Annotated in this window: 96 protein-coding genes (2 of these 96 cut by a window edge); 42 read left to right on the top strand and 54 right to left on the bottom strand. The window is 72.6% G+C overall.

What is annotated here, in order from left to right:
- The 3 genes from OP04_RS16885 to melA form a co-directional block, all read right to left on the bottom strand.
- Positions 1 to 878: the 5' portion of a carbohydrate ABC transporter permease gene (locus tag OP04_RS16885; protein ID WP_033340562.1), read on the bottom strand. Its footprint begins 61 nt before the window's first position; the window shows 878 of its 939 coding nt (coding positions 1–878); its start codon is at positions 876 to 878; its stop codon lies beyond the left edge, outside the window.
- A 3-nt stretch (positions 879 to 881) separates the two neighbouring features.
- A complete protein-coding gene (locus tag OP04_RS16880; RefSeq protein WP_033340561.1) occupies positions 882 to 2,183 on the bottom strand; it encodes an ABC transporter substrate-binding protein in 1,302 nt (433 codons plus the stop codon).
- Between the two features lie 123 nt (positions 2,184 to 2,306).
- Positions 2,307 to 3,611, bottom strand: a complete 1,305-nt coding sequence (melA, locus tag OP04_RS16875; RefSeq protein ID WP_033340560.1) for an alpha-glucosidase/alpha-galactosidase — start codon at positions 3,609 to 3,611, stop codon at positions 2,307 to 2,309.
- Positions 3,612 to 3,714: 103 nt separating this feature from the next.
- On the opposite strand from melA, the gene OP04_RS16870 reads away from it, so the two are divergent.
- On the top strand, positions 3,715 to 4,497 hold the full coding sequence (locus tag OP04_RS16870) for a DeoR/GlpR family DNA-binding transcription regulator (protein ID WP_033340725.1): 783 nt from the start codon (positions 3,715 to 3,717) through the stop codon (positions 4,495 to 4,497).
- Positions 4,498 to 4,664: 167 nt separating this feature from the next.
- On the top strand, positions 4,665 to 5,237 hold the full coding sequence (locus tag OP04_RS49730) for an SSI family serine proteinase inhibitor (protein WP_051798086.1): 573 nt from the start codon (positions 4,665 to 4,667) through the stop codon (positions 5,235 to 5,237).
- 122 nt (positions 5,238 to 5,359) lie between these two features.
- Here the strand turns inward: OP04_RS49730 and OP04_RS54640 are convergent, their stop codons facing one another.
- From OP04_RS54640 to OP04_RS16855, 3 genes are all read right to left on the bottom strand, one after another.
- Positions 5,360 to 5,755 carry a BBE domain-containing protein gene (locus tag OP04_RS54640; RefSeq protein WP_198153852.1) on the bottom strand — a complete coding sequence of 132 codons (396 nt, stop codon included), beginning with the start codon at positions 5,753 to 5,755 and terminating at the stop codon, positions 5,360 to 5,362.
- Between the two features lie 24 nt (positions 5,756 to 5,779).
- Positions 5,780 to 6,754 (bottom strand): FAD-binding oxidoreductase, encoded by a 975-nt coding sequence (locus OP04_RS48510; protein ID WP_198153851.1) that lies wholly within the window; start codon positions 6,752 to 6,754, stop codon positions 5,780 to 5,782.
- A gap of 100 nt (positions 6,755 to 6,854) precedes the next feature.
- On the bottom strand, positions 6,855 to 7,607 hold the full coding sequence (locus OP04_RS16855; protein ID WP_033340559.1) for an MBL fold metallo-hydrolase: 753 nt from the start codon (positions 7,605 to 7,607) through the stop codon (positions 6,855 to 6,857).
- A 22-nt stretch (positions 7,608 to 7,629) separates the two neighbouring features.
- Between OP04_RS16855 and OP04_RS16850 the strand changes: the two genes are divergently transcribed.
- On the top strand, positions 7,630 to 8,490 hold the full coding sequence (locus tag OP04_RS16850) for a helix-turn-helix transcriptional regulator (RefSeq protein WP_051798151.1): 861 nt from the start codon (positions 7,630 to 7,632) through the stop codon (positions 8,488 to 8,490).
- A gap of 43 nt (positions 8,491 to 8,533) precedes the next feature.
- Entirely contained in the window at positions 8,534 to 9,370 is an 837-nt protein-coding gene (locus OP04_RS16845; RefSeq protein WP_033340558.1) for an alpha/beta fold hydrolase, read from the top strand.
- Positions 9,371 to 9,478: 108 nt separating this feature from the next.
- Here OP04_RS16845 and OP04_RS16840 read toward each other — a convergent pair whose 3' ends face one another.
- From OP04_RS16840 to OP04_RS16830, 3 genes are read right to left on the bottom strand one after another with little or no spacing between them, the layout of a single operon-like run.
- Positions 9,479 to 10,984: a tripartite tricarboxylate transporter permease gene (locus OP04_RS16840; protein WP_232323613.1), complete on the bottom strand. Its 1,506-nt coding sequence runs from the start codon at positions 10,982 to 10,984 to the stop codon at positions 9,479 to 9,481.
- Between the two features lie 13 nt (positions 10,985 to 10,997).
- The gene (locus tag OP04_RS16835; protein ID WP_198153850.1) at positions 10,998 to 11,507 is read right to left on the bottom strand and encodes a tripartite tricarboxylate transporter TctB family protein; all 510 of its coding nucleotides are present in this window, start codon (positions 11,505 to 11,507) and stop codon (positions 10,998 to 11,000) included.
- A 2-nt stretch (positions 11,508 to 11,509) separates the two neighbouring features.
- Positions 11,510 to 12,493, bottom strand: a complete 984-nt coding sequence (locus OP04_RS16830) for a tripartite tricarboxylate transporter substrate binding protein (protein ID WP_033340557.1) — start codon at positions 12,491 to 12,493, stop codon at positions 11,510 to 11,512.
- A 180-nt stretch (positions 12,494 to 12,673) separates the two neighbouring features.
- Here OP04_RS16830 and kdgD point away from each other — a divergent pair, with 180 nt between their 5' ends.
- Both kdgD and OP04_RS16820 read left to right on the top strand, forming a co-directional pair.
- Positions 12,674 to 13,597 carry a 5-dehydro-4-deoxyglucarate dehydratase gene (kdgD, locus tag OP04_RS16825; RefSeq protein ID WP_033340720.1) on the top strand — a complete coding sequence of 308 codons (924 nt, stop codon included), beginning with the start codon at positions 12,674 to 12,676 and terminating at the stop codon, positions 13,595 to 13,597.
- On the top strand, positions 13,597 to 14,712 hold the full coding sequence (locus tag OP04_RS16820; RefSeq protein ID WP_033340556.1) for an L-talarate/galactarate dehydratase: 1,116 nt from the start codon (positions 13,597 to 13,599) through the stop codon (positions 14,710 to 14,712). Before kdgD ends, OP04_RS16820 begins: the two co-directional genes overlap by 1 nt.
- 130 nt (positions 14,713 to 14,842) lie before the next feature.
- Here the strand turns inward: OP04_RS16820 and OP04_RS48505 are convergent, their stop codons facing one another.
- Together OP04_RS48505 and OP04_RS16810 are read right to left on the bottom strand one after the other, a co-directional pair.
- Positions 14,843 to 17,389, bottom strand: coding sequence for a tetratricopeptide repeat protein (locus OP04_RS48505; RefSeq protein WP_035086317.1), 2,547 nt, complete (start codon positions 17,387 to 17,389; stop codon positions 14,843 to 14,845).
- A gap of 95 nt (positions 17,390 to 17,484) precedes the next feature.
- Complete coding sequence (locus OP04_RS16810) at positions 17,485 to 17,886, bottom strand: hypothetical protein (protein ID WP_033340555.1); 402 nt, start codon at positions 17,884 to 17,886, stop codon at positions 17,485 to 17,487.
- A 325-nt stretch (positions 17,887 to 18,211) separates the two neighbouring features.
- Between OP04_RS16810 and OP04_RS16805 the strand changes: the two genes are divergently transcribed.
- Positions 18,212 to 19,036 (top strand): endo alpha-1,4 polygalactosaminidase, encoded by an 825-nt coding sequence (locus tag OP04_RS16805; protein WP_033340554.1) that lies wholly within the window; start codon positions 18,212 to 18,214, stop codon positions 19,034 to 19,036.
- A 59-nt stretch (positions 19,037 to 19,095) separates the two neighbouring features.
- The gene (locus tag OP04_RS16800) at positions 19,096 to 20,415 is read left to right on the top strand and encodes a PQQ-dependent sugar dehydrogenase (protein WP_033340718.1); all 1,320 of its coding nucleotides are present in this window, start codon (positions 19,096 to 19,098) and stop codon (positions 20,413 to 20,415) included.
- Positions 20,416 to 20,568: 153 nt separating this feature from the next.
- On the opposite strand, the gene OP04_RS16795 is transcribed toward OP04_RS16800, so the two are convergent.
- The 3 genes from OP04_RS16795 to OP04_RS16785 all read right to left on the bottom strand — a co-directional run bounded on the left by OP04_RS16795 (position 20,569) and on the right by OP04_RS16785 (position 23,423).
- Positions 20,569 to 21,129 carry a hypothetical protein gene (locus OP04_RS16795; RefSeq protein ID WP_157239904.1) on the bottom strand — a complete coding sequence of 187 codons (561 nt, stop codon included), beginning with the start codon at positions 21,127 to 21,129 and terminating at the stop codon, positions 20,569 to 20,571.
- Positions 21,130 to 21,262: 133 nt separating this feature from the next.
- Entirely contained in the window at positions 21,263 to 22,600 is a 1,338-nt protein-coding gene (locus OP04_RS16790; protein WP_051798082.1) for a hemolysin family protein, read from the bottom strand.
- A gap of 58 nt (positions 22,601 to 22,658) precedes the next feature.
- The gene (locus OP04_RS16785; protein ID WP_033340716.1) at positions 22,659 to 23,423 is read right to left on the bottom strand and encodes an SDR family NAD(P)-dependent oxidoreductase; all 765 of its coding nucleotides are present in this window, start codon (positions 23,421 to 23,423) and stop codon (positions 22,659 to 22,661) included.
- Between the two features lie 100 nt (positions 23,424 to 23,523).
- Between OP04_RS16785 and OP04_RS16780 the strand changes: the two genes are divergently transcribed.
- Positions 23,524 to 24,171: a TetR/AcrR family transcriptional regulator gene (locus tag OP04_RS16780; RefSeq protein WP_051798080.1), complete on the top strand. Its 648-nt coding sequence runs from the start codon at positions 23,524 to 23,526 to the stop codon at positions 24,169 to 24,171.
- Here OP04_RS16780 and OP04_RS16775 read toward each other — a convergent pair.
- Complete coding sequence (locus OP04_RS16775; RefSeq protein ID WP_051798078.1) at positions 24,117 to 25,169, bottom strand: sensor histidine kinase; 1,053 nt, start codon at positions 25,167 to 25,169, stop codon at positions 24,117 to 24,119. The two genes, OP04_RS16780 and OP04_RS16775, sit on opposite strands and share 55 nt — an antisense overlap.
- 6 nt (positions 25,170 to 25,175) lie before the next feature.
- Between OP04_RS16775 and OP04_RS16770 the strand changes: the two genes are divergently transcribed.
- The 4 genes from OP04_RS16770 (at position 25,176) to OP04_RS16755 (ending at position 29,073) form a co-directional block, all read left to right on the top strand.
- Complete coding sequence (locus OP04_RS16770; RefSeq protein ID WP_033340552.1) at positions 25,176 to 25,793, top strand: response regulator transcription factor; 618 nt, start codon at positions 25,176 to 25,178, stop codon at positions 25,791 to 25,793.
- A 56-nt stretch (positions 25,794 to 25,849) separates the two neighbouring features.
- Positions 25,850 to 26,812 carry a glycerophosphodiester phosphodiesterase family protein gene (locus OP04_RS16765; RefSeq protein WP_033340551.1) on the top strand — a complete coding sequence of 321 codons (963 nt, stop codon included), beginning with the start codon at positions 25,850 to 25,852 and terminating at the stop codon, positions 26,810 to 26,812.
- A 96-nt stretch (positions 26,813 to 26,908) separates the two neighbouring features.
- The gene (locus OP04_RS16760) at positions 26,909 to 27,907 is read left to right on the top strand and encodes an ion transporter (protein ID WP_033340550.1); all 999 of its coding nucleotides are present in this window, start codon (positions 26,909 to 26,911) and stop codon (positions 27,905 to 27,907) included.
- 170 nt (positions 27,908 to 28,077) lie between these two features.
- Complete coding sequence (locus OP04_RS16755; protein ID WP_085066518.1) at positions 28,078 to 29,073, top strand: S66 peptidase family protein; 996 nt, start codon at positions 28,078 to 28,080, stop codon at positions 29,071 to 29,073.
- Here OP04_RS16755 and OP04_RS16750 read toward each other — a convergent pair whose 3' ends face one another.
- The 4 genes from OP04_RS16750 to OP04_RS16735 all read right to left on the bottom strand — a co-directional run bounded on the left by OP04_RS16750 (position 29,074) and on the right by OP04_RS16735 (position 33,869).
- Positions 29,074 to 29,718 (bottom strand): TetR/AcrR family transcriptional regulator, encoded by a 645-nt coding sequence (locus OP04_RS16750; protein WP_033340549.1) that lies wholly within the window; start codon positions 29,716 to 29,718, stop codon positions 29,074 to 29,076. It lies immediately after the preceding gene.
- A 43-nt stretch (positions 29,719 to 29,761) separates the two neighbouring features.
- Positions 29,762 to 31,228, bottom strand: a complete 1,467-nt coding sequence (locus OP04_RS16745; RefSeq protein ID WP_033340548.1) for an NHL repeat-containing protein — start codon at positions 31,226 to 31,228, stop codon at positions 29,762 to 29,764.
- On the bottom strand, positions 31,225 to 32,991 hold the full coding sequence (locus tag OP04_RS16740) for a flavin-containing monooxygenase (protein ID WP_033340547.1): 1,767 nt from the start codon (positions 32,989 to 32,991) through the stop codon (positions 31,225 to 31,227). The genes OP04_RS16745 and OP04_RS16740 overlap by 4 nt, the downstream gene beginning before the upstream one ends.
- A gap of 167 nt (positions 32,992 to 33,158) precedes the next feature.
- The gene (locus OP04_RS16735) at positions 33,159 to 33,869 is read right to left on the bottom strand and encodes an aggregation-promoting factor C-terminal-like domain-containing protein (protein WP_033340546.1); all 711 of its coding nucleotides are present in this window, start codon (positions 33,867 to 33,869) and stop codon (positions 33,159 to 33,161) included.
- Positions 33,870 to 34,052: 183 nt separating this feature from the next.
- Here OP04_RS16735 and OP04_RS16730 point away from each other — a divergent pair, with 183 nt between their 5' ends.
- The 3 genes from OP04_RS16730 to OP04_RS16720 all read left to right on the top strand — a co-directional run bounded on the left by OP04_RS16730 (position 34,053) and on the right by OP04_RS16720 (position 38,760).
- Positions 34,053 to 37,073 (top strand): discoidin domain-containing protein, encoded by a 3,021-nt coding sequence (locus OP04_RS16730; protein ID WP_051798074.1) that lies wholly within the window; start codon positions 34,053 to 34,055, stop codon positions 37,071 to 37,073.
- Between the two features lie 92 nt (positions 37,074 to 37,165).
- Positions 37,166 to 38,020: an LLM class F420-dependent oxidoreductase gene (locus OP04_RS16725; RefSeq protein ID WP_033340545.1), complete on the top strand. Its 855-nt coding sequence runs from the start codon at positions 37,166 to 37,168 to the stop codon at positions 38,018 to 38,020.
- 29 nt (positions 38,021 to 38,049) lie between these two features.
- Positions 38,050 to 38,760, top strand: coding sequence for a TetR/AcrR family transcriptional regulator (locus tag OP04_RS16720; RefSeq protein ID WP_033340544.1), 711 nt, complete (start codon positions 38,050 to 38,052; stop codon positions 38,758 to 38,760).
- Positions 38,761 to 38,945: 185 nt separating this feature from the next.
- Here OP04_RS16720 and OP04_RS16715 read toward each other — a convergent pair whose 3' ends face one another.
- The 3 genes from OP04_RS16715 to OP04_RS16705 form a co-directional block, all read right to left on the bottom strand.
- On the bottom strand, positions 38,946 to 40,313 hold the full coding sequence (locus OP04_RS16715; RefSeq protein ID WP_198153849.1) for an FAD-dependent oxidoreductase: 1,368 nt from the start codon (positions 40,311 to 40,313) through the stop codon (positions 38,946 to 38,948).
- A gap of 85 nt (positions 40,314 to 40,398) precedes the next feature.
- Complete coding sequence (locus OP04_RS16710) at positions 40,399 to 43,239, bottom strand: GH92 family glycosyl hydrolase (RefSeq protein WP_232323612.1); 2,841 nt, start codon at positions 43,237 to 43,239, stop codon at positions 40,399 to 40,401.
- Between the two features lie 168 nt (positions 43,240 to 43,407).
- Complete coding sequence (locus OP04_RS16705; protein WP_033340710.1) at positions 43,408 to 45,036, bottom strand: methyl-accepting chemotaxis protein; 1,629 nt, start codon at positions 45,034 to 45,036, stop codon at positions 43,408 to 43,410.
- A gap of 109 nt (positions 45,037 to 45,145) precedes the next feature.
- Between OP04_RS16705 and OP04_RS16700 the strand changes: the two genes are divergently transcribed.
- A complete protein-coding gene (locus OP04_RS16700) occupies positions 45,146 to 47,644 on the top strand; it encodes an HAD-IC family P-type ATPase (RefSeq protein ID WP_033340542.1) in 2,499 nt (832 codons plus the stop codon).
- Positions 47,645 to 47,652: 8 nt separating this feature from the next.
- Here OP04_RS16700 and OP04_RS16695 read toward each other — a convergent pair whose 3' ends face one another.
- Genes OP04_RS16695 through OP04_RS16680 form a run of 4 tightly spaced genes read right to left on the bottom strand, consistent with a single transcriptional unit; the run spans position 47,653 to position 50,986 of the window.
- Positions 47,653 to 48,249, bottom strand: coding sequence for an RICIN domain-containing protein (locus tag OP04_RS16695; RefSeq protein ID WP_033340541.1), 597 nt, complete (start codon positions 48,247 to 48,249; stop codon positions 47,653 to 47,655).
- Between the two features lie 33 nt (positions 48,250 to 48,282).
- The gene (locus OP04_RS54635) at positions 48,283 to 48,945 is read right to left on the bottom strand and encodes a response regulator (RefSeq protein WP_408606756.1); all 663 of its coding nucleotides are present in this window, start codon (positions 48,943 to 48,945) and stop codon (positions 48,283 to 48,285) included.
- The gene (locus OP04_RS54630; protein WP_033340708.1) at positions 48,942 to 50,102 is read right to left on the bottom strand and encodes a sensor histidine kinase; all 1,161 of its coding nucleotides are present in this window, start codon (positions 50,100 to 50,102) and stop codon (positions 48,942 to 48,944) included. Before OP04_RS54630 ends, OP04_RS54635 begins: the two co-directional genes overlap by 4 nt.
- A gap of 32 nt (positions 50,103 to 50,134) precedes the next feature.
- Positions 50,135 to 50,986, bottom strand: coding sequence for a CPBP family intramembrane glutamic endopeptidase (locus OP04_RS16680; protein WP_232323611.1), 852 nt, complete (start codon positions 50,984 to 50,986; stop codon positions 50,135 to 50,137).
- Positions 50,987 to 51,126: 140 nt separating this feature from the next.
- Between OP04_RS16680 and OP04_RS16675 the strand changes: the two genes are divergently transcribed.
- Positions 51,127 to 51,672: a TetR/AcrR family transcriptional regulator gene (locus OP04_RS16675; protein WP_033340540.1), complete on the top strand. Its 546-nt coding sequence runs from the start codon at positions 51,127 to 51,129 to the stop codon at positions 51,670 to 51,672.
- A 110-nt stretch (positions 51,673 to 51,782) separates the two neighbouring features.
- Here OP04_RS16675 and OP04_RS16670 read toward each other — a convergent pair whose 3' ends face one another.
- The 3 genes from OP04_RS16670 to OP04_RS16660 form a co-directional block, all read right to left on the bottom strand.
- Positions 51,783 to 52,775 (bottom strand): SDR family NAD(P)-dependent oxidoreductase, encoded by a 993-nt coding sequence (locus OP04_RS16670; protein WP_033340539.1) that lies wholly within the window; start codon positions 52,773 to 52,775, stop codon positions 51,783 to 51,785.
- Positions 52,776 to 53,032: 257 nt separating this feature from the next.
- Positions 53,033 to 54,547: a GAF domain-containing protein gene (locus tag OP04_RS16665; protein WP_408606755.1), complete on the bottom strand. Its 1,515-nt coding sequence runs from the start codon at positions 54,545 to 54,547 to the stop codon at positions 53,033 to 53,035.
- 211 nt (positions 54,548 to 54,758) lie between these two features.
- Positions 54,759 to 55,289: a GNAT family N-acetyltransferase gene (locus OP04_RS16660; RefSeq protein WP_033340537.1), complete on the bottom strand. Its 531-nt coding sequence runs from the start codon at positions 55,287 to 55,289 to the stop codon at positions 54,759 to 54,761.
- Between the two features lie 55 nt (positions 55,290 to 55,344).
- Between OP04_RS16660 and OP04_RS16655 the strand changes: the two genes are divergently transcribed.
- From OP04_RS16655 to OP04_RS16645, 3 genes are read left to right on the top strand one after another with little or no spacing between them, the layout of a single operon-like run.
- The gene (locus OP04_RS16655) at positions 55,345 to 56,160 is read left to right on the top strand and encodes an NAD(P)-dependent oxidoreductase (RefSeq protein ID WP_232323610.1); all 816 of its coding nucleotides are present in this window, start codon (positions 55,345 to 55,347) and stop codon (positions 56,158 to 56,160) included.
- A gap of 39 nt (positions 56,161 to 56,199) precedes the next feature.
- Positions 56,200 to 57,045 carry a peptidoglycan-binding protein gene (locus tag OP04_RS16650; protein WP_157239902.1) on the top strand — a complete coding sequence of 282 codons (846 nt, stop codon included), beginning with the start codon at positions 56,200 to 56,202 and terminating at the stop codon, positions 57,043 to 57,045.
- Positions 57,046 to 57,089: 44 nt separating this feature from the next.
- Entirely contained in the window at positions 57,090 to 58,292 is a 1,203-nt protein-coding gene (locus tag OP04_RS16645; protein ID WP_033340535.1) for a hypothetical protein, read from the top strand.
- A gap of 31 nt (positions 58,293 to 58,323) precedes the next feature.
- On the opposite strand, the gene OP04_RS49725 is transcribed toward OP04_RS16645, so the two are convergent.
- The 3 genes from OP04_RS49725 to OP04_RS16630 all read right to left on the bottom strand — a co-directional run bounded on the left by OP04_RS49725 (position 58,324) and on the right by OP04_RS16630 (position 61,011).
- On the bottom strand, positions 58,324 to 59,601 hold the full coding sequence (locus OP04_RS49725; protein ID WP_051798072.1) for a hypothetical protein: 1,278 nt from the start codon (positions 59,599 to 59,601) through the stop codon (positions 58,324 to 58,326).
- 15 nt (positions 59,602 to 59,616) lie between these two features.
- Positions 59,617 to 60,123, bottom strand: a complete 507-nt coding sequence (locus OP04_RS16635) for a SigE family RNA polymerase sigma factor (RefSeq protein WP_198153862.1) — start codon at positions 60,121 to 60,123, stop codon at positions 59,617 to 59,619.
- A 288-nt stretch (positions 60,124 to 60,411) separates the two neighbouring features.
- Positions 60,412 to 61,011, bottom strand: coding sequence for a TetR/AcrR family transcriptional regulator (locus OP04_RS16630; protein WP_051798068.1), 600 nt, complete (start codon positions 61,009 to 61,011; stop codon positions 60,412 to 60,414).
- A gap of 73 nt (positions 61,012 to 61,084) precedes the next feature.
- On the opposite strand from OP04_RS16630, the gene OP04_RS16625 reads away from it, so the two are divergent.
- From OP04_RS16625 to OP04_RS16605, 5 genes are read left to right on the top strand one after another with little or no spacing between them, the layout of a single operon-like run.
- Positions 61,085 to 62,275 (top strand): MFS transporter, encoded by a 1,191-nt coding sequence (locus tag OP04_RS16625; RefSeq protein ID WP_033340534.1) that lies wholly within the window; start codon positions 61,085 to 61,087, stop codon positions 62,273 to 62,275.
- 55 nt (positions 62,276 to 62,330) lie between these two features.
- Positions 62,331 to 63,068, top strand: a complete 738-nt coding sequence (locus OP04_RS16620) for a S1 family peptidase (RefSeq protein WP_033340533.1) — start codon at positions 62,331 to 62,333, stop codon at positions 63,066 to 63,068.
- A 49-nt stretch (positions 63,069 to 63,117) separates the two neighbouring features.
- A complete protein-coding gene (locus OP04_RS16615) occupies positions 63,118 to 64,017 on the top strand; it encodes an aldo/keto reductase (protein ID WP_033340532.1) in 900 nt (299 codons plus the stop codon).
- 27 nt (positions 64,018 to 64,044) lie between these two features.
- Positions 64,045 to 64,899: a glycosyltransferase gene (locus tag OP04_RS16610; protein ID WP_085066514.1), complete on the top strand. Its 855-nt coding sequence runs from the start codon at positions 64,045 to 64,047 to the stop codon at positions 64,897 to 64,899.
- A complete protein-coding gene (locus tag OP04_RS16605; RefSeq protein ID WP_198153848.1) occupies positions 64,896 to 65,777 on the top strand; it encodes a GHMP family kinase ATP-binding protein in 882 nt (293 codons plus the stop codon). The genes OP04_RS16610 and OP04_RS16605 overlap by 4 nt, the downstream gene beginning before the upstream one ends.
- Here the strand turns inward: OP04_RS16605 and OP04_RS49720 are convergent.
- From OP04_RS49720 to OP04_RS16580, 5 genes are read right to left on the bottom strand one after another with little or no spacing between them, the layout of a single operon-like run.
- A complete protein-coding gene (locus OP04_RS49720; protein WP_051798062.1) occupies positions 65,717 to 67,492 on the bottom strand; it encodes a hypothetical protein in 1,776 nt (591 codons plus the stop codon). The genes OP04_RS16605 and OP04_RS49720 overlap by 61 nt on opposite strands.
- Positions 67,489 to 69,540, bottom strand: a complete 2,052-nt coding sequence (locus OP04_RS16595) for an NAD-dependent epimerase/dehydratase family protein (protein WP_051798060.1) — start codon at positions 69,538 to 69,540, stop codon at positions 67,489 to 67,491. Before OP04_RS16595 ends, OP04_RS49720 begins: the two co-directional genes overlap by 4 nt.
- On the bottom strand, positions 69,537 to 70,277 hold the full coding sequence (locus OP04_RS53360) for a GNAT family N-acetyltransferase (protein WP_033340531.1): 741 nt from the start codon (positions 70,275 to 70,277) through the stop codon (positions 69,537 to 69,539). The genes OP04_RS16595 and OP04_RS53360 overlap by 4 nt, the downstream gene beginning before the upstream one ends.
- Entirely contained in the window at positions 70,274 to 71,059 is a 786-nt protein-coding gene (locus OP04_RS16585; RefSeq protein WP_033340530.1) for a glycosyltransferase family A protein, read from the bottom strand. The genes OP04_RS53360 and OP04_RS16585 overlap by 4 nt, the downstream gene beginning before the upstream one ends.
- The gene (locus tag OP04_RS16580; RefSeq protein WP_198153847.1) at positions 71,056 to 71,868 is read right to left on the bottom strand and encodes a class I SAM-dependent methyltransferase; all 813 of its coding nucleotides are present in this window, start codon (positions 71,866 to 71,868) and stop codon (positions 71,056 to 71,058) included. Before OP04_RS16580 ends, OP04_RS16585 begins: the two co-directional genes overlap by 4 nt.
- 60 nt (positions 71,869 to 71,928) lie before the next feature.
- Here OP04_RS16580 and OP04_RS16575 point away from each other — a divergent pair, with 60 nt between their 5' ends.
- Entirely contained in the window at positions 71,929 to 73,287 is a 1,359-nt protein-coding gene (locus OP04_RS16575) for a N,N-dimethylformamidase beta subunit family domain-containing protein (protein WP_033340528.1), read from the top strand.
- Here OP04_RS16575 and OP04_RS16570 read toward each other — a convergent pair.
- The 4 genes from OP04_RS16570 to OP04_RS16555 all read right to left on the bottom strand — a co-directional run bounded on the left by OP04_RS16570 (position 73,277) and on the right by OP04_RS16555 (position 77,244).
- Positions 73,277 to 73,981: an HAD family hydrolase gene (locus OP04_RS16570; RefSeq protein WP_051798058.1), complete on the bottom strand. Its 705-nt coding sequence runs from the start codon at positions 73,979 to 73,981 to the stop codon at positions 73,277 to 73,279. The two genes, OP04_RS16575 and OP04_RS16570, sit on opposite strands and share 11 nt — an antisense overlap.
- Before the next feature lie 8 nt (positions 73,982 to 73,989).
- Complete coding sequence (locus OP04_RS16565; protein ID WP_033340527.1) at positions 73,990 to 75,111, bottom strand: serine/threonine protein kinase; 1,122 nt, start codon at positions 75,109 to 75,111, stop codon at positions 73,990 to 73,992.
- A gap of 11 nt (positions 75,112 to 75,122) precedes the next feature.
- Entirely contained in the window at positions 75,123 to 76,208 is a 1,086-nt protein-coding gene (locus OP04_RS16560; RefSeq protein WP_033340526.1) for a radical SAM protein, read from the bottom strand.
- A gap of 154 nt (positions 76,209 to 76,362) precedes the next feature.
- Positions 76,363 to 77,244 (bottom strand): phosphotransferase family protein, encoded by an 882-nt coding sequence (locus OP04_RS16555; protein ID WP_033340525.1) that lies wholly within the window; start codon positions 77,242 to 77,244, stop codon positions 76,363 to 76,365.
- A gap of 28 nt (positions 77,245 to 77,272) precedes the next feature.
- Here OP04_RS16555 and OP04_RS16550 point away from each other — a divergent pair, with 28 nt between their 5' ends.
- Complete coding sequence (locus OP04_RS16550; protein WP_033340524.1) at positions 77,273 to 78,790, top strand: PP2C family protein-serine/threonine phosphatase; 1,518 nt, start codon at positions 77,273 to 77,275, stop codon at positions 78,788 to 78,790.
- Here OP04_RS16550 and OP04_RS16545 read toward each other — a convergent pair whose 3' ends face one another.
- Genes OP04_RS16545 through OP04_RS16535 form a run of 3 tightly spaced genes read right to left on the bottom strand, consistent with a single transcriptional unit; the run spans position 78,791 to position 80,383 of the window.
- Complete coding sequence (locus tag OP04_RS16545; RefSeq protein WP_033340523.1) at positions 78,791 to 79,177, bottom strand: ATP-binding protein; 387 nt, start codon at positions 79,175 to 79,177, stop codon at positions 78,791 to 78,793.
- Entirely contained in the window at positions 79,170 to 79,490 is a 321-nt protein-coding gene (locus OP04_RS16540) for an STAS domain-containing protein (RefSeq protein ID WP_033340522.1), read from the bottom strand. Before OP04_RS16540 ends, OP04_RS16545 begins: the two co-directional genes overlap by 8 nt.
- A gap of 26 nt (positions 79,491 to 79,516) precedes the next feature.
- Positions 79,517 to 80,383 (bottom strand): oxygenase MpaB family protein, encoded by an 867-nt coding sequence (locus OP04_RS16535; RefSeq protein ID WP_033340521.1) that lies wholly within the window; start codon positions 80,381 to 80,383, stop codon positions 79,517 to 79,519.
- A 98-nt stretch (positions 80,384 to 80,481) separates the two neighbouring features.
- Between OP04_RS16535 and OP04_RS16530 the strand changes: the two genes are divergently transcribed.
- From OP04_RS16530 to OP04_RS16515, 4 genes are all read left to right on the top strand, one after another.
- Entirely contained in the window at positions 80,482 to 82,104 is a 1,623-nt protein-coding gene (locus tag OP04_RS16530) for an AbfB domain-containing protein (protein WP_033340520.1), read from the top strand.
- Complete coding sequence (locus tag OP04_RS16525) at positions 82,089 to 82,850, top strand: nucleotidyltransferase domain-containing protein (protein WP_157239896.1); 762 nt, start codon at positions 82,089 to 82,091, stop codon at positions 82,848 to 82,850. Before OP04_RS16530 ends, OP04_RS16525 begins: the two co-directional genes overlap by 16 nt.
- 73 nt (positions 82,851 to 82,923) lie before the next feature.
- The gene (locus OP04_RS16520; protein WP_157239894.1) at positions 82,924 to 84,699 is read left to right on the top strand and encodes an HSP90 family protein; all 1,776 of its coding nucleotides are present in this window, start codon (positions 82,924 to 82,926) and stop codon (positions 84,697 to 84,699) included.
- Positions 84,696 to 87,533 carry a tetratricopeptide repeat protein gene (locus OP04_RS16515; protein ID WP_033340519.1) on the top strand — a complete coding sequence of 946 codons (2,838 nt, stop codon included), beginning with the start codon at positions 84,696 to 84,698 and terminating at the stop codon, positions 87,531 to 87,533. The genes OP04_RS16520 and OP04_RS16515 overlap by 4 nt, the downstream gene beginning before the upstream one ends.
- Here OP04_RS16515 and OP04_RS16510 read toward each other — a convergent pair.
- The 4 genes from OP04_RS16510 to OP04_RS16495 form a co-directional block, all read right to left on the bottom strand.
- On the bottom strand, positions 87,517 to 87,801 hold the full coding sequence (locus OP04_RS16510; RefSeq protein ID WP_033340518.1) for a hypothetical protein: 285 nt from the start codon (positions 87,799 to 87,801) through the stop codon (positions 87,517 to 87,519). The genes OP04_RS16515 and OP04_RS16510 overlap by 17 nt on opposite strands.
- A gap of 75 nt (positions 87,802 to 87,876) precedes the next feature.
- A complete protein-coding gene (locus tag OP04_RS16505) occupies positions 87,877 to 89,043 on the bottom strand; it encodes a hypothetical protein (RefSeq protein ID WP_232323609.1) in 1,167 nt (388 codons plus the stop codon).
- 415 nt (positions 89,044 to 89,458) lie between these two features.
- Entirely contained in the window at positions 89,459 to 91,045 is a 1,587-nt protein-coding gene (locus tag OP04_RS16500; protein WP_033340517.1) for an amidohydrolase, read from the bottom strand.
- Positions 91,046 to 91,055: 10 nt separating this feature from the next.
- On the bottom strand, positions 91,056 to 92,645 hold the full coding sequence (locus OP04_RS16495; RefSeq protein ID WP_033340516.1) for a methyl-accepting chemotaxis protein: 1,590 nt from the start codon (positions 92,643 to 92,645) through the stop codon (positions 91,056 to 91,058).
- A 119-nt stretch (positions 92,646 to 92,764) separates the two neighbouring features.
- Here OP04_RS16495 and OP04_RS49715 point away from each other — a divergent pair, with 119 nt between their 5' ends.
- From OP04_RS49715 to OP04_RS16465, 5 genes are all read left to right on the top strand, one after another.
- Positions 92,765 to 94,561, top strand: coding sequence for a tetratricopeptide repeat protein (locus tag OP04_RS49715; RefSeq protein ID WP_157239892.1), 1,797 nt, complete (start codon positions 92,765 to 92,767; stop codon positions 94,559 to 94,561).
- A gap of 187 nt (positions 94,562 to 94,748) precedes the next feature.
- Positions 94,749 to 97,412, top strand: a complete 2,664-nt coding sequence (locus tag OP04_RS16480; protein WP_051798050.1) for a fibronectin type III domain-containing protein — start codon at positions 94,749 to 94,751, stop codon at positions 97,410 to 97,412.
- A 552-nt stretch (positions 97,413 to 97,964) separates the two neighbouring features.
- Positions 97,965 to 98,957, top strand: coding sequence for an AAA family ATPase (locus OP04_RS16475; protein ID WP_033340691.1), 993 nt, complete (start codon positions 97,965 to 97,967; stop codon positions 98,955 to 98,957).
- The gene (locus OP04_RS16470; protein ID WP_033340515.1) at positions 98,958 to 100,106 is read left to right on the top strand and encodes a DUF58 domain-containing protein; all 1,149 of its coding nucleotides are present in this window, start codon (positions 98,958 to 98,960) and stop codon (positions 100,104 to 100,106) included.
- Positions 100,100 to 102,367 (top strand): transglutaminase family protein, encoded by a 2,268-nt coding sequence (locus tag OP04_RS16465; protein WP_033340690.1) that lies wholly within the window; start codon positions 100,100 to 100,102, stop codon positions 102,365 to 102,367. The genes OP04_RS16470 and OP04_RS16465 overlap by 7 nt, the downstream gene beginning before the upstream one ends.
- A gap of 286 nt (positions 102,368 to 102,653) precedes the next feature.
- Here OP04_RS16465 and OP04_RS16460 read toward each other — a convergent pair whose 3' ends face one another.
- Both OP04_RS16460 and OP04_RS16455 read right to left on the bottom strand, forming a co-directional pair.
- The gene (locus OP04_RS16460) at positions 102,654 to 104,207 is read right to left on the bottom strand and encodes a glucuronyl esterase domain-containing protein (protein ID WP_085066530.1); all 1,554 of its coding nucleotides are present in this window, start codon (positions 104,205 to 104,207) and stop codon (positions 102,654 to 102,656) included.
- Positions 104,208 to 104,313: 106 nt separating this feature from the next.
- Positions 104,314 to 105,075: an SDR family NAD(P)-dependent oxidoreductase gene (locus tag OP04_RS16455; protein ID WP_033340514.1), complete on the bottom strand. Its 762-nt coding sequence runs from the start codon at positions 105,073 to 105,075 to the stop codon at positions 104,314 to 104,316.
- Between the two features lie 46 nt (positions 105,076 to 105,121).
- On the opposite strand from OP04_RS16455, the gene OP04_RS16450 reads away from it, so the two are divergent.
- Positions 105,122 to 105,811, top strand: coding sequence for a GntR family transcriptional regulator (locus OP04_RS16450; protein ID WP_051798048.1), 690 nt, complete (start codon positions 105,122 to 105,124; stop codon positions 105,809 to 105,811).
- A 785-nt stretch (positions 105,812 to 106,596) separates the two neighbouring features.
- Here the strand turns inward: OP04_RS16450 and OP04_RS16445 are convergent.
- On the bottom strand, positions 106,597 to 107,733 hold the full coding sequence (locus OP04_RS16445) for a PucR family transcriptional regulator (RefSeq protein ID WP_232323608.1): 1,137 nt from the start codon (positions 107,731 to 107,733) through the stop codon (positions 106,597 to 106,599).
- Positions 107,734 to 107,808: 75 nt separating this feature from the next.
- On the opposite strand from OP04_RS16445, the gene OP04_RS16440 reads away from it, so the two are divergent.
- The 3 genes from OP04_RS16440 to OP04_RS16430 all read left to right on the top strand — a co-directional run bounded on the left by OP04_RS16440 (position 107,809) and on the right by OP04_RS16430 (position 110,951).
- Positions 107,809 to 108,885 carry a ferredoxin reductase gene (locus OP04_RS16440; protein ID WP_033340512.1) on the top strand — a complete coding sequence of 359 codons (1,077 nt, stop codon included), beginning with the start codon at positions 107,809 to 107,811 and terminating at the stop codon, positions 108,883 to 108,885.
- A 19-nt stretch (positions 108,886 to 108,904) separates the two neighbouring features.
- The gene (locus tag OP04_RS16435) at positions 108,905 to 110,107 is read left to right on the top strand and encodes a fatty acid desaturase family protein (protein ID WP_085066511.1); all 1,203 of its coding nucleotides are present in this window, start codon (positions 108,905 to 108,907) and stop codon (positions 110,105 to 110,107) included.
- A gap of 196 nt (positions 110,108 to 110,303) precedes the next feature.
- Entirely contained in the window at positions 110,304 to 110,951 is a 648-nt protein-coding gene (locus tag OP04_RS16430; protein ID WP_033340511.1) for a DUF3159 domain-containing protein, read from the top strand.
- Here OP04_RS16430 and OP04_RS16425 read toward each other — a convergent pair.
- From OP04_RS16425 to OP04_RS16415, 3 genes are read right to left on the bottom strand one after another with little or no spacing between them, the layout of a single operon-like run.
- Positions 110,924 to 112,372: a glycosyltransferase family 2 protein gene (locus OP04_RS16425; protein ID WP_033340510.1), complete on the bottom strand. Its 1,449-nt coding sequence runs from the start codon at positions 112,370 to 112,372 to the stop codon at positions 110,924 to 110,926. The genes OP04_RS16430 and OP04_RS16425 overlap by 28 nt on opposite strands.
- Positions 112,369 to 113,394: a HEAT repeat domain-containing protein gene (locus tag OP04_RS49710; RefSeq protein ID WP_051798046.1), complete on the bottom strand. Its 1,026-nt coding sequence runs from the start codon at positions 113,392 to 113,394 to the stop codon at positions 112,369 to 112,371. The genes OP04_RS16425 and OP04_RS49710 overlap by 4 nt, the downstream gene beginning before the upstream one ends.
- A 1-nt stretch (position 113,395) precedes the next feature.
- The gene (locus tag OP04_RS16415; RefSeq protein WP_033340509.1) at positions 113,396 to 113,770 is read right to left on the bottom strand and encodes a response regulator transcription factor; all 375 of its coding nucleotides are present in this window, start codon (positions 113,768 to 113,770) and stop codon (positions 113,396 to 113,398) included.
- Between the two features lie 165 nt (positions 113,771 to 113,935).
- Between OP04_RS16415 and OP04_RS16410 the strand changes: the two genes are divergently transcribed.
- Positions 113,936 to 115,343: the 5' portion of a sensor histidine kinase gene (locus OP04_RS16410; RefSeq protein ID WP_232323623.1), read on the top strand. The gene runs 305 nt beyond the window's last position; the window shows 1,408 of its 1,713 coding nt (coding positions 1–1,408); the start codon lies at positions 113,936 to 113,938; its stop codon lies off the right edge, out of view.

Here is a 115,343-nt window from a genome sequence, read left to right as displayed (position 1 = left end):
GTCACGGCGAAGAGCACGTAGGCGGCGGCCGCGCCGTACCCCAGTCGCTGGGTCTGGAATGCGAGCTCGTAGATGTAGTAGACGATCGTCTGCGTGCTGTTGAGCGGCCCGCCGCGCGTGGTCGTGTAGATCAGGTCGAACAACTGCATCGCGGTGATCGTCTGCCACACGGCGGTGAACACGGTGACCGGGCGCAGTTCCGGCAGCGTCACGTGCCGGAACACGCGGAACTTGCCGGCGCCGTCCACGGTGGCGGCCTCGACCAGTTCGCGCGGGATGTCCTGGAGTGCGGCCAGGTAGACCACGGTGGTGAAGCCGACCTGGCCCCAGAGCGCGATCAGGCACACGATGTAGAGCGCCTGCGACGGGCTCTCCAGGAACTGCTGCGCGGGGATGCCCAGGTGCCGGAACACCTCGTTGACGGCGCCGAACTGCGGGTTGAACACGAACCCGGCCAGGATGCCGGTGGCCGCGGCCGACGCCACGTAGGGCACGAAGATGCAGGTCCGATAGAAGCCGATCAGCCGGATCCGCTGGTTCAGCGCCACGGCGAGCAAGATCCCGAGCACGATCGACGAGGGTACGAACAGCACCGTCAACAGCAGCGTATGGCCGGACGCCGCGAGCATGTCCGGGTCCTGGGCCAGTTGCTCGTAGTTGCGCCAGCCGACCATGGTCGCGGGCGCGATCCCGTTCCACTTGGCCTGCGAGATGACGAACGCCCAGCCGGCCGGGAACAGCGACAGGCCCACCACCAGCAGGGTCGCCGGTCCGGCGAAGGCCCAGCCGGTCAGGTGACGCCGGAGCGCGCTGCCCCGGGGGCCGGGCCGCCTCGCCTTGGAGGCGGCCCGTGGTGACACCGCGAACGTGAGCGCCATCGTCTAGCCCACGAGTCCGGCGGACTTCTTCGCGGCCTCGTCCAGCGCTTCCTGCGAGGTCGCGGCGCCCTGCAACACCTTCGCGATGGCGTCGCCGACGTTGCGGGACAGCTGCGCGTAGCCGGAGACCGTGGGGCGGGCCTGCTTCGCGTTCGCCAGGTTGTCGAAGAACTTCTGGCTGCCGGGCCATTCCTTCGTGTACGCCGCGAACTCCGGCGAGTGCGCCTCGGTGCTGCGCAGCGGCAGGTTGCCGAGCGCCAGGTTCCACTTCGCGTCCGTCTCCGCGCTGGTCATCCACGCGATGAAGTCACGTGCGGCGCCGGCCCGGTTCGGGTCCTGGTGGTCGAGCAGCACCCACAGGTCGGGGCCGGAGACGGTCTGGTGGTCGCCGTTGAAGCCGGGCAGCGCGGTCACGTCGTACGCGATGCCGGCTTCCTTGAGCTCCAGCAGCGCCCACGGGCCGGAGATGACCATGCCGACCCGGCCGCTGTTGAACAGCGGCAGGTACTTCTCGTCCGTCTGGTCCAGGTACATCGACTTGTCGTCGACCGCCATCACACGCAGCGTCTCCAGCGCGGCCACGCCCTGCGGCGAGGCGAACGCGGGCGTGTTGCCGTCGAGGATCTTGCCGCCCTGCTGCCAGAGCAGCGGCCACAGGTGCCAGGTGGTGTCCTCGCTGCCGGAGACCGAGTACGCGGTGCCGTACGTGTTGGTGGCCGGGTCGGTGAGCTTCTTCGCCGCGTTCCGGAAGTCGTCCCAGGACCATTGATCCGTCGGGTACGCGAGGCCGGCCTTGTCGAACAGTTCCTTGTTGTAGATCAGCGCCAGGTTGTCGACCAGCGCCGGGACCGCGACGACCTTGCCGTCCACGGTGGCGGTCTGACGCGCGGCCTCCGGTATCTCCGTCCACTTGAACTCGGGCGTGTTCACGAACTCGGTGAGGTCCTGCGCCTTGCCGCTGGCGGCCAGGTCACCGGCCCAGCTGCCGAACGCGTAGGAGATGTCCGGGTACGTACCACCGGCGAACCCGGCGGACAGCTTGGTGAGCAGCTCGTCCGCGACGGAGGCGCCGGGCGAGGTCTTGATCGTGACGTTCGGGTGCAGCGCGTGGTACTCGGCCGCCAGCTTCTCGGCGGTGGCCTCGGCCACCTCGGTCTGCCCGGTCCACCAGGTCAGTTCGACCGTGGCGTTCGGGTCGTATCCGGCGGCGGCGTCCTTGCCGCTGTCGCCGGTGCCGCCCATGCAGGCGGACAGGGACAGCGTCAGGACGAGGCCGGCGGCAAGTGCGCGTTTCGGATCGGTCATCTCAAGCACCCCGAGTTCTTGGTCGTCAGATCTCCGCGGAGGTGTCGGGCTTGAACGAGGATTATGCTCGTTCACGCTCGTTTAACAAGATGTGCGCAGCAAACGTGCAATCCACGATGCTCGTTATTGCCGCAGCGTTTCCGGCATGAGATCGCCGTGTGCGGCGGTCAGCTCGTCGCACAGCGCCCAGATCGCGTCCACGGTGAGCGTGGCGGCCGTGTTCGGGTCGACCATGGCGGCCTGACGCACCATGCGCGCATCGCCGGTCACCGCGGCACGGACTGTCAGGTCACCGACGTTGACCAGGCCACGGTTGACGGCGGCGAGCTGGGCGGGCAACTCTCCGACGTACTCGGGGCGGACGCCGAGGCGGTCGACCACGCAGGGGACCTCCACGGCGTACCCCTGGGGCAGGTTGGTGATCAGGCCCCGGTTGGGGAGGTTGGCGTGGATCTGGCGCACGGTGCCGGTGACGATGCTGTGGATGACCTGCGGTGCGTACTCCGCGGCCGCACGCTCGGGCAACGGCAGCGGGTCACCGGCGCGCAGCGTGTCGCGGGTGCGCTCGTACTCCGCCACGTTCTCCGCGCTGATCCCCAGGTAGTCGCCGACCGGGATGCGCAGGCGGGCGATCTCCTCGTCGTGGTGCAGGTACCACGGCAGGTACTCGGAGGAGTGCTCGCTGGTCTCGGTCGGGAAGTAGCCGAGCCGGGAGTACATGTCCATCCTGACCCGTCGTCGCAGCTCGGAGTCGCTCTGGAGCAGCGCGTCCAGCCGCGGGTAGAGCGACTCGCCGCGGTGCGCGAACCGCAGCAGCCACGCCTGGTGGTTGACGCCGGCGGCCCGGTAGTCGATCTCGTCGAGCGGCACGCCGAGCAGCGCGGCCAGGTCGTGCACGGTCCAGAACACGGAGTGGCAGAGGCCGACGACCTTGAGCTCGGGCGCGATCGTGCCGAGGTAGGCCACGTTCATCGCCATCGGGTTCGTGTAATTGAGCAGCCAGGCGTCCGGGCACAGCTCACGCATGTCCGCGGCGATGCCCTGGAGCACCGGGAACGTGCGGAGTGCGCGGAAGATCCCGCCGATGCCGGCCGTGTCCGCGATCGTCTGCCGCAGGCCGTACCTCGCCGGGATCTCGAAGTCGCGGACCGTCGCGGCGTACCCGCCGACCTGGATCGCGTTGATCACGAAGTGCGCGTTCTCGAGGGCGGCGCGCCGGTCGAGGCCGGCCGTGATCCGCGGACGGGCGTCCAGCTGCTCGGCGGTACGGCGTGCGATCGCCGCCGCCGTCTCCAGGCGCTCCGCGTCGATGTCGTGCAGCGCGAGCGTGACGTCGTCGCGCAGCTCCGCGTAGGAGAGGATGTCCGCCAGCAGCTCACGGGTGAAGACCACGCTGCCGGCGCCGAGGAATGCGATCACAGTCGTCATGGCCGGATTCTCGGCAGACGCGCACTAACGCGCAATAACTTATGGCCTTTCGCTTGCAAACGAACTATCTTGACTGTTCGTTTGCCAGTGAATGGACGGTGTCATGGCTCAGAGCACGTTGCGTCGCGCCGACCGGGTGTCCGGCATCCTGGAGCGCCTGGCCACCACCGGCTCCGTCGACGCCACCGAACTCGCCGGCGAGTTCCGGGTCTCGCCCGCCACCATCCGCCGCGACCTGCAGGTGCTCGAGGATCAGCGGCTGCTGTCACGTACGCACGGGGGCGCGGTCGCGGTCGACGTCGCGTACGAGCTGCCGGTCCGCTACCGGATCGGGCAGCACCGCGAGGAGAAGGCGCTGATCGCGCAGACCGTGGCGAAACTGCTGCCCAGGGGGCCGCTCACGCTCGGCCTGACCGGCGGCACCACCACCCACCTGCTGGCGCGGCTGCTCGCGGAGCGGGTGGACCTGACGGTGGTGACCAATGCGCTCAACATCGCCGCCGAGCTGTCGCTGCGGCCGCGACTGAAGCTGATCATGACGGGTGGAGTGTCGCGGACGCAGTCGTACGAGCTGGTCGGGCCGATCGCGGATCAGGCGCTGAAGGGGCTGAACATGGCGGTCGCGGTGGTCGGCGTGAACGGCATCAGCGTGCGCGGCGGCCTCACCACCCACGACGAGATCGAGGCGAACACGAACGCCACCATGATCCGGCGGGCGGACCGGGTGATCGTGGTCGCGGACGGCTCCAAGGTCGGCAAGGTGTACCTGGCGGAGATCTGCCCGGTCTCGGACGTGACGACGCTGGTGACCGACGCTTCCGCGGACCCGGCCGGCGTCGAGGCGATCCGCCGGGCGGGCGCCGAGGTGATCGTGGTGGGCGGCTGATCGCGACTCTTCGGCCGTCCCGCCTCCTGGCCGAACGGGTGAAGTCGGGCGACATGACGGTCCGTTTTGCCCGTTTCGAGGACTCTGCCGGGCCGGCGCGGTAGACCGGACGTGTCCTTAACCGTCCTCGCGTTCTTCCTCCGGGAGAACCACCTCAGGAGCCCGTCATGATCCGCCACCTCGCGACCACCGTCCAGGCCGCGACCACCCGCACGTCGTTCTCCACATCTCTGCCGGCAGCACCCCTGTCTGCTGTACCGCCACTGGTCGCGCCGCTACTTGCCGCGCCGTTGCTGGCCGCCGCGCTGGTCGCCGCCGCGCTGGTCGCCGGCGTCGCGCTGCCGGCCGGGGCCGCCTCCGCCGCGCCACCGAAGTATGTCGCCATCCCCGAGCCGCTCGCCGCCCAGCCCGCCGCGAAGCCGGCCCCCTACGCGAGCCTCACGCTCACCGTCACCGCGGATGATCTCGCCGCGGCCGGCCGTACCGCGCCGACCACGCTCACCTGCGGCCCCGACGGCGGCACCCACCCCTCCGCGAAGGCCGCCTGCACCGCGCTGCGCAAGACCAACGGCAACGTCTTCCGCCTCCCGCCGCGCCAGGGCGTCCTCTGCACCGCCGACTACCGCCCGGTCACCGCCACCGTCACCGGCTACTGGGGCAAGCGCAAGATCGCCGACAAACGCCAGTTCGGCAACGCCTGCCAGCTGGGCATCGCCGCCGGCACCGTCTTCACCCGCTGAGCCTGCCCTGGGGACGCCCCAGACCCCGAACCCGCTGACGCGATGACCCGACCCGCACCTCGCCACCGGTATCCGCGCCGCCCAGGAGACGACGCCCGGACCCGGCGGCGTGGCGGAGCGGGTCAGGCGGGGGTGATGTTGTGGTTGGCCCGGAAGAGGTTGGCGGGGTCGACGCGATCCTTGATCTTCAGGAGGCGGTCGAAGGTGTCGGGGCCGTAGGCGAGACGGACCTCGGCGGGCGTGCGGCCCTCGTCGGCGGCGGAGAGGAAGTTGACCATCTTCCGAGGGTCGGACCAGGGCAGCATCGCGTCGACCACGCGGGAGAGCCAGCCGCGCATCAAGGGCATGTCGTCCGGGGCGCCGACGCCGAACCCGAAGAGGACGTACGGCAGGCCGCGGGTGCCGATCGCGTTCGGCGGGTCGGGCAGGCGGTCGAGTGCCCCGCCGAGCGCACGCAGTTCCACGCTGACCAGCGGGCAGTCGGTGCCGTCGCCGACCAGCGCGATCAGCGCGTCCACCGCGCCGGCGGGAAGTTCACGCAGTCAGACGGTGCGGTCGGTATAGGGCAGCGGGCCCGGCGGGTCGCCGTGGATCAGGCCGACCTCGGCGTACGGCCGGTCGCACACGTCATCCGCCAGCAGCGGGACGACCGCGCGCATCGGGGCGAACAGCTCGGCGCCCTCGGCCGCGTCGCCGATGTGGGCGAAGCGCAGCGCCACCACGAACGCGCCGCGCAGCGGCTCCGGGAGCGCGGGGTCCGGTGGGAGGCGCTGGATCGCGACGGAGGTGGTGGCCTCGTCCGGGAGCGCGGGGGCCCACTCGCGCCAGGCGTGCAGCAGCGTGGCCGCGTCCGCGCCGGCGACGTGGACGGCGCCGCCGTAGAAGCGCGCGACCGGGAACAGCGCGATCTCGGTCGCGGTGACCACGCCGAAGTTGCCCTTGCCGCCGCGGATCGCGAAGAACAGGTCCGGGTCGGACTCGGCGGTCACCCGCTGCGGGAGGCCGCCCGCGGTGACGATCTCGACGGACGTGACCGTGTCCGCGCCGTAGCCGTGCAGGCGCCCGAGCGTGGGGCTCTGGCCGCCGCCGAGCAGGTAGCCGGTGGCGCCGACGTCGGGCGCGGAGCCGTTCACCGGGGCCAGGCCGAACGGTGTGGTCGCGGCCAGCACGTCGGCCCAGCGCGCGCCGCCGCCGATCCGGGCGGTGAGCGCGTCACGGTCGACGGTCACGCGGTTGAGACGGCGCAGGTTGATCAGGACGGCGCCGTCCGCGCCGCGGGCCTGGTGGCCGGTGGTGGTGACGGCGACCGGCAGACCGTGCGCGGAGGCGAACCGGATCGCGGCGGCGACGTCACGGCCGCTCGCGGCGCCGATCACGAGCGCGGGGCGCAGCGGCGTCAGCGGGTTGTAGGTGGCGCACTCCTTTTCGTACCCGTCCTCGCCGGGCACGGCCACCAGGCCGGTGACGGTCGCGGTCAGCGCGGCCACCGCCGCCTCGTCGATGGCGATCTCAGTCACTGGTGGTGCCTCTCTGCCGTGTCGAGGCCGTGTCAAGCCCCGTGTCGAGCCCCGTGCACACTGCGATACGGCGCTGCTCAGGCACCAGTTCATCGGCTGCTCAGGTCAACGAGTCGGCGAGCTTCCGGAGTTTCCCGGCCGCGTCCTCGGTGATCGGGGCGCCGTGGCCGGGCAGGATCGTGCGGACCGGCAGCTCGGCCAGCGCGCGGACGGACCGGTTCGCGCGGGCGGTGTCGTCGGTGTACTTCGGGTCCGCGCCCTGCAGTCCGGAGACCGTGCGCAGCGCGTCGCCGGCGACCAGCACGCCGGTCGACGGGTCGAAGATCGAGATGTGGCCGGCCGTGTGGCCCGGCGTGCCGATCACGCGCAGCCCGAAGATCTCCGCGCCGTCGTCGAGCGGCTTGACCTGCGCGTTGGCGAGCGCGGCCACGTCCGCGGCGCCGGTGTGGATCGACCCGGTGACCAGCGGTGCCACCGTGGGCAGGCTGCCCGCGTGGTCGGCGTGCTTGTGCGTGAGCAGGATGTGCTTGACCGAGCTCCAGCTCATCCCGGCGGCCTTGAGGCCGGCCTCGATGTCCGGCGCGGAGTTGGCCACGCCGAGGTCCACCACCGCGGCCTCGGCGCCACGAACCAGGATGTAGACGGACACGAAGTCCAGATCGACCCGGTTCCAGCCGCCGAGGGCTTCACCACCGGCACCCGGCGACGAAGACGACGCGGGGGACGCGGGGGACGAGGTCGGCGGCAAGGACGCGGACGGCGACGGGGAGGAACAGCCGACGACGGTCAGGCCGAGGACGCCCGATCCACCGCTGACCAGCAGGCGGCGACGCGTGATTCCGGAGAAGTCCATCCTTCACCGTACCGTGGTGGCCATGACGATCACGGTGGCGCCGCGAACGGCCAGGCTCGCCGAACTCGGGGACTTCCTGAGACGACGGCGGGACGCGCTGGCCCCGCACGAGGCCGGACTCCCCGGTGGCGGGCGGCGCCGCGCGCCCGGCCTGCGGCGCGACGAGGTGGCCGAGCTGGCGCACCTGTCCGTGACCTACTACGAGCGGCTGGAGCAGGGGCGCGGCCCGCACCCGTCCGCGGCCACGCTCTCCGCGCTCTCCGCCGCGCTGCGGCTGACCTGCGACCAGCGCGATCACCTGTTCCGCCTGGCCGGGCACGCCGCGCCGGTGACCGCGGAGGTGGACGAGGCGCCGGACCCGGGCCTGCTGTCGCTGCTGTACGCAAACCCGGTCACACCCGGTTACCTCGCGGACGATCTCGGCACGATCCTGGCGCAGAACCCGATGAACGTGGCGCTGTTCGGCGTGTTCGCCGGCGCACCCGGCCGGGAGGGGAACCTGGCCTGGCGCTGGTTCACGTCCCCGGCCTGGCGGGCCACGCTGGAACCGGGCCAGGACCACGAGCAGACCTCGCGGGCGACGGTGGCGGACCTGAGGGCCGTGGTGGCGCAGCGGGGCTACGACGAGGCCTCGCGCTCCCTGGTCGAGGCGCTGATCGGGGCCAGCGACGAGTTCGCCCGGATGTGGGACGAGCACGACGTGGCCGTGCTGCACTGCAGCACCAAGCACATCCGCGAGGAGCGGGTCGGCGCGCTGGACCTGGACTGCGTGATCGCGACCAGCCCGCACTCCCGGCAGCGGCTGCTGTTGCTGCACCCGATGACCGGCACCGAGACCGGCACGAGGCTGGCGCGGCTGGCGTCGCTGATATCCCCGTCCTGACAGTGCGTGGTTAACGGCCGCCCGGGTTCCTAGCGTTAGCGCCGTGGAAAAGCACCCTGATCCGATCGTTCTCGTTCACGGCTTCTGGCACGGCAGCTGGTGCTGGAGCCCGGTTGTCGCACGTCTGGCCGCGCGCGGCGTACCCTCGATTGCTGTTGATCTTGAGGGTTTCGGTCTTCACGCACGGTCACCGGAGGCGCGCTGGGCACGGCCGTTCGACGCGGCCGCGTTCGCCACCGAGGTGTCGCCGGTCGCGGACGTCACCGCCACCTCCGCCGCACACGTCCTCATCGACCAGCTGCGCGCGATCGGCGGCGGCGCGCCGCTCACGGTCGTCGTGCACAGCATGGGCGGCGTGGTCGGGACGCGTGCGGCGGAGCTGGCGCCGGAGCTGTTCGCCGAGCTGATCTACCTGACCGCGTTCGCGCCGGTGTCCGGGACGCCCGCGATGGCCTACATCGGCGCGCCGGAGAACGCGGGCGAGCAGGTCGGCGGCCTGCTCACGGCGGACCCGGCGGTGGTGGGCGCGCTGCGGATCGACCCGGCGGACCCGGCCCGGCGCGCGGCCGTGCGTGAGTGCTTCTACCACGACGTGGAGCCCGCGACCGCGGACGCGGCGATCGCGCTGCTCAGCACGGACGGCGCGATGGGCATCCCGGCGGAGACCTTCACGACCACCCCGCACCGGTACGGCCGGGTGCCGCACGCCTACCTGGTCTGCACGGCGGACCGGGCGATCCCGGCGCCGCTCCAGCACCGTTTCGTGCGGGAGATCGACGCGGTCTCCGCACGCCCGACCCGCGTGGTGGAGCTGGACACGTCCCACTCCCCGTTCCTGTCCGCGCCGGACGAGCTGGCCGCCGCCATCGCGGCCGGCTGAAGACAGGCCGATGACGGACCATCGACATCCGTTGACGCGGCGGTGGTCCGTGCGGAAACCTCACCGGCCTGTCCGTCCTGCTGAGCACGTTGCCGCCGGCGACGTTTCTCACCGTGTGCCGGCGGTGGCGTTCTCCGGCCTCGTGCGGCGGGGCCGGAGGCGTTGCAGGGCCGGGAGCAGCGCCACGAACAGCAGGAAGACCAGGAGCGTGCCGGAGATCGGGCGGGTGAGGAAGCCGGTCGGGTCGCCGTCGAAGATCAGCAGCGAGCGGCGCAGCGAGCTCTCCAGCAGCGACCCGAGCACGAACGCGAGCACCAGCGGCCCCGGATCGAAGCCGGCCTTGCGCATCAGATATCCGAGCGCCCCGAACGCGATCACCAGCCCGATGTCGAACACGCTGTTGTTGACCGTGTACGCACCGATCAGCGTGATCAGCACCGTGATCGGCGCCAGCACGGCCGGGCGGACGCGCAGGATCCGGACGAACAGCCCGACCAGCGGAATACTCATGATCAGCAGCAGCACGTTGCCGACGTACATGCTGTTGACCACGCCCCAGAACAGCTCCGGCTCCTCCGTGACCAGCTGCGGTCCGGGCGCGACGCCCTGGATGAGCAGCGCGCCGAAGATCACCGCCATGGTGGCGTTCGCCGGGATGCCGAGCGACAGCAGCGGGATGAACGACGAGGTCGCGGCCGCGTTGTTCGCGGTCTCCGGCGCGGCCACGCCCTCGATCGCGCCGTTGCCGAACCGTTCCGGGTGCTTCGACCGGCGCTTCTCCAGCGCGTACGCGGCCATCGACGACAGCACGGCCCCGCCCCCGGGCAGCACGCCGAGCGCGAACCCGAGCACCGACCCGCGCCCGATCGCGCCACCCGCCTGCCTCAGATCGGCCCGGCTCGGCCACACATCGGCGATCGGCGCGGGCTCCCGCAGCGCGCGGTGCCGCTCCTCCAGGCTGTGCAGAATCTCCCCAAGACCGAAAAGCCCCATCGCCACGGGTACGAAGTCGATGCCGTCCGCCAGGGCCAGGTTCTCGAACGTGAACCGTTCCGCACCGGTGAACCCGTCCCGGCCGACCGTGGCCAGCAGCAGCCCGACCACGGCCGCCACCAGCGCCTTCACCCGGCCGCCCTGACTGATCGTGGCGACCAGCAGGATGCCGAGCAGCGCCAGCATCGTGTACTCCGGCGGGCCGAACCCGAGCGCGAACCCGGCCACGAACGGCGCGACCACCGACAGCGCCACGATGCTCGCGGTGCCGCCGATGAACGAGCCGATCGCGGCGATGCCGAGCGCGGTCCCGGCCCTGCCCTGCCGCGCCAGCGCGTGCCCGTCGAACACGGTGACCACGGAGGACGCCTCACCGGGCAGTTTCAGCAGCACCGAGGTGATCGTGCCGCCGTACTGCGCGCCGTAGAAGATGCCGGCCAGCATGATGATCGCGGTGACCGGTTCCAGGCCGAACGTGAGCGGCAGCAGCACGGCGATGGTGGCGGCCGGGCCGAGGCCGGGCAGCACGCCGATCAGCATGCCGATGACCACGCCGATCAGGCAGTAGAGCAGGTTCTCCGGTTGCAGGACGACCGCGAACCCGCCGAGCACATCGGACACGAGGAACCCCTGTTCAGAACATGTGCGGGATGGTCACGTCGAGCGCGGCCACGAAGAGCAGGTAGAGCGCGACGACCAGGCCGAGGCTGACCGCCACGGAGACGAGCCAGGACTCCCGGCCGAGGAACCGCAGCCAGACGAACGCGAGCAGCGCGGCCGGGATCTCGAAGCCGATCACGCCGACCACGGCGACGAACACGGCCATGCTCGCCAGGGCCGCGAGCACGGGGAGCGCGGTGCGGCCGAACCGTTCCGCGTCCGCGGTGGCGCGGGCGCGCAGCGCGAGCACGATGCCGAGCAGCACCAGCGCGCCGCCGAGGATCGCGGGCCAGGCACCGGGGCCGGGTTGCGCGGGCCGGCCGGCACCGAGCGCGAGCGCACCGGCCAGTGCGGCGGCGCCGAGCGCGGTGACCACGGCGGCGACGGCCAGGTTCGTGACGATCCCGGCCTTCGCGTCCGCCTCCGGCTCGGGCCCGGATGCCGTCTCCGGCCCGGTTTCCGCGTCGGCCACGGGGTTCGGCACGCTCACGCCGTACCCGCGAGGTTGATGTCGTATTGATCGACGAGGGCGCGGTAGGTCTGGAGCGAGCCGGTCCACTGGCCGAGCAGCGTGGGGCCGTCCACCTCGTTCGGCGTGAGCAGCCGCTGGGTGTTGAAGTCCCGGTAGGCCTGGCCCGCGAACGCCTTCTGGAACGCGGTGCGCAGCCGATCCACGATCTGCGGCGGCGTGCCCTTCGGCACCGCGATCGCGCGCGACTGCTGCACCGGCACGGTGTAGCCGGCCTCGACCGCGGTCGGCGTGTCCGGCAGGTACGACGGGCGCTTCTGCGCGAACGTCACGATCGGCGTCACCTTGCCGGCCTTGATCTGCGCCTGTGCCTCGCCGAGCTGCACGGACGCCACGTCGACCTGGCCGCCGAGCACCGCGGTGAGCGTGGGCGCGCCGCCGTCGAACGGGACCGCCGTGGCCTTGATGCCGGCCTGCGCGAACAGCAGCGCCTGGGTCAGCTGGCTGCCGGTGCCGACGCCGGTGGTGCCGTAGGTGATCGCCCGGTCGATGTCCGTCACGGTCCTGAAGCCGGTGCCCGGGTTCGCGACCAGCACGAAGTCGTCCTGCGAGATGCCGGTGACCACGTCGTACCCGGTGATGTCCACCGCCTCGGCCGGGGTGACCGCGAGCGGCGTGATGTAGGCGAGCGTGCCCGGGAAGACGATCATCGTGTGACCGTCCGGCTTCGCGGCGGCCAGCTCCTTCGCGGCAACCGCGCCGTTCGCACCGGGCCGGTTCTGCACCGTGACCGGCCGGCCGAGGTCGTTCTTCACCTGATCCGCGAGCGCGCGAGCGATCAGATCGGTGCTGCCGCCGGCGTCCTGGCCGACCAGCAGCGTCAGTGCACGGTCCGGAAAGTCCGCACCGTCCGCGGCCCCGTCGTCGCCGAGGTTGCCGCCGCAGCCGGTGAGCGCGAGCGCGAGGACGGTCGCCGTCAGCGCGCGAAGTCTGCTTGTCATGGGCGTTTTCCAGCCTCCTGTGAGGTGGGTCACTGCCCTGACGCTAGGTCGGCGGATCCAGGCCTGTCCACGTCCCTTATGGCATTGATCGATACCCATGCAGCATCATTCCCTGAGGGTATCGATCAATGCGAAAACGCTCTTAGACAGGTGCGCAGGAGCCTTCCTAGCGTGGGCACGGTGACGACCCTGCAGCCCTCCGAGCTCGCGGCCCGGCTGACGACCGGCCTGCTGTCGTTCCCGGTCACGCACTTCGACGACCGCCTGGCGTTCGACGAGACCCGCTACCGCGCCCACCTGGACTGGCAGGCCTCGTTCGGTGTGGCCGGGCTGTTCGCGGCCGGTGGCACCGGCGAGGGCTTCTCGCTCACGTCCGCGGAGACCCGGTCCGTGGTGCGGGCCGCCGTGCACGAGGTCGGCGCACGCGTGCCGGTGATCGCGCCCGCCACCGGCGGCACCGCACGGGCCGTCGCCCAGGCCGTCGCCGCGGAGGAGGACGGCGCGTCCGGCCTGCTGCTCATGCCGCCCTACCTGACCGAGGCCAGCCAGGACGGCCTGGCCGCGCACGTGGACGCGGTCTGCGCCGCCACCCGCCTCGGCGTGATCGTCTACAGCCGCGCGAACGCGGTCTTCTCCGACGTCACCGTGGACCTGCTGGCCGCCCGGAACCCGAACCTGATCGGCCTGAAGGACGGCGTCGGCGACATCGAGCGGATGACCAGGACGTACGCTCGGGTGGGCGAGCGGCTGATCTACATCGGCGGCCTGCCCACCGCGGAGACCTTCGCGCTGCCGCTGCTCCAACTGGGCGTGAGCACGTACTCCTCCGCGCTCTACAACTTCCTGCCCGAGTTCGCGCTGCGGTTCTTCGCCGCCGTCCGCGCGCAGGACCGGGTGACCGTGTATCGACTGCTCAACGCGTTCGTCATCCCTTATCTGGACATCAGAGACCGCCGCAAGGGGTACGCGGTGTCGATCGTCAAGGCCGGGCTGAGCGCGATCGGCCGGGACGGGGGCCGGGTGCGGCCACCGCTGACCGACCTCACCGACCCGGAGCGGGCCGATCTGGGCGCGCTCATCCGTACCCTCGGAAAGGATCTTTGATGGATCGCATCGTCTCCGTCGCGCTCTCCGCCGTGCGCCTGCCGCTCAAGGCCGCGATCAGCGACGCCAAGGTGCTGACCGGGCGGCAACGGCCGATGACCGAGGTCGCGATGCTGTTCGCGGAGATCACCACGGCGGACGGGCACTCCGGCGTGGGCTTCGGCTACTCGAAGCGGGCCGGCGGGCCGGCGCAGTTCGCCCACGCGCGGGAGATCGCGCCGGACCTGATCGGCGAGGACCCGAACGACATCGGGCGGCTCTGGACGAAACTGGTGTGGGCCGGCGCCTCGGTCGGGCGCAGCGGCGCGGCCACGCAGGCGATCGCCGCGATCGACGTGGCGCTGTGGGACCTCAAGGCGAAGCGGGCCGGGCTGCCGCTGGCGAAGCTGCTCGGCGCGTATCGCGACTCGGTGCGCTGCTACGACACGTCCGGCGGCTTCCTGCACGAGCCGATCTCGTCGGTCATCGAGAACGCACGGCGCAACCTCGCGCTGGGCGTGGGCGGCATCAAGATCAAGGTCGGGCATCCGTCGCCCGCGGTCGACCTGGCCCGGGTGCGCGCGGTCCGCGAGGCGCTCGGCGACGACGTCGCACTGATGGTCGACGCCAACCAGCAGTGGGACCGGCCCACCGCCCAGCGCGTCGGGCGGGCGCTGGAGGAGTTCGGGCTGGTCTGGATCGAGGAGCCGCTCGACGCCTACGACGCGGCCGGGCACGCCGAGCTGGCCCGGTCGCTGGACACCGCGATCGCCAGCGGCGAGATGCTGACCAGCGTCGGCGAGCACACGGAGCTGATCCGCCAGCACGCGGTCGACGTCATCCAGCCGGACGCACCCCGGATCGGCGGCATCACCCAGTTCCTGCGGCTGGCCGCGCTCGCCGAACAACAGCACCTGACGCTGGCCCCGCACTTCGCCATGGAGATCCACGTCCACCTGGCCGCCGCCTACCCCCACGAGCCCTGGGTCGAGCATTTCGACTGGTTGCACCCGCTGTTCGAGGAGCGCCTGGAGATCCGTCACGGCCGCATGCACCTGTCCGACCGACCCGGCCTGGGCATCACCCTGAGCGAGCAGACCCGTGCCTGGACCGTCGACCGGGCTGCCATCTCCTGACCGAGATCCCTGCCCTGACACCGAGGCGAATCCGGTACTGAACGGCGTCAGCGCGGGACCGCACCCCACCCACGGCCCGCTATTTCCCGAAATTTCGGGCGTGGAGTGCCCGCCGATCGGAATCGCCCGCTCACTGCCCAGCCAGATCGTCAAGGATCGCCTGGGCGAGGCCACGCTCAGAGGTGGCGCCCGCCGCATCCCCCGCGGCGTCCAGCGCATCGGCCAGACGGCGCCGCGTATCGGCCTCCCCGTACCGATCGGTATCCCCCTGGTACAGCACGATCGCCTCCCGGTACCGCGCCACCGCATCACCGAGCCGGCCACGTTTGTGCTGAACGACGCCGAGACTGTCCAGCGCGCCCGCCGCCCCGGCCCGATCGTCCAGCTCCCTGCTCGCGGCCAGCGCATCCCCGCAGAGCTCCAGCGCCCGCTCCAGCTCACCGATGTGCGCCGCAGCCAGCCCCGCCGAGTTCGCCGCACGGGCTGCCCCGAGCCGATCCCCCGCCTCGACGAAGAACCCGACCGCGCGCAGCGAATGTTCCAGACAAGCTGCATGATCACCGCTTGTCTCCGCCAGCCAGCCCAGCGCATGTGCGGCGCGCGCCTGCGCCCCGGCATCGCCGAGCGCGGCGGCGATGCCGGCGGAGGCCTCCAGATGGGTACGGGCAAGCGCGAGCCGATCCATCCGGATCGCACCACCGGCAAGGCTGCGATGCGCGAAGAGCCGCCACCTGTCGTCACCCAGACGTTCGGCCGCGGCCAGCGCCGCGCCCTGGGTACCGATCCACTCCGCCCAGCGTCCCGACCGATCAAGGTGATCGGCGAGGGCCCACGCGAGCCTCCAGACGTAGGCATCGCCGGGATCGTCGCGCGCGGAGGCGCCGAGGACAGCAGTTTCGCCATGGATGGCGGCATCACCACGGATCGCGGCATCGCGCTGGTCAGGGGCGGCACCACGGACAGCGGACCTGCCGCGGACAGCGGCCAGCAACACTGGCAGTTCGGCACGGAACCATGTGTCCGCGGCGGCGGAATCGGCCGGATCCGTGACCGTCACGCCGTCGACCGGGGGCGGTAGCGCGATCGGCTCGCGGGCCGGGTGCAGGCGCAGCGCGGCAGCGAACGCACTGTGCAGATGGTGATCGCGCAGCCTTGCGACAGCGTCTGCGGACTCACCGGCCGCGACGCCGGCCTCCGGATCTCCCCCGTTCGCCAGATCGGCCGCGTACAGGCGGAGGAGATCGTGCATCGCGTAGCGCCCGTTCTGCTCGACGAGTAGATGGACCCGGACCAGCCCGGCCAGCAGCCGCCGCGTCTCCGCCGGCGGCAGCCCCGCCAGACTCGCCACCGCCGCCAGACTCGCGTCCACGCCCGGATGCAGCCCGAGCAGCCGGAACACACGACCCTCTGCCGGGGGCAGCCGCAGATAGGACCAGGAGAACACCGAGCGTACGTCCGCCGCCGGGTCGCCGGTCTCCAGCGTGCCCAGCCGGTCCTCGGCCAGCTGATCCGCGAACGTGCCCAGCGGTGCCTCCGGCCGCACGGCCGCGTGCGCGGCGACGACGGCCAGCGCGAGCGGCAGCCGCGCGCAGGCACGCACGATCCGCGCCACGGCCTCCGGCTCGGCATCGACCCGGTCCGCGCCGATCGCCGCAGCGGCGGCCGGTCTCGCGCCGAGCGCACCAGCACCGCTCGGACCCGTGCCGATCGGGTCAGCGCCGGCCGGACCCGCGCCGATCGGGTCAGCGCTGTCCTGACTCAAGCGGATCGCAACAGCACCAGCCGGATCCGCGCCACCTCGGCCACCGCCGGCCCCGGCCACGGCGGGCCCTCCCGTGCCGCCGCCGTCGCCCCTCGCCGCGCCGAGACGGGCCGCGAACAGTGCCGCCGCCTCTCGCTCGTCCGGCAGGTCGAGCGGGACCGGGTGCGCGCCCTCCACCGCGATCAGCCCGGTCAGCTGCGACCTGCTGGTGATCAGCGTCAGGCATCCCGGCGCGGCCGGCAGCAGCGGCCGGACCTGTTCCGCGGAGGCCACGTTGTCCAGCAGCATCAGCAGACGGCGGGCCGTGAGCAGGTCGCGCAGCCGGGCCGCCGCCTCTCCCTCGTCGGCCGGGATCTTGACCGGGGCCAGGCCGAGCGCGCTCAGCAGCAGCCGCAGCGCCTCCGCCGGCCGTACCGGATCGGCGGCCGGGTCGAAGCCCCGGAGATTGAGGTAGAGCTGCCCGTCCGGAAAACGGACAGCCGCGCGATGCGCCCAGTGCACGGCAAGCGACGTCTTGCCGACGCCGGCCGTCCCGGACAGGATCGCGACGCCGCCGGTCAGCCGGTCGAGCGCGGCCAGCGCACGCTCCCGGCCGGCGAACGCGGGCACGCCAGCCGGCAACCGGCGTGGTGCCGCGCCACCGGCCCGCCGCCGCTCCTCGACCCGGTCGCGGGCGGTGGCGAGCGCGCCCTGCTCGGCCGGGGTCGCGCCGAGCAGGCGGATGAGCACGTCGAACCGGTCCGTCGGCGGGAGCACGCTGCCGGACAGGTACTCCCCCACGATGCCGTGCGACCAGCCCGTGGCCGCGGCCAGTTCCCGGTAGGTCAACTGGGCGCCACCCCGCTGCCGGGCCTGCCGCCGGCGCAACCGCCGCAGCACGTCACCCAGCCCGTCCAGCGTGGTGATGTCCTCCATGCGGCGGGAGGTTACCCGCCCCTCCAGAAACGCGGGAGCCCTCGACCTCAGGAACGCGGCAGCCCGCGACCTCAGGAACGCGAGACCCCGCGGCATCAGAAGTCCGGGATGCCGCAGCAGAACACGAGGATCAGCGTGAGGAAGAGCAGCGGCACGATGAGGGCCGGGCTGCGGGAGATCGGCGGGCCGGGTACGAGCGGGCGGCCCGGCCGCTCCGTCGGCGACGGCATGCGCTCCAGCCGGGCGGCCGCGCTCGCGTTCATCAGGATCACGACCAGCGCGCCCAGCACGGCGAATCCCCACCAGCCGGCCACCATCGTAAATTTCGTCATCTCCCGGTGGACGGCCACGCCGCAGTCGCGGCAGAAGTTGCCCATCCGGGTGCTGACCTGCCAGGCGATCAGCAGGGACAGCACGGAGCGGAACGTCGCGTCGCCGGCCGGCTCGCCGCCGCAGACGTCACAGACCGGCTGCCCGAGGTGCGGATTGATGGACACGGATCCCCCTTCGGTTGGTGAGTGCCCATCGTGGCCGGACGTGGCCCGTCCGCGCCGTCGATCCTGGACAGCGTTGGACAGGCTCACCCCGTACCCCCGCGGGATTTTTTTCTGTCGATCGGTGCAGCAGAACGCCGGTCCCGTCGCGTTGGAAGAGTGGAAGGTCCGATTGTGAGCTATTGACACATTCGCGGCCTATCAGATGAAATATCAGCAGATGTGCGGTCCCGCCCAGCCGGTTATGTCCGAGTCCGGCACCAGGTCGCCAGGGCGGGAAACGCGCCCGAGGCGGGGCGGATCGCCACCGACCACCGGGAGATCACCAGTGGCCATCACCACCCGCACGCGACTCATCAGCGCGCTCGCCGTCACCGCCGCCGCGGCCGTGAGCACCGCATTCGTGGTCGCGGGCGCGCCGGACGCGTCCGCCGCCGCGATCACGCCGCCGCCCGCGAACGCGAAGTTCGACTACCAGATCGGCGGCGCCTACCCGCCCCCGAGCGGCGTCCAGGTCGTCAGCCGGGACCGGGAGGCCGCGCCCGCCGCCGGCCTCTACAACATCTGCTACGTCAACGCGTTCCAGACGCAGCCCGGCGAGGCCGAGTGGTGGCAGCAGAACCACGACGACCTGCTGCTCAAGAAGTCCGGGGAGTACGTGGTGGACGGCGAGTGGGACGAGATCCTGCTGGACGTGTCCACGGCGGCGAAGCGCACCGCGGTCGCGGGCATCGTCGGCGGCTGGATCGACGGCTGCGCGGCCGACGGCTTCAACGCGATCGAGCCGGACAACCAGGACTCCTACGACCGCTCCGAGGGCCTGCTCACCAAGCAGAACGCGCTCGACCTCATCACGCTGATCGCGGCCCGCGCGCACGCCAAGAGCCTGGCGATCGGGCAGAAGAACACGACCGAGTTCGGCACCGCGGGCAAGAAGGCCGGTCTCGACTTCGCCGTCGCGGAGCAGTGCGGCGAGTGGAGCGAGTGCGAGGACTACACGGACGTGTACGGCGGGAACGTCGTCGCGATCGAGTACGAGGACTCCGCGTACACCACGGCCTGCAACACCGTGGGCAGCACGATCTCCGTGGTCCGCCGCGACGTGAAGGTCACCGCGCCGGGCAGCGGGACGTACGTCTACAAGCAGTGCTGAGATCCTGGTACCGCGCCGATCCGGGGGGTTCGGCGCGGTACCAGGGCATGATGGTCCGGATGAAGACCTTCACGGCAGCGATGATGACCGGCGGCCTGGTGCTCACGCTGGCCGCATGTTCCGAGGCCGAGTCGGCGGCGGTGGCCCCGGTGGCCACGCTGGCGTCCACCACCGTCCGCCCGCTGGACGGCACCGGCGACGCCCCGTTCGACACGGAACGGCAGCTCCAGGCCCCGCCGGGCTGGACGGTCAGCGTCTGGTCCCGCGTCCCCGGCGCGCGGCTGCTCGCCTGGACTCCGGACAACCGCCTGCTGGTCTCACGTCCCAAGTCCGGCGACGTCATCGCGCTCACGCCCGGCCCGGCCGACACGCCGCCGGCGCAGCAGACGCTGGTCAGCGGCCTGAACCAGCCGCACGGCCTGGCCTTCTCCGGCGACACGCTCTACGTGGCCGAGAGCAACCAGGTCAACCGCTTCACGTACCGGGCGGGCGCGCTGTCGGACCGTCAGGTGGTCGTCGGCGGCCTGCCGGACGCGAAGAGCCCGGAGCTGGGCGGCGCCTACGCGCACGCGCTCAAGAGCGTGGCGGTCGGCGCGGACGGCACGCTCTACGTGTCGGTCGGCTCGGCCGGCAACATCTCCGCCGAGGACCGCGACGCCACCCCGGAGCGCGCGTCGATCCTGCGGATCACGCCCGGCGGCCGGCCCGAGACGTTCGCGCGCGGCGTCCGCAACGGCACCGGCCTGGCCATCGACCCGGACGGCGCGGTGTGGACCGCGGTCAACCACCGCGACAACACCGGCTTCCCGTGGGACAGCGACTACGACGGCGACGGCACGTCCGACCAGGGCGAGGTCATCCAGGACTACGTCAACGACCACCCGTTCGAGCAGCTGGCACGGCTGACCCCGGGCCGCGATCTCGGCTGGCCCTACTGCAACCCCGACCCGGACGCCGATCCCGGATCCGCGGCCTCCCCGCTGAATTACACAAACCGCCCGTTCGTCAGGGACATCCAGACCAATCCCGAGGGTACGAAGCTGGACTGCGCCGCGCTGCCGCCCACCGAGCAGGGCCTGGGCGCCCACTCCGCGCCGCTCGGCCTGCAATTCTCCGAAGACCTCCCCGGCGGGTACGGTCCGGGCGCGCTCGTCGGCGTCCACGGCTCGTGGAACCGCAAGCCGCCCCGCCCGCCCGAGGTCTCGTTCTTCCCCTGGCGCAACGGCACCCTCGCCCCGCAGCAGACGCTGCTCACCGGCTTCCAGTCCGCCGACGGTTCCCGCTGGGGCCGTCCGGTGATGGCCGTCCAGGGCCCCGACGGCGCCCTCTACGTCAGCGACGACGCCGCCGGCGCCGTCTATCGTGTCGTCCCTGCCTGACGATCTCGGCTTTCCGCGGTCCCGGCGGTGCGCCATTGCACTTCTGGCACTTCGGGCACTTCCGGCACTTCGGCGCTTTCGGCGCCTCTGCGCTCCGCCGCGACCAGCGGCAAGCGTCGTTCGCATCAGCCGGCGGTGAGTGATGCAAGGCTTTCAGTAGCCGTCGGCCGCGCGGCGACGGCGGCGGGAGAGCCATTCGGCCAGGGCGGCGGCGGAGACGGCCAGGACGGTGCCGGCGCCGGCGGCGAGGACGGCGTACCGGCGGCGGGTGGAGTTGTCGTTCTCGACGATGTCGGCGTCGGCCAGCGGGACCGTGGTGATCTTGGCGCCCTCGGCGAGGCCGAACGTGGACTGGCGGGTGGTCACCTCGTCGGCGATCAGTCCGTCCATGACGTCGATGACGCGGCGGGCGTCGGCCTCGGTGTCGGCCAGCACCTCGATCGCGATGATGGCGGCGCCGGTGTTGATCACGGTGACGGTCCACTCGCCGCGGTAGCCCTGGTTGAACAGGTCCTCGGCGAGCGCGGGGCTGTCCAGCCGGACCGCGATGACGTCGGCGAGCGTGACCGGGGTCCACGGGTTGCTGAGGACCGTGTCGCCGATCGCGGGGCTGTACTGCTCCCGTTGCGGCAACAGCGTCACGTGACCGGTCACCTTCGCCTGCTGGGGTACGCCGAGCAGCGCCCAGGCCACCGCCGCTACCGTCAGCAACATCAGCGGCGCGGTGATGGGCCACCGCCGCAGAAGCATTCTGCCGACATCAGCGAAGTCCATGGTTTCCCCTCGTCACGGCGCTATCCGCGAGCGCGCACCGTACCCCGGCTTCCTGTGATCTTGTTGTGAGGGCTCACGCAGAGTCAGCATCCGGCGAGGCCGCCAGTGCGCGGATGCGGACCTTGGTGATGGCGTGGCCGGTGATCTCGACGACCTCGAAGCTGTGGCCGGTGGTCTGCACGATCTCGCCCGGGTCCTTCGGGATGTGGCCGAGCCGGGCCAGCACCAGGCCGGCGACCGTGGTGAAGTCACCGGCGTCGTCCGAGTCCGGCAGCTCGATGCCGAGGTCGGTCAGATCGTGTATCGGGAAGCCGCCGGGCAGCAGCTGGGCGCCGTCCGGCTCGGTGATCACGGAGAGGATGTCGCGGTCGGTCTCGTCGTAGATCTCGCCGACGATCTCCTCGACCAGGTCCTCGATGGTGACGATGCCGTCGATCGCGCCACGCTCGTCCACGACGAGCGCGAACTGCTGGTGCTGCGCGCGCAGCTGCCGGAGCGCGTCGGAGACCTTGAGCGTCTCGGGCAGGAACACCGCGGGCGAGGCCAGGTCGCCGACCGGGCCGGTGGCGTCGTAGAGGTCGCGCAGGTGGACCATGCCGGTCACGTCGTCCAGGCCCATCGGGCCGGTGACCGGCGCCCGGGAGTGGCCGGACGTGATCAGCGTGCGCAGCGCGTCGTGCGCGGGCGTCTCCGCGCGGACGGAGAGCACGTCGCGGCGCGGGACCAGGATCTCGCGGAGGATGCGGTCCGCGATGTCGAACGCGCCGCTGATGATGGTGCGCTGCTCCGGCGAGAAGTCGCGCTGCGCCGTGATCATGTCGCGGATCTCCTCGGTGGAGACCTCCTCGCGGCCCGCGCCGGGGTCGCCGCCGGTCAGCCGGACCAGCAGGTTCGTGGTGGTGCCGAGCAGCCAGATCACCGGGCGGGAGACCGTGGAGAGGAAGTCGAGCGGGCGCGCGGCGAACAGCGCCCAGCCCTCCGCGCGCTGCATGGCGATGCGCTTCGGCGCCAGCTCGCCGATGACCAGCGTGACGAACGTCAGCAGCATGGTGACCAGCACGATCGCGACCGGCTCGGCGCCGTCGCCGAGGAAGCCGAGCGGCGCGATCAGCGGTGCGGCCAGCGAGGTGGCCGCGGCGGCGGAGGCGAGGAAGCCGGCGAGCGTGATGCCGATCTGGATCGTGGAGAGGAAGCGGTTCGGGTCGCGGGCCAGCTTGGCGAGCACCCGGCCCCCGCTGGACGTCTTCTCCAGGCGCTGCAGCTGGCTCTCCCGCAGCGAGATCAGGGCCATCTCGCTCCCGGAGAACGCGGCGTTCACGAGAACGAGAATCAGGACAAGCGCGACCTGCGCCCCATAGCCACCCACGGTGAGCCTTCCGAGTACGAACAGCGTGCGGAGATTGATCCACATTCTGCCAGTAATCGGGCGGCTCCCGGGCCGGGCCGCGCCTGACCTGCTGATCGTCGTCTCAGCGCAGCGCGGGGCCGAGCAGCAGACCGCCGTCGACCACGAAATCCGCGCCGGTGGCGAACGCGGCGGACCGGGACGCGAGGAAGAGCAGCAACGTGGTGACGTCGGCCGGGTCGCCGAGCCGGGGGACGGCGAACGGGTCCGGGGAGTAGAAGTCCGCGATCGGGGCCGCGCCCGCGCCGGCCGGCTCGGTGATCAGCGGGGTGTCGATGACGCCGGGGTGGATGGCGTTGACGCGGATGTTGTCGCGGCCGAGCTCGAGCGCGGCGGAGCGGGTCAGGCCACGGGTCGCCCACTTGCCGGCGACGTAGGGCGCGTAGAGCGCGGTGCCGCCGTACCCCATGGTCGATCCGATGTTGATGATCACGCCGCCACCGGCCGCGCGCATGGACGGCGTGACCGCGCGGATGCCGAGGAACTGGCCGGTCAGGTTGATGCCGAGCGTGCGCTCCCAGACCTCGGGCGCGGTGTCCTCGATCGCGGCGGGCGGGTTCTGCACGCCGGCGTTGTTGACCAGCACGGTGATCGGCCCGAACCGGCGCGTGGCGGTGTCCACGGCCGCGGTCCAGTCGTCCGGGCGGCTCACGTCGAGGCGGACGGCGAGCGCGCGCTCGCCCAGCTCGGCCGCGAGCGCGTCGCCGCGGTCGCCGGTCACTCCGGCGATCACCACGGTGGCGCCCTCGGCGTGGAACGCGCGCACGTGGCTGGCGCCCTGACCGCCGGCGCCGCCGGTGACGAGGACTGTCTGGTTGTCGAAACGCATGGCGAACTCCTGCACAAGAGGTGAGTTGACCGACTCACCTCACCATCTGCGGCAGTGGCAAGTCAAGTGACTCACCTCGCATCGGGGCAGAATCGTGGGCATGAGCACGTACCACCAGGACATGGCCGCCCGGAAACGCGCCGCGATCACGGGGGCGGCGACCGCGCTGTTCCTCGAGGCCGGGTACGACGGCACCTCGCTGGCCCGGATCGCGGACGCGGCCGGCGTGTCCAAGGCGACGCTGTTCAAGCAGTTCCCGACGAAGGCCGCGCTGTTCGACGCGATCGTCACCGAGTCCTGGCAGGCCGGCGACGACGACCCGCCGCCGCCCACCGGCGACCTCGCGCGCGGGCTGACCGTGATCGGCCGTCGCTACGCCGCGCTGCTGAGCGCGCCGGGAATGGCCGCGCTGTTCCGGATCGTGATCGCGGAGCTGCCACGGTTCCCGGAGCTCGGCGAGACGCAGTTTCAGCGCGGCAAGCTGCCCTACTTCGAGTCCGTCCGGAAATATCTGGAAAATGAGCACGAGGCGGGCGCGGCACGGGTGGACGATCCGGTCACGGCAGCGAACCAGTTCCTCGGGATGATCTCCAACTTCGTGTTCTGGCCGCGGATGCTGCTGATCCACTGGGATCCGGACGAGACGGAGATCGCGCACGCGGTGCATGAGGCGGTCCGCACGATGATCGCGCGTTACGCGGCCGGCAGCACCGCGACGACCTCCCAGGAGTCGCCGGCCGGACCGTAGGTGAGGGTTCCGCCGTACCCCCGGATGTCCTGGGAGAGGCTCTTCAGACCGAAACCGCCGCCGGTCGCCGCACCCGTCGCGCGCCCACCGCTGCTGACGATCCGGATGGTCAGCGTGCCGCCGGTCCGCGACGCCGCGACGGACAGCCGGGTGCCGGGACCGTCGTGGCGCAGCGCGTTCGTCGCTGACTCGCCGATCAGCCGGTCGGCCACGTCGCGCAGTGGCGGCGTCAGATCCGTGTCCAGCTGCGGCGGCAGCGCGTCCGGCACCCGCAGCCCGGACGCACGCAGCAGATCGAGCCGCTCCGGAAGCGAGAACGACGGGGGCGAGAACCCGAGCCGCAACGGAAGCGCGGGCGCATCGGCCAGCGCGGACCGGACCTCCGCCAGCGCGGAACGCCCCGCGGCCAGCACCAGATCGATGCGCCGCCGGTCGGCCTCCCCGAGCGGCGCCGTGGAGCGCAGCGCCTCGGTCTGCAGCAGCATCACCGTGACCGTGTTCGCGAGCGTGTCGTGCACGCGCCGGGCCAGCCGCTCCCGGTCCGCGGACGCGGCCGCCGCGAGCCGCAGCCGCAGGTGCTCGTCGCGCTCGACGCCGGCCAGCCAGGCGACCACCACCATGACCACGGCCATCAGGAACCCCTCGACCGGGCCGTGCCGGACCGCGCTCGCGATCGACACGGCCAAGCCCGCGAGCGGGCACAGCACCCAGCGGGTCGCCGTGTCGCGCTGCGCCGCGGCCGTGAAGATCGCGACCGTGGCCGGCAGGAACCCGATCGCGCGCGCCATCCCGGCCGTGGTGTGCACCGCGGTCGCGGCCGCCACCACGATCAGCACGGCCGCCGGGTACCGTCGCCGGACCAGCAGCGGCGCCACCTGCGCGATCGCCGGCGGTACCGAGACCGCGGTACCGGACAGCGCGAACAGCAGCGCGGCCGCGCCGGTCAGCGCCACGTCGGTGAGCGGCTGTCCGTACCGCCGGATCGCGCTGAATAGCATGGGCACATGATCCGGGTTGTGGTCGTCGACGACCAGGCGCTGGTCCGCGAGGGTCTGGGCCTGGTGCTGGGCGCGCAGCCGGACCTGGACGTGGTCGCGGAGCTGCCGGACGGCCCGGCGCTGCTGTCCTTCCTCGCCGGTAAAGAGGCTGACGTGATCCTGCTCGACCTCTACCTGCCGGGGGCGGACGGCGTGCAGATCCTGCGGCAGCTCGGCGACGCCGCTCCCCCGGTGCTGATGCTGACCACGGTCGGTCGCGCCTCGGATGTGCAGCGTGCGCTGGCCGCGGGCGCGGCCGGGCTCGTGCTCAAGGACGCGGGCGGGGCCGAGCTGGCCGCGGCCGTGCGCAGCGCCGCCGCGGGCGTGACCGCGCTCAGCTCGTCCGCGGCCAGGCTGCTGTGGCCGATGACCGAAGACCAAGATCAAAAACCGCCGGGGGTACGACTCACCGCGCGCGAACAGCAGGTCCTGGCGCTCATCGGCCGTGGTCTGTCCAACCAGGAAATCGCCCGTTCCCTGTCACTTGCGGAACGCACGGTGAAGGTCCACGTCAGCAGCGTGCTCGCGAAGCTGTCCGTCAGCAGCCGCACGCAGGCCGCCCTGATCGCCCGGGACCTGGCCTGAAGTACTAGAACTTTTGCCCAATTCCCCCGGCACCGCGCCCCTGGCACGCTGCCGGGGTGAGACGAAAGCTCCTGATCGCCCTCGCCGTCGTCGTCGTGTTCGTCGCGGCCGTGTTCACCGCCAACAGCTCCTGGCTGTGGGGCAGCACGGACGGTGACCTGTCGCTGCTGGCGCACCGCGGCATCGCGCAGACGTACCCGTTGGACGGCGTGGAGAACGACACCTGCACCGCCACCCGCATCCACCCGCCCGGCCACGCGTTCCTGGAGAACACGCTCGCCTCGATGGAGGCTGCCTGGGCCGCCGGGGCGGACATGCTGGAGTTCGACGTGCAGGTCAGCGCGGACGGCCGGCTGGTGGTGTTCCACGACAACACGCTGGAGTGCCGCACGGACGGCACCGGCCAGGTCAAGGATCACCCGTTCGGCTACCTGCGCGGTCTCGACCTCGGCTACGGCTACACCGCGGACGGCGGCGCGACCTATCCGCTGCGCGGCACCGGCGTGGGCCTGATGCCGGCGGCCGAGGAGGTGGTGGCCGCGTTCCCCGGCCGTGAGCTGCTGCTGGACGTGAAGAACGACGACGCGGCCGAGGCGGAGGCGATCGCCGCCTACCTGAACACGCTGCCGGCGCCGCGGCGCGCGACCATGGCCGCGTACGGCGGGGACACCGCGATGGAGGTCATCCGCGCGCGGGTGCCCGGCTTCCGCGTCGCCTCCAAGAAGATCATGACGGACTGCCTCGTCTCCTACCTCGCCACCGGCTGGACCGGTCTGACGCCCGGCGCGTGTGAGCACATCGAGCTGCACCTGCCCGCCCGCTACGGCCGCTACCTGTGGGGCTGGCCGCACCTGTTCGTCGATCGCATGAAGGCGGCGGACACGCGCGTGGTGCTGGTCGCCGGCGACGGCCCGTGGTCCGAGGGCTTCGACACCGCCGCGTCCCTGCAGGACGTGCCGGACGGCTGGTCAGGCTGGTTGTGGACGAACCGCACCGACGTGATCGCACCCCGGCTGTGAGCGCGGTTCGCGACCGTCCACGGTGGCCTGGGCGGTCGCGTCCCGTTCGTCGCTGATGTCATAGGCTGCGCTCGGTAACGACGGCCGAGGAGAACGATGTCCAGCACCACCGCCACCGCGCCCCACCGGATCGCCGAGGCCTGCGCGGCCACGGTCGAGGCGACCTGGTTCCACCTGGCCGGGTTCGGGCTGATCTCGCTGAACGCGATCGTGCTCGGCCTGGAGACCTACGATCCGCTGGTCGCGGTCGCGGGCACCGCGCTGAGCGTCGTGGAGTACCTGTGCCTGGCCGGGTTCATCGTGGAGCTGCTGATCCGGTTCGGCGCCCACCTGCGCGCGCCGGCCGGGTTCTTCCGCGACGGGTGGAACGTGTTCGACCTGCTCATCGTGGCCGCGCCGCTGCTGCCCGGCGTCCGGGAGAACGTGACGCTGCTCCGGCTGCTGCGCCTGGCCCGGATCGTGCGCACGTTCCGCCTCTTCCCGAGCCTGCGCGTGATCCTGATCGGGATACAGCGTGCGCTCCCCGGCCTGGGCAGCTTCCTCTCCGTCACGGTCCTGGTGCTGTACGGGTACGCGATGCTGGGCTGGATGATGTTCCACGACGCGCTCCCGGAGCAGTACGGCACGGTCGGCCAGGCCATGCTCACGCTCTTCCTGCTGCTGTCGCTGGACGGCATCACGGACATGCTGCAGACCGGCCGCGACGTGACCGAGTGGGCCGTCCTCTACTACGTGTCCTACATGGTCGCCGCCTGCTACCTGCTGACGAACCTGCTGGTCGGCCTGGTGCTGACCGCGCTGCAGGAGGCGCACGAGGAGATGGCCGCGTCCAAGCAGCCGACCGCGGAGGACTCGCAGCGCCTGGCCGAGGCGGCGGAGAAGGCGGCCGGGGCGGCGGACAAGGCCGCGCTGGCGGCGGGGCAGGCCGCGATCGCCGCGGCCAACAAGGCGGTCGCCGCGGCCGCGGAGACCCCGTCCGTGCACGACCAGCTCGCCCAGCTCCGCCGCATCCTGGACGACCTGGAACAGCGCCTCCCGTCCCCGGACGAGACGACCACCATGCCGCCGTCACAGCCCGCGCGTGCCGGCCGCTGACGGTTCCCAGGAGGTGGGCCGCGACCGAGCACATGAATCCGGTTCACACGAGCCTCAGGCCTGGCGATTGCCACCTGCGGCCGAATCGGCCGGCAGGAGGTTGACGCTCACCGGCGGTCCGCCGACGCTGTGATCACCGCGCGTTCCGGCTCACCGACTCGGGGGACACGATGATCGACAAGCATCGCCGCGGCCTGTTCTTCGGTGGCACGATCGGCGCGCTCGGCCTCTCCCATCGGGGCGCGGCCGCGGTCGCGCCGATCCGGCCGCCCGCGCTCCGGCCCGGCGACGTGGTCCGGATCGTCTCGCCCGCGTACCCCGGCGACGACCGGCTCGCCCGCGGCCAGGCCGTCCTGGAGCAGATGGGCCTGGTGGTGGAGTACGGCGCGCACGTCTACGCCTGCAACGGCTACCTGGCCGGCACGGATGAGCAGCGCCTCGACGACCTGAACACGGCGTTCCGCGACCCGTCCGTGCGCGCGGTGATCGCGTCCCGCGGCGGCTACGGCACGCAGCGCATCATCGACCGGGTGGACGTCGCCGCGGTCCGCGCGGATCCGAAGGTCTTCCTCGGCTTCAGCGACCTGACCGTGCTGCACAGCCGGCTGTGGCGGGAGGCGCGGCTGATCAGCTTCTACGGTCCGGTCGCGGCCTGGGCCGACGCCCGCACCGGGCCGGCCTCGCTGCGGTCGCTGCGGGACGCGCTGATGACCTCGTCCGACATCGTGCTCACCCGGGACCCCACCGAGCCGAGCGCGGCGGTCCGGGTGGACGGCGTCGCGTCCGGCCCGCTGATCGGCGGCAACCTCACCATGATCGCGTCTGACGTGGGCACGGACAGCCTGCCCGACCTGGACGGCGCCATCCTGATCTTCGAGGACGTGAACGAGCCGCCGTACCGCTACGACCGCATGCTCACCCAGCTCATCCGCTCCGGCGCGCTCGACGGCGTGGCCGGCGTCGCCATCGGCCAGCTCACGGACGCCACCGGCACGCCCAGCGCCGCCACCGTCATCGCGGAACGCCTGATCCCGCTCAACGTGCCCGTGCTCGGCGGTCTCCGCATCGGCCACGGCCCCGGCCACCTCACGGTCCCGATCGGCGCGCACGCCACCATCGACGCGGCCGCCGGCACGCTCACGGTCGAGGCCGGCGTAACGACCTGATCAGGAGACCGGCGCGGTGAGCAGGCCGACGATGGCGTCGATGAGCGAGGTGGCGGTGGCCGGCCAGGTGCCGGTGGGGGCACCGGTGGCCAGCGCACGCTCCTGTTCCGCGCAGGCGTGCAGCAGCAGCGTGCGGACCATGGCGAACCGGGTGGCCCGGACCTGCGCCGGCAGGTCGGGCAGCAGGCGGTCGATGGCGGACGCGGTGGTGTGCAGCTCGGGCGCGGTGAGCGCGTCCTCGATCATGACGTCGCGGAGCACCGGGTGGGCGATGATCTGGGCGACGCAGCGGGCGTACCAGCTCGGGACGCCCAGCGTGGCCAGGTAGTCCGTGAACGGGACGACCATGCAGGCCACCCAGTCGCGCAGGTCGGTGCTGTCCGCGCGGTCCGCGAGCATCCGGCGGCGGATCTCGTCCACCGCGGTCTGACGCTCGCGGACCAGCGCCCGGATCAGGTCGGTCTTGGTGCCGAAGTGGTAGCCGACCGCCGTGTTGTTGCCCTGCCCCGCGGCCTCGCTGATCTGCCGGTTGGACACCCCTTCCACGCCGCGTTCGGCGAAGAGGCGTTCCGCGGCGGCGAGAATGCTCTCCCGGGTGGCGAGCGTGCGCGCGTTGACCCGGGCGGGACTGGACGTGTCGGTCATCGGAGCCCTCCGTGGTGGCGAGGTCCCGACATTGTGCCTGGTGTCAGCCGCGGGGTGGCGGCAGGGCCAGCACGCTCCCCACACCGTTCAGCGCCACGTGCGCCGTGCCGTCCGGTCCGACCGCCACACCGGCGAACGGACGCGGCAGACCGGGCAGCCCGTGAGCAACAAGATCAAAATCATCCGTGGGTACGTCCAGAGCCAGGCCGGACGCCTCGACACGCACCTCGCCGGTGTCCGGGGAGACGGCCAGCACCCGCCCCCGCCCCGCCTCCACGACCAGCAGGGACGTGCCGCGGAACGCGATCCCCTGCGGTGCGGAGAGCCCGTCCGCGACCACGGCCGGCTTCCCGGCGCCGAGCCGGTAGACCGCGCCGCGCTCCTCGTCGCTCACGTAGCAAATGCCGGACTCGTCGACGGCCACGTCCACCGGTCGTCCCAGCCCGTCCGCGAGCACGGTGAGCGCGTCGTCCGGTGCCAGCGACACGACACGCCCGGCGCCGGCCTCGGCCACCAGCAGGTCGCCGTCGCGGACCGTCAGGCCCAGCGGCTGGGAGAGAGCGCTCGACCGTACCCTCGTGGCCTGATCTTGATCTTGGATCGTCCGCACCTGGCCGTATTGCGACGTCACGTGGGTCTCGGCGCCGTCGGAGACGATGCCGTGCGCGAACGTGGCCAGCGTCTCGCCGACCCGGTAGTGGCTGGCCGCGCGCACGGTCCCGCCGAGGTCCACGGTGATGCCGAACGGGCCGGGCGAGCCGGGCCGGACCACCTCGCGGGTGCGGCCGTCCGGCGACAGCTCCGCGATGACGCCGGTGGCGTAGCTGGAGACGAACATCCTGTTCTCGGCGTCCACGGCCGCGTTGTCCAGGCCGGTGATGCCGCTGGCGACGACGGTCCGGTCCCCGGTGCCGAACAGGTCGATGCGGGTGACCAGGCCGGCCGCGCCGCGCGAGAGCACGTGCATCACGCCGTCGAGGCCGAATCGGACCGCGACCGGCTCGTGCACGTCCGCCGCGACCAGCTCCGGCGCGCCGCCGGACGGCGCGATGCGGTGGACCTCGCCGGTGAGCATGTGCGGGTAGTAGAGCGCGCCGTCCGGCCCGGCCTGCATCGCGTTGCCCATGGCCAGCCCGTCCGTGAGCACGATCGGCCCGTCGGCGGTGAGCTCCAGGAGCCGTCCGCCCGGGATCATCTCGTTGACGAACAGCCGGTCCCCGAGCGTGGCGATGCCGTTGGGGTTGCGCACGCCCTCGGCCACCGTCACGGCGCCGCCGGGGGTCCAGCGGCGGACGATGCCGGGCACCAGGTCCGCGACGTACATGCTGCCGTCCGCGCCGAACGCGAGATCGTCCGGCGAGCGGACCACGCCGGGCGGCACCACGACCTCCACGTCGCCGGTGGCCAGGTCGACCGCGCTGATCCGGCCGGCCAGGAACTCCGCGACGTGGAGCCGTCCGTCCGGCCCGAACGCCACACCGTTGGCCCCGCGCAACGGTCCCGGGGTCACGCGGTCACCAGCACCTGGTCGTAGCCGTCGTTCGCCCGCCAGTCGCGCAGCAGTTCGTGGAAGACGACCGGGCCGGGGCTGAAGCCGTTGTTCTGCGGGCGCGGCTTGCCCTCGTTGTTGAGGTAGCCGGGCGTGCAGTCGGCCTGGAACGCCAGGTTGTCCCGGGCGTGCGCGCGGATCGTGGCCAGCCAGGCCTCCTCCGCCTCCACGGTCGGTTCCACGCGCACGGCCTTGCGGTCCCGGGCCTCCGCGATCACGGCCGCGATGTGCTGCGACTGCTCGTCCAGCACGTGCGTGAAGTTGACCGAGTTCGCGTTCTGCAGCGAGCCCATGTGGAACAGGTTCGGGAAGCCGTGGCTGTAGAAGCCGTGCAGCGTGCGCGGGCCGCGCGCCCACGTGTGCAGCAGTTGCGCGCCGCCGCGGCCGTGCACCGGCAGCAGGCCGGAGACCACGCCGGACACGCCCACCTCGAACCCGGTGGCGAAGACGACGCAGTCGACGTCATAGGAACGGTCGCCGGCCACGATCGAGGTCTCGGTCATCGCGGTGACGCCGCCGGTGTCCGCGGTGTCGACCAGCGTCACGTTCGGCCGGTTGAACGTCTGCAGGTAGAAGTCGCTGAACGTGGGCCGCTTGCACATGTAGCGGTACCAGGGCTTGAGCAGCTCGGCCACGGCCGGGTCGGTGACGATCTCGTCGACCCGGGCGCGGATCTCGTTCATCTTCAGGAAGTCGGCGAGCTCGGTCTCCTCTTCGGTCAGGTCGGCGCGGACCGTACCGCTGAGGATCTTGCGTTGCAGCGCGGCCGTGCCGGTCCAGCCGTCGCCGATCATGTCCTCGTCCGCGTGGCCGCCGGTGATGACGGTCAGGAAGTTCTCCATCCGGCGCCGCTGCCAGCCCGGTTCCCGGTCCCGCAGGTGGGTCTCGTCGGTGGGCCGGTTGCCGCGGTGGTCGACCGCGGACGGCGTGCGCTGGAAGACGTAGAGGTGCGCGGCGTCCTGGGCGAGGTGCGGCGCGACCTGGATGCCGGTCGCGCCGGTGCCGATCAGCGCGACGCGCTTGTCCGCCAGCTTCGTCATGCCGCCGCGCGCGTCGCCGCCGGTGTAGCCGTAGTCCCACCGGCTGGTGTGGAACGTGTGCCCGCGGAACGACTCGATGCCGGGGATGCCGGGCAGCTTCGCGCGGCTGAGCGTGCCGCTGCCGACCACCACGTGCCGGGCGCGCATGTCGTCGCCGCGGTCCGTGCGCACGATCCACTCCGCCTCGTCGTCGTCCCAGCGCAGCTCCGTGACCGCGGTGTGGAACAGCGCGTCGGAGTACAGGCCGAACGTCTCCGCGATCCGGACCGCGTGCTGCCGGATCTCCTCGCCGGGCGAGTACCGCCAGGTGGGCAGCGCGCCGGTCTCCTCCAGCAGCGGCAGGTAGACGTACGACTCGACGTCGCAGTGGATGCCCGGGTAGCGGTTCCAGTACCAGGTGCCGCCGACGTCGCCGGCCTCGTCCACGATCCGGATCCCGTCGGTGAACCCGGCCTGGCGCAGGCGCGCGCCGGTCAGCAGCCCGCCGAACCCGCCGCCGACGATCAGCACCTCGACCGTGTCGCGCTTCGGCGCCCGCTCCGCGCGCGGCGTGTAGGGGTCGTCCGCGTAGTAGCCGAACTCGCCGGTGGTGCGCCGGTACTGCGCGGCGCCGTCCGGGCGGAGGCGGCGATCACGTTCGGCGCGGTACCTGGCGCGGAGCGCGGCGGGGTCGAAGTCCAGCATCGGAGGCCTCTCTGCGTACCCGTTAGGTCGGCTTTGAGCCTTTCGAGATCTGCTTTTTAAGTCAAGTGACTGAACTGTTCGAGTGACTCTTCCCACCGTCGTCTGTGGACCGGCAGACACAAAGAAGGGCCCCGGTTTCCCGGGGCCCTTCTTCTGACGTTGCCGGCTCAGTACCAGCCGGAGCTGTTGGAGTGGGACAACGCGGCGCACGGGGTGCCGTAGCGGCCCTTGATGTAGCCGAGGCCCCAGATGACCTGGGTGGCCGGGTTCGTCTGCCAGTCGTCCGCGACCGAGGCCATCTTGCTGCCCGGGTTCGCCTGCGGGATGCCGTAGGCGGGCGTCGTGGGGTTGGCGGCCTTCGGGTTCCAGCCGCTCTCCCGCGTCCACAGCGTGTCCAGGCAGCCGAACTCGGAGACCGCGAAGCCCTGGCCGACCATCACGGAGCAGCCGGTCTTGCGGTGGCCGCTGTAAGTGGCGCAGGAGCTGGGGACCGGGCCGTCGTAGGGCTTGATCGCGGCGTTGGCCTTGTCCTTCTCGGCCTGGGCGGCCGCGGCCTCCTCCTGCTGTGCCTTCTTCTTGCGGGTGACCGCGTCGTTGGCGGTGCGGGCGCGCTTGGCCTCGTCCTCCGCGGTCTTCGCGGCGCGGGTGGCGGCATCGCGGGAGGAGTCGTGCAGGCTCGCGGTGAGCTCGGTGTACTGCCGGTGGCGGTCCTTGAGGTAGAGCTCCTCGGCGCGGTTCGCCTCCCAGGCGGCCTGCGCGGCGGCGGACTCGTCCGCGTGCGCGCGGTCCTGACTGAGGTAGACGCCGCCGCCGGCGCCGGCCAGGAGCATGGCGACCGCCGCGGACCGTACGCCGTACCTGCCGACCAGCGAGTTCACGAGGAGAGGTCCCTTCCGAGGCGGTGAAGGCTCGACGGATGGGCACGCTACCACGATGCGTGAAGCATTCTCCTGTTCCACGGAGCGCGACGAAGGGGGTTGACGGACAGACGGATATCAATCAGGCTCAGCTCAGAGAGCGCTCTCCCAGTTCAATCCCCCGCTCTCCGTCCTGGAGTCACTATGTCCGATAAACGACCACTCCTGGCCGTCCTCGTCCTGGCGGCCGGCCTCCTGGTCGCGTCGCCCGCCGAGGCCGCGCCCGTCCTGCTCTCCCGCGGCAAGCCCGTGCTCGCGTCGTCCTCCGAGGGTGAGGGCACGCCGGCCTCCGCCGCGGTCGACGGCGACGCCGGCACGCGCTGGTCCAGCACGTTCGCCGACCCGCAGTGGCTGCGCGTCGACCTCGGCGCCACCGCCACGCTCGACCGCGTCGTGCTCAACTGGGAGGCGGCCTACGCCAGCGCGTTCCAGATCCAGACCTCCGGCGACGGCAACGCCTGGAGCACCGCCTACACGACCACCACCGGGGCCGGCGGCGTCCAGTCGATCACGGTCAACGGCAGCGCACGGTACGTCCGGGTGCTCGGCACCGCGCGGGCCACCGGCTACGGCTACTCGCTGTGGGAGTTCGAGGTCTACGGCACGACCGGCGGGGGCGGTCCTTCCGGCACCTCGATCTCCGCGTTCAAACCGGTCGCCGCCTCCTCCTACGAGGGTGGCAACGCGCCCGGCGCCGCGCTGGACGGCCGCACCACCACGCGCTGGTCCAGCGAGTTCAGCGACAACCAGTGGCTGCGGGTCGACCTCCAGGGCCAGGCCGCGATCACCGGCGTGGTGCTGAACTGGGAGTCCGCGTACGCGACCGGCTACCGCATCGAGGTCTCGAACGACGCGGTGAACTGGACGACGATCTACACCACCACGACCGGCCGCGGCGGCGTGGAGACGCTGACCGTGTCCGGCACCGGCCGCTACCTGCGGTGGACCGGCACGGCGCGGGCCACCGGCTACGGCTACTCGCTGTGGGAGCTGCAGGTGCTCGGCACGGTCGACGCGTCCGGCAGCGCGCCGCCGCTGCTGTCCGGGCCGACCCGGCCACCGGCGACCACCGGCCAGTTCGCGCTCACCGCACCGGCGGACGCGGCGCTGATCTCCACCACCCGGCGGCCCGCGTTCTCCTGGGCCGCGGTCTCCGGCGCCACCCGCTACCAGCTGTGGATCAACGTCAGCCGCACCGACTACGACTTCACCGCGTCCGGCAACCTGCTCGACGTCTACACGCGAGTGGCGGAGGTGAGCGGCACGTCGTTCACGCCCACCTGGGACCTGCCGGACCGGTGGACCTACAAGTGGTACGTGACGACCGGGTCCACCACGTCGGCGATCCGCACGTTCGGCCTCTACCTGCCGACGATCACGCCGATCGCGGACGGGGTGCCGGTGATCAACGGGGCACGGGACGCGAACCGCAACGGCACGATCGACGCCTACGAGGACTGGCGGCGCCCGGTCGAGGCCCGCGTGAACGACCTGCTCGGACGCATGACGGCCGAGGAGAAGGCGTACCAGATGTTCTACAACGCGCAGGCGTACCCCCGATCGGGGTGGCACTTCGGTCCTTCGGAAGCGCCCGACCTGCACCGGGACCTGCTGGCGTCGACCGGCACCCGGCTCGGCATCCCGCTGGTCTCGGCCGGCGACACCATCCACGGATTCAAGACCACCTATCCGTCGCAGAGCGCGCTCGCGGCCGGGCGCGACTACCAGCTGCAGTACAAACTCGGCGACCTGCAGCGCCGGGAGCAGGTCGAGCTGGGCACCCGCGGCGTGCTCGGGCCGCTGGCCGAGGTCGGCACGAAGGTGCTCTACCCGCGCATCCAGGAGGGCAACGGCGAGGACGCCTACGTGGCGGCCGCGCAGGTCCGGGCACTGGTCGCCGGATTGCAGGGCGGTCCGGAGCTGAACCCGTCGTCCGTGCTGGCCACGGTCAAGCACTGGCCGGGTGAGGGCGCGGGCGGCGAGGCGCTGATCGTCTACGACGGCGTCACCATCAAGTACCACATGATCCCGTTCCGGGCCGCGATGGAGGCGGGCGCGGTCAACATCATGCCGGGGTACGCGGGCAGCTCGTTCCTGGACCCGGGCGGGCCGGGCGCGGGCGACAGCGCGCCGATCCTCGCCTACCTGCGCAACAACCTCGGCTTCACCGGCCTGATCACCACGGACTGGCTGCCGTCCGGCTCGTGGGTCGGCGCGGCGAAGGCCGGATCGGACGTGATGGGCGGTGCCGACCCGGGCGCGGCCGGCTTCTCGATCGCCACGTTCATCGCGCAGGTCCCGGCCGCCCGGATCGACGACGCGGTCCGGCGCGTGCTGCGGCTGAAGTTCCAGCTCGGCCTGTTCGAGAACCCGTACGGCGACCCGGTCAACGGCCTCTACCGCGTGCACACGCCGGCCGACACCGCGCTGGCCAACCAGGCCGCGCGCGGCTCGCTGACCGTGCTGCGCAACAACGCCAATGTGCTGCCGCTGCGGCTCGCGGCCGGGAGCACCGTGGTGGTGACCGGGCCGCGCGCGGCGGACACCGGCTCGTGCTGCATCTGGACCAGCTACTTCCACCAGGAGTACGGGTCGCAGTCCACTGTCGACGCCCTGATCTCCAGGGGCGCCGCGGCCGGCGTGAACGTGGTGCGGGACACCGCGGCCAACCCCAGCCTGGCGATCGTGTCGGTCGGCGAGCCCTACTACACGCACGCGACCAGCTGGGTGAAGGAGCAGCCGTACCTGCCGCCGGACCAGCTGGAGCTGATCCGCAGCTGGAAGGCGCGCGGCGTGCCGGTCGTGGTGCTGCTGACCATGGCCCGGCCGTACGTGATCAGCGAGTGGAACGAGATCGCGGACGCCGTGGTGGTCAACTTCCGGGCCGGCGAGGAGGTCGGGCCCGCGCTGGCCGGCCTGCTCTTCGGCGACTACAAACCGACCGGCAAGTTGCCCTGGCAGCTGCCGCGCACGGTCGACCAGGTGCTGCGGCCGGGCGGCCAGGACGTGCTCGCGGACGCGCGCGAGTCCTGGGACCTGCCGTTCGACCTCGGCGCGACGGACGCACAGCGCACCGAGATCCGGGCCCGGATCGACGCCGGGCAACCGGTGTCACCGATCTACGGGAATCCGCTCTATCAGTACGGCTACGGCCTGACCTGGTGAGCCGGTCGTCCCGCGGCGGCCGGTCCGAATCGCCGCGGGACGATCATCCGGTGGGCGCGCAAGAACGCGATCCGGAGGCTACTCTCACTTACATGGAACTGGGACTGCACATCGCCGACTTCACCTGGAACAGCGGTGCCACCGCGCTCGGACCGGCGCTCGCCCGGCACGCCCGCAACGCGGAGCAGGCCGGGATCACCCGGATCACGGTCATGGACCACTTCTGGCAGATCCGGGGCGTCGGGCCGTACGAGCACGAGATGCTCGAGGCGTACACCGCGCTCGGCTTCATCGCCGCGAGCACCGAGACCGCGCTGCTGCACACGCTGGTCACCGGCGTCACCTACCGCGAGCCCGCGCTGCTCGCCAAGGCGGTCACCACGCTCGACGTGCTCTCCGGCGGCCGCGCCGGGCTCGGCATCGGCGCGGCGTGGAACGAGGACGAGTCGAAGGGGCTCGGCTTCCGGTTCCCGCCGGTCGCGGAGCGCTTCGAGCGTCTGGAGGAGGCCATCCAGATCACGCTGCAGATGTGGTCCGACTCCGAGGGGCCGTACCAGGGCAGGCACTACCAGCTGGAGCGCACGCTCAACTCGCCGCAGCCGGTGCGCTCGCCGCGGCCGTACCTGCTGATCGGCGGCGGGGGCGAGAAGAAGACGCTCAAGCTGGTCGCCAAGTACGCGGACGCGTGCAACCTCGGCATCGGCCCGGAGTCCGCGCACAAGCTCGACGTGCTGCGCCGGCACTGCGACGACGTCGGCCGCGACTACGCCGAGATCGAGAAGACGGCCGCGATGGCCATCGATCCGGCCACCACCACGGACGACCTGATCCGGGCCGCGACCGAGGCGCGGGAGACCGGCTTCACGGTCCTCTACGTCTACGCGCACGACATCACCGAGCCCAGCGCGATCACCGACATGCTCGGCACCGCGCTCACCAAGCTCTGACGGATCCGCAGCACGGGTACCCTGACGCCATGCCAGGAGCCGTGCCGCAGACGAAGAGCACGCGTGACCGGATCGTCGAGGCCGCGGCCGCCCTGCTCAGCCAGGGCGGCCGCGACGCCGTCTCGACCCGCGCGGTCAGCGCCGCCGCCGGTGTCCAGGCGCCCGCGATCTACCGCGCGTTCGGTGACATGCACGGGCTGCTGGACGCGGCCGGCAGCTACGGGCTCGCGTCGTACCTGGCGGAGAAGTCCTCGATGACCCCGGGCGACGACCCGGTGGACGACCTGCGCGCCGGCTGGGACCTGCACATCGGCTTCGGCCTGGCCCAGCCCGCGTTCTACACGCTGATCTTCGGCGACCCGCGCCCCGGCACCGAGCCGACCGCGGCCCGGCAGGCCGCCGAGATCCTGGCCGGCCTGGTGCAGCGCATCGCGAAGGCCGGCCGGCTGCGCGTCAGCGAGGAGCGTGCGGCCCAGCTCGTGCACGCGGCCGGCCGCGGCGTCACGCTCTCGCTGATCGCCATGCCGCCGGAGCAGCGCGACATGAGCCTGTCCATCATGGCGCGGGAGTCCGTGCTGGCCACGGTCACCGGCACCGCGCTGCCCGGCGTCACCCCGGCCACCGGCGGCCTGCAGAACGCGGCCGTGGCGCTGCGCGCCTCCCTGCCGGAGGCGACCGTGCTGAGCCCGGCCGAGCGCACGATGCTCGACGAGTGGCTGCGCCGCATTGTTTCTTCCTGACCACCGCGAACGGTGAGCCCGCGGGAGCAAACGGGCCGGACCACGGCGTGAGCGGGAATATCCGGATTTTGATCTTCGGGGGTTGTCCCTACGCGCGTCACGGGCGCCGGGCATGCCGGTGGCCGCGTTCGGGTGGGTGGAGAGGGGACGGGCCCCGGCCGTGACGACCGGAGCCCGCACGGTGGTCAGGCGGTGATCCGGGCCAGGTTCGCGGACGCGGGGGCGATCTGTTTCGCGATCGCGATGGCGGAGAGCAGCGCGCTGTCCTGGCTGGCCACGTCGACCGTGTGCGCGCCGGCGAACCACAGGCGTTCCCCGCCCTGGTAGCCGGCGAGTGCGGACTGGGCCGGTGCGAGGTCCGGCGTCTCCAGCGCGTGCAGGTAGTCGTAGGTGGCGATCGTGTTCGCGGGCAGCGCCGCGCGGTGCGACACCCAGCTCTTGAACACGCTCACGTCGCGGAACGCGCCGTACCACATGGACGGCTCGCAGTACGGCCCGTCGGTGAGCACGTTGAAGCCGGACCAGTCCTGCCGGTTGACCGGCATGTAGGCCGGGTCGGCGTGGATGGCCACCCGCGCCGGGACGTAGCGGAAGCGCTGGTGCGTGGCGACCAGCCCGGACGTGCCGGCGAGCTGCCCGGCGAGCGGCCCGGTCGCGTACGGCGGCGCCGCGAACACCACGTGGTCGGCGACGTGCGTGCGGCCCGCACTGTCCGTCACGTGGTACTCCGCGCCCTGCCGGGAGAGCCCGGTCGCGGCCGCGTTCACGTGCGACGTCACCGTGGTCAGCCCGGTGCTGAGCGCCGCGACGACGGCACGCAGGCCGTCCGTGGCGTTGTGGTAGTCGTACGGCGCCAGAAAGCCGTCGCCCAGGCCGCGGATGACGAACGCGAGCACGGAGAACGCGGACATCTCCTTGACCTGCGGCACGGAGAAGCCGAACATCGCGCCGCACAGCGGGAACAGCAGGTCGTCGCGGACCCACTGCGCCACGGCCAGCGAGTTGATGAAGTCGACCGCGCTGGTGGTCCGGTCGTTGCCGGCCAGGATCTGCTTGCCGCGATCGGTGAAGACGGCCATCGAGACCAGCGCGCCCCAGTAGAGCGGGTCGAACAGCGGCCACACGCGGTTGCTGTCCGGCGAGACCAGCACGGGCCGCTCCACGCCGCGCTTGCTGACGGTCAAGTTCATCGGCGCGGGTACGGTCGGGACGTGCAGCACCTGGGTGAGCAGCTTCCAGTACGTCGGGTGGCTCTTCGGCCCGAAGTACTGCGCGCCGGCGTCGACCGCGATGTGCCGGCCGTCGATGGTGACGTCCAGCGACCGCGCGTGGCCGCCCAGCTCCGGGCCGGACTCCAGCAGCACCACGTCGTGCTGCCCGTCGAGCAGCCACGCGGTGGACACCCCGGCCACGCCACCGCCGATCACGACGACGCGCTGGCGGGCCGCTCTCACCGCGGCCTGGGCGGTGCCGGGCAGCGCGAGACCGGCGACGCCTGCGGCCGCGGCCAGACCGAGCACGGAACGACGGGAGATTTCGGGTTGGTGGGACACGACGACCTCCTGAGAGCGATTACCAGCATCGTCAACGTTCGATGACGCTACCGGAGAAATCGCTCTCAGGAGGCCCGTGCGTGTCCTACATGGACGACGCCTGCGGCGGGACGTCGGACGGCGACGTGCCCCAGACCGTGTTCGGCGTCGCGGCCAGCGTGAACGCGACCGTGCCGCCGCGCTCCACCATCCGGGCCGGGATGAACGTCTTCGTGGAGGCCCGGCCGTCCACGGTCACCGCCTGTATGTAGAGATTGGACGCGGAGGCGGCCGGCGCGGTGACGGCCAGCGTGCGGCCGGTCGGCAGCCGGATCTCCGCGCGCGGGAAGAGCGGGCTGGTCAGCACCAGGTCCGCGCGCGCCGGGACGAACGGGTAGAGGCCCAGGGCCGAGAAGACGTACCAGGCGGACATGGTGCCGGCGTCGTCGTTGCCGGGGATGCCGCCGGTCGAGTTCGTCCACAGCTGGTCGATCTCCGCGCGGACCGTCTCCTGCGTCTTCCAGGGCGCGCCGACGTAGTTGTAGACGTACGGCGCCTGGATGTCCGGCTCGTTCGTCGGGTCGTAGCGCGTGCCGTTCGTGGCGGAGAAGTCGAACGTGCCGTCCGCGTCCCGGAAGAACGCGTCCAGCCGCGCGATCGCGACCTGGCTGCCGCCCATCAGCCGGGCCAGGTCGGCCACGCCGGAGTAGACCATCCAGGTGTAGCGCGCGCTGGTCCCCTCCACGAAGCCGCGCTCCGTGGAGGGGCTGAAGCCGCCGACGAACGTGCCGTCCGAGGACCGGTCGCGCATCCAGCCCGCGTAGGGCGACTCCAGCGGCGGCGGCGTCGGCACGGCCGGGTCCGCGAGCTGCAGCTCGGCCAGTTGCACGATCGGCGCGCCGCCGTTCGCGGTGACGGACAGCCGGTAGTAGGCGTACGCGCCCGGTGAGGAGAGCGCGTACACGTTGGTCACGCCGCGGTCCGCGAACGTCTGGCCGGTCCGCGTGTCCAGGTCGGTCCAGGTCACGCCGTCCGCGGAGCCCTGCAGCGTCCAGTCCCGCGGGTCGCGCTCCGGCACGTCGTTCGCCGAGGTCAACGCGTAGGTCGTCACGGTCAGCGGCGTGTCCAGGCGCGCCTGCGCCCAGCCGGTGGTGGCGAACGCCAGCCACTTCGTGCCGAGGTCGCCGTCGGTCAGGTTCGCCGCGACCTCGTTCGGCGGGTTCTCCGCGCTCGCGGTCACGGCCGCCACGTGCTCGCGGATGTTGTGCTCCAGGCCGGTGTCCGCCTTCGCGGCAGGGTCGAAGACGTTGCGCCAGTTGTGCGAGCGGGCCAGGAACTCGCGCTGCCGTGCGGTCTGGCCGAGCGCGCCGGCCAGCTCGGACAGTGCGTAGTCGGCCGCCGCGTCCTCCAGCGTCTCCGCCGCGCCGCCCCAGCAGTGGCAGTCGTCCGCGGGCACGTAACCGAGCTGCAGGTAGCGGTCCAGGGACGGGCGCTGGCCGACGCACTCGACCGGGCAGCCGGCGTCGCTCAGGTCGTTCGCGGTCGGGACCGTGGCGGCGGTGGCCAGCGAGTCGAGCGCGCCACGCACGTCGAAGTCGCGGGCGCCGAACGCGTACATGCCGGCCAGTGCCGGCCCGGACGGGTCGCCGGACATCACCGCGGTCTTGGCCTGTTGCAGCAGCCAGCGGTCCCATTCGCCGCCGCGCTGCTGGGCATAGGTGTAGAGCGACTGCGCGTAGTCACCGGCCGTCTTCGGCGCGACCATGGCCAGCAGCTGCACCTGGGCGCGGTAGACGTCCCAGCCGGAGAACGTGCCGTACTGGGCGCGCTGGCCGGCGAGGATGCGGTGCGGTTGCCGGTCGGAGCCGAGGTATTCGCCGGTCACGTCGCTGGTGATGGTCGGTTCCAGCAGCGCGTGGTAGAGCGCGGTGTAGAACGTGGTCTGCTGATCCGTGCTGCCACCGCCGATCCGGATCTTGGAGAGCGCCTCGGTCCAGGCGTTGCGCGCGGCGGTGCGTACCCCCGTGAAGGTCTTGCCGGTGTTCTCGGACGCGAGATTCGCCTCCGCGCCGGCCGGGCTCACGTAGGAGATCGCCACCCGGGCCTCGACCGCGGTCGTGCCGGGTGCGAACGTCACGTAACCGCCGGAGCCCTTGCCCGCGTTCGGCCGGCCCGCACTGCTGAAGCCGGTGCCGCCGGACGCGTCGGTCGTGCCCGGCCGCAGCGCGCCGTCCACCCACGTGCCGGTCTGCGCGAACGCGGCGTCGAAGTGCGCCGTGAAGTACAGCGTGTAGTAGTCGGTCCGATTGTTCTCGCTCTGCGGCCCGCAGAAGTTGCCGGCCGTGACCGAGCCGGTGACCGTGCGCGTGGCCGGGTCGATGTGGACGGTCGCGCCCGTGCTGCCGGTCTCCGAGTTCGACGTGCGGAACAGCAGCGACGCGGACGCGCTCGCCGGGAACGTGAAGCGCCCGGCCCCGGTCCGCGGCGTGACGGTCAGCTCCGCGCCCGCGCCGCTGTCCAGCCCCACCCGGTAGTAACCCGGCGACGCCTCCTCGTTGGCGTGCGCGAACGTGCTGGCGTAGACCGCATCCGCGGTGTCCGCCGACGGCGAGCCGGTGACCGCGCCCACGTGCGGCATGATCGGGATGTCGCCGTTCGCGCCCGAGCACCCGACGCCGTTGAGGTGCGTGAGGCTGAGGCCGCGGATGCGCGTGGCCGTGTACTGGTAGCCGCCCGGCGCCGGCGTGGAGACCTGGCTGCCGCGCGAGGTCTGCGGGCTCCAGGCCAGCATGCCGTTCGGCGTGACCGCGCCGGGATAGGTGTTGCCGAGATTCGTGCTGCCGATGAACGGGTTCACCAGCGCGGCCGGATCGCCGACCAGCGGGGGTGCCGCACTGGCGGGGTGCGGCGCGACCAGCATGCTCGCGGCGAGCGAGGTCAGGGCCACGATCAAGAGCCTTCGGGGGTACGGCATGGAGGGTTGCCTTTCCGACGCGTCGGTGTGACAACCAGTCATTATCCGTAAATAAAGTTACTTATCAATATCGGTGGGTATCGGTACACGAAGAGGCGCCCTCCACCGCGGTGGAGGGCGCCTCCCGTCGAACGGGACGGGTCAGATGCGGAAGCGGCCGACCACCGACTCCAGCTCGCTGACCACGCGGTTCAGGTCCGCGACCGTCTCGCCGGCCTCGACCAGCGACTCCGTGGTGGCGCGGGCCGCGTTCGCCACGCCGTTGATGTTGTTCGCGATGTCGGACGTGCCGCCGGACGCGTCGCCGACGCTGCGGCTCATCTCGCCCGTGGTCGCGGTCTGCTCCTCCACCGCGGACGCGATGGTCAGCTGGTAGTCGTTGATCCGCGCGATGATCCGGCTGATCTCGCCGATCGCCTCGACCGCGTTCTGCGTGTCCACCTGGATCGCCTCGACCCGGCGGGAGATGTCCTCGGTCGCCTTCGCGGTCTCCTGCGCCAGATCCTTGACCTCGCCGGCCACCACCGCGAAGCCCTTGCCCGCGTCGCCGGCCCGCGCCGCCTCGATCGTGGCGTTGAGCGCCAGCAGGTTGGTCTGCTCCGCGATCGACGTGATCGTCTTGACCACGTTGCCGATCTCCGCGGACGACTCGCCCAGCTTGGAGATCGTCTCGTTCGTGGTGTTCGCGACGCCGACCGCCTCCGCCGCGACCTGGGCCGCGTCGTTCGCGTTCTGGCTGATCTCGCGGATCGACGCGCCCATCTCCTCGGAGCCGGCCGCGACCGTGGTCACGTTCGCGGAGACCTCGCCGGCCGCGTTCGACACCACGTCGGCCTGGCTCGCGGCCTCGGCCGCACTGGTCGCGATCCGCTCGGTGGACGCGGTGAGCCGGCGCGCGCCGTCCGCGAGCGTGCGGGAACTCTCGTGCAGCGCGCCGATCGTGGTGCGCAGGCCGTCGCTGGCCTCGTTCGTGGCGATCGCCATCCGGCCGATCTCGTCCCGGCCGAGCACCTGCGCCTTGGTGGTCAGGTCGCCGGCCGCCATCGCGCGCAGCGCGTCGCCGACGCTCTGCACCTGCCGGGTGATCGCGCGGGCGACCATCAGCCCGACGCCCAGCCCGACCAGCGCGCCGATCAGCACGGCCGCGATCAGCAGGTTCCGGGCGTTCCGGTAGGTCGCCTGCGCGTCCGAGGCGGCCTTGTCGGCCTCGGCGGACTCGGCGGCCTGCATCGCGTTCAGGCCGTCCGTCATCGCCTTCTCGGCCACGCCGTACGCGGCCGTGGTGTCGGTCGGCAGCGTGTACCCGGGCGGCGCCGCCTCCTGGAAGAAGTTCACGTTCCGCAGCGTCTTGTAGTCGGCGAACCCGGCGACGAACGCCTCGATCGCGGCGGCCCGCTCGGTGGACAGGTTCGTCCCGGTGTTGAGCTTGGCGTACTCGGCGATCGCGTCGTCGACCACCTTGTCCCCGGCCTTGGTCTCGACGATCGCCGCGGCCTTGTCCGGCGTCACGCCGAACAGCAGCATGCCGCGGAACATCCCGCCGATGCCCTGCCGCGCGGTGGCGAGGTAGCCCATGCCCTCGACCTGTTCGTTCTTCATGTCGTCGATCTGGGCGCTGAGTGTGGACATGCGCTGCACGCAGAGCACGCCGACCAGCACCGTGATCACGATGACCACGACGGACGACGCGAGGATCTTGGTCCGCACGTTCGTATCGGCCACCATGCGGGCGAAGACATTGCCCCCGCGGGCTTCCGCGTATTGACTCATCAGACAGGCCTCCACCCGTGGACGACACAGCAAACGCCACATCGGCACGAAAACGGATCGCCTTAGCGGAAATCATCGGCCGCCGGTCGCGGCACGTCATGATCGGAGGATGGACGATCCCGGGCTGAGTACGGCGGAGGCGGAGGCGCGGCAGCGCCGCGGCGAGGCGAACACGGCGGTCCGGGGCGGCTCACGCGGCTACGCCGAGATCCTGCGGACCAACGTCTTCTCGTTCTTCAACCTGGTGCTGTTCGTCATCGGCGCGGCGCTGCTCGCGCTCGGCCGCTACAGCGACGCGCTGATCAGCGTCGGGCTCGGCCTGATCAACGCCGTGATCAGCGCGGCCCAGGAGATCCGCGCCAAGCGCAAGCTCGACCAGCTGCAACTGCTGGACCGGGCCGAGGTCACGGTGATCCGCGACGGCGCGGAGCAGCAGATCGGCCCGGAGCGGGTGGTCCGCGGCGACGTGCTGTGCGTGCGCGCCGGCGACCAGATCGTGGTGGACGGCCCGCTGCTGCCCGGCGGCCGGGTCGAGGCGGACGAGTCGCTGCTCACCGGCGAGTCCGACCCGGTGGCCAAGCAGCCCGGCGACGACCTGCTCTCCGGCAGCCTGTGCGTGGGCGGCGACGGCCGGCAGCTCGCCCGCGACGTGGGCGCGCACAGCTACGCCGGACGGCTCACCGCCCAGGCGCGGCACAGCACCACCGACCGGACGCCGTTGCAGCGCCGGATCGAGTTCGTCGTGCGGCTGGTCATGGTGCTCACCACGCTGATGAGCGCGGCGATCATCGCGCAGGCCGCGCTGGAGGGCTTCACGCTGCTGCGCGTGGTGCAGATCAGCGCGGTGCTGTCCGGCCTCATCCCGTACGGGCTGTTCTTCCTGATCGCGCTCGCCTACACCACCGGCGCGGTCCGCATCGCGCGGCGCGGCGCGCTGGTCCAGCAGGTCAACGCGGTCGAGTCGGTCAGCAACGTGGACGTGGTCTGCACGGACAAGACCGGCACGCTGACCACCGGGCGGCTGACGCTGACCGAGGTCCTGCCGCTGGGCGAGCACTCGGCGGCCTCCGCCCGGGAGGCGCTCGGGCGGTTCGCGCACAGCGTCGGCTCGCCGAACCTGACGTCGGCGGCGCTGGCGGCCTCACTGCCACGAACACACCCTTCGGCGGTACGGGACGAGGTGCCGTTCACGTCCTCACTGCGCTGGTCCGGGATCGTCACGGACGACGGCGCGTGGGTGCTCGGCGCGCCTCCGCCGTCGTTTCCGGGCGTCGCGGAACGTACCGGCGAAGGGCTCCGGGTGTTGCTCTTCTCGCGCGCGCCGGGTGGACTGCGCGACGCCGAGGGACGACCGGCGCTGCCCTCCCCGGCTTCCCCGGCCGGTGCGTCGTCCCGGACGCTCACCGCCACCGACGTGCTGGAGCCGGTCGCGCTGGTCGCGCTCGCGGACGAGCTGCGCGACGACGTGGTGCCGACCGTGGCCCGGTTCCGCGAGGACGGGGTGACGCTCAAGGTGCTCTCCGGCGACGACCCGCGCACGGTCGCCGCGATCGCGGCCCGCGCCGGCCTGGACGCCGGCGAGCCGGTGCCCGGCGCGGACCTGGACGGGCTCTCCGACGCGGAGCTGGACGCGGTCGTGGCCCGGACCAGCGTCTTCGGCCGGGTGGCGCCGGAGCACAAGGAGCGCATCGTGCGCTCGCTGCGCCGGCAGGGCCGCTACGTCGCCATGATCGGCGACGGCGTGAACGACGCCCGCGCGCTCAAGCAGGCCCAGGTCGGCGTGGCCATGCGCAGCGGCAGCACGGTCACCCGGGACGTGGCCGACATCGTGCTCACCGACGACTCGTTCGCCGTGCTGCCGCCCGCGCAGCAGGAGGGGCGCCGGATCATCGCCGGGATCGGCATCTCGCTCTACGTCTTCCTGGCCCGGGTCGCCAGCCAGGGCCTGGTCATTCTGGCCGTCACCATGCTCGGCCTGGGCTTCCCCTACACGCCGACCCAGGTGGGCCTGACGCTGTTCACCGTGGGCATCCCGACCGCGTTCCTCACGTTCTGGGCCGCGCCCGCGGCGCCGGACCCGCACCTGCTGCGCAATCTGATCCGCTTCGTCATGCCCGCGGCCGTGGTCACCGCCGGGTTCGGCACCGCCGTCTACACGCTGCTCTACCAGGGGATCAGCGGCGGGTTCAGCTCCGGGCGCACGCCCGGCGAGGTGATCGCCGAGTTCGAGAAGTACACCGGCCTGGTGTACGGCACGGACACCGACTTCGCGGACGCAGCCGCCACGATCGGCGCGCAGACCGGGCTGTCCACGTTCTTCAGCTGCGCGTCGTTCCTGCTCATCCTGTTCCTGGCCCCGCCGTCGCGGCTCTTCGCGGCCTGGACCCGGCCGACCGGCGACCGTCGGCCGGCGCTGCTGGTGGTGGCGCTGTTCCTCGCGTTCGGCGCGGTGCTGCTGGTGCCGCCGCTCTGGTCCTACTTCGGCCTGACCGGGCCGGCCGGGCCGGTCTTCATGGTGGTGCTGATCTCGCTGGTCTTCTGGTTCGCCACGCTGACGGTGGCATACCGCTTCCAGCTGCTCGACCGCCTCCTCGGCCTGGACCCCTGACCCACCCGTCAGACGGGCGGGAGGATGCGCCACTCCTGGAAGGCGCCGGGGTCCTGCTGGGCCCAGGTGGTGAACGGCGGGTCGCCGACGCGCTGGGAGCGCAGCGAGTAGGTGCCGAGGTAGAGGACGAACGTGGACTCGCGCCAGACGGAGGTGGGGTGGATCGTCTCCTCCGCGGAGCCGGTGCAGAGGCCGAGGCGCGCGGGGTTGACCGGTGGGGAGCCGGGGGCGACGCGCACGCACCGGCCGTTGTGGCGGATCATGATATTTCCGAGATCGCCGGTCGGCTGGATCAGGAAGACCTGGCGTGAGGTGCCGTCGCACGGCTCCACCGCGATCGCGGCGGGGCTGAGCGCGGTCAGACAGGCGTCCAGCGCGACGTTCCGCACCATGGCCGGGCCTGGCGGCACCACCTGGACACCGGCGGCAGCGCCCGCCTGAGCCGCGACCACAACTCCCGCCTCGGTCTCGACCGCGGACCGCGCGGTTTGCGCGGCCACCGCGGCTTCTCCGGTGGCTCCCACCGGAGCGGCGTGCACCGCCTCCGGCAGCGCCAGCCCGGCCAGCGCTCCGCACACCACGGCGGCCTTCCTCAGCGTACCCATGTCACGAATTTTCCCATTTTTGTGGGTTTCGCGTCAGTCGTTTGGGCTGACCAGGCCGGTCCGGTAGGCGTAGACCACGGCCTGCACGCGGTCGCGCAGGTTCAGCTTCGTGAGAATGCGGGAGACGTACGTCTTGACCGTCTCCGCGCCGATGACCAGCGTCGCCGCGATCTCCGCGTTGGACTGCCCGGCCGCGATCAGCCGCAGCACCTCCAGCTCGCGCGGCGTCAGCGCGGACTCCGCGGTCACGGCCGGGTCCGCGGGGCGCAGGCGTGCGGCGTACCGCCCGATCAGCCGCCGGGTCACCTCCGGCGCGAGCAGCGACTCCCCGCGCGCGACCGTGCGCACGCCCGCGATCAGCTGCTGCGGTGACGCGTCCTTGAGCAGGAACCCTGCCGCGCCCGCACGCAGTGCCTCGTAGACGTACTCATCAAGGTTGAAGGTCGTCACCACCAGCACCTTGAGCGGATCCGGCACGCCCGCGCCGGCCAGCCGCCGGGTGGCCTCGATGCCGTCCATCACCGGCATGCGCACGTCCATCACGATCACGTCCGGCCGCAGCCGTTGCGCGACCTCCACCGCGGACTTCCCGTCGCCGGCCTCGCCGACCACCTCCAGGTCGTCCTGCGAGTCCAGGATCGTGATGAAGCCGGTCCGGATGAGCGCCTGGTCGTCCGCGACCACGACTCGGATCACTGAGATTCTCCTGCCGGGATGCGGGCCGTGAGCGTGAAACCACCGTCGGGGCGGGGTCCGGAGTGGAACGTGCCGCCGAACAGCTCGACCCGCTCGCGCAGCCCGGCCAGGCCACGGCCGGAACCGCCGACGCCGGCGCCGGGGCGGGCCGGCGCGCCGAACGTGCTGACCTCGATGTCGACCGCGTCCGGGCGGTTGCCGAGCCGCACCACGGTACGGCTGCCGGCGGCATATTTGAGCGCGTTCGTCAGCCCCTCCTGCACCACGCGGTACGCGGCCAGCTCGCGCCCGGCGCCGACGTCCGGCCGTGCGCCCTCCTCGACCAGCTCGATCGGCTGCCCGGCCGCGCGGCTCTGCGCCACCAGGCCCTCGACCTCGGCCAGCGTGGGCAGCTGGTCCATCGGCGCGCGACGGGCCGGGTCCAGCACGCCGAGCAGGTCGCGCAGCTCGCCGAGCGCACGGCGGCCGGTCTCGCCGATCGCGACCAGGTTCGCGGTCACCTTCTCCTCCGAGGACGCGACGAACTGGGCCGCGCCGGCCTGGACCACCATTGCGGTCACGTGATGGGTGACCACGTCGTGCAGCTCGCGGGCGATGCGCTCCCGTTCGGCCGCGAGCGCGGTCTGCGCGGCCAGCCGGCGGCGCTCCGCCTCCGTCGCGCGGTAGGACCGTATCCATGCGCCGACGACCCAGGCGGACGTCAGCGCGACGAGGAAGAGCGGGTAGGCGTCCGCCGTGGTGGGCGAACCCGCGTTGATCAGCGCGACCGTCAGCAGCGCGTAGGCGACGGCCCCGCCGGCCGCGACGGCCCACCGGAGGCGTTCCAGGTACGCACCGGCACTGTAGATCGCCACCAGCAGGCCGAGGCTCGCGAACGTCGCGTACCCCCGCAGCTCCTGGACGGCGAAGCCGGCCACCACCAGCGCCAGCGTGAGCGCGGGCCATCGGCGGCGCACCACCAGCGGCAGCGTCATCGCGAGCGCGGACGCGATGCCCAGCGCGTCCAGCGGGCGGTGCGGCAGCTCGCCGATCCGGGTGCCGATCGTGGCCAGCGGCGGGAAGAAGCCCAGCGCGGTGAAGGCCAGCGCGATCAGCCCGTCGCGGACCGTCACGTCCAGGGACCGCCACCGGTCCCGGACCGTCGAGACCAGTGGCAGGCTCAGCACCCGGGCAGCGTAGCGGGCGGTATTCATCGACGCCACGACGGCGCGACGATGCGGCCGGCCTTCGCGGCGCGGCGCAGCAGGACCACACTGACCGCGACGCCGGCGATCACCGCGAAGATGCTGGCCTCCGGGCCGAACGCGCCGCCGGAGACCGCGTCCGAGCCGGTGGCGAGCCCGCGCACCAGGCCGCCGTCCCTCAGGCCGGAGCCGGAGACCGTCGCGCCGAACAGGCCCAGCTCCGCGAAGTTCCAACCCAGGTGCAGTCCGATCGGCAGCCACAGCGAGCGGGTCGCGACGTAGGCGGCGCCGAGCATGATGCCGGCCTCGGCCGCGATGGCCAGCGCGCCCCAGATCGTGGCGCCGTCGTTGAACAGGTGCAGCGCGCCGAAGAGCAGCCCGGAGACGGCGAGCGCGACCACGGTGCCGGCCCACTGCTCCACGATCCGGAACACGACGCCGCGCAGCATGATCTCCTCGACCACCGCGACGCCGCACATCAGGCCGAACGTGGAGATCATCGCGCCGAACGAGCCCCCGCCGCCGATCCGGTAACCGCCGAAGATCGCGATGACCGCGATGGTGACCGTGAACAGCGCGATGCCGATCAGCGTCCCGCGCCCGGCCTCCCTGAGCAGCGTGCCGGGCTCGGCCTCGGTAACCGCGCGCTGCTCCAGCCATCCGGTGACCACGCGGTAGGCCAGGATCGCCAGGCCGGCGGTGACCAGCCCGGAGATCAGCGCGACCAGCGGGAGGCCGGACACGGCCATGTTGATCGCGTTCACCACGCCGGACACGAGCGCGAAGATCAGGAACAGGAGCAGCAGCCGTACGCCGGTGAGACGCATCCAGGACGGCGGCGCGGTGATCCGGGACATGGGTGGAGACTCCTCCGCATCCGTAGCACGACCGGGGTGCCGCGCTGACACCTCTGACGCTATGGATCAGGAGGCGCCGATTGATCCCCGCACGGGGAGCAATCCGGGGTCCCCCGCGCGGGGGACCTAGGATCGGACGCATGGTGCGCAGGGGCTCGGCGGAGGCGACGCGGGAGGAGATCCGGTCGTCGGCGACACGCCTGTTCCGGGAGCGGGGGTACGCGCACACGTCCGTGCGGGACATCGCCGCGGACGCGCAGGCCAATCCGGCGCTGGTGATCCGGCACTTCGGCACCAAGGAACTGCTGTTCCTGGCCACCATGCACCTCACCATCGACGACGAGCCGCTGCTGGACGTGCCGCTGTCCGCGCTGGGTTCGCGGTTCATCAGCGTCGTTCTCGCGTCCGAGGAACACATCAAAGGCGTCTACCTCGCGCTGGTACGGGGCAGCGGTGAGCCGTCCATCGAGGCGCGGCTGCGCGAGGTGCACGAGACGTCGTTCGTCGCCCCGCTGCGCGCACGGCTCACCGGCGCGGACGCGGACCTGCGGGCGCGGATCGCGGGCGCGGTGGTGGGCGGTCTGACGTACTCGCTGTGGGTGGTCGGCGACGCGGACCTGCTCGCCGCCGACCCCGCCGACCTGGCCTCCCGCTACGGCGCGGTGCTCCAGGCCGTCCTGTACTGAGCCGTTCCCTGCTGCCGCCGGCCCGAGCTGCCGCCGCTGACCGCGGCGCTCCCGGTTGTGGCGCTCCCGGTTGTGGCGCTTCCCCGGTGCGTCGCCGGCTGCCTCGGTTCCTACTGCACGGACCAGCCGCCGTCGGACGGCAGGATCACGCCGTTGAGGTTGACGCCGTCGTCGCTGAGCAGGAACGTGATCGACGCGGCCAGGTGCTCCGGCAGCGCCACGCCCGGGATCAGCGCCAGGAACGGTCCGAGCCGCGCCCGGCCCTCCTCGGAGGTGCCGGCCGCCATGCCGGTCGCCACGCCGCCGGGCGCGACCGCGTTGACCCGGACCCCGTGCGGGCCGTACATGAACGCGGTGTTCTTCGTGATGCCGACCACGGCGTGCTTCGCCGCGGTGTAGGCAAGGCCGGCCGAGTTGCCGCGCAGCGCCGCCTCGGACGCGACGTTGACGATCGCGCCGCGGCCGGCGTCGATCATGGCCGGCAGCACGGCGCGGATCAGCTTGAACGGGCCGTCCACGTTGACCGCGAAGACCCGGTCCCACATGGCGTCCGTGACCAGGTGCGCGGGTGAGAAGTCGTCCGGGATGCCGGCCACATTGGCCAGGCCGTCGATGCGCGGGCCGGCGGCGGCCACGATGCGGTCGATGCTGTCCTGCGACGTGATGTCCGCACCGATCGGGACCGCGTCGCCGTCGAGGCCGCTCAGCCGGTCCTCGGCCAGGTCGACCGCGATCACGCGGCCGCCCTCGCGGAGGATCCGGCTCGCGGTGGCGCGGCCGATGCCGGATGCGGCGCCGGTCACGATCACGGTCTTCCCGTCGAAGCGGCCGGGGACGATGCGCTCGGTCCAGGTGCTGCCGTCGTCCTCGGGTATCTGCCCGTCGTTGACGGCCGCGACCAGCCCTTCGACGACGGCGGGTGGGATGCGGCCCTGGCTGAGCTCGACGAGCTTGGCGAGCGGGAGTGTTCGTACCGGCGCGAGGGCGGACTCGTCGAAATCGCCCTGTCCGAGCAGGCCGCGCAGTGCCGGGCCGCCCTTCTCGTGGGCCAGCCAGTCTCCTACCGTGCTGTTCGCGGTCAGTGCTTTCTGCTGATTTACCATGAAAAATCACCTTCTGAGAGCACCAAAGTAAACTTAGTTTACTCATGGGGCCGCAAGACTGTCGGCCCCTGACGCCCGGCGTGGGGGTGAAGTAGCGCCACGGCGGATGCCCGCGACCGCGAGGCCCACCGCGGCCCGCGACTGAGGGCTTTCACGCCGCTGAGGCGTCGCCGTGGGTGGCAGTCGGAGGCCGTAACGCGAGGCGCGGGCACACGACGAGCGGCCGCGCGGAGGCGCGGCCGCTGCGGGGAGGCGGGTCAGGCCTCGAAGCGGCGGGCCATCAGGGCCTGCTCCTCCAGGACCTCGTTGATCCGCGCCTGGACCGCGTCCATCTGGCCGATGGTCTCGCTGGTGGTGTGGATGCCGGCGGAGACGGACTGGGCGCTGGACTGGATGCCGGCGATCTGGTCGGCGACCTTCTGGGTGGCCTCGGCGGTCTCGCGGGCCAGGTCCTTGACCTCGCCGGCCACGACCGCGAAGCCCTTGCCGGCCTCGCCGGCGCGGGCGGCCTCGATGGTGGCGTTCAGGGCGAGGAGGTTCGTCTGTTCCGCGATGGAGGAGATGATCTTGATGACGTCGCCGATCGCGGCGGAGGCCTGGCCGAGCGCGGCGACCTCGCCGGTCATCGTGGTGGCGCGGCTGACCGCCTCCTCCGCCACGTGGGTGGCGTCGTCGCTGGCGGAGCGCAGGCGGGCGACGGTGTCGAGGAGCGCGCGGGCGTTGTCGGCGGCGCGCTCGGTGTTGCGCAGCACGTCGAGGCGCTGGGAGACCAGCTGTTGCACGTTGCGCAGCGCGGCGGTGCGGGACTCGGAGAGGTCGATGTACTCGGTGGTGAAGAAGTCCATGGTGCCGACGATGCGTTCGCCGCTCATGATCGGGAAGCAGACGCCGGACCGGACGCCGGCGCGCTGGGCCGCGGGCGCGCGCACGCAATCGGTGAGCTCCGCGAGCTCGCGCACGAAGACCAGGTCGCGGGCCCGCCAGGCGCGGCCGGACAGGCCGACGCCCTCGGCGAACGTGGCGGCCAGCGTCACCTTACGGAACTCGTCGCCGGCGGAGCCGGACTCGACCTGGAAGCGCAGCACGTTGTGCTCCGGGTCGACCTCCCAGTACGACCCGTACGCCCAGCCGAACGCGGTGCGCACGGTGTCCAAGGCCATCCGCAGCGCGGACTGACTCTCGTGGGCCTGACCCATCTTCGCGACGACCTCGGTGACGGCGAGCCGGTCCGCGGCCACCTGGCGCAGCTCGGCGGCGGAGATGGCGCTGGTCCGGGCCTGTTCCGCGATCCGCGCGATCGACATCCACTTCTCGGTGCGCGGGCCGTCCAGGTCCAGCGGCGTGCGGGAGTAGTACTCGAAGACGGCCAGCACCTGCTGGTTCTTGAGCACGGGCATGACGACGGCCGCGACCATGCCCTCCCGGCCGGCGGCCTGGCAGCGCAGGCAGTCGTCGCACTCGGCGACGCTGCCGACGTAGACCGGGCGCTTGGTCTTGAACGCGCGCCCGACCAGGCCGGCGTCGGACGGCACCGGGCGGCCCGCGACCACGGACTGCATCTGCGGCACGACCTCGCCGGTCTCGAACCGGACCTCGACGTTGCCGCGCCCGTCCGGCAGCCACACCGCGCCGTAGCCGAAACCGTAGGACCTGACCATGCTCTCCACGGTGGCCCGCCAGGCGCTGGCCTCGTCCGTCACTCCGTCCAGCGCCAGGACCAGCGCCTCCAGCGACTCGACGTCGCGCGGCACCGGTCGCGGCGCGCTGCTCACGACCGCCGACCGTGTCCGGAACAGCCCCATCCCGACCTCCCCTGTTCTCCTCTCAGTAGACACACATTCGAGGAATCCTCGGGTGACATTCGGGGCATAAACCCCTCGTCTGCGGTAGCGGGCACGGGCGGGTCTTCCGCAACCACCCACGGACCGGGAGCCCGCGGGAGCATGCGGACGGTGACCACCGCGAAAGCGGGAATATCCGCTTTTAAAGGTTTTTGTGGAAAACCAGGAAGGCGCAGGGCGTGGCAACGAGCGGCGCGAGGTGCGGGTACGACTCCGCGAAGTCGGCCTCGTGGACGAGCCGGTATCCGATGCGGGTGTACCAGCCGCGCAGGAACGCCTTGATCGGGTGCTCCCACTCCGTGGGGTAGAGCAGCTCGAGCTGCAGCACGGCCAGCCCCTGCTCACGCGCCCAGGACTCGGCGAACGCGACCAGCTCACGCCCGATGCCGGCGTTGCGGTGCTGCGGGTGCGCGGTGAGCATGCCGAACTCGGCCTCGCCGCCGGGGAGACGCTGGAGGCGGATGGTGCCGACGAGCGCGCCGCCGAGATGCGCGATCGCGAGCTCGCCGGCGCGGATGATCGTGGCCATCTCGGCCGCGTCGGTGCGGTTGGTCTCGTCGCGCCAGATGCCCTTCTCGCCGGCCGCGTAGACCACGTTGACCAGCGCGGTCACCTCGTCGAGGAACGCGGTGTCGTCCGCGGCGGAGGCGGGGGCGAAAGTTATGTCGACCATGGTGAGGAATTATCGCGCAGGCGGATAATGACCCACCATGCCGACGGTGGGGATCGTGAGCGCGGGATACATGGGCGCCGGCCTGGGCTGGGCGCTGCGGACCGGTGGTGCGCGGGTGGTGACGACGGTGGCCGGAAGATCGGCGCGGACCGCACGTCTGGCTGCGGAGGCCGACCTGGAACTGCTGCCTGACCTGGCCGAAGTGGTGCGCGCGGCGGACGTGGTGCTGTCCGTCACACCGCCGGCCGAGGCGCTGCGCGCGGCCGCGGAGATCGCGGCCGTGGACGACACGGACACGCTGGTCGCGGACCTGAACGCGATCTCGCCGGAGACGATGGCCGCGGTGGCGTCGCACCTGCGCCGGCCGGTGGACGGCAGCATCTCCGGCCCGCCGCCGACCGCGAAGCCGGGCGCGCGGATCTTCCTGTCCGGCCCGGAGGCGCAGGTGGTGGCCGCGCTGCCGTGGGCCGGGCTGGTCACGCCGATCGTGGTCGGGCCGGAGATAGGTGCGGCGAGCGCGGCGAAGATGTGCACCGCGAGCATCTACAAGGGGATGACCGCGCTGGTCGCACAGGCGATGCGGACCGCGGGACACCACGGTGTGCTGGACGTCGTGATCGCGGACCTTGAGCGCAACGGCATCGACACGCACCGGGACGTGGCGCGGGCCGCGACGAAGGCGCACCGGTTCGTGGCGGAGATGCGCGAGATCGCGCGCACGCAGGAGGGCGCGGGGCTGACACCGGCGCTGTTCGCGGCGTTCGCGGCGGTGTATGCGGACCTGGCGGCCACACCGCTGGCGGACGGGGATCCGGAGACGACCGGCCCGCTCCCGCCCGACGCCGTGGTGGCGCTGACCAAAAAACCATAAATCACGACATAGGGGGTACGGCGTTCCTACGCTCGTCGCATGAGAACCTCCGTGGCCGACGCGTTCATGACGTTCACCGAACCGATCGAGGGGCGCGTGCCGCACCTCTACCTGGACGCCTGGGGCCTGGTCACGATCGGCGCCGGATGCCGGCTCGAATCCGCGGACGAGGCGACCACGCTGCCGTTCGTGATCGGCGGGGACACCGCGCTCGGCGCCTCCACCCGTCAGGTCCGGGAGGCGTACGCGGCCGTGCTGGCCCGACCGGACCTGGCCGGCAGCCCGCGCGAGTTCGAGGCGCTCACCGTGGTCCGGCTCACCGAGGACGGCGTGGACGAGCTGGCCGCCCGCCGGCTCGCCGCGATCGAGGACCGGCTCATCCGCACGCCGGAATTCGCCGGCTTCCTGCGCTGGCCCGCCGACGCCCAGCTGGCGCTGCTGAGCCTGGCCTGGACGCACGGCCCGGACTTCTCCGGCTGGCCCGACCTGCGCGCGGACTGCGCGGCCGGCGACTGGCGGGCCGCGGCCGACCACGGGCGCATCCAGGGTGCCACCCAGCGGAACGCGGGCGACCGCGCGCTGTTCCGCACGGCCGCGCACGCGGCGGACAACCACTGGGACCCGGACAGGCTCTGGTACCGGCCGCTCGGGCACCGCCCGGAGCTGCGCGCCACGGACAGCGGCGCCGAGGTCGTGCTGCTGCAGGAACGGCTGCTGGTGCTCGGCTATCTGCCGGACGTGACCGGCACGCTGGACCTCACGACCGAGCGGGCGCTGCGCGCGTTCCAGCGGGCGCACGTACTTGCCGAGGACGGGATTGTCGGGCCGGTGACCTGGGCGGCGCTCGGAACAGCCGTCCCCGCCACGGTCGCCTCATTGGCCTGAACGGCCACTTCCCCTACCGATCGAGCCTGACCGATAGTTGGCCGGTGGAGGCCGATCAGGTGCTGCTGCAGCGGCTCAGGCGTGCCGTCCCGCCGCTGGTCGGCGGCGGTGTCGCCTGGTCGGTGTACCCGCGCGAGCTGCCCACGCCGATGAACACGGTGCTGGACATCGTGGCCGCGCGGCTGCGCGCCGATCCCACGCTGATCTGGGTGGACGACGGCACGCCGGAGGTGCTGGCGCTGCCGGGGCTGCCGCAGCCGGTGGTCGCCTGGAGCCGCCGGTCGCTGCGGACCGGGCTGCTGATCCGCACCGTGCTGCTGACGGACGGTCTCCCGTCGCGGACCCGCCGGGAGCTGTGCCGCCAGGCCGCGCTGCACCTGCTGGCCGAGACGGCGCTCCGGCTCGGCAACCCGGACCTGGCCGCCCGGTGCGGCGCGGCCGCGTTCCTGGACCGGGACTGGGCCGCGCCGCACGCGGACGAGCTGGAGGCCGCGACGGACTCGGAGGCGCACCTGGCGCTGTGGTTCTTCGCGCTCGCGCACGAGTTCGGCCACTTCGCGGACCCGCGGCCGCACGCGCGCGGGCCGCTCACCGACGCGTCCGTGCGCACCATGCTGCTGGCCGCGCAGCACCACGACGCGCACGACGTGGTCGGCGACGTGCTGCGCCGCCGGCCGCTGCGCCCGGCCGACGTGCGCGCCGAGACCGTGGCCGACCTGTTCGCCGCGGACGTGCTGGTCGAGGCCGCCGCGCTGCTGCTGCCCGGCGGCGGGCACCCGGTGCGGGTGATCGGGGAACTGCTGCTGGCCGCCGGCGTGGTCGCGGCCGCGGAGCGCTGCCGGGGGCTCTGCGCGCTGCTGGCCGGCGACGCGCGGTCCGACCACCTGACCTATCCGGCGGCCACGACCGTGCGGTCCGCCGTGCTGCGCGCGCACCTGGCCGCCGTGATGGCGGACCGGTACTCGACCGGCCGCCCGTCCCCGACGCCCGGCCTGCAGCGCTGGGACCGGATCGTGGCCGGCGTCGCCGAACCGCTGGAGCCCGCGCTGGACCTGCTGGACCTGGCGATGGCCGACGCGGTCCGGCACGCGCTGGACGACACGCTGCCGGTCGAGCATCTGCTCGACCGGCTCCGCGTGCAGGCCGGGCCGATGCTGCGGGCGGAGGCCCGGGACTTCGTCCACCTGGTGCAGGCCAGCGGCCGCCACGGCCAGTTCCTCGACGAGCTGGTGTTCATCCTGGGCTGAGGGCCCTCCCCTGCGGAAAGGGCCCTGGGCCTCACTTCACCGTGAAGGTCACGATCTTCGTGTTGTCGTCGTTCTGCAGGTCCGGGATCCGCTTGTGCTCGGCCCACTCGGCGGTCTCCGTGCTGGCCCGCACGACGACGATCACCTCCTTCTGCCCGCCGGACGGGAAGGCCGAGGCAGGGGCGGTCACCTGGAACGTCCCCAGCGTGACGTCCTGGCCTGCCGACGTCTCTCCGATCCCGCAGACATAGGTCGTGTTGCCCTCGCCCACCGGCTCCGTCTGGACCGCATAGTCGCTGCGCACGCATCCCGTCGGCACGGTCTTCAGCGTCGCCGCGTGAGGCAGCACGAACGCGACCCAGGTGAGGGTCCGGGCCGGGCCGGCGTTGCGGATCGCGATGCGCACCGTCCCGTCGAACGTGTCACCGGTGGTCGTGCCCTCCACCGCCACGGACTTCACCTGCAGGTCGGTGAACATCGGGTTGACCGGGAACTCCGCCGGTCCGCCGGTCTGCCGGAACGTGTCGCCGTCCAGCGAGTAGGCACGCCACTGGTACTGCACGATGTCCGGGTTCCCGCCGCAGCACGCCAGGATGTCGCCGACCTGCACCTCCACGGCGTTCCCGGCGGCCCTGATCTCCTTGATCTGCTCCGGAAGGCCCCCTTCCCTGCCGCTCAGGCTGGAGGCGACGACGGAGCCGACGAGGTCGATGTCGCCGGCCTCGTTCCGGTCGAAGACCATCACCTGCCACTCGCCGGACTGGCCCGTCTGGCAGTGCAGCAGCGCCGCGGTCTCCTCGACGCCGTCGCTGTCGACGTCCACATAGGCGAGCTGCCGCAGGGAGATGTCGCCCATCGAGTGCGGGGTGCTGACCAGCTGGTATTCGCCGGCAGGGCAATCCATCACGCCGTGGTTCGGCCAGTCCGGCAGGGTCAGCGGCGTTGCCAGCAGCGTCGCCTGGTCGATCCTCCCGTCCGGCGGCGCCGCCGCCCCCTCGGAGCTCTGCGGGCTCGCCGGCGCCGTCGGGGTGGGCGACGGAGTGGCGGTGGCGGACGGGGGCGGGGTCGGGGGCTGCGTGGCCGGGTCGGCCGGTGGGCCGTTCGTGCCGATCACGCCGGCCGCGTAGGCCGCGACCGGGGCCGCGATCACCAGCGCGGTCAGTCCGCTCGTGATGCCGGCGCGCAGCTGCCGCCTGCGGCGCACCGTGGCGCGTGCCGCGGCCGGGCCGAGCGGCGCCGGCAGGCTCTGGGAGCCGTCGCGGAAGGTGTCGAACACGGTGTCGAGCTCGTGGAATTCTTCGTCCATCATGGCTGTGGCTCCTTTTCAGGCGTCGGTGAGCTGGGCGGCGAGGGCGGTGCGGCCGCGGTGCAGCCAGGACTTGACGGTCCCCTCAGCGACGTCTTCCTGCTCGGCGATCTGCGCTACGGACAGATCGGCGAGGTGGTACAGAATGACCGCGCGCCGGTGCTTCTCCGGAAGCGTGGCGAGTGCGCGGGCGAGTGCGACCCGGTCCGGACCCGGCCCGTCCACATGTTCCTCCCGCTGCCGTCGCGCGTGGGCCTGCTGCACGCGCAGGCGCCGGAACCGGCTGGTGGCCAGGTTCCACGCGACCTTGCGCAGCCAGGCCAGCGGGTCGTCGTAGCGGGAGACCTTCTCCCAGCGGGGCAGCGCCCGGCAGAACGCCTCCTGCACCACGTCCTGCGCCTGGCCGAAGTCTCCCGTGTACGCGAAGAGCTGCAGCGAGAGCCGCTGAAAATGGGCCGCATAGAACGTCTCGAACGTCGGCGGCCCGGTGTCGTCCGTCAGTGCCCTGGCCGCTTCGCTGACCATGGTCATCTGCCCCTCCCCGTGGATATCTCGGCGTCCCCCGCCGTCGCGTCCAACACGCCGTCTGTCCACACTCGGTTGCACCCGATCGCCTACCTGACAGAACTGATCCACATCAGACCCCTGAAGAGCCTGAAACCGATATTCCCACTCGCGTCGTGGTCCGGTTCCGCGAGCTCCCGCGGGCCTCGGATCCGTGGCCGGTCACCGAAGACCCATCCGTGCCTTGACATGCATCGACGGGCTGGGGAACCCGGCATGCGGCGTGGACGGCCGGCCCGGTGGAGCCGGTCAGGCGCTGACGGGCGCGGTCCCGCTCCGTGCGCCGTCGCGGAGCGGGAACCGGGCCGCGATCGCGGTGATCGTGGCCAGCACCATGTCCCGGTCGAGCGGCGCCCGTTCCATCTCGCGGTGCATCGGCCAGCCCTCGATCAGCGCGTCCATCGCACGGCAGGCCGGCTCCGCGAAGTGCAGCGCGAGGCTGGCGTGGCTGCGGGCGAGCCAGGTCGCGGCGATCTCGGCGACGGCGGGGTGGTGACGGGCGTACGCGTTCATCTCGTAGATCAGCGTCAGCTGGCGCGGCGACACGTACTCCCCGCCGCAGATCAGGTCCGTGACGGCGGCGCACGCAGCCCCGGTGTCCGGCGCCGCGGCCAGGACCGCGCGGTAGTGCCGCGACATGGTGTCGGACAGGTGCTGGAACGCCTGCTCCAGGATGTCCTCCAGACCGCCGAAGTGGTACGTCAGCGAGCCGAGCGGCACGCCCGCGGACTCGGCGATCCGGCGGTGCGTGGTGGCGTGGACGCCGCGCTCCTCGATCACGGTCAGTGCGGCGTCGAGGATGCGCTGCTTGCGGAGCGGATCGTTGGCGACCCGCCGGGTCCCGGCCATCCGGGCAGTTTACCGCCGGAGCAAAAGTGTGTACGTTCGTACATACCCCTTGATCGACCCTGGAAGGACCGTCGTGGACCTCGCCACGTCCCGTCGCCGCACGGCACTGTTCGCCCTGTTCCTGACCGCGGGACTGGGCATCTCGTCGTGGGTCACCCGCACGCCGGACATCCGCGACCTGCTCGGCGCGTCCACCGCGGAGATGGGCCTGGTGCTCCTCGGCCTCTCCGGCGGCTCGATGACCGGCATCCTGTCGTCCGGCCCGCTGGTCAGCCGGTTCGGCGCACGCCCGATCGTCGCGATCGGCTCGCTCGCGATCGTGCTCGCCATGCCGCTGATCGGCCTCGGCGCCGCGCTGTCGCAGAGCCTGCCGGTCGCGGCCGGGCTGTTCGTGTTCGGCCTCGGCATGGGCGGCGGCGAGGTCGGCATGAACATCGAGGGCGCGGACGTGGAGCGCGTGATCGGCCGCCCGGTCCTGCCCGCGCTGCACGGCTGCTTCAGCCTCGGCACCGTGCTCGGCGCGGCCGGCGGCATGGCCCTGACCGCGGTCTCGTTCCCGGTCGCCTGGCACCTCGCACTGATCGGCGCGGCCACGCTCCCGCTGGTGCTGTGGTCCGTCCTCCAGCTACCCACCGGCGTCGGCATCACACCGGCCGGCCGGCACGCGCGCGGCCCGGCCGTCTGGCGCGACCGCCGCCTGGCGCTGATCGGCCTGATAGTGCTGGCCATGGCGCTGGCCGAGGGCGCGGCGAACGACTGGCTGCCGCTGATGATGGTCGACGGCCACGGCCTGGACCCGGCGGCCGGCTCCGGCGTCTACGTCGCGTTCGCGGCCGCCATGACGATCGGGCGCTTCACCGGCTCGTTCTTCCTCGACCGCTTCGGCCGGGCGGCGGTGCTGTGCGCGAGCGCGATCATCGGCGGCGCCGGCCTGGCACTGGTCATCTTCGTCGACAACGCGGTGATCGCCGGCGCGGCCGTGCTGCTCTGGGGCCTCGGCGCCGCGCTCGGCTTCCCCGTCGTCCTCTCCGCCGCCGCCGACAGCGGCCCGAACCCCACCGCCCGCGTCTCCCTGGTCGCCACCGTCGGCTACGTCGCCTTCCTGGTCGGCCCGCCCGCGCTCGGCTGGCTCGGCGACCACCACGGCCTGCGCGGCGCGATGATCGTCGTCCTCGCCTTCCTCACCCTGGCCGCCGCCCTCGCGCCCGCGCTGCGGTCCCCCGCGGCGGCGCCCGAGGAGCGCGAGCCGGCCATCGCCCGGTGATAGGCCCCAACTGGGATGTATCGATATCAATAATTGTCATCCTAGGGTCGGCGGCATGCGTATCTCACGCCTCGTCGCTGCCGTCGGCCTCGTCGTCGCCGGCCTGCTCGCGCCGTCCGCTGCCGTGGCCGCGCCCGCATCCGAGCCGGACGTCGGCATTCTGGTCGTCGGCGGCCGTCCTGCCACCGAGAACTATCCGTTCATGGTCTACGTGTCCGGGTGCACCGGCTCGCTGATCAAGAACAACTGGGCCGTCACGGCCGCGCACTGCTCCACCCCATCGTCGGTACGCGTCGGAAGCGTCAACCGCACCAGCGGTGGCACCGTGGTCTCCGTGACCCGGGCGATCACCCACCCGCGGATCGACGTCAAGCTGCTGCAACTCGGCTCCGCCGTCTCCTACGCGCCCGCCCCCATCCCCACCACGTCCGGCGCGGTCGGCACCGCGACCCGCATCATCGGCTGGGGCCAGACCTGCCCGACGCCGGGTTGCGGCTCCGTGCCGGCCGTCGCCAACGAGCTGGACACCTCGATCGTGGCCGACAGCCGGTGCTCCAGCATCGACGCCTCGTACGAGATCTGCACCAACAACACGAACGGCACCGCGGGCGCCTGCTACGGCGACTCCGGTGGCCCGCAGGTCCGCAGCGTCGGCGGCGTCTGGCAGCTGATCGGCGTCACCAGCCGGGCCGGCAACAACAGCTCCACCTGCGCCACCGCCCCGTCCATCTACGGCGACCTGCCCTCCATCCGCGCCTGGGTCAACACCCAGGTCGGCGGGCTGCCGGCCTGATCACGTCCTCAGGGCCGACGATGATCGGCCCTGAGGGCATGATGGGCTCATGATCAGTTTCTCCCTGAGCCCGGTCAGCCTGGGCACGTCCTTTCTCGGCAACCCGGCCACGCCGGACGGCGCGCCCGCGCCCGAGTCCGCCGGACTGGCCCACGCACTGCTCACCGGCCCGTCCGCGGTGGTCGACACGTCGAACAACTACGCCGGCGGCCGCAGCGAGACCGCGCTCGGCCTGGCGCTGCGCGCGCACGGCCTGCCGCCGGGCCGGACGATCGTGACCAAGGTCGACGCCGACGCCGGCACCGGCCGTTTCGACCGGGACCGGGTCTGGCGGTCGTTCGAGGAGAGCACCACCCGCCTCGGTCTCGCGCACCTGCCGCTGCTGCACCTGCACGATCCGTACACCATCACGGTCGAGGAGGCCTTCGCCCCCGGTGGCGCGGTGCAGGGCCTGCGGGAGCTCAAGGAGCAGGGCCTGGTCGGCGCGATCGGCATCGCGGCCGGCGAGATCGCGCTGATGACCCGCTACGTCACCAGCGGCGCCTTCGACGTGCTGCTCACCCACAACCGTTACACGCTGGTCGACCGGCGTGCCGAGCCGTTGATCGCGGAGGCCGTCGCCCGGGACATGACCGTGTTCAACGCGGCCCCGTTCGGCGGCGGCCTGCTGGCCGGGCGCGACACGCGCTACGCCTACCGCGAGGCGCCGGCGGACCTGCTGGCCTGGACCGAGCGTGCCCGGGAGGTCTGCGCCGCGCACGGCATCACGCTCCCGATCGCCGCGCTGCACTTCTCGCTGCGCAACCCGGACATCGACTCGACCATCGTCGGCGTCAACCGGGTCTCCCGCATCGCCGACCTGGAGACCATGCGCACCACCGCGGTCCCGGACGCGCTGTGGCCCGCGCTCGCCGCCCTGGGAACCCCGCCGTCGACGATCTCGGACTAGACAGAGTTAGACGGTAATCTATGCGGCGTGGATGCGTCCGTGGTGATTCCCGCCCGCAATGCCGCACATCTGCTCCCCGTTCAGCTGGAGGCGCTGTCCCATCAGGATTTCGCCGGGGAGTGGGAGGTGATCGTCGCGGACAACGGCTCGGCCGACGGCACCGCGGACGTCGTCGACGCCTGGACGCCGCGCCTCCCGCACCTGCGCCGCGTCGTGCACGCGCCGCCCGGCATCAACGGCGCGCGCAACGCCGGCGCCCGCGCGGCCAAGGGCGACCTGATCGCGTTCTGCGACGCCGACGACGCGGCCACCCCCGGCTGGCTGACCGCGCTGCACGCCACGGACGCGGACATCGCCGGCGGCTACCTCGATCCCGAGCCGCTGAACAGCGCCCGCACCCGGAGCTCCCGGGAGGCCAACCCGCCGGACCGGCTCCCGCTGATCATGGACTGGCTGCCCTACGCCACCGGCGCCAGCATGTCGGTCCGCGCGGCGGCCTTCCGCGCGCTGCACGGCTTCGACGAGTCCTGGAGCGGCGGGGGCGGTGACGACGTCGAGCTGTGCCTGCGTGCCCAGCTCGCCGGTCACACGATCGCGTTCGCACCGGACGCGGTCGTCCACTACCGCCTCCGCGCGGGGCTGTGGCCGCTGTTCACCCAGCAGATGGGGTACGGCCGCGCCGACGCCCGCCTCTACCGCGACTTCCGCGCGCACGGCCTCACCGTTCCCGGCACCCGCGAGGCCGCGCGCGGGTGGCTGGTGCTGCTGGCCACCGCCCACACGCTCGCCGACCGGGAACGGGCCGGCCGCTGGGTCTGCGAGGCCGGCTGGCGGGCCGGCCGGCTGCGGGGCAGCGTCGCCCACCGGGTGTGGTGCCCGTGAGGCCGGTCCGCGCCTGCCTGTCCGGCGAGGATCTGGACTGGCTCGGCGGCCGTTCCGTCTGCCTGGCCCTGGACCTGCCCACCCGGGCGGTCCCGCGCCGGACGGCCGCGCCGCAGCCCCGCTGGGCCGACGAGATCTGGGCCTTCCTGCGGGAACGGGTCCGCGGGCTCGCGGACGCGCCGCCACCGGTCGAGATCAGCGGGGAGGCGCCCGCCGCCAGCGGTCTCTCGTCCTCGACCGCCATGATCCTCGCGCTGTTCGACGCGTTCGCGCCGGAGACCGGCCGGGCGGACCGGGTCCGCTGGGCCTACGAGTTCGAGTTCGCGTTCTGTCACGGCGGCGGCATGGACCAGATCGCGATCGACCGCGGCGGCGTCACGTTCTTCGCCGGGCGTGGCACCGGCCTGCCGGACCTGATCGGCCACACCGCGTTCCCGCCGGAGTGGTCGGTGATCGTGGTCGACTCCCGCGACCCGAAGTCCACACCGGACCACATCCGCCTCGTCCGCGCGCAGCAGGCCGCGGACGATCCCGCGCTGCACGCCTACCGGCGGCGCTGCGACCGGGCGTCGGCCACGGCCTGGTCCGCGCTGGGCGCGCGCGACCTGCCCGCGCTGCACGACGCCATGACCGAGGCGCACGGCGCCATGCGCGACCTCCAGCGGATGTCCACGCCGCGCCTGGAACGCCTGCGTACGCTCGCCGCGGACGCCGCCGGACTGCCGTTGAAGGTCAGCGGCGCGGGCGGCGGCGGCGCGCTCGTCGGCGTCTGCCGCACGCCCGACCTGGCCGCGGTCGCGGACGCGTTACGCGCGGCCTACCGCGCCGACGCCTCCCCCGCGGTCGTGCTCACCCCGTCCCCGTGCCCGCCCTCGTAGGCCAGCCACTGCGCGTACTGATGCAGCCGGAATCGCAGCTCCCCGTCGTCCGGCACGCTCTCCGCCGTCGTTCCGGGCCGGGTCCGCCGGTCCTCCACCCGCACCGGGCGCACCACGTCGGCGACGATCAGGGCAAAATCCATCAGCGGGTACGCCGTGTGCCCGGCCAGACGTTCGCCGGCCGCGACCGCGAGCGCGAGCGCCCGCACGTGCATCGGCAGGACGAGCGGCGGCAGCGCGTCGGTGAGCACGATCGGGCGTGCCCGCAGCGCGGCCCGGACCAGCCCGCCGATCACGTCGCCGGGCCCGGTGCCAGGCCTGACGCCGGGCCCGTAGAGGTGCCCGCGGCCGAGGAACGCCAGCGGATCCGCGCCGCCGTCCGCGACCGTGACCGCCGCGCCCAGCTCCGTCAGCCGCGCCGCGACGTGCGCGGTCAGCGCGCCCCCGTCCGGTCGCAGCGCGATCCGGCGCGACGGCAGCATCGGCCGCAGCTCCCCGGTCCGGCCGGCGTCGACGGCGCGGCAGGCGAGGTCCGCGATCCGCATGAGGTCGCGCTCGGACGGCTGCTCGCCCGGCCGCTGGCTGGCGCCGCCGGGCCCGATGGTCCGCAGCGCCTCCACCACGGCGGCCGGATTCACCGCGGTCCGCGGTCCGCGCGGCACCACGGGCGGCCGGCTCACGGCGGAGCGCGGGCCCCTCGGTGTCACCGCCGCCGGATTCACCGCGGGGCGCGGGCCGTCCGGTGTCACGGCCGCCGGGTTCGCCGCGGGGCGCGGGGCGCTCGCGGTGCACGGCGTCAGGGTCGCACGGCGTACCGTGGCGGGGTTCTCGGAATCGGCCTCGCGCTGCAGCAGGCCGAGCGCGTAACCGGTGAGCCAGACGCCGCCGGCCGTCGCCGGGTCCAGGCCGGGCACGGGCGGCGGTGACAGGCTCTCCTCGGGCACGCCGCGGAGGCGGAGACGGTCCTCGGTCTCCAGGTGGAGCCAGGTGCCGTCCGGCGCGCGTTCGACGCACTGCGCCACGCCGTTCTTGAAGAACGGCACGAGTGCGGGTGTCCGGTCCGCGATGCGCGGCGGCGTGTCCGGCGCGGCCGGCAGGAAGCAGGCGGAGCGGCGCGGGCCGCGCCAGGCGTTCCCGGCGATGCTGGGCCCGTCCAGGTGCTCGGCCAGGTTCGGCGCCGCGATCAGGCAGCGCACGCCGGAGACGCGCAGGTAGCGCTGCATCAGGATGTCGTCGGGCCACCCGCCGTCGCCGTCGCGGCGCACGTGGTCCGCGAAGCCGAGCGCGACCTCACGCGGCAGCACCAGCGCGGCGCACGGCGTGTACTCGCCGACCGCGCGCACCCAGGTGTCGCCGCGCAGCGCGCCCGCGCGGACCGCGGCACCGTTGCGCGAGTCCCAGATCGCGAACAGCGCGAGCGCGGCGTCCGGCGCGGTCTCGATCGCGTCCAGCACGCGGTCGAGCGCGCGGTCGGCGAGCCGCATGTCGTCCTGGAGCACGAGGTGGTGGGTGCTGGTCACCGGCACCGTGCCCCAGGCCGCGAGCGCGGTCCGGAGCACGGTCGGCGGGCCGTCCGGCCGCGGGTCGGTGACGATGCGCAGCAGGTCCGGCGGTGCCTGCGCGGCCGTACGCACGGCCGCGGCGCCGCGTGAGGGGTGGGTGAGCACGGATCCGCTGAGCCGGTAGCAGCCGCGGGCCAGCGGCCGGCGGGTCATGCGAGACCTGCCCAGCGCGCCCAGGCCGCGACCGTGGCCAGGCCCTCGTCCAGCCCGAGGCGCGGGTGGAAGCCGGCGGCGGCGAGACGGCCGGCGTCGACGCGGGTACGCCGCGCGTAGAACTCGCGTTCGCGGTCGGGCCAGCGCGGGCTGTCCGGCAGGTGCGGGCGCGGCAGGCGCAGCAGGTCCCGGTACCGGTCGTAGTAGTCGCCCCAGGTGGCCGGCTCCGGCCCGGTGAGCAGGAAGCGGGCGTGGGACGGCACGTCCGCGGTGGCGAGGAAGGCGATCGCGCGGGCCACGTCGTGGACGTGCACGACGTCGCAGACGCCGCCCCCGCCACCGGGCAGGCAGGCGTTGTCCTCGCGCAGGCGGCGCAGCGGCGCCATCGTCCATTTCGGACCGGCGGGCCCGTACACCGCGGACGGCTGCAGCGACACCACCTCGCCGTCGAAGTCGGCGAGGAGCCGGTCGGCCGCGGCCTTCTGGGCGGCGTAGGAGTAATCGCCGGGGTCCGGGACGAGCAGCGGCGCGGTCTCGTCGAGGATCTGGCGGTCACCGGGCGGGTAGACGGCCACGCTGCTCAGGTTGATCAGGCGGCGCACGCCGGTCTTCGCGGCCGCGGCCAGCACGGCGGCGGCGCCGTCGACGGTCACGGCGTACCGGTCCGCCGGTTCGCCCCTGCTGCCGTAGGCCGCGTGCACCACCACGTCGCAGCCGTCGAACGCGTCGCGCAGCGCGGGTTCGTCGCGGAGGTCCGCGGTGGTGAGGCGCAGCCGGTCCGGGGGGCGATGAGCGAGGCGGGCGCGTCCCGCATGCGTACGGACGACGGCGCTGACCTCGCGTGCGCCCGCGTCCAGCAGGTGTTCGGTGACCTGCGCGCCGATGAAACCGTTCGCGCCGGTGACCGCGATCCGCAGCCCGTCGAGCGCGCGGTCCGGCCGCACGGTGGCGGGCTGCCAGGGGCGCGGCAGGTCGTGGGTGGCCCGCTCCCGGCACCGGGCCAGCAGCCGCACGACGGCGGCGGCCTCCTCAAGCGTCGCCGGCCCGCCCCCGGATCCGGCACGGACGGCGGCGGATCCAGCGCGCACGACCGCGGGTTCAGCGCGGACGGCGCCGGGTTCGGCGCGCACGACGGCGGGCTCAGCGCGGACGGCGCCGGGCTCGGCGCGGACGGCGGCGGCGAAGCGGGTGAGCTGGTGGCGGAACAGGCCGGCGCGGGTGAGCAGCTCCGGATCGTCCGCCGGGACCGCGCCGGACTCCAGCAGCGCGCCGTCCGCCGCGTGCAGCGTGTAGTCCGCCGCCCGTGCCGTGTCCACGGTCAGCGTGGCCTCGGCCCCCTCGATGCTCACCCGCCCCCCGAGCGTCCGCAGCCGGCTGAGCGTCACGTCCGCGAAGACGTCGCCGTACCGGAGGCTCAGCACGGTCTCCGAGTCCGCGCCCCCGCGCGCATTGTCCACACAGGACACCAGGTCGCCGGTGCCGCCGAGCCACAGGCCGAGCAGGTCGAGGATGTGCGGCCCGAGGTCGGCGCGCACGCCGCCGCCGGGGCCGGGTGCGAACGTGAACGCGCTGACCAGCGGCCACGCGTACGGGCCGCCCTCGCGCCACCGGACCCGGCGCACGCGTCCGAGCCGCCCGGACGCCAGCATCGCGGCCACCCAGGCCGTTGCCGGATAGTGGCGGCGGACCAGCGCGGGCACGACGAGCGTGTCCCCGGCGGCGGCGCGCAGTGCGTCGCACTCCGCGGGCGTGGCCGCGACCGGCTTCTCCAGCAGTACCGGGAGCCCGGCGGAGGCCAGCCGGGACGCGATCGCGGCGTGCGAGGCCGGTCCGGTCGCGACCAGCGCGGCGTCCACGGTGCTCAGGTCCAGTGCGGACACGTCGCTGAGCAGGGCCGCGGACGGGACGTGGGTGGACATCAGTTCCCGGCGGGCCGGGTCGCGGTCGACCAGCGCGGCCACCGTGAACGGCCCGGACAGCAGCGCGGGCAGGTGGCAGTGCTCGACGACGGCGCCGCAGCCGACCACGGCCAGGCGCAGGGGGCTCATCGGGGCACCTCGTGGACGACCCACACGTTCGGTTCCCAGTAGGTGCCGCGGTCGGCCTCGCGGTCGATGTGCACCGTGGCCTGGCCGAAGGGGAACACGTAGTCGCCGGTGTCGGGGAAGCTCATCTCGGTCCAGGTCTCCCAGTCTCGTACCGTGCCGGTGATCAGGGACGAGCGCGGCGCCGGCGCGGAGAGCCGCCCGCCGCAGGTCAGGTGCGTACGGATCCACGGGTCGAACGCCTCGCCGGACGGGGTGGTCCAGGCCGCGTACCGGTGGATCGGGGTCAGCGGGTAACGGTCCTTCCCGGTCGGGCGGACCGGCACGACGACGTGCGCGAGCCCGTCCGCGCGGGCCGTGTCGCGCAGCGCGGCCAGCATCACGGCGGCGAGCCCGCGGCGGCGGTGCCGGGGCGCCACCTCGATGCCGAGCGCGCAGAGCGCGTCCGGCGTGCCGCCGTTCTCCCAGCAGACGAACCCGGCCCGGATCGCGGCGTCGATGCCGGAGCCGAGCCCGGCCGCGGTGCCGTCCCATGGGATCGGGATGCCGCGCGCGACGGCGAGCACGTCGTCGTCCGGGCCGGTGAGCGCGAGCTGGTAGCGGCCGAACACGCGGTGCAGGCGCTTCCAGTAGCCGGCCATCACGTCGCCGTGCAGGTTGTACTCGGGCCAGACGCCGGCGAACAGGTCCGGGACGCGGTCCCACAGGTCGGGCCGGTCCGCATGGCTGACCACGGTCATCCGCCGCCGCCGATCGTGAAGGCCACGCCGTCGGCGCCGGCGACCGTCACCGGCGGGCGGAGGCCGAGCGTGGCGACGGCGGACCGGATGCGGGGCTCGTCCGCGAGCAGGTCGCCGCGGGGCCGGGACCGGATGCGGAGGCGATCGTGGTGGCCGGCCGGGAAGACGTTGCGGCCGTGGAAGGTATACACGTACAGCTGGGGCTGGCCGCTCAGGTGATGCACGGGCACCCGCCGGTGCAGCGCGATCAGCAGCGCCCAGTCCTCGCCCAGGTGCCGGTACGGCCCGTGCTCCGGGTAGCGGAACTCCGGATCACGGGTGGTGATCATGGTGGAGGGCAGCAGCGGGTACTCGGCCGCGGGCGGCCGGCGCCAGTCGATCCAGTGCAGGGCGCGGTCCGCCTCGGAGTGCTGCAGATGCTCGCTGAGGAACAGCGTGTGGCAGCCGGCCGTCCGTAGCGCCGCGACCTGCGCTGACAGCCGGTCGGGATGGCTGAGGTCGTCGTCGTCCCAGACGCAGACCAGCTCGCCCGAGGCCGCGTCCAGCGACAGGTTGCGCAGCTCGCCGAGCCGCAGCTCCGGGTCCGCGGTGACCAGCACCGCGTCCCGGACCCCGTGCTCGCTCAGCGAGGTCCGCAGCCGCGCCCGGTAGTCCGCGTCGCCCTGGGACACGATGACCAGCTCCCGGGCCGGGTGGGTCTGCGCCGCGAAGCAGCGGATGGCGCGGTCGGCGAGCGCGGGCCGGTCGCGGGTGAGCATCAGGCAGCTCACCGACGGGGTCACCGCGGGACCGCTTCCCAGACGATCGCGGACGGCGTGCCCTGCCAGGCGGCCTGCGCGGCGTCCGGGATGCGCTCCTCGTAGCCGCCGGGCGGCAGCGGGCCCGCGAACAGCGGCTCCTGGCACGAGCGCACGTCGAGCCCGTGCGCCCGGAACGCGGTCAGGTAGTCGCTCGCCCAGTGCACGTGGTTGCGGACGAACGCGAGCCCGCCCGCCGGGTGCTTGAACAGCGCCTGGCCGTGCAGCAGCGCGATCACCGGATGGATGTCGGTGACGATCAGCCGTCCGCCGGGCGCGAGCACGCGGCGCAGCTCGCCGACCGCCGGCGCGACGGACGGCAGGTGGCTGAGCGCGAGCGCGCACACCACCAGGTCGAAGGATTCGTCCGGCAGCGGCAGTTTCTCCAGCGTGCCGGTCTCGAAGCGGGCGCCCGGCACCTTCCCGGCCGCGTGTGCCAGCATCTCCGGGGACTGGTCGACGCCGGTCACCTCGTGGCCGCGCGCGGCGAGGTGGACCGCGTGCCGTCCGGTGCCGCAGGCCGCGTCCAGCGCGCGCCCGGCCGGCAGCGTGGCGGTCAGGGAGCGGACGGCCGGCTCCTCCACCGCGATGACGAAGTTCGGCAGCGAGTCGTAGCCACCGGCCCAGGCCGCGTAGCCGGCGGCCGCGTCCAGCTCGGTGAGCTCCTTGGGGACGGGCAGGCCGTCCGCGTCCGGGTCGGCCAGGTGGCGCATCTCGGCGACGCGTGCGGCCACGAACTCGTCGTCCGCGTCGATGGCGGTCCGCAGCAGCGCCAGGCCCTCGATTCCCATCATCAGTTCGCGCATCCTCGCTCGGTGCGGCATTCGCGGTCTCCTCGGTGATAAGAGTGAGTCATGGGCATCGATGGGTACTTCGGGCGGGAGAGCGTGGCCGCGGGCGGCGAGGTGAGCCTGCACGTGTCGACGGAGGCGCCGCGCTGGCGGGCGGACTTCTTCCGGATCGGGCGGACCACGCGGTACGCGGGCAGCACCCCCTGGCTCCCGGGCGGGCGCGCGCCCCGGCCGCCGCATCCGGACGGCATTCCCGGGCGGTCGGATCCGTCCGTGGACTGGGGGTGGCCGGGCCACGCGTTCACGCTGCCGGAGTCGTGGGAGCCGGGCGTCTACGTCGCGTTCTTCGTGACGTCCACGGAGAGCACGTTCTACGACCCGCGCCGGCTGAAGGGGCCGGGCCGGGAATATCTGGTGGTGCGGCCGCGCGCGCCCCGGGCCCGGATCCTCTACAAGAAGTCGAGCTTCACCCGGCACGCCTACCACCGCACGGACGGCGCCAGCCTCTACGAGGACCCGGTCTACCTGCCGGGCCAGGGGCACCGGGTGAGCTTCCGGCGGCCGGGCGGGATCGACGACCTGGCCTGGTGGGACGCGCCGTTCCTGGCCTGGCTGGAGCGCAACGGTTACGACGTCGACTGCTGCACGGACCTGGACCTGCACGAGGATCCGGGGCTGCTGGCGCCGTACCGGCTGCTGCTGAGCGTGGGGCACGACGAGTACTGGAGCGCGGACATGCGTACCCACGTGGAGTCTTTTGTGGACAACGGCGGGAACGCGGCGTTTCTCAGCGCGAACACCTGCTGGTGGCGGGTGCGGGTGGTGGACGGCGGCACCGCGTTCGTCACCGACACCGACCACCGCGTCGGCGACGACTATCCGCATCTGCCCGCCACCGACCTGTGGTGGGAGATCGCGCCGGAGAACGCGCTGACCGGCGTCAGCTTCCGCAACGGCGGCATGTGGCCGGGTGACTGGCCCGGCGACCGGCCGCGGGACGGCTTCGCGGTGCAGCATGCGGACCACTGGGTCTTCACCGGCACCGGTCTGCGCGACGGCGATCGGCTCGGGGCCGGCACACCGCTCATCGGGTACGAGTGCGACGGCGCCGCGTTCGTCCGCGACGTGCACGGCATCGCGCGGCCGACCGGCGCGGACGGCACGCCGGCCACGTTCGCCATCCTGGGCCTCGCGGAGCTGGGCCCGGTCCACGACGACTTCCACCACCTGCGCGCCGGTCATTGGAACTGCACCGGCCGGGAGACGACCGGGCCGCGCGCCGCCACCATGGGCGTGCACACGCGCGGCAACGGCACCGTGTTCACGGCCGCGACCACGGACTGGCCGGTGGTGACCGCGAGCGGCGCCGACCCGGCCGTGGAACGGGTGACGCGCAACGTGCTGGACCGGCTCAGCACCTGAGCTCCCCGGCCAGCGTGACCACCTGCGCGAGCCCGCCGACGCGCCAGACGCCGGGCTCCGGCGCGGTCGTTTCCCGGCCGGACCGGCACAGATGGGCCGCGCGCATGCCGACCGCGCGCGGCCCGGCCACGTCCGGCCCCCACACGTCGCCGACGAACAGCGTCTCCGCGGGCGTCAGGCCGCAGGCGTCCAGCGTGATCCGGTAGATGCGCGGGTCCGGCTTGCGCATGCCCGCGCGCGCGGACGTGACCGCGGCCGTGAACGCCGCACCGTCCAGTCCGGACTGACTGATCGCGCGGTCCAGATCCCAGTACCAGTTGGAGCAGACGGCCAGCCGCAGCCCGAGCTTCTCCAGCGCGGCGACGGCGGGGGCCGCGTCGGCGTACCCCCGCATGGTCATCGCCTTGGTCTCCCGGTCCAGATCGGTGACGAGCGCGTCCACGCGGCCGGCCGGCACGCCGAGCCGCCGGGCGTCGGCGCGCAGACGATCAAGTTCCCAGCGGTGGTACGCCCCGGCGCTGCGCGACGCCGCCTCGTGCCGCGCGCCGTCCTCCGGCGCGTGGTCCCACGCCTCGCCCCACCGCGCGCCCAGGTGCGCCAGCCCGTGCGCGGCGAACACGTCGCGGTGCGGACGCCCGGTGGAGGCCAGCTCCGCCAGCGTGCCGTTGAAGTCGAAGACCACGCCGCGCAGCACGCCGGTCCTCAGAATCGGCCGCTGCGGCGCGGGAAGTAGTCCTCCATCACCCCGTCACGGTGGATGTCGACGGTGGCGCAGTGCAGGCCGCCGCCGAACGGGCCGACCGCGCGGAACGGCACCGGCACCACCTCGAAGCCGAGGTCCACCAGCTGGTCCGCCAGGCGTTTCTCCTCCGCCTCGACACACACCGTGTTCCGGTCCAGGTTGAGGATGTTGACGGCCAGCCACGGGCTGCAGAAGGACAGCCGGGGCACGTGCCGCCAGCTGGCCGGCTGCACGGCCTCGACCACCTGCCAGTCGTTGACCTTGAAATATTCCATCAGCTCCGGCTCGGCGAGCTGCTGGCCGGCGTGCATCACCAGGCCGGGGCGCAGCGGCACCCAGGTCGCGTCGATGTGCAGCGGGTACGTGTTCGTAAACGTGACCGCGTGCACCCGGTGCTCCGGGAAGTGACGGCGCAGCCAGTCCGCCCCCTTGCGGTTGGTGACCAGGGACAGCTGCACGAACAGGTCCTTGCCGAACCGGGCGATGTCGGCCGCGTCGAACAGCGGCTCCTCCTCGGTGAGCGCCAGATCGTTCACCGCGACGCGGGCCAGCCGCTCCGGGTTCGTGATCGTGGCGTACTCGTCCCAGAAACCGGGCTTGTAGCTGGCGTCCGTGAGCCGGGGCTTGGGCGCGGCCTCCCAGCGCATGTCCGGGTCGTGCTCGTAGAGCTCCTGCAGCACCGGGCGGTAGGCGAGGTATTCGAACCAGCGGCTGCGGTACGACATGGTCGCCTCGAGCATCTCGGCGCCGACCGTGATCAGCACGTCCCGCGGCGGCATGCAGCCGAACATGCTCTGCTGCGCCCAGTCCGGCGTGGTGACGGTCTGGGCGAAGTCGATCGGCGTCGGCCGGGAGACGCGGATGCCGCGCGCGGCGAGCAGGCCGGCGAACGCGTTCAGCTCCTCGGTCGCGGCCGCGGTCATGTCCTCGGGCATCGGGCCGAACGTGCCGCGCGGGAACCCGTCGTCCGGGAAGTCCCGCTGGACGGCCGGCTCCGGCGCCTGGACCATGGTGCCGTCCGCGCGCCCGACCAGCACGTGCCGCAGCGGATCCCAGCCGTTCCAGGAGTTGACCTTGAGCATTCGACGCTCCTTTAAAGAAAGAGGTCCTGGTCGTCGTCGTGCACCGGCCGGCCGCGTCCGGCCGCGATCTCGTGCAGCTCAAGGTTCGAGCCGTGCCGGGCGCAGTGGAACGTGCAGTCCCGCGACGGGTCGACGATGCCGCGGTCGGAGCGGCGCCAGATCTCCGGCAGCGTCTCCGTGACCGCGTCGCCGAGCCGGGCCGCCGGATTGCCCCGGTGGTAGGGACACACGTAGACGCCGGACGGCGTGACCAGCGTGCGCAGCTCCGTGACGCCGCACCGGTGGTACGCCTTGGGCTGCACCGGGCCGTCGTCGCGCTGCACCGAGTCCATCGTGGACGAGTTGACCACCTCGATGAGGCTCTGCGCCTTCTCGATCTGCCTGGCCACGCTGTCGCGCATCTCGTCGCCGAGGCCGATGATGTGGTGCCCCTCGTCGAAGAGCGCCTTCACCTCGAAGTAGTCGCAGCCGATGTCCCTGGCCAGCCGGGCCGCCTCGAACACCTCGTGATGGTTGCTCTCGACCGTGCCGTCCGCCGCGCGCCGCGCCACCACCAGGAAGGAGTAGCCGAGCGCACCGGTCCTGACCCGGGCGAACGCGCGCATGTTCGCGATGACGCGGTCGAACGCGCTGCCGCCCTTGCGGTCCGGGCGCACCGATCGGTAGGTCTCCGAGGTGGCCGCGTCGACGGAGACACGCACCCAGGACGCGTGTGCGGCCAGCTCGTCCAGGTTACGGTCGATCATGGTGCCGTTGGTGACCACGCCGATCGCGATGCCGGCCTCGCCCAGCACGGTGACGACCCGGCGGGTGCCGCGGTGCGCCAACGGCTCGCCGCCACCGATCAGAATGACCGCGCGAACACCCATCTCCACCAATTCACCGGCGAGTGCGACGAGTCTTTCCGGTGTGAATCTGCCCTGATTCAACAGTTTTCCACTGATGCATTCGGGGCAGGCGAGATCACAGAAAGTGGTCGGGTCGAGGTCCACGACCAACGGGCTCTCCGAGCGCTTTCCGCTGGCCACGCGCGCGACCGCCGGGTAGACACCGGGCTGGTAGAGCTTCCCGGCAAGGTCCAGCCGATCAATGGTCACGATGAGCCCACCCCTCGCCGAAAGAACGCAAGACCCGGCGATGACTATATAAGGCCATCGGACCTATTCGATAGATTGACTTTCCGTGCGGACAGCGGTATTCGCGACAGATTCCACGCAATTAATGGTCGCGGGAATCCCGCATCAATAACTTCTATTCGAACGTGTCGAGCAGATATTCGAGGTGTCGCTCCAGCGCGTCCCGCAGCACCGCGGGCGTGCGGTCGGTGCGGCCGAGCGCGCGCCATGGACCGCCCGCGTTCGCCGCGTCCGGCGCGAACGCGAGCGCGCTCAGCAGGCGCCAGTAGAGGTGGTGCTCACCGCGCGGGCCGCACGCGTCCACGAAGGACTCCGCGAGCGCGTCGTCGTGCAGCAGCGCCAGCATCGTGGCGCAGTGGCCGATGTCCAGGTCGGCCGGGCCCCAGGACGCGTCCGTCCAGTCGATGACGCCGGTGACCTCGCCGGACGGTCCGAACAGGACGTTGCCGAGGTGGAAGTCGCGGTGCAGGAAGCGGCCGGTGAACGGCGGCGGGTCGCGGGTGATCAGGTGTTCGGCGTGCTGCCACATCGCGCGCCTCGCGGTGCCGTCCGGGTAGCGGATCTCGCCGGGCCAGGCCCAGGCGGTGTAGAGCGGCGGGCGCAGCGAGGGCGGCGGGCGGAAGCGGTGGATCCGCGTCACCTGGGCGGCCAGCGCGGCCGCGCGGGCGGGCGCACCCTCCGTACCCACGTGGGTCTGTCCTGGAATGTGGGTCATCAGCAGCGAGGGGTGGGGGGCGTCGAGCCGCACACCGAGCAGCCGCGGCACCGGGATGTCCGTGGGAGCCAGCAGGCGCAGCATCGCGGCCTCACGCCGGATCATGTCCACGGCGCGGGCGGCCAGCTCCGGACGCCGCATCGACCGCAGCACCAGCGCGGTGCCGTCGCTCAGCGCCAGCCGCCGGACCAGCGACGACCAGCCGCCGGCCAGCGTCTCCGTGCGGAGGATCTTCACCCCGTCCGGGAGTAGTGTGCGCGCCCAGGCCTCGTCACCGCCCATGCCCGAAGCGTACGGATAAGCTGTGGGAATGGCTGACGACGGCGTGCCTGCCCGGATCGCGCCACCGGCCGCCCTCGTTCAGGAGATCCTCTCCGGGCTGCCCGCCGGCTGCTCCTGGCTCCTGCCGATCACCGGCGCGGACGGCACCGTCACCGACTTCCGCATCGCGGCCGCGGGCGGGCGCGTGGCCGACATCTACCACCGCGGCGAGGGCCGGCGGGACGCCACCGTCGTGGAGCTCTACCCCCGCATCGTCGGCGGCGAGCTCTGGCAGCTGTACGTGCGCGTCGCCGAGACCGGCGAGCCCGGCGAGCTGCCTCGGTTCAGCTACGAGGTGCAGCAGGCCGGCGTGGTCGCCCACTCGATCTTCGCGGTCAGCGTCCGGCCCGCGCTCGGCGGCCTGCTGGTCACCTGGCAGCGCGAGGACGAGCACCTGCGCCGGCTCGCCCACACCGAACTGCTCGGCAGCCTCGGCTGGACCGAGTACGACCTGCAGACCGGTCAGACCGACTGGTCACCCGGCATGTACCCGGTGTTCGACCGCGACCCGGCGGCGGAACCGCTCACCCGGTTCGAGCAGGCCGCGATGATGCTGGCCGAGGACCGCGGCCTGGCCGAGACCGCGTGGCAGACGCTGGACAGCGGCGGCACGTCCGACGTGACCGTCCGGTTCCGGATCGGCGCCGGCATCAAGCACCTGCGCATCATCTCGGACACCGCGCGCGACGCCGAGGGCAAGCCGGTGAAGATCTACGCGGTGGTGCAGGACGTCACCGCACGCGTCGACACGCGCGGCGAGATCGAGCGGCTCGGCGACCAGCTGCGCACCCGCGAGATCACCGCGCTGGCCGAGCACCGCCTCGCCGGCCAGCTGCAGAACATGATCCAGCCCGTGCCGCGCGAACCGTTCCCGCTGGCCGGGCTGGAGGCGATGGTCAGCTACCTGCCCGCCGTGCGCGCCCAGCTGGTCGGCGGCGACTGGTACCACGCCCAGACGCTCCCGGACGGCCTGGTCGCGCTCGCGGTCGGCGACGTCGCCGGCCACGGGCTGGACGCGGCCAGCGGCATGGCGCACCTGCGGTTCGCGCTGGTCGCGTGGCTGTCGATCGGGCTGCGCGACCCCGGCCTGCTGCTCGCCCACATGAACCGGCTCTGCCTCCAGCTGCGCATCACCGGCACCGCGATCATCTCGATCTACGACCCGGCCACTCGCACGCTGCGCTGGGCCCGTGCCGGCCACCCGGCGCCGCTGCTGTCCCGCGACGGCGTGGCGGACGAGCTCGAGCGCCCGGTCGGGCTGCTGCTCGGCGCCGCGGACAGCGCCTCCTACCCCGTGCTCACGCCGTCCCTGCGACCCGACGACGTGGTCCTCTTCTACACCGACGGCCTCGTGGAACGCCGTGCCGGCGATCCGGCCGCCCAGTTCCTCCGCGTCCGCGACGCGCTCGCCGCCACCGGGCCCGACCTGCCGCGCGTCCAGGCCGCGCTCGACGAGCCCAGCACCTTCGACGACACCTGCACGCTGGCGCTGCGCGTCCTCCCCTGACTACAGGTCGAGGTGGATGCGGACGCGGGTGGCGCCGGCTATGACGGAGGTCTCGACCTCGTCGCAGAGGTGCTCGACGATGGCGAGGCCGCGGCCTCGGAGCGCGTCCGCCGGCGGCATGGCGTGGCCGAACGCCGGCGTGGTGCGGTGGGTGAGCGCGCCGTCGAGGACGTCGCAGACCAGCCGCCCGCGGGACGTGCGCAGCGCGACCTCACCGCCGCCGCCGGTGTGCTGGAGCGTGTTCGTGGCCAGCTCGCTGACCGCGAGGACCAGCAGCTCGGCGCGTTCCTCGGGGAGGCCGAGCGCGGCCGCGCGGGCCGCGACGAACGCGCGCAGCGCGGACAGGTCGGTGGCGACCGCGTAGAGCATGCGCCATTCGTCAGGCATCTGAGCCACCCCCCTCGGCGAGCAACTGGCCGACGCCGGTGAGGTCCAGCACGGTGGCGACCGGGCCGGCCGCGTTCCGCACGTGCAGGCGACCACCGGCGGCGAGCGCGGCGTGGTGCGCGGTGACCAGGCTGTGCACGCCGGTCGAGTCGATGAACGTGACGCCGGCCAGGTCGACGACCACGACCGGCGCGCTCGCGACCGCGCCCAGCAGCGCCGCGGTGAGCTCCTCACGGACCGCGAGATCGCATTCGCCGTCGAGCGTCACCACCGTCCGGGCGGCGTCGCCGGACGTCCGAGCCTCGAACCCCATGACCCCTCCCCTGTGTACGCCGCTCATCATGGCACCGCGGGCGGCTCCGCCCGGCGGGGGCCCAACTCCCCGATCGTGTACTCGGTGCCGTAGGTGCGGGTGCTGATGCCGTCCGCGAACCGCGGCACGGCGCGCGGGCCCCGGAGGTGGCGCTCGGTGAACGCACGGCCACGCAGCAGTCCGTGGATCGTGAGACGGGCCGCCAGCGGAGGCCGGGGCAGTCCCGCCGCGGTGCGCAGCGGGTCGTCGTAGAGCACGCTGATCAGGGCTTTCGCGTGGCGCGCGACCGGGCCGGGGAGTTGCCGCTCGCGCAGGCCGCGGATGGACCGTTCGATCGCGGCCGCCTCCGGGCTGTACGCCATGTGTGCACGGTCGTACTCCTCGAAGAATTGCACGGTCGCGGCGTACCCCTGGGGGATGCTCTTGATCTGAAGGTTTTCGCCCAGTTCGCGGTAGAACAGGAAGGTGGCGTCGCGCTCGATCTCTGTGGTGGCGCGCCAGCCGAACGTGTCGACGAAACGGGTCGGCACCACGATCAGGCAGGCGAGGACGTAGGCGAAGTCCTCGTCCGCGCCGGGCACGTGCGCGTGGACCTCGTTGATCCGGCCGATCGCGGCCCGGCCCCGCTCGCTGCCGACGCCGTGCAGGATGATCTCGTTGAGCAGGATGCCGGTGTCGTCCGCCCGCTTCTGCGCGTGCACGGTCATCTCACCGGTACGGGCGAGTTCGCGGGCTATGTGCGGTATGGCAAACGAGCGGTTGAATGCCAGGTTGAGCCCCATTCTGAGCTCCCACGGGTACTCCAGCCGCACCATGGTCCGGTAGATCTCGTGGTAATCGCGCGCCGGATCCATCGTCTGAAACCGGCGCAGAATGTCGAATCGTCCGCGCATGCGGTCAGTCCATCATGGAAGTTACCGCCGACCACTGTTCCTTCCCGCGATGATTCGGTACGGTCTGGGCTGCTTGGTGATCTGCGGAGGAGCGGTCTGTGACGGAGCGGTTCGCCCTGGTGGTGGCGGCACAGTCGGGTGACCGGCGGGCGCTCGGGGAGCTGGTCTCCGGCCATCTCCCGCTCGTCTACAACGCGATCGGCCGTGCCGTGGGCGCGCACGCGGACATCGACGACGCGGTCCGGGAGACCATCCGCCGCGTCGCGCGCGAGCTTCCCGACCTGCGCGATCCCGCCACGTTCCGGTCCTGGCTGCTGGTCTGCGCGATGCGTCAGGCCTCGCGCGTGCGCCGTGGCGGCCCGCGGGTGGTCATGCCGGAGGACGGCGACGCGCCGGACCCGGGGGCGGACTTCACCGGTCTGAGCATCATCCGGCTGAACCTGTCCGGCCAGCGGCGGCGGCTGGCCGAGGCGGTCCGCTGGCTGGACGCCGAGCACACGGGCGTGCTGTCGCTGTGGTGGCTGGAGGCGGCCGGCGCGATCGGCCGGTCCGAGTCCGCGGCCGCGCTGCGCCTGTCCGTGCCGGACGCGAGCGCCCGGATCGACCGGATGCACGAGCAGCTGGACGTGGTGCGGGCGCTGGTCAGCGCGCTGCGGGCCCGCCCGGCCTGCCCGGGTCTGCGGATGGTCACGACCGGCTGGGACCACCGTCCCGGACCGGCCTGGCGGCGGCGGATCGTCCGGCACGTGGAGCACTGCCCGGTCTGCACCACCACGGCCGCGCACCTGATCCCGGCCGAGCGGCTGATCGGCGGCCTGGCGCTGGTCCCGGTGCCGAACACGTTGCTTGCCGCGCTGCACTCCGACGGCCTGCTGGCCGAGCGGCCGGTCCCGGCCGCGGTGGTGCACTCGCGCGGAACCGTCTACGAGCCGCTTGAGCTGCTGATGTCCGCGCCGGTGGTGGACGAGCGACCGGCGCGGCGTCCGTCCGCGGCGCTGGTGCTGGCCTCGGTGACGGCGCTGCTGATCCTGGCCGCCGGTGGCGCGGTCGCGATGACCGGGCAGGGCGAGGAGCCGCTCCCGGTGCCGGTCGCGGCCGCGGAGGTGCCGCCGTTCCGGCCGGCCGAGCCGGCGGTGCCGTCGTCGAGCCCGAGCCAGAGCCCCAGCCAGAGCCCCAGCGCGAGCCCGAGCCCGTCGGAAAGTCCTGAGGCGGTCGCCGAGGTGGTGGCGCCGCCGCCCAGCAGCGAGGCACCTGCGCCCGCACCCGCGCCGCCCGGCCACCCCGCCGCCGCGCAGACGCCGTCCCCGACGCCGCCCCGGCAGGAGGACACGCTCCGGTCGCTCAGCGCCGCCAACGCCCCCGGCCGTTACGTGCGGGAGCGCAACGGTTACGCCATGCTCGACGCCGTCTCCGCGTCCCGCGCGACCGAGTTCACGGTCGTCCCCGGCCTGGCCGCCGCAGACTGCCTGTCGCTGCGCCTGCCGGACGGCCGCTACCTGCGCCACTTCAACTACCGGCTGCGCGCCTCCGGCGACGACGGCAGCGCGCTGTTCCGCGCGGACGCCACGTTCTGCCCGCTGGACGGCGGCTCCGGCACGGTCGTGCTGCGCTCGTTCAACTACCCGAACCACGTGGTCCGGCACCGCGACTACGCGCTCTACATCGACCGGCCGGACGGTTCCCGCGCCTTCGCACGCGACGCCGCATGGCTGCTGGGGTAGCGGAGCAGGAAAGGCTGATCGCGCGGGTACGGGAACTGTGCCACGCGGACGATCGGCTGACCGCTGCGCTGATGTACGGCTCGTTCGCGCACGGCGAGGCCGATGAGCACAGCGACATCGAGTTCTGGCTGTTCTTCGCCACGCCGCCGGACCCGGTCCGATGGCTGTCCCGGATCGGCCCTCTGAGGCACGTGCTCGTCAACGAGTCCGGCACGCACGTGGTGTTCTTCCCCGGCCTGATCCGCGGCGAGTTCCACCTGGTCACGGCCGCGGAGATCGGCTCGGTCGCGACCTGGCCGGCGCGTGGCGGGCCGGTCGCGGACATGGTGGTGCTGGACCGCACCGGCGAGCTGCGGCAGGCCCTGGAGTCGCTGCCGGCACACCCGCCGCTGCCGGACGCGGCGGAGCTGTGCGGCCGTTTCGTGAACTGGCTGGTCCTCGCGCACCACGTCCTTCAGCGCGGAGAGCTGCTGCGCGCGGCCGACGCGCTGGCCCACGCGCGGCGGCACCTGCTCTGGATGACCCGGCTGGCCGAGGGCAGCACGCAGCACTGGCTGACGCCGTCGCGCGCCGCCGAGTCCGACCTGCCCGCGGGCGTGGTAGCGGCGCTGCACGCGGTGGACGCGGGAACAAGGAGCGAGTCGCTGCGCGCGGCGTGGCGGCTCGGCCGGGCCTGCTGGACGCGCCTGGGCGTACCCGTGCCGGAGGGGTTGTTCGTGGAACTTGACGACACCTTCGGCGGTTGAAGCGCAAACCCGGTCCCCCGATGTCGCACCGGCCCGGTATCTTGTGCGCCTGTCGGACATGGGGGAGTCATCCGTGAGCAACACGTTCCAGGTGGATCTTCGGGGCATCGTCGACCTGCTCAGCCACCATCTCTACGGCAGCCCGCAGGTCTACGTGCGCGAGCTGCTGCAGAACGCGGTCGACGCGATCACCGCGGTGCGGCACGCCGATCCGGACGCGTCCGGCGAGGTCGTGATCGAGTCCGCGGACGTGACCGGCGACGGCACGCTGCGGATCAGCGACAACGGCATCGGCCTGACCGAGGCGCAGGTGCACGAGCTGCTGGCCACGATCGGCCGCAGCTCCAAGCGCGACGACCTGGGTTTCGCGCGGCACGAGTTCCTCGGTCAGTTCGGCATCGGGCTGCTGTCCTGCTTCCTGGTCGCGGACGAGATCCGGGTGCACACGCGCCGCGGTGACGCCGCGCCGGTGATCTGGACCGGCTTCTCCGACGGGCGTTACGAGGTGAAGCCCGGCCCGGAGCGCGAGCCCGGCACGTCGGTCACGCTGATCCCGCGCCACGGCGCCGCGCAGTGGCTGACCGGGCCGGAGGTGACGCGGCTGGCCGCGCTCTACGGCTCCATGCTGCCGATCGAGGTCACGGTCGACAGTGAGCGGACGACAATAGGCACGCCGCCGTGGGAGCTCAAGGGCAACAAGCGCGAGAGCCTGATGCGGTACGCGGAGAGCGTGCTCGGCTTCACCCCGTTCGACGTGATCGACCTCGACGTGCCGGAGGCGGGCCTGTCCGGCGCCGCGTTCGTGATGCCCACGCCGATCAACCCGGCCGTGCGCGGCGGCCACCGTGTCTACCTGAAGCGCATGCTGCTGGCCGAGGCCGTGGAGGGCCTGCTCCCGGAGTGGGCGTTCTTCGCGCGCTGCGTGGTCGACTCCACCGAGCTGCGCCCGACCGCGAGCCGTGAGGCGCTCTACGAGGACGGCCTGCTGGAGTCCGCGCGCGAGGCGATCGCGGACCAGTTGCGCGGCTGGCTGGTCCGGCTGTCCGCGACCGACCCGCGCCGGCTGGCCGAGTTCCTCTCCATCCATCACCTCGGCGTGAAGGCGCTGGCGCTGCACGACGCGGAGATGCTGCGCCTGGTCGAGCAGTGGTGGCCGATGGAGACGAACATGGGCCGGTCCACGCTCGCCGAGTTCCGCGCCCGGCACGGCGTGATCCGCTACGCCGCGACGCTGGACGAGTTCCGGCAGCTCGCAGCCGTGGCCGCGGCGCAGGACGTGGGCGTGATCAACGCGGGGTACACGTACGACGCGGACATCATCGAGCGGCTGCCCGCGCTGGACGCGGAGATCCGGGTCGAGCGGCTGGAGCCGACGGACCTGACCACGAGCTTCGACGCGGTCGACCGGGAGACGGAGCTGCGGCTGCGCCCGTTCCTGACCATCGCGCAGCGCCGGCTGGACCGGCTCGGCTGCGAGGTCGTGGTGCGCGCGTTCGAGCCCGCGTCCCTGCCGAGTCTCTACCTGGTGTCCCGGGCGGCCGCGTTCCACGGCGAGTTCACCGCGACCCGGGAGAAGGCGGACGACCTGTGGGGCGGCGTGCTGGACGCGCTGGCCGGGTCCGCGCCGCCGGACCGGCCGCAGCTGGTGCTCAACCACCGCAACCCGCTCGTCCGCCGGATCACCGCGCTCGCGGATCCGGAGCTGACCGCGCTCGCGGTCGAGTCGCTGTACGGCCAGGCGCTGCTGCTCGGGTACCACCCGATCCGTCCGGCCGACGCGGCGCTGCTGAACACGTCCTTCCTCGGCCTGCTCGGCCGGGCCGTCCCGGGATCGGGGGATCCGGCATGACCAATTCGGCGCAGGAACTCTGGGGTCTGCTCGCGCAGGCCGACGACATGCCGTTCGGCGCGGCGCGGATCGCGCTGACCGAGCAGGTGATCCGGCACGCGGACACGGCCGGCGATCCGGAGCTGAGCTTCGTCGCGCGCATGCAGGGCACCAAGTCGTACATCTACGGCGGCGAGCCGGCGAAGGCGTTCGTCACGTTCTCCTGGTGCCTCGGCGAGTTCGACCGGAACCCGGCGCCGTACCACGCGCGCTGGGGCCACACGCTGCTCTGGTACTTCAAGAACATGGTCAGCCAGATGACCTCGTTCCCGGAGATCCCGGCCGCGCGGATCAGCGCGGTGCTGGACGACATGGAGCGCCGGTACCGCGAGGGCGGGCACAGCCTCCAGGCCGTCTACAAGTACCGGTACGTGCTGGCCCGGCACATCGGCGACGAGGACGCGGTCGCCTCCTGGTACGAGCGGTGGCAGACCGGCACCCGCGACGAGCTCTCCGACTGCGAGGGCTGCGACCCGACCGGCAAGGCCCGGCACCTGGTCGACCTGCGCCGCGACGAGGACGCGATCGCGGTGGCGGAGCCGGTGCTGGCCGGGCGCCTGACCTGCACCGAGCAGCCGCAGAACATGCTCTCCACGATCATGGACTCGTACGTGCGGGTCGGCCGTCACGACGAGGCGGTGGACGCGCACCGGCGGGCGTACCGGCTGGTCCGGACCAGCCTCGCGGACCTGGGCGACGTCGGCGAGCACATCGCGTTCTGCGCACGGACCGGCAACGAGCACCGCGGCCTGGAGATCCTGCAGCGCCACGTGGACTGGCTGGACCGGGCGCCGTCCCCGGCCGCGGCCATGCAGTTCGCGTCGTCGGCCGTGGTGCTGCTGCGCCGCGCGGTCGCGCTGGGCCACGGCGACACCGTGGTGCACCGCACCGAGCGCGGCGACACCACGGTGGCCGCGCTGGCGGACGAGCTGGCCGCGGAGGCGCGGGAGATCGCCACCCGGTTCGACGCGCGCAACGGCACCGACCGGCAGTCCCGCCGGGTGGAGGACACGATCGGCGCGGAGCCGTTCGGCGTGGTCCTGGCGCTCTCCCCCAGTGCTCGTTCCGCCGCGCCGGTGCCGCCGGTCCCGTCCCGGCCGGCGCCGCCGCAGACCGAGGTCCCGTCCGGCGCGACCGCGGAGCAGCTCATCGCGCTGGCCGAGGACGAGGAGGAGGCGGACCGGCCGGCGGACGCGATCCTGGCCGCGTTCGACGCGCGTTTCCCGGAGCCCTCCGACGTCGCGCTGGCGGCCCGGCGGGAGGCGCTGCGCGGTGGTCAGCACTGGCACGCCCGCGACGCCGCGGCCGCGATGGCCGCGTGGGAGCGGTCCGCCGCGCTGTGGACCGAGGCCGGCGACCCGGGCAAGGCCGCGACGATGACCGGCCGGGTGGGCGCCACCCGGCTGATGTTCGGCGACGAGGAGGGTGCGGCCGCGGTCGAGGCCGAGGTCGCGCACCGCGAGGAGCACGGCGGCACGCCGAAGGAGATGGCGACCGCGTACTCCCGGCTGGCCGTGCGGCACCTGGCCGCCGAGGACCCGGAGGCGGCGCTGGTCGCGCAGGAGCGGGCGGACACGTTCCTGGCCGAGGTCGACGAGCCGCGCTGGCACGCGCAGTACGCGTTGCGGCGCGCCCGGATCCTGTCGGCCGGGCACCGGCACGAGGAGTCCGCGGAGGCGATCGGCCGCGCCCTGATCTTCTTCCGTGAGCACGGGCCGGACGGCATCCTGGCCGGCGCGCTGCTGATGGCCGGGCAGCACGCGCCGGAGCCGGAGCACGCGCTGGCCCGCTTCGACGAGGCGCTGGCGCTCGGCGACCCGGACACCACGATGAACGCGCGGCTCGGCCGGGCGAACGCGTTGCTGCGCCTGGACCGGCCGGCCGAGGCGGTGCCGGAGTTCATCGAGGTGGTGGCGCTCTGCACGGAGCAGGACCTGCTGCCGGCCGCGGCCATGGTGCGGCGGGATCTGGCGGAGGCGTACCAGCGGGCCGGGCGGCTCACCGAGGCGGCCGAGGTCGCGGAGGAGGCGCTGTCCGAGCTGCGCCGGCTGGGTGAGGACGGCCCGGCCGACGACGCGCAGCTGCTGCTGGCGAACACGTACCGGCAGCTCGGCCAGGAGAAGACGGCGCTGGCCCACTACGACACGCTGATCGCGCGGATGACCGAGGAGGAGAATCCGGCCGGCCGTGGCCAGATCCTGGAGTACGCGGCCGAGGTGCTCTACGGCGCGGACCGCGACGACGAGGCCGCGGAGCGGTTCGCCGAGGCCGCGGCGGACCTGCACGAGGCCGGCAACCTGATCGGCGAGCTGCGCGTGCTGCGCCGCCGGGTCGCGGCGCTGCACTTCGCGGACGAGCCGGAGGAGGCGATCGACACCGTCGAGACGGCTCGCGAGCGGGACGCGGCGCTGCCCGAGGACGCGGCCGCGCACCCGCAGGTCGTCTGGGAGCGCCACATGATCGCCTGGGAGGCCGGCCGCGTGCTGATGTCCCGGGGGCGGTACGCGGACGCGATCCCGTATCTGATCGGCGCGTCCGCCGCGCTGCGCGAGATCGGCGCGACCCGCGAGGCGGACAACCTGGCCGGCATGCACGCGGAGGCGCTGTTCCGGTCCGGCGACCCGGCCGCGGCCGAGCCGGTGCTGCGCGAGGTGCTGGCCGGCCTGGCCGCGGACGCGGAGCCGGAGGAGGTGCAGCTCCCGGCCGCGCTGCTGGCCGAGGTGCTGGACGCGCTGGACCGCAAGGACGAGGCCGCCGCGCTGCGCGACCGGCACGGCATCACCGGGCGCGACTGACGCCGTCGTCGCAGGGGGCGGGCCGGACCTCGGTCGCGACCAGGTCCGGGCCGCCCCGCCCGTCCTCCACGATCGGCTCGTACCGCAGATAGACGCAGTCGCCGACCTGGTAGCCGCGGAACAGCTCGGTGCCGTTGCCGCGGGCGAAGCAGCGGTCCGCGACGCACACGGACGGCGTCAACTGCGAGATCTCGCCGTGCAGCGTGTCGGTGCGGGCGCACGCGCCGAGCAGCAGCAGGAACACGAAGAACGGCAGCCGGTGGCGCATGTCACCTCCCTGCAGAAAAGATAACGCCGCCCGGACCCGTTGGGGCCCAGGCGGCGCTGTCGCGTGGTGCGCGAGTTACCGGGTGACGCGGATCCGGACCACGTCCAGGGCCGGGGTCTGGTTGGCGCGCTCCATCATCGGGATGCGGTGCGAGCCGTCACCGGCCCAGACCGCGCACTGCACGGTGCCCTCGGCCGGCATGCCGGTGACGTTGATCGTCACGGTGTCCGGCTTGGCACCGCCCGCGCCGTCCTCGGTCGCGACGAAGAACGCCGGGGCCGGGGCCGGGTCGGGTGCCTCGTTCTGGCTGGCCAGGATCCGGCAGGCGGTGTGGAAGTGGCCGCGGACCAGGCCCTTGTTGTTCAGGAACGAGCTCTCCAGGTAGTAGCCGCCGGCCGCCGCGCCGAGGAACCGGTCCCGGACCAGGTTCCGCGTGCTGACCTGCAGCTGGAACTGCTGCCCGACGCGGACCCGCTCCGGCGCCTTGACGATCAGCAGCGACGGGTTGTTGGCCGCGGCACCGACCTCGCCGAACTCGGTGTCGACGCAGCGGTTGCCCTCCTGGAAGCCGGTGTGCTTCTGCAGCTTGGAGGAGTCACAGGAGTCGCCCAGGATCTGCAGGCCGTTGGTGCCGTTGCCCGCGTTGCCGTTCCCGTTGTTGTTGCCGTTGCCGTTGTTGCCGGTCGCGGCCGGCGTCGGCGTGAGGCCGGTGGTGACCAGCGTGCAGTCGGCCAGCGCCTCCAGCCCGGTCGGCTTCTGCGCGACCCGGCCGATCGCGATCGCGATCCGGTCGAGCGTGGCGATGCGCTTGCTGCGCAGCGGGCCGAGGATCGCGTTGTTCACGAAGTTCGCACCGCCCTGGCCCTGCGTGTCGATCAGGCGCTTGTTGGCCTCGTCGATCTGGGTCTGCAGCAGCGCGAGGTTACGGTCGACCTCGGCCTTGGCCTGCGCCGGGACGGCCGGCAGCTTGTCCGCCACGGTCGGGCAGCTGATCGTGTTCTTCGATGCGGGCGCCGGCGAGGCCGGGCAGGCCGGGACCTGCCCGTCGCCCCAGTGGTTACGGACCGTGCGGCCGTTCTGCTGCGTGGTGGTCGTGTCCGCACCGCCGGGAGCACGTCCCTCGGGTGCCGCCTTGCCGCAGTTCTGCGACACCGGCTTCGGATTCCACCGCCGATTCCAGTTGTTCCAGGTGCCGGCATTCGCGAGCGACGTCACCGCCAGTCCGCTGCCGAATACCGCCACGACGGCCACGGTCGCGACGATCCATTTCCGGCGCCGCAACGCCACGCCTATACCTGCCCCGCGCCCCGACCTGCGCACTGTGCACCGTCCCCAAACCCGTCGCTGACCTGCAGATCCTGCAGGCTCCAAGCGAAGCTCAAAGAATCCTTTGAGCAAGTTAGAAGTCGAATCCGGGCAGCGTCAAGCGGTTGTGGTCTGCAAGGAAAAACAAATGCAAATCCACAGTCGATCTTTAAGAAAACTTATATTTCCGCACGCAACCCCGGGGGTTAATCCGAACGGGGGATCGGCCATGGTTCAACGAAACCGCAAGAATTTTTGTGAATTTTCCGCGGCGACGGAAAGGCCGAGGCTCGACAGTAACCGGCTGGCATCAACCGCGTACAGATGCTTCATCCGTATCGGTGAATTCTGCTCAATACACCCGCGAACCGCCCACATAGGTGCTTCGCACCCGGGTCAGCCCGATCTCCGCGGCCGGGCGCGCGAACGGGTTCCGGTCCAGCACGGCCAGGTCGGCCAGCATCCCGGGCGCGATCCGGCCGGTCACGTCGTCCCGGTGGCTCGCGAACGCGCTGCCCTCGGTGTACGCGGTCAGGAACGCGCCCAGCGTCAGCGCCTGGTCCGGCAGGAACGGCCGGTCGGCCGGCTCGCCCGGCGCGGTCCGGTTCACCGCCACGTGCGCCGCCCGCAGCGGGTCCGGGCTGCTCACCATCCAGTCGCTGCCCGCGGCCAGCCGGGCGCCGGCGCGCGCCAGGTCCGCGAACGGGTACTGCCGCGCGGCCAGCACCGGGTCCAGGAACGGCAGCGTCAGCTCGTCCATCTGCGGCTCGTGGCAGGCCCAGAGCGCCTGCACGTTCGCGATCACGTCCAGCTCCGCGAACCGGCCGTGATCATCAGGGTGCACGACCTGCAGGTGCGCCAGCTGGTGCCGGTTCCCGCGCGGCCCGTTCGCCGCGCGCGCGGCCCCGATCGCGTCCAGCGCCTCGCGCACCGCCCGGTCCCCGAGCGCGTGCACGTGCACCTGGAAGTCCGCCGCGTCCAGCCGCGTCACGTAGTCCTTGAGCAGCTCCGGGTCGACGAAACTGAGCCCGCTGCCGCACCCGTTCCGGTACGGCGCGGTCATCGCGGCCGTGAAGTTCTCCGCCACGCCGTCCTGCATGATCTTGACGGTCCGGGCCGTGAACCGGCCGCGCGCGGTCCGGCGTTCCCGCAGCTCGTCGAGCTGTTCGAGGCCGCGGTCCCGTTCCCACCAGAGCGCGCCGCTGACCCGCGCCGTCAACCCGCCCGACTCGGCGGCGCGCAGATAGACCGGCAGCAGGTCGCCGTGGCCGTGCAGGCCCGGCCCGACCCACGCGTCCTGCCACGCGGTCACGCCGACCGAGAAGAGCAGCTCCTGGCCGGCCCGCAGCCCCGCGTCCAGCTCCGCGTCCGTGGTCGGCGGGACCAGACGCCCGACCAGGCCGGCCGCGCCCTCGTGCAGCGTGCCCGCGGGGAAGCCGTCCGGCTCGCGCTCGATCCGGCCGTCCGCCGGGTCCGGCGTGGCCGCGCGGATCCCGGCCAGCTCCAGCGCGCGGGTGTTGACCCAGGCGCCGTGCGAGTCGCGGTTCGGCAGGAAGACCGGGCGGTCCGGGACGATCGCGTCGAGCGCGTGCCGGGTCGGCGTGCCACCCGGGAACGCCTCCAGCGACCAGCCGCCGCCGATGATCCACTCCAGGGTGGGGTGCGCCGCGGCGTACCGTGCGATGGCTTCGAGATATTCGCCGGCCGTGCCGAGATCCTGCAGGTCGCAGCGGAGCAGCTGCACGCCGCCCGCGATCGGGTGCACGTGCGCGTCCTGGAAACCGGGCGTCAGCAGCCCGCCGTCCAGATCCACGACGTCCCCGCCGCGCAGCCCCTCGCCGACCTCGGTGATCCGGTCACCCTCGACCGCCACGTCCACGCGCACGTCCGCGCCGCCGATGAACGCGTGCCCGCCGGTGAAGACCGTTCGCTCTGCCACCGGACGATCATCACACCCGGAAGGTCGAGACCAGCCCCTGCAGCTCCCCGGACATCCGGGCCAGCTCCTCCGAGGCCCGCTGCGCCTCGGCCACGCTCTCCGACGTCATCCGCGCGGCGCCGGCCAGCGTCTCCACGCCGGAGGTGATCTCGCTGATCCCGCCCGCGGCCTCGGACACGCCCCGGTTCATCTCGCTGGTCGTCGCGGTCTGCTCCTCCACGGCGGACGCGATCGTGGTCTGGTAGTCGCTGATCCGCGCGATGACCTCGCTGATCTCACCGATCGCGGTGATCACGATCTCGGTGTCCGCCTGCGTGGCCGCCACCCGCGAGCTGATGCTCTCCGTGGCGCGCGCGGTCTCCTGCGCAAGATCCTTGACCTCGCTCGCCACCACCGCGAAGCCCTTGCCCGCCTCGCCGGCCCGCGCCGCCTCGATCGTGGCGTTCAGCGCCAGCAGGTTCGTCTGCTCCGCGATCGCGGTGATCAGCTTGACCACGTTCCCGATCTCCGCGCTGGACTCGCCGAGCTTCACCACGGTCCGGTTGGTCTCCTGCGCCTGGGTGACCGCGGTGCCGGCCACCTGCGCGGCCTGGTTCGCGTTCTGCGAGATCTCCCGGATCGAGGCGCCCATCTGCTCCGAGCCCGCGGAGATGGTCTGCACGTTGCGCGTCACCTCGCCGGCCGCGGACGACACCACCTCCGCCTGCGCGCTGGTCTGCTCCGCGCTGCCGGCGATCTGCGTGCTGGTGGTGGAGAGCTGCTCCGCGGCCGCGGCCAGCGAGTGCGACGCGCCGCCCAGCGACTCCACGGTCCGCCGCATGCCGGCCACGGCACGGTTCAGCGCGCCCGCCATCACGCCGGACTCGTCCCGGGACCGGACCGTCACCTGGCCGGTGAGATCGCCGTCCGCCATCCGCTCCAGCACGCCGGACACCTCGCCGAGCGGTCCGGTGATCCGCCGCACCACGAAGACGCCGAGCAGCGCGGCCAGCACCGTACCCACGACCCAGCACGCCAGCATCGTGTTCCGGCTGGTGCGATAGCTGGACGTGCTGGCCGCGGCCTCCGCCTCGCCGCTCGACGCCTCGAACGCGGCCAGCTCGTCGAACGCGGCGTTCACCGCGTCCACGGTCGGTTCGACGGCCGTGTAGGCGGCCTCGAAACCCGCGCTGTCGCTGTTCGTCGCGGCCGGGATCAGCTGCTCGTCGCGCGCCTTCCCGATCGTGACCAGCCCGTCCGTGATCGTCGCGAACGGCCCCTGCTGCGCCGGATCCAGCCCGAGCTTCTCGTACTCCCCCAGGTCCGACGCCAGCGCGTCCATCGCGACCTGGGACTCCGTGCGCCGCTGGGCGGTCGCCGTGGCCGAGCTCGAGATGTTCATCAGCGCCAGCGAGAAGAGCTCGTCGTCGAACGCGCCCTGCGCCGCGGCCAGCAGCTGCGACGGCCGGAGATTCTCCTCGTAGATGCCGACCGCGTTCTGGTTCGCGGACCCCAGCCCGGCCATGCCCACGATCGCTACCAGCCCGCCGGCCAGCAACGCCACCACCAGCGCCACGGCGAACTTCACGCCGATCCTCAGATCGCCCAGCCACGCACCCATGCCGATACCGCTCCCTTGCGGCTCATCTCCCCAGGCTTCCCCCTATCGGCCACGGAACACGGAAACATGAGAGTTCCGCCCCGGCGCGAACACGCTCCGTTTGTGAAAGCATGTGCCGCGTGTCGCACGCACCACTCTCCGCCGCCGTCAGCCGCGCCCGCGCCGTCCAGGCCGGGGGCGACCTCACACACGGCCGTGAGCTGCTCGAGGACGCCCTGGAGGACGCACGCCGCACGCTCGGCAAGACCCACGACGAGGTGCTCGACGCCGCGCTCGTGCTCGGCACGCTGCACACCCAGGCGGACGATCCGGCGGCCGCGCGACGCGTGCTGGAGGACGCCTACGGCGCCGGTGCGCTGCGCCTCGGCGACGAGGAGCCGCGCATGCTCGCGCTCTCGGTCGCGATCGGCGAGGCCGCGGAGGAGCTCGGCAACCGTCACGAGGCGAAACGTGCGTTCACGCGGGTGGCGCGATTCGGCCCGGCCGCGCTCGGCCCGGACCATCCGATGGTGGCGCGCGCCAGGGCTTACCTGGGCGATGCGGCCCCACCACCAGTTCAAAATCAAGATCAGCATCAGGGGGTACGGCCGGAGCTCGCACCGCCGCAGCCGTCTCCCTTCGCGCCGCCCGTGAGCGCGCAGCCGTCCTTCGCGCCGCAGCCGTTCGCGCCGCAGGTCGTGCCGCAGCCCGACTCCGCGCCGCCGACCATGCCGTTCCGGCAGGTGCCTCAGCAGCAGATGCCGCAGCCGCAGGTCGCGCCGCAGCAGATGCCGCAGGTGACGACGCACCAGATCGGGCAGCCGGACGAGCCGCCGACCATGCCGATCCACCGGGCGCAGCCGCCGGTGCAGCAGCCCGTGTCCGTGCAGCAGCCCATGCGGCCGACCCAGGAGCCCATGCCCCCGGTGCAGTCCGGCCCGTCCGTGCAGCCCGGCCCGTCCGTGCAGCCCGGCCCGTCCGTGCAGCCCGGCCCGTCCGTGCTGCCGGAGCCGCCGACCGCGCCGATGCACACGGCACCGCGGATGGTCCAGCGCCCGGCCACGCCCGTGCGGCCGCAGTCGGCCCCGCCGGTGCAGCAGTACAGCGCACCGCCCGCGCAGCAGTTCTCCGCGCCGCCGGTACAGCAGTACAGCGCGCCGCCGGTACAGCAGTACAGCGCGCCGCCGGTCCAGCAGCACTCGGCGCCGCCGGCACAGCAGTACAGCGCACCGCCCGCGCAGCAGCACTCGGCGCCGCCCGTACAGCAGTACAGCGCACCACCCGTCCAGCAGCACTCGGCGCCGCCGGTGCAGCAGTTCTCGGCGCCGCCCGTCCAGCAGTCGGCGCCGCCGGTGCAGCAGAACCCCTATGCCCCGCAGCCCTACGGCGTGCCTCCGCAGCAGCAGGGGCAGTTCCCGGGCGTACCCTCGCAGCATTTTGAAACCGGGGCGGAGCCCCGGCGCGGACGGGGGACGACGGTCGCGGTGGTGGCAGCGGCGCTCACGGCCGTGGTGGCGGCGATCGTGTCGGTCGGGGTGCTGGTCATGACCAGGGACGACGACACGAACGGTGGCGGGCCGGCTCCGGAGCAGACCGCGAGCGCGACCGCGGAGGCCACGCCGGGGGCGCCCCGGGTGGCCGGTGATCCGCCCGGTGGCGTGAAGCTGGTGGACGACGGCGAGGCCATAACGCTGACCTGGACGGACCCGACCAAGGGCACGGTCCCGTTCATAGTCGCGGGCGGACGGGCCGGCGAGGAGCTGAAGGCGATGGCGAACCTGCCGCCGGGTCGCGAGGACTACGTGATCAACGGTCTCAATCCGGCGCTGGACTACTGCTTCACGATAGTGGCGGTCTACGGCGCGGACGCGGACGAGGTGGCGCCGTCCGAGCAGCGCTGCACCTCGCGGAAATCGGCCGGCGACCCCACGGGCTGACCCGATCGTGACCGATGCGCCACTGGGGGCAGCTTTTGCCGGAGGCACCCCATAAGATGACTCGCGTCTCTCCCCCGGTGCCACTGATCTGCGAAAAGCCCTGTTCCAGCGGGCGATGCACGATGCGTTTCCGCGTCGTTACCCGGGGTGAGGCCGAGACAGTGGACGATGCGTAACGGGGAGAGCTGTGGTCAGCATCGAAGCGACGCCGGGCACCATCGGGCCTCCGCCACCGGCGCGCAAACGCAGGCTGCGCACGCCGGGCGGGCTGGTCACGATCGGCACGGTCGCCGTGCTGGTCGCCGGCATGGCCGCGACCGTGCTCGGGCTGGGCGCGGCCGACCAGGCGGTGGCCAGCTTCGACGCGGCCTCCTGGCTGTGGAGCCGGTCCAAGGGTGAGCTCGCGCGCGCCAACGGCGTGACCGGCCGGGTCGACACCCGGTTCGCGGTCGCCGGCGCGGCCGGGCACCCGATGCAGGTCACCCAGACCGACCGCTTCCTGCTGCTCCGCGACCTGAACACCGGCCTGATCAGCTCGCTGGACCTGGCCTCGCTGCAGACGGTCGCGACCCGGCAGTCCACGGCCGGCGTCGGCGTCACGGTCGCGCTCAACGACGACGCCGCGTTCATCGTCGATTCCGTGCAGGGCGAGATCCGCCAGCTCGACCCGCAGACGCTGGAGCCGGTCGGCGAGCCGGTGCGCTACCCGCCGGGCATCGCGGGCGGCACGTTCGACGGCGAGAGCCGCCTCTGGATCGCGGTGCCGTCCGAGGGCACGGTCTCCGCGATCACGCCAGCCGTGCTGTCCACGGCCGAGCCCGGCGGCGACGGCGGCCAGGGCGCGGGCGGGCCGAAGCTGATCCGCACGCACGGCATCGCCGCGCCGAGCCACGACCTGACGCTGACCGCGCTGGACAACGGCGTGGCCGTGCTGGACCGCACGACGAACACGTTGACCATGGTGCGCGGCGACGCGGAGCCGGTCCCGGTCACGCTCACGCTGACCGGCGTCGCGTCGCTGCCGGAGCGCACCACCGGCTCGCAGATCCCGGTGACGGTCGCGGAGTCCCGCAAGGTCTACGTGGTGTCCGACACCGGCGTGATCACCGAGTTCGCGGTGCCGGGCGACGGCGCGCCGCTGCGCCCGGCGATGGCCTGGGCGGGCAGGTTCTACGTGCCGGAGGACGGCACCGGCGTCGTGCACGTGCTGGACGTGTCCGGCCGGGAGACCGCCACGTTCACGGTCGCGGGTGCGAACGGCGAGCTGGAGCTGGAGGTCCGCGAGAACCACCTCTTCGTCAACGCGCCGAATTCGTCGAGTGCCCAGGTCGTCGACGACAAGCACGAGGTGCGCACGGTCGACAAATATGCGAACGACGTGCTCGGCGGCGACCCGCCGAAGGAGGCGCCCGCGCCCCCGCCGCCGCCCGCGAAGCCGCAGGTCGCCAAGCCCGGTCCGCCGAAGCAGGTGACGGCCGCGGCCGGCAACGCGCAGATCCGCCTGAGCTGGAAGCCCGCGGCGGCGAACGGCGCCCCGATCACGAAGTACGTGGTGGAGGGCGCGGACAAGACCTGGCAGGTCGGCGCGGACCAGCGCGGCCTGCAGGTCGACGGCCTGACCAACGGCGAGACGTACCAGTTCACGGTGTACGCGGTGAACAGCGAGGGCGAGGGCCCGAAGGCGAAGTCGAACCCCGCGGTGCCCACCTCCGAGGTGCCGGACGCACCGACCGAGGTCACCGCGGCCGCGCAGCCGGACGGCACCGTCAAGATCACCTGGCCGGCCGCGAACGGTCAGGGCCTGAAGATCAAGTCGTACGCCGTGAACGCGATCTCGGCCGGCGCCACCGCGCTGGTCGGCCAGGCGGACGGCACCGAGCTGGTCGTCGCCGCCGGCGAGCTGGAGTACGGCACGCAGTACGCGTTCACGGTCACCTCGACGAACGAGCGCGGCGGCTCCTCCGGGGCCTCGCCGGTGAGCGGCACGGTCGTCCCGTTCACCGTGCCGGACGCGCCGGCCGGCCTGGACGCGGCCACGGTCGCGGGCGAGCGCGGCACGATCACGGTCACCTGGACCGCCCCGGCGGAGAACGGCCGCCCGATCACGAAATACCTGGTGGTGGCCGGCGACAAGACCGCCGAGGTCGCGGCCGGCGGCACGAAGTCGAAGCTGACCGGCTTCGGCGACGGGCAGAACGTGGCCGTCAAGGTCCGTGCCGTGAACGAGGCCGGCGAGGGCCCGCAGGCGAGCGCGACCGCGCGCACCGTCGCGGCGCCGAAGGTCACGGTGACCGGCTCGACCGTCACGCAGACCGCGCTGACCGTGAAGGCGACCGTGGACGCGGGCGGCGGCACCGCCACCTGCAAGCTGGTCGCGAGCGGCAAGTCGGTCTCCGGGGCCTGCGCCTCGCTGACGCTGTCCGGGCTGTCGCCGAGCACGAAGTACGATTTCACGCTCACCGCGACGAACGCGGCCGGCAGCGCGAACGGCACGGGCAGCAACACCACGAGCGCGGTCTACGGCCTGGCGGTCTGCTACAACAACACGTCGGCCAACGACGAGGAGCAGCACACCTGGTGCAACAACTCGAACAACGGCCGCCAGGTCTGGGCAACGCCGAAGGACAGTGGCAACCTGATCGGGCGGGCGAGCCAGGAGCAGCGGCTCTCCGCGATCTGCAAGGCCAGCGGTCAGAGCATCAGTCAGTACGTCTACAACAAGGGGAAGGCCGACCCCACCAGCATCTGGATCAAGGTGAACTACGGCGGTGGCACGGGATACATCTCGTTCGCCTGGTTCAACCTTGAGGGGTACGGGATCAACTCGACCGGTCCGCTGCCCGACTGCTGATCCACCCGCGCATCAATGGAACGAGACCGAGATGAGCCCGTCCGCATGACCACCGCACCACCGCACGCCAACGGCTACAGCGGCAACTCCTACGACGACGGCTACGAGTCCGGGCGCTACGGCGCCGGCTCGGGCTACCCGTCGCCGTCCTCGGAGGCGCCGACCGGCCTGCTCCCCGCGGTGTCACCGGCCGGTGGCACCGCCGGAGGGCAACCGGCCGCGCAGTACGACCCGTACGACCGCGGGCAGTACGACGCCGGTCAGTACGGTGGCGGGCAGTACGGGCAGCAGCCGGGCCAGGGCGGATACGGCGCGGGCCCGCAGGGCTACGAGGCCGAGCAGGGCTACGATCCGCCCCCGGCCTACGAGGCGCCCAAGGCGTACGAGCAGCCCAAGGCTTACGACTCGGGTTACGGCGCACCGCAGTCCTCGCAGGCGGCCACGCTGCCGCCGCCCCCGCCACCGCCCGTGGCGCCCCCGTCGCCGCCCACGATGAACCCGCCCACGATGAACCCGGCCACGATGAACGCGGCTCCGGTCAGCGCGCCCGCGATGGACGCGTCCGCCGAGGGCCCGCTCACGTCCCAGCAGGTCCAGGGCTTCTCCAGCATCGCGACGCAGCTCGCGGCCAGCATCGGCACGGTCATCCTGGGCAAGCCGGAGCTGATCCGGCTCGCGCTGACCGCGCTCTTCGCGCAGGGTCACGTGCTGCTGGAGGACGTGCCCGGCGTCGGCAAGACCACGCTGGCCCGCGCGATCGCAGCCTCGGTGCACGGCCAGTGGCGGCGCATCCAGTTCACGCCGGACCTGCTGCCGGCGGACGTCTCCGGCGTCACGATCTTCAACCAGGCCACGCGCGGGTTCGAGTTCCACCCGGGTCCGGTCTTTGCGAACATCGTGATCGCCGACGAGATCAACCGCGCCTCGCCGAAGACGCAGTCCGCGCTGCTCGAGGTGATGGAGGAGCGCACGGTCACGGTCGACGGCGTGCCGCACCCGGTCCCGCGCCCGTTCCTGGTCGTCGCCACGCAGAACCCGGTCGAGATGGACGGCACCTACCGCCTGCCCGAGGCCCAGCTGGACCGGTTCCTGGTCAAGCTGAGCGTCGGCTACCCGGACGAGGCCGTGGAGATCGAGGTGCTGCGCGGGGCGAACGTGCGCTCACCCGAGAGCCTGCCGCCGATCGCGGACACGAACATCGTGGCCGAGATGATCCGGATGGCGCAGCGCGTGCACATCGCCGACCCGCTGTACGCGTACGCGGTGCGCCTCGCGGCCGCGACCCGCACGGACCCGCGCGTGCGGATCGGCGTCAGCCCGCGTGGCGTGATCGCGCTGACCCGGGCCGCGTGTGCGTACGCGTTGATGGAGGGCCGGGCCTGGATCCTGCCCGAGGACCTGAAGGCGCTGATCGGCCCGGTCTTCGCGCACCGCGTGCTGCTCAACCCGGACGCGGCGCTGCGTGGCGCCACCGCGGACGACGTGATAGCCGACGCGCTGCGGTCCGTCCCGGTGCCGCTGCCCGGCGGCGGCGCGCAGGCCTAGATGCGCCCGACTCCGCGTGGCACAGGTCTGGCCGTCGGCGCCCTGGTGCTGCTGGCGGCCGGTCTGCGGTTCGGCTACGCGGAGCTGGCGGTGCTCGGCGCCGCCGGCCTGCTCGCGGTGGTCTGGGCCGTGCTGTTCGTGGCGTGGCGGCCACGGCTGTCGCTGACCCGCGTCGCGGACCCGGACCGGGTGCCGCGCGGCGACCCGTCCACGATGATCCTCACGCTGCGCAACGCGGCCCGCCGCCGCTCGGCCACGCTCGCCGCGTCCGACTCCTGCGGCGGCCGCCCGGTCACGGTGCCGCCGCTGCGGCTGCGCGCGGGCCGGGACACCACGGTGACGTACCCGGTGCCCACGCATCGGCGCGGCAGGATCGCGGTCGGCCCGCTGCGGGTGACACGCGTTGACCCGCTGGGCCTGGTCCGGCTCGCGCAGGCGCACGGCGACACGGTCACGGTCTGGGTGCACCCGCGCATCCTGCCGCTGAGCGCGGTCCCGGCCGGCGTCACGCGCAGCATGGACGGCCGCTCCGACAAGGTCCCGCAGGGCTCGATCACGTTCGACACGCTCCGGGAGTACGTGATCGGCGACGACCTGCGGCGCGTCCACTGGCGCTCCACCGCGCGGATGGGCGAGCTGATGGTCCGCGAGCAGCTGGACACCAGCCTGCCGCGCCTGGTGGTGCTGCTCGACGACCGGGCCGCGTCGCACACGCCGCTCGCGGACGGCATGTCGGCCAGCTTCGAGGGCGCGTGCGAGGCGGCCGCGTCCGTGGTGGCGGCCGCGGCGCGTGAGGATCTGCCGGTCACGTTGCACCTGGTCAGCGGCGAGGAAGAGGCGGGTTTCAGTCATCTGGACACGCTGACCGCGGCCGGGCTGCATCCGGCGTCGGAGGAGACGTTCCGGACCGCGACCACGCGCCTGCGGCAGCAGCGGTTCGGCGACACGCTGATCTTCCTCACCGGTCCGGGCGGACGTGCCGACCTGGGCCAGCTGGGAACGGTGCGGTCGGCGTACCCCGTGCTGGTCGTGGCCGTTCTCGGCGCGACCGGTGAGCACCCCTCGGGCCAGGGCGCGGGCATGCTGGTGCTGAACGCGGAGGACGGCGACGCGTTCGCCGCGGAGTGGAACGGCGCGTCCGGATGGTGAGAGTGGTGCGCGCGGCCGGGCTCCCGGTCGCGCTGGCCGGCATGATCGCGCTCTGCGGCGTGCTGCTCGGCCGCGTCTACTCCGGCCCGCTGCTGATGCAGCTGGTGGCCGGCGCGGCCGTGCTCAGCGTCGGTCTCGGTGCCGCGGTCCGGCGGCTGCCGTCCTGGACCGTCGCGCCGCTGTCCGTGCTGCTCCTGGCCGGGTACACCGTGTTCGCGCTCCGGCTGTCCGCGCAGCGCGCCGGTCTGGGCACGCCGCTGGCCCAGGTGCTGGTGGACGCGGCCCGCAACGGCATCCCGCGCATGCTCACCGCGATGATCCCGGTCGAGCCGACGCCGGACACGATCGTGGTCCCGCTGGTCACGGCGTGGCTGGCCGGCCTGGCCGCGCACGAGGTCTCCGGCCGCGCCGGCTACGTGCTGCTCGGCTACCTCGCGCCGATCGGCCTGTTCGGTGGCGTGCTCTACGTCGTCGGGCCGAACGCGGACGCCGCGCTCCCGCCGACGCTCGGTTTCGTGGCGCTGGCCGCGCTCGGCCTGGCCACCGCGCCCGGCCGGGTCCCGCCGCGCTCCCGCGAGACGACCACCGCGACCACGTCCGGTGACGCCGAGCCCGCCGGCCGGCTGCGGCGCCTGATCGGCCCGGTGGTGGCGCTCGCGGTGCTGCTGGCGCTGACGTTCGCGGGCGCGCCCCGGATCGCGGGCATCGTGACCCAGACCCCGGTCGACCCCCGGCGGTACGTGGAGCCGCCGCAGGTCGACAGCCTCGACGAGAGCCCGCTCAACCGGATCTCCGGGTGGGCGCTCAACCCGGACCAGCACCTCTTCGACGTGACGCCGCTCAACGGCACCGACCTTCCGCTGGTACGACTCGCGGTGCTCAACGACTACGACGGCGTGACCTGGAAGGTCGGCGCCACGTACCGCGCGGCCGGCCGCGTGCTGCCGACCACGCCGCCCGCGCCCGGATCGACCGTGGAGCAGGTGGACCAGCGCCTGACCATCGCGGACCTGAGCGGGCGCCTGCTGCCGGCCGTGCCCACGCCGTCCGGCGTCGACGGCACCCGGGTCGCGTTCGACGCGGCCTCCGGCACGCTGATCCGGCCCGAGGGCCTGCAGCCCGGCCTCAGCTACACGGTGTCGTCCGCGCGGGAAAAGATGGACCTGAGCGGCCTGCCCGTCGCGGACGTGCCCGGCGGCCCGGACGTGGCCCGCCTGCTCACGGTCCCGGACGGCACGCCGGAGCAGGTGCAGCAGCTGGCTGACCAGCTCGGCGAGGAGAACGGCGCGCCGTACGACCGGGCCGTGGCGATCGAGCAGTTCCTCGCCACGCACTACCGGGTCACGGCGGACGCGGCGAGCGGGCATGCGTACCCCAACCTGGGCTTCTTCCTCTTCGGCCCACGCAACGCCGGCGGCCAGGAGGGCACGTCCGAGCAGTTCGCGGCCTCGTTCGCGGTGCTGGCCCGGCTGCTCGGCCTGCCGTCCCGCGTGGTCGTGGGCTTCGCGCCGCGCGCGGACGCGGGCAGTCCGGTCCCGGTCCGGGGCGCGGACGCGTTCGCCTGGCCGGAGGTACTGTTCGGCGGCGTCGGCTGGGTGTCGTTCAACCCGATGCCGCAGGCGGACGCGCAGCCGCGCCCGGTCGAGGAGGACTTCCGCCCGGAACCGGAGAAGTCCGAGGAGCCGCCCACGGACGCGCCGGTCCCGTCCCTGGAGCCGTCCGCCACCGCGTCCGCCGGGGATCTGCTGGCCGGCGGCGGTCCCGGTGCCGGGCGCACCCGGGCTCTGGTCGCGGGCGGCGTCTCCGGCACGCTGCTGCTGACGCTGTCCGGCCTGGTCATCGCGCTACTGATCATGCGGCGCGGCCTGTCCCGCCGGCGGCTGCGCGCGATCGACCCGCGCGAACGTGTCACCGGCGCCTGGCTGGAGGTCGGCGACGCGCTCCGCCTCGCCGGTCGCCCCGCCTCCCCCGACCTGACCGCGACCGAGTTCGCCGGCCACGCCGCGGAAACCGCTTCGGAGGCGTCCGCGCAGGTGAAGAAGCCTTCGCTGCGCGCGGCAGCGCCGTCGCTGGACGAACTGGCCGCGCTGATGAACCAGGACTCGTTCGCGCCCCGGGCCGTCGACGATCTTCAAGCCAGCCGCGCGGGTACGACGGCGGCCGCCTACGTGACCGCGCTCCGCGCCCGCCGCTCGTGGTGGCGGCGGGCGCTCTGGTCGCTGCACCCGGGCCCGCTCCGCTGGGCGAGGAAACGGCGCTGACACCCGCCGGGCGAAGTAGCAGCGCTGACCGCTCCCTGCCTCGGGACCCGATGCCGGGCGAGAAAGCTGCGCCGACCGCCCCGGCGCACTCCGCCGGGCGGAAGAAGCAGCGCTGACCACTCCGATGGGCGAGACACGACGCCGGCCGCGACGTGCCCGGTCCCAGGCCACGAACGTCCCGACCGGCGCGGACTCCACCCCGGCCGCGCCGCACGAGGCCGGTCCGACCGGGACCGGTCCGGACCGCCCCGGCGAATCGGTGGGCGGGGCGGCCCGGACCGGCGCTCTACCGCGCCACGCAGACCGGCGTGACGCCGCTCGCGCTGCCCGTTCCCTGGAATCCGAACTCCGTCGACCCGCCCGCCGCCAGCGCGCCGTTGTGCGCCGCGTTGGTGAAGCCGACCGCACCGCCGCTGCCGCCGGCCGACGCGTTCCACGTGTTGGTCACGGCAGCTCCGGACGGCAGCGTCATCGACACCGTCCACCCGCTGACCGGCGCCGATCCCGCCGTCACCCGGACCGTCGCGACGAACCCGCCGTTCCACTGGTTGAGCGCCACCGTTGCGGCGCACCCCGCCGGAACGGGCGACGGCGACGCGGTCGGCGACACCGTCGGTGACGGCGACGCCGATCCGCCGGTCAGCACCGGCGTCTGCCACGTGCGCCACGCCGCCAGACTCCCCGCCGCCTTGCTGGACACGCGGAACACGCCGGGCGCGCTGCCCGTACCCCCGAGGAATTTTCTGATGCTGTTCTGCAGCGGATCACGCCACTCGGCCCTGGTGGCGCAGTGCGTCCCGTCGGACACGTCGGACCAGTAGGAGATCGCCGACGTCGCGCCCAGCGCGCGGTAGACCTCCGCCCCGCCGAGCGCGGCCACGCTGGACGAGCGCGCCGCCAGCCACGAGATGTGCGGATTGTCCATGATGAACAGTCCGCGCGGCGCCACCATCCCGACGAGCTCGTGCGTGTCGACCGGAAGACCCGCAGGATTCCCCGTGTACGACCCGAACGCGTCGCCGAGCCACGGCTGCTCGCTGTAGGCGCTGCTCAGCGGCTGTGCTCCGCTCTCCCCCGGCACGCCGCGGAAGATCGGTGCGCCGCCGGTGCCGGACTCGATCGGCATGGTCAGCGCGATCCGCTGGTCGAACGCGCCGGTGACGATCGCGCCCTTGCCGTACCGTGAGCAGCCCGTGACGCCGGTGGCGTCCGCCTTCAGGATCGTGCCGCCGGACTGCTCGATCACGTCGATGATCCGGCTGACGCCCCAGGCCCAGGCCAGCAGGATGCCGGTGCTGCTGGACGCGCCGTACAGGCTGTAGAACGCGCCCTGCTTGTTGGTGCGGGGCGTACCCTCGCGGCCGACCGCGAGCGGGTCGTAGCTGATCACGGCCGCGCCGGCCGCCTTGATCGAGGCGGTGTCCGCGCCGAAGCCGCCGATCACCACGACGGCCGGGAACGGGCCGGTGCCGCTGGGCAGGTCGACGGTCGCGGAGAACGAGGCGCTGCGGCCGGCCTCGGCGACGTTCACGGTGATGCCGGTGCGGGTGACGGTGCCGCCGACCGTGGCCGGGCGGTCCGGTTTGGCGCCGTAGACGTACCGCTCGGCCTGGTCCTTGATCTCGGCGCGGCGGCAGCGCCAGTCCGCGACCGTGGTGATGCGGGTGCCGTCGATCCTGGTGAACGGGTCGGGGAGCGTGGCGTTCGCGGTGACTGAGCCCTGACTGATGGGACAGTCCGCGCCCTCGTCCTCGACCGGCGCGGCGTACGCGGCGCCGGAGACGGCGAGCACGGACGCGGCCAGCAGCACGAGCACGGCTCCGGCTCTTCTGACGATCATGGTGGGCACTCCTTCCGTTAGTGTTTCGGAAGTTGAATCGCTCCTTCAAAGTGCCCTCAGACATTGGCGGATGTCAATGCGTATGGAAGTCTTTCGGAACTTCCGGTCAGCGCAGGTGCGACGCGCCGTTCAGGTCCAGCACCGCGCCGGACGACCAGGCACCCTCCGGCGACGCCAGGTAGAGCACCGCGGCCGCCACCTCCTCCGGCGTCCCGACCCGCCCGAACGGGCTCTGCGCCCGGACCGCCGCACCCGGCTCACCGGTCAGCTTGGCGGCCTGCCGCGCGGTCGCCACGAACCCGGGCGCGACGGACGCGACCGCGATCCCGTGCGGCGCCAGCGCCACCGCCATCGACTGCCCGAACGCGTGCAGCGCCGCCTTGCTCGCGCCGTAGGCCGGGAACTCCGGCTCACCGCGGAACGCGCCGCGCGAGCCCACGTTCACGATCGCGCCGGGCGCGCCGCGGTCGATCAGCCGCCGGGCCACGCACCAGGTGAGATTCGCGGCGGCCAGCAGGTTGACGTCGATCATGTCCCGCCAGGCCTGCTGCCAGTCCGCGTAGGAGACGTCGGCGGGCGCGTGCCGATTCCGCCCCTGCGGCGCCACGGCCGCGTTGTTGACCAGCACGTCCACGCCGCCCAGGGCGTCCGCGGCGTCCTCCGCCACGCGCGCGGCCACGGCCGGGTCGCGCAGGTCGCCGCCGGCGAGCACGTGCCCCTCACCGGCCAGCAGCCGCAGCGTGCCCTCCGCGCCGTCCCGATTCGCGCCGTAGTGGACCGCGACCCGGTCGCCGCGTGCGGCGAACGCCTCCGCGATCGCCCGTCCGATGCCGCCCGATGCCCCTGTGACCAGAATGCCCCGATTCATCCGGTCAGCTTGCCGTTATGATTGTCCGAATGTCAACATTAGCGTCATGAGATCTCGTGTCCAGCCGGATCCGCCGGCGTTCGGCCGGGCGAGCCGCCGAGGGCTCGCGGACGAGTCCGCGGACCGCATCCGGGAGGCGATCCTGGCCGGCGAGGTGCCACCGGGCGGGCCGCTGCGCGAGGTGGAGCTGGCGGCGGCCCTCGGGGTCAGTCGCGGGTCGGTGCGGGAAGGGCTGTGGATCCTGGAGCGCGAGGGCCTGGTGCGCAGCGCCTGGCATCGAGGGACCTCGGTCATCGACATCACGCCGGAGGACGTGCGGGAGGTCTACGCGGTCCGTGCCGCGCTGGACCGGCTGGCGGCGATCACCGCGCGGGAGACCGCGACGGAGAACCATCTCGCGGAGCTGGACGCACTGGTCGCGGCCATGGCTGCGGAGATCGCCGGCACGCCCGCGGGGGCACGGCTGGTCGCGCTGGACATCGCCTTCCACGACGCGGTCTACACCGCCGCCGCCAACCGGCGGCTCACCGAGGCCTGGCGCGCGGTGCGCTCCCAGGTTCATCTCTTCCAGCTCCGCCGGGTGGCGCTGGGGTTCGCCCATTACCGTGCGCGCGTCGTCGACGAGCATCGCGAGCTGGCAGCACTTCTCCGGTCCGGCGATCGGGACACGGTGGCGCGGACCGCGGAGGAGCATGTCAACAGCGCCCATCGCGGGCTTCTGGCGGATCTGCCGTGAAGGCGCATGCAAGACCGACCGGCAACAGCGTGGGCTTGCCGACCCGGATGCGAACGGGCGCTGCCGCGCCCGACATTTCGGAAATGGTGTCCTGTCGATTCCAGCAGCCCGCCCAGGCACCGCGGCTCAGTCACCCTCCTGACAGGCGTCGACAGATTCCGGTCCGGGTGCCGACTTCACAGGCGGCACAGCGGGGACCCCGGCGGACATCGTCTCCGGCTCGGGCTTGGAGACCTGCATATCCGCCAGGAAGACCGCAACGATTTGAGCGTGGCCCGCGTCGCCCCGCGGGAGGAACGACGGGAATCGCGGCCTTGGGCCGACCCGCGCGAACCGGCTCCGACGGGGCGGGCAAAGCGGAGCGCCGGCGAAGTCTTTGCCCGCCCCGAGGTTTGCCCGCGGGAGCCGCACGCGCGTGTGGATCATTGACGTCGACAAAATGGCGGTCGGCGAGCGGATTTGACCGCCATTTCGTCGACCTCAATGATCCACAGACGGCGATGCGGCGGTCCGTCATGAACAAATACAGTGCAGACCCTTCCGGCGCCAGGACACGGTCGGCGTCGGCCGCATCGCGCCGGCCGCCCAGAGGTCCGGATCGACCAGCCATGGGGCGCCGACCGGGCAACGCTGCGGACCACCACCGATGACGCCTTCGAACGGCACAAAAGGGTGTCGAGGGAATACGCCGAGCCTCGGCTCGTAGAACCCTCACCCCGACATCGAAAGCAGGCCGGCGACCCGCGAGACCGGTGTGGCGGCTTCTGTCTCGCCTTGAGCGTGTCCTACGTGGCCAGTGCGACCGTCAGCATGACCAGCCAATCCGGATCCCGGAGGCGGTCGCCGTAGAGCTCTCGCAGGCGGGTCACCCGGTAGCGCACGGTCTGCGGGTGGACGAACAGCTCGGCGGCGATCTCGTCCCGCCGGCCCTGGTGCCGCAACCAGCTGCGCAGCGTCTCCGTCAGTTTGGCCGTCGACGACTCGCCCTCGTCGGCCAGCGGCGCCAGCACCCGCGCCCGCAGGTCCGCCAACGCGCCCGGGTCCGCACCGAGCAGCAGCGTGACCAGGTGTTCCTCGGTGTCGCCGGCCAGGCCCAGGGATCGTGCCCGCACCGCGCGGTCGTGCGACTCCGACGCCCGCTCCCACGCCCGTGGCGGGCCGATCACGGCCTCGCGGCCGGCCAGCAAGCGCATCAGATGGCCGCGCCCTGCCCCGTGCGCGTCCGGGACCAGCAGCACCGACTGTTCGTCGTCCGCGTCCACCTGCAGCGTGCGCGCGTCGAGCAGGTCCACGACCGCGCCGATCGCGCGCGCGGGCAGCAGCACGGCGGTGAGCGTGACCGGCGGCGGCCACTCGGCCAGCTCCGCGGCGGCGACGAGCGCGTGCGCGGGCTCGGCGGCGATCAGCGCCTGGCCCAGGCGCTCCAGGTTGCGGCGGCGGGCCCGGACCGCGGAGGCCAGCTCGTCCGCGTGGCCGGCCACGCTGGCGGCGGACAGCTCGTCGATGTAGGCGAAGACCAGTTCGGCGAACTCCATGATGGTGATCGCGTCGACGCCGGCGGCGACGCTCGTCGTGGCCATGTCCCGCCAGGCCACGCGGGCGCCGACCCGGTAGGCGGCGAGCAGCGCGTCCAGGCTGCGGCCGTAGCGTGCCTCCCCGCGTCCCAGCGCATAGGCCGCCTCGAGCGCGGGTTCGAGTGGCGCCCCCATGTCTCGCGAGAGCAGGTTGAGGAACGTCCCCAGTGCGCCGCGCACTGCCCGCTCGATCTTCTCGCCCATCTCGCCGGCGAACGCCTCGCGGTACGCCGGGACCTCGGCCGTGATCGCCGCGACCGCGTGGCCCGCGACCTCGGCCAGCGCGGTCCGCAGCGGCGCCACCACCTCGGGCGGCAGCCGCAGCGCGGAAACCCCTGTCTTGTTCACAACGAACAATAATGCCCGACGAAACTACCGTCTCTTGGTCAGGACTTAATCCCGGCACCAACCCATGCTTGAGTCATGCCCGCAACCCGCAGCCTCCGGTCCGCCGCCTGGCGCGTTGTCGAACTGCTGACGACGCCGCTGGTGCCGAGCGACTATCTGGACGAGGTCGCCCCGCTTCGCAATGCGAACGTGCTGCGTGCCCGCATCGAGGAGGTGCGACCGGAGCATGATCGCGCGGTCACGCTGGTGCTGCGGCCCGGTCGTGGCTGGCGGCGGCACGTGCCCGGTCAGTACCTGCGGATCGGCGTGGACGTCGAGGGCGTGCGGCTGTGGCGCAACTACTCGCTGACCAGCGACCCGGACCGGAAGGACGGCCGCGTCGAGGTCACCGTGACGGCGATCGAGGGCGGGCTGGTCAGCAACTACCTGGTCCGCCACGCGAGGAAGGGCGCGCTCCTGCACCTGGACCCGCCGGCCGGCGACTTCACGCTCCCGGAGACCGCGCCGGAGAAGGTGCTGTTCGTGACCGCGGGCAGCGGCGTCACCCCGATCATGGGGCTGCTGCGCGGCACGCCGAGAGACGCGATGAAGGACGTCGTGGTCGTGCACTCCGCGCGTACGGCCCAGGAGGCGCTGTTCACGCCGGAGCTGGACGATCTCGCGGCCGAGGGCCGGATCCGGCTGATCGAGCGGACCACGTCGGTGGAGGGGCGGCTCTCGCCGGCGGGGATCGCGCGGCTGGTGCCGGACTGGGCCGAGCGTGACACCTGGGCCTGCGGGCCGAACGAGCTGCTGGACGACCTGGAGAAGCACTGGGCGGACGCCGGCGTCGGCGAGCGGCTGCGCACCGAGCGGTTCCGGCCGGTGACCCTGGCGGCGAGCGGCGAGGGCGGCGAGCTCACGTTCCTGAGGACGCAGACCACGGTCAGCGCGCGCGGGGACGTGCCGTTGCTGGAGGCCGCGGAGGAGGCGGGCGTGCTGATGCCGTCCGGCTGCCGGATGGGCATCTGCTTCGGCTGCGTGCTGCCGCTGCGCGAGGGCGCGGTCCGCGACCTGCGCGACGGCGCGCTGATCATCGCCGAAGAGGGCGACACCATCCCGATTCAGACCTGCATCACCGCAGCGGCCGGGCCCTGCGCAATCGATCATTGAGTCGAAAGGGACCACCCACATGACGATCATGGAGAAGAAGGCCGTCAACCCGGTCGCGCACCTCACCCCCGAGGACATCGAGGCGATCGGCGTCGAGCTGGACGCGTTGCGCGACGAGATCATGTCGAGCCGGGGCGAGCGCGACGCGGCCTACATCCGCAAGGTGATCTCCACGCAGCGGCGCCTGGAGCTGGGCAGCCGCGCGGTGCTGCTGTTCTCGCTGTTCCCGCCGGCCTGGGTGATCGGCACCATCGGCCTCTCGATCGCGAAGATCATCGAGAACATGGAGATCGGCCACAACGTCATGCACGGCCAGTGGGACTGGATGCGTGACCCGAAGATCCACTCGACCACCTGGGAGTGGGACAACGCGTCCCCGGCCGCGCAGTGGAAGCACGCGCACAACGAGATCCACCACACGTTCACGAACGTGGTGGGCCGGGACAACGACCTCGGCTACGGCATCATGCGCGTGGACGAGGACCAGCGGTGGACGCCGGGGCTGCTCGGCCAGCCGCTCTACAACTTCATCAACATGTGCCTGTTCGAGTACGGCATCGCCGCCTACGACCTGCAGCTCGGCCGCAACCTGAAGACGAAGAAGCGGCGCCGCGACCCGAAGTTCCGCGCCGAGGTCAAGCAGGTGCGCAACAAGATCGGCCGGCAGATGCTGAAGGACTACATCATCCACCCGCTGCTGTCCGGCCCGTCGTTCCTGGCCACCATCGGTGCGAACGCGGTGGCGAACCTGGTCCGCAACGTCTGGACGCATTCGGTGATCATGTGCGGCCACTTCCCGAACGGTGTGGAGACGTTCTCCAAGACCAGCATCGAGGGTGAGAACCGCGGCGAGTGGTACCTGCGCCAGATGCTCGGCTCGGCGAACATCCGCGGCTCGAAGTTCATGCACTTCATGACCGGCAACCTGTCGCACCAGATCGAGCACCACCTGTTCCCGGACATGCCGAGCAACCGCTACGCCGAGATCGCGCCGCGCATCCGCGACCTGTTCCAGCGCTACGGCCTGACCTACACCACCGGCCCGCTGCCGGTCCAGGTCGCCTCCGCCTGGTTCAAGGTCTTCCGCCTCGCACTGCCCACCAAGGAGGACCTGCGCCAGCGTCGCGAGGGCGGCCGCGGCACCGGTACCCCGCGCCGCCCCAGCAAGCGCATCGAGGGCCACGCCTCCGCCCGTCGCACCCCCGTGGCCATTACAAACTAAGGTCAAAAGCCTTTGTGGGTACGGGACAGAGCTGCTGGTCGTCGCTCCGCTCCTCCGGCTCGACGCCTTAATTCCGACCTGTAGAAGGCGGTTTTCGGCAAACGAAGAACGTGTTTGTCGAAAATCGACTTCTGCGGTCGGCGGCGCCTCACGCCCGTACCCACGGATGGTCTTGATCGGTTAGGCTGCCCTAACCATGGAAGAGAAGAAAGAGTCGCTCGCCGACCTCCTCGGCGGGCGTCGCGGCGCGCTCGACGCCACGCTCCCGCCCGTCGCCTTCGTCGTCGGCTGGCTGGCCGGAGGCCGTTCGATCGCGGTCGGTGTGACCGCCGCGATCGTGGTGAGCCTGGCCATCGCCGGTTACCGGCTCCGGCGCGGGGACCGGTTCGGCGCGGTGCTGGCCGGTCTGCTCGGCGTCGTGGTGGCCGCGATGATCGCGATGTATACCGGGAACGGCCGTGACTTCTTCCTGCCGCGCCTGCTCAGCAACGCCGGCAGCGCCGTGCTCTGGGCGATCAGCATCGCGGTGCGCTGGCCGCTGCTCGGTGTGGTGGTCGGCACCGTGCTCGGCCAGAAGACCCGGTGGCGGCGCGATCCCGCGCTGCTGCGAAGCTACGGCCTGGCCAGCTGGGTGTGGGTCCTGCAGTACGTGATCCGCCTGGCCGTGTTCGTGCCGCTCTACTTCGCGGACCGGACCGTGGCGCTCGGCATCGCGCAGGTCGTGCTGACCTGGCCGCTGGTCGCCGCCTGCCTCGCGGTGAGCTGGTGGGTGATCGTGAGGACGCTCCCGAAGGATCACCCGGGCCTGAGGCATCCTCAGGACGAGACCGTGTCGAAGCCCTGACGTGGCATCGCGCCCCAGACCTGCTTCTTGTTCCGCCACGCCTGCCACGCGCCGCGCGCCTGGTAGCAGGCGAGCGCCTGCCGGTAGCCGAGGTTCTCCAGGATCGCGGCGACGAAGCCGCGGCCGAGGTCGTCCCAGCGCGGGTAGCGGTGGAACGACACCTCCTCCAGCAGCAGCGCCGAGATGCTGACCAGCATGCCGTAGCCGTACGCGACCAGTGCGAACCGCCAGGCGAAGTCCAGGTCGATCGCGTCGACCAGGATGCCGGCCGGGAACAGCACCAGCGCGGACAGCTCCACGAACGGCGCCATCAGCTCGAACACCACGTAGTAGGGCAGCGCGAACATGCCGATCCGGCCGTACCGCGGGCGCAGGATCATGCCCTTGTGCGCGCGGAGGATCTCCGCGATGCCGCGGTGCCAGCGGGTACGCTGCCGGCCGAGCACGCGCAGCGTGGCCGGTGCCTCGCTCCACGACACCGGCTCCGCCACGAAGACCACCCGGTAGGCGACGCCGCGTTCGCGCAGGTGGTGGTGCAGGCGGACGACCAGCTCCGCGTCCTCGCCGATGGTGTCGTGCGCCAGGCCGCCGACCCGGGCCAGCTGGTCGCGCCGGAACATGCCGAACGCGCCGGAGATCACCACCAGGCCGCCGAGCCGGGACCAGCCGGTGCGGCCCATCAGGAACGCGCGCAGATATTCGACGATCTGCATCCGGACCAGCCACTGCCGGGGCATGTGCACGTCGACCACGCGGCCGGCGACCACGGCGCAGCCGTTCGCGATCCGCACCACGCCGCCGACGGCCGCGACCTCCAGCGGGTCGTCCGCGAACGGCTTGACCACGGAGAGCAGCGCCTCCGGGTCGAGCACGGAGTCCGCGTCCGCCATGCAGATCAGCGGGTGCCGGGAGAGGTTGATGCCGACGTTGAGCGCGTCCGCCTTGCCGCCGTTGACCTTGCGGACCACGATCAGGCCGTCCGGGTTCGCGCGGGCCACGTGCACGCTGATCACCTGACCGCGGGACGGCACCTCGTCCGGCACCACGCGCGGCACCCGTACCAGGTCGAACTCGCGCTCCAGCAGGTCGAACGTGTCGTCGGTGGAGCCGTCGTCGATCACCACGATCTCGAACCGGGGGTAGCGCAGCGCGGTCATCGCCTGCACCGCGGCCACGATCCCGGCGCCCTCGTTGTAGGCCGGCATCAGCACCGAGACCGCGGGCGTCAGCGGGCTGCGGAACAGGTCCTCCAGCCCGTTGAACGGTACCCGGCGCAGATGCCGGAAGAACTCGGCCGCGGCCAGCAGCAGCAGTCCGAGGTAGCTGCTGTTGAGCAGCACGAAGTACACGAAGATCGCGGTGTCGGTGATACCGAGCCCGGTTCGTACCCAGCCGGCCAGCCGGCCCCAGTCGTCGATCATCCGAGTCCCGCCACGGCCAGCGCCTCCTCCGCGTGCGGCTCGGGTGAGGACCGCAGCACGGCGAGCCCGGCCGGTCCGGCCTTGCGCAGCGCGTGCGCGGCCTCGTGCGCCACCCGGTAGGCGGGGTCGGCGAGCAGCCCGGCCAGCGCCTCCGCCACGCCGGCCGCGCCGGCCTCGCCGAGCGCCCGCGCGGCCGCGGCCCGCAACGGATCCGGATGATCAACCCCAAGTGCCACCACCAGCGGGGGTACGGCCGCGCGCCCGCCCATCCGGCCGAGCGTGTTCGCGGCCGCCAGGCGCACGGGAAGCGACGGGTCCTCCTCCAGCACCCGCGCGACCGGCTCGATGAGCGCGCCGGAGCCGACCAGGCCGAGCGCGTCGAGCGCGGTCACGCGTACCCGTGCGTCGGCATGTTCCAGCGCGCCGATCAGCGCCGGCTCCGCCTCCGGGCCGAGCTGCGCCAGCGCCTGCGCGCACAGCTGGGACGGCGTCGGGTCGGCCGTGGCACGGCTGTCCAGCAGCGGCACGGCGGCGGCCGGGTCGCCGATCCGGCCGAGCGCGCGCACCGCCACCAGCCGGACCTCGGCGTGCGGGTCGCGCAGCAGCGCACAGAGCGCGAGGACGGCCGGGCGGTGCTCCAGGTTGCCGAGCGCCTCCGCGGCACGGGCCCGGCGGACGCGGCTGCGGTGGGTCAGGTCGGCGCGCTCCGCCTCGATCAGCCCGCGCCGGGCGAACACGTCGACCAGCGCGGTGTGCGCCTCGCCGCGGACCTTGCCGAGCAGTGCGATCGCGCCCGGCTCGGCCGCCTGCCACTGCCGCTGCGGCAGCGCGATCAGCTCCTCCGCGCCCTCGGTGCCGCCCTCGGCCACGAACTCCAGCAGCGCGAGCCGGGGCGCCTCGGCCAGGCGGGCCCGGCGGCGGCGCAACGTCCGGCGCACCACCCGGACGACCACGATGATCACGCTGAGCGTGAAGACCACGATCCCGAGCACGACGACGGTGGCGGAAACGGCCTCGATCATGTCAGGCCCGCACCTCGACCAGGAGCTGCTGCACGCGCTCGACCAGCTCCTTCGGGCTGAACGGCTTGACCACGTAGTCGTCGCAGCCGGCCGCGAACGCCAGCTCCCGGTCCTGCGGACGGCCCTGCGCGGAGATCATCACGATCGGCAGTTTCGCGGTGTCCGGGGCGGCGCGCAGCTCGCGGCACAGCTCGATGCCGTCCAGGCCGGGCATGCGGACGTCGATCAGCACGGCGTGCGGGCGGAACTGGCGGACTGCGGCGAGCGCGGCCAGACCGTCCGCCACCGCCATCGCCTCGAAGCCGGACCGCTTCAGCTTATACATGACAAGCTGCTGGATGTCCGGATCGTCCTCCGCCACCAGGACGCGCGCCATGCCCCGCCTCTCCCGTGACAGCCGAACCCGCTTCCCCCGATCTCACCAGATATACGAGTCATATACTGATTTTTTGGGATTCTTTTAGCCGGTAAGAAGCACCCAACGGCAACCGGTGGCCCGCTCAGCGCCGCGGCCCGGACGCCGATTGTGCAATCCGTGACGATGAAGGACCTGGTGCGCGGACGAACGTGGCGCGGTCCCGCGCTCGCGTCGACCGTCCTGGCCCTCGGCCTGGCGGCGACCGGCGCGGGAACGCTCGCCCTGCACGCCGCCGAAGACGACTACGCCGACGCCGCGCTCCGCGTGCGCGCCAACGCCACCCAGGCGGCCGTGACCGCGGCCGTGACCCGCTACACCACGACCGCGCAGAACCTGGCGACGGTCGCCGGGAGCACGCCGGACGCGGTGGCCGAGGTCGACGCGAACCTGGCCCGGCTCTCCCGCAGCACGCTGCCCGGCGCGCACGACGTGCGCCTGGTCGCGCCGTCCGCGGACCGCTTCACCGCGGGCCGGCCGGTCGACGGCAGCGCGCCGGTCCCGGCCGGCCCGGACTGGAACGGCCCGCCGCCGGAGATCGCGGCCGCCATGGAGACGTCCCGCGACAGCGGGCAGCTCGTCATCAGCCCGCCGCACGTGCTCCCGCACGACCGCGCGCTGGCCGGCGCCCGTCAGCAGCTCTCGTTCGTGATCGTCGCCCCGGTGCGGGCCACGGACGGCGAGTTCCGCGGCTGGGTGCTGTTCAGCCTGCGCGGCGGCGACTTCCTCAACGAGGCGCTGGGCGCGGGCGCGCACGCGGCCGTCACCGCGCGCCTGGCCGACGTCAGCGACCCGGCCGGGGCGGTCGACATCGCCTCCTGGAACACGGACGCGGCACCGGCCGACCCGGAGACGGTGACGCTGCCGATCGCGTTCGGCCAGCGGGAGCTGCTGCTCACCGTGCGTCCGAGCACGCCGCTGCTCACCGAGGTGCAGCGTCGCGCGGACAGCATCGTGCTCGCCGGCGGACTACTGCTCAGCCTCGCGATGTCGCTGCTGATCCTGGTGCTGATCACCGCGCAGGAGCGGGCCACCGGCATCGCGCGCCGGGCCGTCTCGGACCGCCGCGCCGACGCGGACCAGCTGCGACTGGCCCAGATCGCGCTGCGCGAGCGGGAGGCGGAGCTGGCCGGGTTCTCCGCGCTGGCCGCCGACAAGCTGCAGACGCCGCTGACCAACGTCGCCAGCTACGCCGACCTGCTGGTCGAGGAGGCCGGCCCGCAGCTGGACGCCACGTCCCAGGGCTTCCTGGAGCACATCGGCCGCAGCACGCACCGCATGCTGCGCGTGGTGGACGAGCTGCTCGCCTACACGATGGCGAGCGAGGCGCCGCTGCTGCTCGAACCGGTCGACCTCGCGCAGGTCGCGGCCGAGGTGGTGGCCGCGCACGTGGCGGTGTCGCCGGCCATGCCGAGCATCGACATCGGCGCGCTGCCGGTGGTGACCGCGGACGCGTCGCTGCTGCGCCAGCTGCTCGACCACCTGGTCGGCAACGCGGTGACGTACGTGCGCCACGGCACGGCGGCCCGGGTGA

This window comes from Catenuloplanes japonicus, from assembly GCF_000717135.1.
In the GTDB taxonomy this organism is placed as follows: domain Bacteria; phylum Actinomycetota; class Actinomycetes; order Mycobacteriales; family Micromonosporaceae; genus Catenuloplanes; species Catenuloplanes japonicus.
Note: the sequence above shows the minus strand (reverse complement) of the source record. Positions and strands in the feature narration are given on the sequence as shown.

Excerpts from the sequence above, each read along its gene's own strand:
- OP04_RS16555 (WP_033340525.1), bottom strand. The coding sequence starts at position 77,244 with ATGGGCGGTGACGAGGCCTGGGCGCGCACACTACTCCCGGACGGGGTG.
- OP04_RS16545 (WP_033340523.1), bottom strand. The coding sequence starts at position 79,177 with ATGCCTGACGAATGGCGCATGCTCTACGCGGTCGCCACCGACCTGTCC.
- OP04_RS49725 (WP_051798072.1), bottom strand. The coding sequence starts at position 59,601 with ATGATGGACGAAGAATTCCACGAGCTCGACACCGTGTTCGACACCTTC.
- OP04_RS16880 (WP_033340561.1), bottom strand. The coding sequence starts at position 2,183 with ATGACCGATCCGAAACGCGCACTTGCCGCCGGCCTCGTCCTGACGCTG.
- OP04_RS16650 (WP_157239902.1), top strand. The coding sequence starts at position 56,200 with ATGAGAACCTCCGTGGCCGACGCGTTCATGACGTTCACCGAACCGATC.
- OP04_RS16705 (WP_033340710.1), bottom strand. The coding sequence starts at position 45,036 with ATGAGTCAATACGCGGAAGCCCGCGGGGGCAATGTCTTCGCCCGCATG.
- OP04_RS16795 (WP_157239904.1), bottom strand. The coding sequence starts at position 21,129 with ATGTTGCTGACGGTAGCGGCGGTGGCCTGGGCGCTGCTCGGCGTACCC.
- OP04_RS16820 (WP_033340556.1), top strand. The coding sequence starts at position 13,597 with ATGGATCGCATCGTCTCCGTCGCGCTCTCCGCCGTGCGCCTGCCGCTC.
- OP04_RS16435 (WP_085066511.1), top strand. The coding sequence starts at position 108,905 with ATGACGATCATGGAGAAGAAGGCCGTCAACCCGGTCGCGCACCTCACC.
- OP04_RS49710 (WP_051798046.1), bottom strand. The coding sequence starts at position 113,394 with ATGATCGAGGCCGTTTCCGCCACCGTCGTCGTGCTCGGGATCGTGGTC.
- OP04_RS16415 (WP_033340509.1), bottom strand. The coding sequence starts at position 113,770 with ATGGCGCGCGTCCTGGTGGCGGAGGACGATCCGGACATCCAGCAGCTT.
- OP04_RS16510 (WP_033340518.1), bottom strand. The coding sequence starts at position 87,801 with ATGCGCCACCGGCTGCCGTTCTTCGTGTTCCTGCTGCTGCTCGGCGCG.
- OP04_RS16800 (WP_033340718.1), top strand. The coding sequence starts at position 19,096 with ATGAAGACCTTCACGGCAGCGATGATGACCGGCGGCCTGGTGCTCACG.
- OP04_RS16630 (WP_051798068.1), bottom strand. The coding sequence starts at position 61,011 with ATGGCCGGGACCCGGCGGGTCGCCAACGATCCGCTCCGCAAGCAGCGC.
- OP04_RS16750 (WP_033340549.1), bottom strand. The coding sequence starts at position 29,718 with ATGACCGACACGTCCAGTCCCGCCCGGGTCAACGCGCGCACGCTCGCC.
- OP04_RS16525 (WP_157239896.1), top strand. The coding sequence starts at position 82,089 with ATGGCTGCTGGGGTAGCGGAGCAGGAAAGGCTGATCGCGCGGGTACGG.
- OP04_RS48505 (WP_035086317.1), bottom strand. The coding sequence starts at position 17,389 with ATGGAGGACATCACCACGCTGGACGGGCTGGGTGACGTGCTGCGGCGG.
- OP04_RS16775 (WP_051798078.1), bottom strand. The coding sequence starts at position 25,169 with ATGCTATTCAGCGCGATCCGGCGGTACGGACAGCCGCTCACCGACGTG.
- OP04_RS53360 (WP_033340531.1), bottom strand. The coding sequence starts at position 70,277 with ATGACCGTGGTCAGCCATGCGGACCGGCCCGACCTGTGGGACCGCGTC.
- OP04_RS49730 (WP_051798086.1), top strand. The coding sequence starts at position 4,665 with ATGATCCGCCACCTCGCGACCACCGTCCAGGCCGCGACCACCCGCACG.
- OP04_RS16670 (WP_033340539.1), bottom strand. The coding sequence starts at position 52,775 with ATGGTAAATCAGCAGAAAGCACTGACCGCGAACAGCACGGTAGGAGAC.
- OP04_RS16870 (WP_033340725.1), top strand. The coding sequence starts at position 3,715 with ATGGCTCAGAGCACGTTGCGTCGCGCCGACCGGGTGTCCGGCATCCTG.
- OP04_RS16855 (WP_033340559.1), bottom strand. The coding sequence starts at position 7,607 with ATGGACTTCTCCGGAATCACGCGTCGCCGCCTGCTGGTCAGCGGTGGA.
- OP04_RS16660 (WP_033340537.1), bottom strand. The coding sequence starts at position 55,289 with ATGGTCGACATAACTTTCGCCCCCGCCTCCGCCGCGGACGACACCGCG.
- OP04_RS16785 (WP_033340716.1), bottom strand. The coding sequence starts at position 23,423 with ATGCGTTTCGACAACCAGACAGTCCTCGTCACCGGCGGCGCCGGCGGT.
- OP04_RS16695 (WP_033340541.1), bottom strand. The coding sequence starts at position 48,249 with ATGGGTACGCTGAGGAAGGCCGCCGTGGTGTGCGGAGCGCTGGCCGGG.
- OP04_RS49720 (WP_051798062.1), bottom strand. The coding sequence starts at position 67,492 with ATGACCCGCCGGCCGCTGGCCCGCGGCTGCTACCGGCTCAGCGGATCC.
- OP04_RS16535 (WP_033340521.1), bottom strand. The coding sequence starts at position 80,383 with ATGCGCGGACGATTCGACATTCTGCGCCGGTTTCAGACGATGGATCCG.
- OP04_RS16595 (WP_051798060.1), bottom strand. The coding sequence starts at position 69,540 with ATGAGCCCCCTGCGCCTGGCCGTGGTCGGCTGCGGCGCCGTCGTCGAG.
- OP04_RS16540 (WP_033340522.1), bottom strand. The coding sequence starts at position 79,490 with ATGGGGTTCGAGGCTCGGACGTCCGGCGACGCCGCCCGGACGGTGGTG.
- OP04_RS16770 (WP_033340552.1), top strand. The coding sequence starts at position 25,176 with ATGATCCGGGTTGTGGTCGTCGACGACCAGGCGCTGGTCCGCGAGGGT.
- OP04_RS16515 (WP_033340519.1), top strand. The coding sequence starts at position 84,696 with ATGACCAATTCGGCGCAGGAACTCTGGGGTCTGCTCGCGCAGGCCGAC.
- OP04_RS16425 (WP_033340510.1), bottom strand. The coding sequence starts at position 112,372 with ATGATCGACGACTGGGGCCGGCTGGCCGGCTGGGTACGAACCGGGCTC.
- OP04_RS16725 (WP_033340545.1), top strand. The coding sequence starts at position 37,166 with ATGGAACTGGGACTGCACATCGCCGACTTCACCTGGAACAGCGGTGCC.
- melA (WP_033340560.1), bottom strand. The coding sequence starts at position 3,611 with ATGACGACTGTGATCGCATTCCTCGGCGCCGGCAGCGTGGTCTTCACC.
- OP04_RS16575 (WP_033340528.1), top strand. The coding sequence starts at position 71,929 with ATGGGCATCGATGGGTACTTCGGGCGGGAGAGCGTGGCCGCGGGCGGC.
- OP04_RS16790 (WP_051798082.1), bottom strand. The coding sequence starts at position 22,600 with ATGTGGATCAATCTCCGCACGCTGTTCGTACTCGGAAGGCTCACCGTG.
- OP04_RS16700 (WP_033340542.1), top strand. The coding sequence starts at position 45,146 with ATGGACGATCCCGGGCTGAGTACGGCGGAGGCGGAGGCGCGGCAGCGC.
- OP04_RS16680 (WP_232323611.1), bottom strand. The coding sequence starts at position 50,986 with ATGTCCCGGATCACCGCGCCGCCGTCCTGGATGCGTCTCACCGGCGTA.
- OP04_RS16730 (WP_051798074.1), top strand. The coding sequence starts at position 34,053 with ATGTCCGATAAACGACCACTCCTGGCCGTCCTCGTCCTGGCGGCCGGC.
- OP04_RS16460 (WP_085066530.1), bottom strand. The coding sequence starts at position 104,207 with ATGATCGTCAGAAGAGCCGGAGCCGTGCTCGTGCTGCTGGCCGCGTCC.
- OP04_RS16440 (WP_033340512.1), top strand. The coding sequence starts at position 107,809 with ATGCCCGCAACCCGCAGCCTCCGGTCCGCCGCCTGGCGCGTTGTCGAA.
- OP04_RS16580 (WP_198153847.1), bottom strand. The coding sequence starts at position 71,868 with ATGATGGGAATCGAGGGCCTGGCGCTGCTGCGGACCGCCATCGACGCG.
- OP04_RS16470 (WP_033340515.1), top strand. The coding sequence starts at position 98,958 with ATGCGCCCGACTCCGCGTGGCACAGGTCTGGCCGTCGGCGCCCTGGTG.
- OP04_RS16620 (WP_033340533.1), top strand. The coding sequence starts at position 62,331 with ATGCGTATCTCACGCCTCGTCGCTGCCGTCGGCCTCGTCGTCGCCGGC.
- OP04_RS16760 (WP_033340550.1), top strand. The coding sequence starts at position 26,909 with ATGTCCAGCACCACCGCCACCGCGCCCCACCGGATCGCCGAGGCCTGC.
- OP04_RS16450 (WP_051798048.1), top strand. The coding sequence starts at position 105,122 with ATGAGATCTCGTGTCCAGCCGGATCCGCCGGCGTTCGGCCGGGCGAGC.
- OP04_RS16430 (WP_033340511.1), top strand. The coding sequence starts at position 110,304 with ATGGAAGAGAAGAAAGAGTCGCTCGCCGACCTCCTCGGCGGGCGTCGC.
- OP04_RS16495 (WP_033340516.1), bottom strand. The coding sequence starts at position 92,645 with ATGGGTGCGTGGCTGGGCGATCTGAGGATCGGCGTGAAGTTCGCCGTG.
- OP04_RS16720 (WP_033340544.1), top strand. The coding sequence starts at position 38,050 with ATGCCAGGAGCCGTGCCGCAGACGAAGAGCACGCGTGACCGGATCGTC.
- OP04_RS16755 (WP_085066518.1), top strand. The coding sequence starts at position 28,078 with ATGATCGACAAGCATCGCCGCGGCCTGTTCTTCGGTGGCACGATCGGC.
- OP04_RS16455 (WP_033340514.1), bottom strand. The coding sequence starts at position 105,075 with ATGAATCGGGGCATTCTGGTCACAGGGGCATCGGGCGGCATCGGACGG.
- OP04_RS16565 (WP_033340527.1), bottom strand. The coding sequence starts at position 75,111 with ATGCTCAAGGTCAACTCCTGGAACGGCTGGGATCCGCTGCGGCACGTG.
- OP04_RS16615 (WP_033340532.1), top strand. The coding sequence starts at position 63,118 with ATGATCAGTTTCTCCCTGAGCCCGGTCAGCCTGGGCACGTCCTTTCTC.
- OP04_RS16780 (WP_051798080.1), top strand. The coding sequence starts at position 23,524 with ATGAGCACGTACCACCAGGACATGGCCGCCCGGAAACGCGCCGCGATC.
- OP04_RS16465 (WP_033340690.1), top strand. The coding sequence starts at position 100,100 with ATGGTGAGAGTGGTGCGCGCGGCCGGGCTCCCGGTCGCGCTGGCCGGC.
- OP04_RS16830 (WP_033340557.1), bottom strand. The coding sequence starts at position 12,493 with ATGACAAGCAGACTTCGCGCGCTGACGGCGACCGTCCTCGCGCTCGCG.
- OP04_RS16475 (WP_033340691.1), top strand. The coding sequence starts at position 97,965 with ATGGACGCGTCCGCCGAGGGCCCGCTCACGTCCCAGCAGGTCCAGGGC.
- OP04_RS16850 (WP_051798151.1), top strand. The coding sequence starts at position 7,630 with ATGACGATCACGGTGGCGCCGCGAACGGCCAGGCTCGCCGAACTCGGG.
- OP04_RS16675 (WP_033340540.1), top strand. The coding sequence starts at position 51,127 with ATGGTGCGCAGGGGCTCGGCGGAGGCGACGCGGGAGGAGATCCGGTCG.
- OP04_RS16550 (WP_033340524.1), top strand. The coding sequence starts at position 77,273 with ATGGCTGACGACGGCGTGCCTGCCCGGATCGCGCCACCGGCCGCCCTC.
- OP04_RS16740 (WP_033340547.1), bottom strand. The coding sequence starts at position 32,991 with ATGCTGGACTTCGACCCCGCCGCGCTCCGCGCCAGGTACCGCGCCGAA.
- OP04_RS16635 (WP_198153862.1), bottom strand. The coding sequence starts at position 60,123 with ATGGTCAGCGAAGCGGCCAGGGCACTGACGGACGACACCGGGCCGCCG.